The 114,317-nt window shown below is 56.8% G+C and carries 104 protein-coding genes, 2 tRNA genes, 5 pseudogenes and 1 riboswitch (2 of these 112 cut by a window edge); of the genes and pseudogenes, 66 read left to right on the top strand and 45 right to left on the bottom strand.

The genetic code is table 11. The annotated features are described in order from the left end of the window. On the top strand, window positions 1-538 hold part of the coding region annotated (locus tag KDX30_RS06735; protein WP_319946080.1) for a beta strand repeat-containing protein (this coding region is incomplete at its 5' end). 2,115 nt of the annotated region lie to the left of the window's left edge; 538 of 2,653 annotated nt are visible. 135 nt (window positions 539-673) lie between these two features. Here KDX30_RS06735 and KDX30_RS06730 read toward each other — a convergent pair. The 5 genes from KDX30_RS06730 to KDX30_RS06710 form a co-directional block, all read right to left on the bottom strand. Continuing rightward, window positions 674-3,415, bottom strand: coding sequence for a LuxR C-terminal-related transcriptional regulator (locus KDX30_RS06730; protein ID WP_231675323.1), 2,742 nt, complete (start codon window positions 3,413-3,415; stop codon window positions 674-676). A 259-nt stretch (window positions 3,416-3,674) separates the two neighbouring features. Next, window positions 3,675-5,039 (bottom strand): DUF1329 domain-containing protein, encoded by a 1,365-nt coding sequence (locus KDX30_RS06725; RefSeq protein ID WP_231675322.1) that lies wholly within the window; start codon window positions 5,037-5,039, stop codon window positions 3,675-3,677. A 30-nt stretch (window positions 5,040-5,069) separates the two neighbouring features. Beyond that, the gene (locus KDX30_RS06720; RefSeq protein ID WP_122705658.1) at window positions 5,070-6,995 is read right to left on the bottom strand and encodes a DUF1302 domain-containing protein; all 1,926 of its coding nucleotides are present in this window, start codon (window positions 6,993-6,995) and stop codon (window positions 5,070-5,072) included. A 381-nt stretch (window positions 6,996-7,376) separates the two neighbouring features. Beyond that, entirely contained in the window at window positions 7,377-9,053 is a 1,677-nt protein-coding gene (locus tag KDX30_RS06715; RefSeq protein ID WP_231675321.1) for a fatty acid--CoA ligase, read from the bottom strand. Window positions 9,054-9,324: 271 nt separating this feature from the next. After that, window positions 9,325-9,954 (bottom strand): LysE family transporter, encoded by a 630-nt coding sequence (locus KDX30_RS06710; RefSeq protein WP_122705654.1) that lies wholly within the window; start codon window positions 9,952-9,954, stop codon window positions 9,325-9,327. 120 nt (window positions 9,955-10,074) lie between these two features. Here KDX30_RS06710 and KDX30_RS06705 point away from each other — a divergent pair, with 120 nt between their 5' ends. The 3 genes from KDX30_RS06705 (at window position 10,075) to KDX30_RS06695 (ending at window position 13,092) form a co-directional block, all read left to right on the top strand. Continuing rightward, the gene (locus KDX30_RS06705; protein ID WP_122395481.1) at window positions 10,075-11,040 is read left to right on the top strand and encodes a 2-hydroxyacid dehydrogenase; all 966 of its coding nucleotides are present in this window, start codon (window positions 10,075-10,077) and stop codon (window positions 11,038-11,040) included. Window positions 11,041-11,260: 220 nt separating this feature from the next. Then, window positions 11,261-12,259 (top strand): class I SAM-dependent methyltransferase, encoded by a 999-nt coding sequence (locus KDX30_RS06700; protein WP_122808038.1) that lies wholly within the window; start codon window positions 11,261-11,263, stop codon window positions 12,257-12,259. Between the two features lie 39 nt (window positions 12,260-12,298). After that, window positions 12,299-12,419: riboswitch (yybP-ykoY riboswitch) on the top strand. A gap of 88 nt (window positions 12,420-12,507) precedes the next feature. Beyond that, complete coding sequence (locus KDX30_RS06695) at window positions 12,508-13,092, top strand: TMEM165/GDT1 family protein (protein ID WP_099270482.1); 585 nt, start codon at window positions 12,508-12,510, stop codon at window positions 13,090-13,092. Window positions 13,093-13,347: 255 nt separating this feature from the next. Here the strand turns inward: KDX30_RS06695 and KDX30_RS06690 are convergent, their stop codons facing one another. Beyond that, entirely contained in the window at window positions 13,348-14,166 is an 819-nt protein-coding gene (locus KDX30_RS06690) for a M48 family metallopeptidase (protein ID WP_027899536.1), read from the bottom strand. A gap of 213 nt (window positions 14,167-14,379) precedes the next feature. Between KDX30_RS06690 and KDX30_RS29660 the strand changes: the two are divergent. Further along, a pseudogene (locus tag KDX30_RS29660) lies at window positions 14,380-15,681 on the top strand (HAMP domain-containing protein); the annotation flags it as partial. A gap of 12 nt (window positions 15,682-15,693) precedes the next feature. Beyond that, a complete protein-coding gene (locus tag KDX30_RS29655; RefSeq protein ID WP_406643767.1) occupies window positions 15,694-16,536 on the top strand; it encodes a methyl-accepting chemotaxis protein in 843 nt (280 codons plus the stop codon). A gap of 98 nt (window positions 16,537-16,634) precedes the next feature. Here KDX30_RS29655 and KDX30_RS06680 read toward each other — a convergent pair whose 3' ends face one another. The 3 genes from KDX30_RS06680 to KDX30_RS06670 are packed head-to-tail and all read right to left on the bottom strand — an operon-like array spanning window position 16,635 to window position 17,776. Further along, window positions 16,635-17,264: an SOS response-associated peptidase gene (locus KDX30_RS06680; protein WP_122705650.1), complete on the bottom strand. Its 630-nt coding sequence runs from the start codon at window positions 17,262-17,264 to the stop codon at window positions 16,635-16,637. Between the two features lie 57 nt (window positions 17,265-17,321). Then, window positions 17,322-17,594, bottom strand: coding sequence for a putative signal transducing protein (locus KDX30_RS06675; protein WP_027899533.1), 273 nt, complete (start codon window positions 17,592-17,594; stop codon window positions 17,322-17,324). Further along, window positions 17,594-17,776 (bottom strand): CPXCG motif-containing cysteine-rich protein, encoded by a 183-nt coding sequence (locus KDX30_RS06670; protein WP_027899532.1) that lies wholly within the window; start codon window positions 17,774-17,776, stop codon window positions 17,594-17,596. The genes KDX30_RS06675 and KDX30_RS06670 overlap by 1 nt, the downstream gene beginning before the upstream one ends. 118 nt (window positions 17,777-17,894) lie before the next feature. On the opposite strand from KDX30_RS06670, the gene KDX30_RS06665 reads away from it, so the two are divergent. Together KDX30_RS06665 and KDX30_RS06660 are read left to right on the top strand one after the other, a co-directional pair. Continuing rightward, the gene (locus KDX30_RS06665) at window positions 17,895-19,058 is read left to right on the top strand and encodes a 1-acyl-sn-glycerol-3-phosphate acyltransferase (RefSeq protein WP_049826842.1); all 1,164 of its coding nucleotides are present in this window, start codon (window positions 17,895-17,897) and stop codon (window positions 19,056-19,058) included. Between the two features lie 149 nt (window positions 19,059-19,207). Then, window positions 19,208-19,414 carry a hypothetical protein gene (locus tag KDX30_RS06660; protein WP_027899530.1) on the top strand — a complete coding sequence of 69 codons (207 nt, stop codon included), beginning with the start codon at window positions 19,208-19,210 and terminating at the stop codon, window positions 19,412-19,414. 203 nt (window positions 19,415-19,617) lie between these two features. Here the strand turns inward: KDX30_RS06660 and KDX30_RS06655 are convergent, their stop codons facing one another. Beyond that, window positions 19,618-20,199 carry a YajG family lipoprotein gene (locus KDX30_RS06655; protein WP_027899529.1) on the bottom strand — a complete coding sequence of 194 codons (582 nt, stop codon included), beginning with the start codon at window positions 20,197-20,199 and terminating at the stop codon, window positions 19,618-19,620. 175 nt (window positions 20,200-20,374) lie between these two features. On the opposite strand from KDX30_RS06655, the gene KDX30_RS06650 reads away from it, so the two are divergent. After that, complete coding sequence (locus KDX30_RS06650) at window positions 20,375-20,608, top strand: hypothetical protein (RefSeq protein ID WP_231675319.1); 234 nt, start codon at window positions 20,375-20,377, stop codon at window positions 20,606-20,608. Between the two features lie 717 nt (window positions 20,609-21,325). Next, a complete protein-coding gene (mqo, locus tag KDX30_RS06645) occupies window positions 21,326-22,834 on the top strand; it encodes a malate dehydrogenase (quinone) (RefSeq protein ID WP_231675318.1) in 1,509 nt (502 codons plus the stop codon). 55 nt (window positions 22,835-22,889) lie between these two features. On the opposite strand, the gene KDX30_RS06640 is transcribed toward mqo, so the two are convergent. From KDX30_RS06640 to KDX30_RS06630, 3 genes are all read right to left on the bottom strand, one after another. Continuing rightward, window positions 22,890-23,177 carry a PA4642 family protein gene (locus tag KDX30_RS06640; RefSeq protein WP_027899526.1) on the bottom strand — a complete coding sequence of 96 codons (288 nt, stop codon included), beginning with the start codon at window positions 23,175-23,177 and terminating at the stop codon, window positions 22,890-22,892. Between the two features lie 67 nt (window positions 23,178-23,244). Further along, window positions 23,245-23,733, bottom strand: coding sequence for a hypothetical protein (locus tag KDX30_RS06635; RefSeq protein ID WP_027899525.1), 489 nt, complete (start codon window positions 23,731-23,733; stop codon window positions 23,245-23,247). Window positions 23,734-23,911: 178 nt separating this feature from the next. Next, a complete protein-coding gene (locus tag KDX30_RS06630; RefSeq protein WP_027902893.1) occupies window positions 23,912-24,469 on the bottom strand; it encodes a hypoxanthine-guanine phosphoribosyltransferase in 558 nt (185 codons plus the stop codon). A 181-nt stretch (window positions 24,470-24,650) separates the two neighbouring features. On the opposite strand from KDX30_RS06630, the gene upp reads away from it, so the two are divergent. Both upp and KDX30_RS06620 read left to right on the top strand, forming a co-directional pair. Beyond that, a complete protein-coding gene (gene upp, locus KDX30_RS06625; protein WP_027902892.1) occupies window positions 24,651-25,289 on the top strand; it encodes a uracil phosphoribosyltransferase in 639 nt (212 codons plus the stop codon). Then, window positions 25,289-26,566 (top strand): uracil-xanthine permease family protein, encoded by a 1,278-nt coding sequence (locus KDX30_RS06620; RefSeq protein WP_122395490.1) that lies wholly within the window; start codon window positions 25,289-25,291, stop codon window positions 26,564-26,566. Before upp ends, KDX30_RS06620 begins: the two co-directional genes overlap by 1 nt. A gap of 153 nt (window positions 26,567-26,719) precedes the next feature. Here the strand turns inward: KDX30_RS06620 and hemH are convergent, their stop codons facing one another. Beyond that, a complete protein-coding gene (gene hemH / locus KDX30_RS06615) occupies window positions 26,720-27,745 on the bottom strand; it encodes a ferrochelatase (protein WP_231675317.1) in 1,026 nt (341 codons plus the stop codon). Between the two features lie 13 nt (window positions 27,746-27,758). Further along, a complete protein-coding gene (locus tag KDX30_RS06610) occupies window positions 27,759-28,661 on the bottom strand; it encodes a TIGR01777 family oxidoreductase (RefSeq protein ID WP_027902889.1) in 903 nt (300 codons plus the stop codon). A gap of 280 nt (window positions 28,662-28,941) precedes the next feature. On the opposite strand from KDX30_RS06610, the gene KDX30_RS06605 reads away from it, so the two are divergent. The 12 genes from KDX30_RS06605 (at window position 28,942) to KDX30_RS06550 (ending at window position 39,055) form a co-directional block, all read left to right on the top strand. Beyond that, a complete protein-coding gene (locus KDX30_RS06605; protein ID WP_231675316.1) occupies window positions 28,942-29,928 on the top strand; it encodes an NAD(P)/FAD-dependent oxidoreductase in 987 nt (328 codons plus the stop codon). Continuing rightward, a complete protein-coding gene (locus tag KDX30_RS06600) occupies window positions 29,925-30,140 on the top strand; it encodes a TIGR02450 family Trp-rich protein (RefSeq protein ID WP_027902887.1) in 216 nt (71 codons plus the stop codon). Before KDX30_RS06605 ends, KDX30_RS06600 begins: the two co-directional genes overlap by 4 nt. Before the next feature lie 215 nt (window positions 30,141-30,355). Beyond that, a complete protein-coding gene (locus KDX30_RS06595; protein ID WP_027902886.1) occupies window positions 30,356-31,318 on the top strand; it encodes a YbgA family protein in 963 nt (320 codons plus the stop codon). 2 nt (window positions 31,319-31,320) lie between these two features. After that, window positions 31,321-32,259 carry a MerR family transcriptional regulator gene (locus tag KDX30_RS06590; protein ID WP_231675315.1) on the top strand — a complete coding sequence of 313 codons (939 nt, stop codon included), beginning with the start codon at window positions 31,321-31,323 and terminating at the stop codon, window positions 32,257-32,259. Window positions 32,260-32,268: 9 nt separating this feature from the next. Further along, on the top strand, window positions 32,269-33,717 hold the full coding sequence (phrB, locus tag KDX30_RS06585; RefSeq protein WP_231666516.1) for a deoxyribodipyrimidine photo-lyase: 1,449 nt from the start codon (window positions 32,269-32,271) through the stop codon (window positions 33,715-33,717). Further along, window positions 33,710-34,132, top strand: a complete 423-nt coding sequence (locus tag KDX30_RS06580; RefSeq protein ID WP_231666515.1) for a nuclear transport factor 2 family protein — start codon at window positions 33,710-33,712, stop codon at window positions 34,130-34,132. Before phrB ends, KDX30_RS06580 begins: the two co-directional genes overlap by 8 nt. After that, the gene (locus KDX30_RS06575) at window positions 34,129-34,917 is read left to right on the top strand and encodes an SDR family NAD(P)-dependent oxidoreductase (RefSeq protein WP_027902882.1); all 789 of its coding nucleotides are present in this window, start codon (window positions 34,129-34,131) and stop codon (window positions 34,915-34,917) included. Before KDX30_RS06580 ends, KDX30_RS06575 begins: the two co-directional genes overlap by 4 nt. Beyond that, window positions 34,914-36,161: an NAD(P)/FAD-dependent oxidoreductase gene (locus tag KDX30_RS06570; RefSeq protein WP_122705638.1), complete on the top strand. Its 1,248-nt coding sequence runs from the start codon at window positions 34,914-34,916 to the stop codon at window positions 36,159-36,161. The genes KDX30_RS06575 and KDX30_RS06570 overlap by 4 nt, the downstream gene beginning before the upstream one ends. Further along, window positions 36,158-36,958, top strand: coding sequence for a DUF1365 domain-containing protein (locus KDX30_RS06565; protein ID WP_027902880.1), 801 nt, complete (start codon window positions 36,158-36,160; stop codon window positions 36,956-36,958). The genes KDX30_RS06570 and KDX30_RS06565 overlap by 4 nt, the downstream gene beginning before the upstream one ends. Then, window positions 36,945-38,210 (top strand): SAM-dependent methyltransferase, encoded by a 1,266-nt coding sequence (locus tag KDX30_RS06560; RefSeq protein ID WP_231666514.1) that lies wholly within the window; start codon window positions 36,945-36,947, stop codon window positions 38,208-38,210. Before KDX30_RS06565 ends, KDX30_RS06560 begins: the two co-directional genes overlap by 14 nt. Next, window positions 38,203-38,724 (top strand): DUF2878 domain-containing protein, encoded by a 522-nt coding sequence (locus KDX30_RS06555; protein WP_231666513.1) that lies wholly within the window; start codon window positions 38,203-38,205, stop codon window positions 38,722-38,724. Before KDX30_RS06560 ends, KDX30_RS06555 begins: the two co-directional genes overlap by 8 nt. Window positions 38,725-38,740: 16 nt before the next feature. Further along, window positions 38,741-39,055 (top strand): YkgJ family cysteine cluster protein, encoded by a 315-nt coding sequence (locus tag KDX30_RS06550; protein ID WP_049827204.1) that lies wholly within the window; start codon window positions 38,741-38,743, stop codon window positions 39,053-39,055. A gap of 103 nt (window positions 39,056-39,158) precedes the next feature. Here the strand turns inward: KDX30_RS06550 and KDX30_RS06545 are convergent, their stop codons facing one another. From KDX30_RS06545 to hemA, 6 genes are all read right to left on the bottom strand, one after another. Continuing rightward, window positions 39,159-39,677, bottom strand: a complete 519-nt coding sequence (locus KDX30_RS06545) for an acyloxyacyl hydrolase (protein ID WP_027902876.1) — start codon at window positions 39,675-39,677, stop codon at window positions 39,159-39,161. A gap of 115 nt (window positions 39,678-39,792) precedes the next feature. Then, on the bottom strand, window positions 39,793-40,593 hold the full coding sequence (gene murI, locus KDX30_RS06540) for a glutamate racemase (RefSeq protein ID WP_099270504.1): 801 nt from the start codon (window positions 40,591-40,593) through the stop codon (window positions 39,793-39,795). Next, entirely contained in the window at window positions 40,586-41,344 is a 759-nt protein-coding gene (locus tag KDX30_RS06535) for a molybdopterin-synthase adenylyltransferase MoeB (protein WP_231675314.1), read from the bottom strand. The genes murI and KDX30_RS06535 overlap by 8 nt, the downstream gene beginning before the upstream one ends. Then, window positions 41,338-42,171 (bottom strand): peptide chain release factor N(5)-glutamine methyltransferase, encoded by an 834-nt coding sequence (prmC, locus tag KDX30_RS06530; RefSeq protein WP_027902873.1) that lies wholly within the window; start codon window positions 42,169-42,171, stop codon window positions 41,338-41,340. The genes KDX30_RS06535 and prmC overlap by 7 nt, the downstream gene beginning before the upstream one ends. Beyond that, window positions 42,172-43,254, bottom strand: a complete 1,083-nt coding sequence (prfA, locus tag KDX30_RS06525) for a peptide chain release factor 1 (protein WP_231675313.1) — start codon at window positions 43,252-43,254, stop codon at window positions 42,172-42,174. Then, complete coding sequence (gene hemA / locus KDX30_RS06520; protein ID WP_231675312.1) at window positions 43,251-44,528, bottom strand: glutamyl-tRNA reductase; 1,278 nt, start codon at window positions 44,526-44,528, stop codon at window positions 43,251-43,253. Before hemA ends, prfA begins: the two co-directional genes overlap by 4 nt. A gap of 226 nt (window positions 44,529-44,754) precedes the next feature. Here hemA and KDX30_RS06515 point away from each other — a divergent pair, with 226 nt between their 5' ends. The 8 genes from KDX30_RS06515 to ychF all read left to right on the top strand — a co-directional run bounded on the left by KDX30_RS06515 (window position 44,755) and on the right by ychF (window position 51,675). Next, window positions 44,755-46,482 carry a tetratricopeptide repeat protein gene (locus KDX30_RS06515; protein WP_099270507.1) on the top strand — a complete coding sequence of 576 codons (1,728 nt, stop codon included), beginning with the start codon at window positions 44,755-44,757 and terminating at the stop codon, window positions 46,480-46,482. Between the two features lie 4 nt (window positions 46,483-46,486). Next, window positions 46,487-47,104 carry a lipoprotein insertase outer membrane protein LolB gene (gene lolB / locus KDX30_RS06510; RefSeq protein ID WP_027902869.1) on the top strand — a complete coding sequence of 206 codons (618 nt, stop codon included), beginning with the start codon at window positions 46,487-46,489 and terminating at the stop codon, window positions 47,102-47,104. A 2-nt stretch (window positions 47,105-47,106) separates the two neighbouring features. Then, entirely contained in the window at window positions 47,107-47,958 is an 852-nt protein-coding gene (gene ispE / locus KDX30_RS06505) for a 4-(cytidine 5'-diphospho)-2-C-methyl-D-erythritol kinase (protein ID WP_231675311.1), read from the top strand. Window positions 47,959-47,996: 38 nt separating this feature from the next. Further along, window positions 47,997-48,071 (top strand) — tRNA-Gln (locus tag KDX30_RS06500). 46 nt (window positions 48,072-48,117) lie between these two features. Next, window positions 48,118-49,059 carry a ribose-phosphate pyrophosphokinase gene (locus tag KDX30_RS06495; protein WP_002552145.1) on the top strand — a complete coding sequence of 314 codons (942 nt, stop codon included), beginning with the start codon at window positions 48,118-48,120 and terminating at the stop codon, window positions 49,057-49,059. 138 nt (window positions 49,060-49,197) lie between these two features. Then, window positions 49,198-49,806 carry a 50S ribosomal protein L25/general stress protein Ctc gene (locus KDX30_RS06490; protein ID WP_027902867.1) on the top strand — a complete coding sequence of 203 codons (609 nt, stop codon included), beginning with the start codon at window positions 49,198-49,200 and terminating at the stop codon, window positions 49,804-49,806. A gap of 162 nt (window positions 49,807-49,968) precedes the next feature. Then, window positions 49,969-50,553, top strand: a complete 585-nt coding sequence (gene pth, locus KDX30_RS06485) for an aminoacyl-tRNA hydrolase (protein ID WP_027902866.1) — start codon at window positions 49,969-49,971, stop codon at window positions 50,551-50,553. 21 nt (window positions 50,554-50,574) lie between these two features. Then, window positions 50,575-51,675, top strand: a complete 1,101-nt coding sequence (gene ychF, locus KDX30_RS06480) for a redox-regulated ATPase YchF (RefSeq protein ID WP_099270509.1) — start codon at window positions 50,575-50,577, stop codon at window positions 51,673-51,675. Window positions 51,676-51,758: 83 nt separating this feature from the next. On the opposite strand, the gene KDX30_RS06475 is transcribed toward ychF, so the two are convergent. Then, window positions 51,759-52,334 carry a serine acetyltransferase gene (locus KDX30_RS06475; RefSeq protein ID WP_231675310.1) on the bottom strand — a complete coding sequence of 192 codons (576 nt, stop codon included), beginning with the start codon at window positions 52,332-52,334 and terminating at the stop codon, window positions 51,759-51,761. Next, the gene (locus KDX30_RS06470; RefSeq protein ID WP_231675309.1) at window positions 52,331-53,635 is read right to left on the bottom strand and encodes an O-antigen ligase family protein; all 1,305 of its coding nucleotides are present in this window, start codon (window positions 53,633-53,635) and stop codon (window positions 52,331-52,333) included. The genes KDX30_RS06475 and KDX30_RS06470 overlap by 4 nt, the downstream gene beginning before the upstream one ends. Before the next feature lie 433 nt (window positions 53,636-54,068). Between KDX30_RS06470 and KDX30_RS06465 the strand changes: the two genes are divergently transcribed. The 5 genes from KDX30_RS06465 to KDX30_RS06445 all read left to right on the top strand — a co-directional run bounded on the left by KDX30_RS06465 (window position 54,069) and on the right by KDX30_RS06445 (window position 63,287). Then, on the top strand, window positions 54,069-54,581 hold the full coding sequence (locus KDX30_RS06465; protein WP_122808014.1) for a sigma-70 family RNA polymerase sigma factor: 513 nt from the start codon (window positions 54,069-54,071) through the stop codon (window positions 54,579-54,581). Window positions 54,582-54,696: 115 nt separating this feature from the next. Beyond that, window positions 54,697-55,668 (top strand): FecR family protein, encoded by a 972-nt coding sequence (locus KDX30_RS06460; protein ID WP_231675308.1) that lies wholly within the window; start codon window positions 54,697-54,699, stop codon window positions 55,666-55,668. A 262-nt stretch (window positions 55,669-55,930) separates the two neighbouring features. Then, window positions 55,931-58,771 (top strand): TonB-dependent receptor plug domain-containing protein, encoded by a 2,841-nt coding sequence (locus KDX30_RS06455; protein ID WP_231675307.1) that lies wholly within the window; start codon window positions 55,931-55,933, stop codon window positions 58,769-58,771. Window positions 58,772-58,809: 38 nt separating this feature from the next. After that, the gene (locus KDX30_RS06450) at window positions 58,810-61,620 is read left to right on the top strand and encodes a M16 family metallopeptidase (protein ID WP_231675306.1); all 2,811 of its coding nucleotides are present in this window, start codon (window positions 58,810-58,812) and stop codon (window positions 61,618-61,620) included. Further along, window positions 61,617-63,287, top strand: a complete 1,671-nt coding sequence (locus KDX30_RS06445) for an ABC transporter ATP-binding protein/permease (protein ID WP_231675305.1) — start codon at window positions 61,617-61,619, stop codon at window positions 63,285-63,287. The genes KDX30_RS06450 and KDX30_RS06445 overlap by 4 nt, the downstream gene beginning before the upstream one ends. Before the next feature lie 295 nt (window positions 63,288-63,582). Here the strand turns inward: KDX30_RS06445 and KDX30_RS06440 are convergent, their stop codons facing one another. After that, a complete protein-coding gene (locus KDX30_RS06440; RefSeq protein ID WP_122705616.1) occupies window positions 63,583-64,491 on the bottom strand; it encodes a LysR family transcriptional regulator in 909 nt (302 codons plus the stop codon). Window positions 64,492-64,636: 145 nt separating this feature from the next. Here KDX30_RS06440 and KDX30_RS06435 point away from each other — a divergent pair, with 145 nt between their 5' ends. Genes KDX30_RS06435 through KDX30_RS06425 form a run of 3 tightly spaced genes read left to right on the top strand, consistent with a single transcriptional unit; the run spans window position 64,637 to window position 68,211 of the window. Continuing rightward, window positions 64,637-65,527, top strand: a complete 891-nt coding sequence (locus KDX30_RS06435) for an NAD(P)-dependent oxidoreductase (protein WP_231675304.1) — start codon at window positions 64,637-64,639, stop codon at window positions 65,525-65,527. A 3-nt stretch (window positions 65,528-65,530) separates the two neighbouring features. Next, window positions 65,531-67,048, top strand: coding sequence for an aldehyde dehydrogenase family protein (locus KDX30_RS06430; protein WP_099270512.1), 1,518 nt, complete (start codon window positions 65,531-65,533; stop codon window positions 67,046-67,048). Between the two features lie 5 nt (window positions 67,049-67,053). After that, the gene (locus KDX30_RS06425) at window positions 67,054-68,211 is read left to right on the top strand and encodes a M20 aminoacylase family protein (RefSeq protein WP_231675303.1); all 1,158 of its coding nucleotides are present in this window, start codon (window positions 67,054-67,056) and stop codon (window positions 68,209-68,211) included. Window positions 68,212-68,365: 154 nt separating this feature from the next. On the opposite strand, the gene KDX30_RS06420 is transcribed toward KDX30_RS06425, so the two are convergent. Then, the gene (locus KDX30_RS06420; protein WP_231675302.1) at window positions 68,366-69,742 is read right to left on the bottom strand and encodes an L-serine ammonia-lyase; all 1,377 of its coding nucleotides are present in this window, start codon (window positions 69,740-69,742) and stop codon (window positions 68,366-68,368) included. A gap of 127 nt (window positions 69,743-69,869) precedes the next feature. Between KDX30_RS06420 and KDX30_RS06415 the strand changes: the two genes are divergently transcribed. After that, window positions 69,870-70,784 carry a LysR substrate-binding domain-containing protein gene (locus KDX30_RS06415; RefSeq protein WP_122664687.1) on the top strand — a complete coding sequence of 305 codons (915 nt, stop codon included), beginning with the start codon at window positions 69,870-69,872 and terminating at the stop codon, window positions 70,782-70,784. 194 nt (window positions 70,785-70,978) lie between these two features. Here the strand turns inward: KDX30_RS06415 and KDX30_RS06410 are convergent, their stop codons facing one another. Next, a complete protein-coding gene (locus KDX30_RS06410; protein WP_231675301.1) occupies window positions 70,979-72,307 on the bottom strand; it encodes a DUF3100 domain-containing protein in 1,329 nt (442 codons plus the stop codon). A gap of 711 nt (window positions 72,308-73,018) precedes the next feature. Further along, window positions 73,019-75,076 (bottom strand): methyl-accepting chemotaxis protein, encoded by a 2,058-nt coding sequence (locus tag KDX30_RS06405; RefSeq protein WP_231675300.1) that lies wholly within the window; start codon window positions 75,074-75,076, stop codon window positions 73,019-73,021. 294 nt (window positions 75,077-75,370) lie between these two features. Here KDX30_RS06405 and KDX30_RS06400 point away from each other — a divergent pair, with 294 nt between their 5' ends. From KDX30_RS06400 to KDX30_RS06380, 5 genes and pseudogenes are all read left to right on the top strand, one after another. After that, window positions 75,371-76,492: a J domain-containing protein gene (locus KDX30_RS06400; RefSeq protein WP_231675299.1), complete on the top strand. Its 1,122-nt coding sequence runs from the start codon at window positions 75,371-75,373 to the stop codon at window positions 76,490-76,492. A gap of 121 nt (window positions 76,493-76,613) precedes the next feature. Continuing rightward, window positions 76,614-76,690 (top strand) — tRNA-Met (locus KDX30_RS06395). Between the two features lie 271 nt (window positions 76,691-76,961). After that, window positions 76,962-77,372, top strand: a pseudogene (locus KDX30_RS06390) (Fic family protein); the annotation flags it as partial. 254 nt (window positions 77,373-77,626) lie between these two features. Next, a complete protein-coding gene (locus KDX30_RS06385) occupies window positions 77,627-77,971 on the top strand; it encodes a hypothetical protein (protein WP_099270520.1) in 345 nt (114 codons plus the stop codon). Window positions 77,972-78,096: 125 nt separating this feature from the next. After that, window positions 78,097-78,297, top strand: a pseudogene (locus KDX30_RS06380) (IS5/IS1182 family transposase); the annotation flags it as partial. A gap of 45 nt (window positions 78,298-78,342) precedes the next feature. Here the strand turns inward: KDX30_RS06380 and KDX30_RS29650 are convergent. Next, window positions 78,343-78,788: pseudogene (locus tag KDX30_RS29650) on the bottom strand (hypothetical protein). Beyond that, window positions 78,785-79,183: pseudogene (locus KDX30_RS06370) on the bottom strand (hypothetical protein). The pseudogenes KDX30_RS29650 and KDX30_RS06370 overlap by 4 nt, the downstream one beginning before the upstream one ends. Window positions 79,184-79,658: 475 nt before the next feature. On the opposite strand from KDX30_RS06370, the gene KDX30_RS06365 reads away from it, so the two are divergent. Beyond that, on the top strand, window positions 79,659-80,393 hold the full coding sequence (locus tag KDX30_RS06365) for a PA3715 family protein (protein ID WP_231675298.1): 735 nt from the start codon (window positions 79,659-79,661) through the stop codon (window positions 80,391-80,393). A gap of 188 nt (window positions 80,394-80,581) precedes the next feature. Here KDX30_RS06365 and KDX30_RS06360 read toward each other — a convergent pair whose 3' ends face one another. The 3 genes from KDX30_RS06360 to KDX30_RS06350 all read right to left on the bottom strand — a co-directional run bounded on the left by KDX30_RS06360 (window position 80,582) and on the right by KDX30_RS06350 (window position 81,616). Next, window positions 80,582-80,872, bottom strand: coding sequence for a type II toxin-antitoxin system RelE/ParE family toxin (locus KDX30_RS06360; protein ID WP_027901252.1), 291 nt, complete (start codon window positions 80,870-80,872; stop codon window positions 80,582-80,584). Then, window positions 80,865-81,110 carry a type II toxin-antitoxin system ParD family antitoxin gene (locus KDX30_RS06355; protein WP_027901253.1) on the bottom strand — a complete coding sequence of 82 codons (246 nt, stop codon included), beginning with the start codon at window positions 81,108-81,110 and terminating at the stop codon, window positions 80,865-80,867. Before KDX30_RS06355 ends, KDX30_RS06360 begins: the two co-directional genes overlap by 8 nt. A gap of 242 nt (window positions 81,111-81,352) precedes the next feature. Beyond that, a complete protein-coding gene (locus tag KDX30_RS06350; protein WP_027901254.1) occupies window positions 81,353-81,616 on the bottom strand; it encodes a hypothetical protein in 264 nt (87 codons plus the stop codon). Window positions 81,617-82,004: 388 nt separating this feature from the next. Between KDX30_RS06350 and KDX30_RS06345 the strand changes: the two genes are divergently transcribed. The 8 genes from KDX30_RS06345 (at window position 82,005) to KDX30_RS06310 (ending at window position 88,938) form a co-directional block, all read left to right on the top strand. Continuing rightward, window positions 82,005-82,220 carry a type II toxin-antitoxin system prevent-host-death family antitoxin gene (locus KDX30_RS06345; protein WP_095100015.1) on the top strand — a complete coding sequence of 72 codons (216 nt, stop codon included), beginning with the start codon at window positions 82,005-82,007 and terminating at the stop codon, window positions 82,218-82,220. Window positions 82,221-82,505: 285 nt separating this feature from the next. Beyond that, on the top strand, window positions 82,506-82,967 hold the full coding sequence (locus KDX30_RS06340) for a hypothetical protein (protein ID WP_122705576.1): 462 nt from the start codon (window positions 82,506-82,508) through the stop codon (window positions 82,965-82,967). A gap of 94 nt (window positions 82,968-83,061) precedes the next feature. Further along, window positions 83,062-83,496: a RidA family protein gene (locus KDX30_RS06335; RefSeq protein WP_231675297.1), complete on the top strand. Its 435-nt coding sequence runs from the start codon at window positions 83,062-83,064 to the stop codon at window positions 83,494-83,496. Between the two features lie 704 nt (window positions 83,497-84,200). Beyond that, complete coding sequence (locus tag KDX30_RS06330; RefSeq protein WP_027901258.1) at window positions 84,201-84,920, top strand: gluconate 2-dehydrogenase subunit 3 family protein; 720 nt, start codon at window positions 84,201-84,203, stop codon at window positions 84,918-84,920. 36 nt (window positions 84,921-84,956) lie between these two features. Next, a complete protein-coding gene (locus KDX30_RS06325) occupies window positions 84,957-86,726 on the top strand; it encodes a GMC family oxidoreductase (RefSeq protein WP_122398488.1) in 1,770 nt (589 codons plus the stop codon). An 11-nt stretch (window positions 86,727-86,737) separates the two neighbouring features. Beyond that, entirely contained in the window at window positions 86,738-88,114 is a 1,377-nt protein-coding gene (locus KDX30_RS06320) for a c-type cytochrome (RefSeq protein WP_049827036.1), read from the top strand. 259 nt (window positions 88,115-88,373) lie between these two features. Next, entirely contained in the window at window positions 88,374-88,628 is a 255-nt protein-coding gene (locus tag KDX30_RS06315) for a type II toxin-antitoxin system RelE family toxin (RefSeq protein ID WP_027899648.1), read from the top strand. After that, window positions 88,567-88,938: a helix-turn-helix domain-containing protein gene (locus KDX30_RS06310; RefSeq protein ID WP_049826857.1), complete on the top strand. Its 372-nt coding sequence runs from the start codon at window positions 88,567-88,569 to the stop codon at window positions 88,936-88,938. The genes KDX30_RS06315 and KDX30_RS06310 overlap by 62 nt, the downstream gene beginning before the upstream one ends. Before the next feature lie 240 nt (window positions 88,939-89,178). On the opposite strand, the gene KDX30_RS06305 is transcribed toward KDX30_RS06310, so the two are convergent. Continuing rightward, window positions 89,179-89,742: a GNAT family N-acetyltransferase gene (locus KDX30_RS06305; protein WP_099270530.1), complete on the bottom strand. Its 564-nt coding sequence runs from the start codon at window positions 89,740-89,742 to the stop codon at window positions 89,179-89,181. 180 nt (window positions 89,743-89,922) lie between these two features. After that, window positions 89,923-90,294, bottom strand: coding sequence for a PH domain-containing protein (locus tag KDX30_RS06300; protein WP_027899651.1), 372 nt, complete (start codon window positions 90,292-90,294; stop codon window positions 89,923-89,925). A gap of 90 nt (window positions 90,295-90,384) precedes the next feature. Between KDX30_RS06300 and KDX30_RS06295 the strand changes: the two genes are divergently transcribed. Continuing rightward, a complete protein-coding gene (locus KDX30_RS06295; protein WP_231675296.1) occupies window positions 90,385-90,699 on the top strand; it encodes a DUF7693 family protein in 315 nt (104 codons plus the stop codon). On the opposite strand, the gene KDX30_RS06290 is transcribed toward KDX30_RS06295, so the two are convergent. Beyond that, window positions 90,690-92,021, bottom strand: a complete 1,332-nt coding sequence (locus tag KDX30_RS06290) for an aminotransferase-like domain-containing protein (protein ID WP_231675295.1) — start codon at window positions 92,019-92,021, stop codon at window positions 90,690-90,692. The two genes, KDX30_RS06295 and KDX30_RS06290, sit on opposite strands and share 10 nt — an antisense overlap. 87 nt (window positions 92,022-92,108) lie before the next feature. Between KDX30_RS06290 and KDX30_RS06285 the strand changes: the two genes are divergently transcribed. Next, a complete protein-coding gene (locus tag KDX30_RS06285; protein WP_231675294.1) occupies window positions 92,109-93,005 on the top strand; it encodes a DMT family transporter in 897 nt (298 codons plus the stop codon). Between the two features lie 458 nt (window positions 93,006-93,463). Here KDX30_RS06285 and KDX30_RS06280 read toward each other — a convergent pair whose 3' ends face one another. From KDX30_RS06280 to KDX30_RS06265, 4 genes are read right to left on the bottom strand one after another with little or no spacing between them, the layout of a single operon-like run. Beyond that, window positions 93,464-95,230: an ABC transporter ATP-binding protein gene (locus KDX30_RS06280; protein ID WP_231675293.1), complete on the bottom strand. Its 1,767-nt coding sequence runs from the start codon at window positions 95,228-95,230 to the stop codon at window positions 93,464-93,466. Further along, window positions 95,220-96,335, bottom strand: a complete 1,116-nt coding sequence (locus tag KDX30_RS06275) for a glycoside hydrolase family 1 protein (protein WP_231675292.1) — start codon at window positions 96,333-96,335, stop codon at window positions 95,220-95,222. The genes KDX30_RS06280 and KDX30_RS06275 overlap by 11 nt, the downstream gene beginning before the upstream one ends. Before the next feature lie 49 nt (window positions 96,336-96,384). Further along, window positions 96,385-97,575, bottom strand: coding sequence for a UDP-galactopyranose mutase (gene glf, locus KDX30_RS06270; RefSeq protein ID WP_231675291.1), 1,191 nt, complete (start codon window positions 97,573-97,575; stop codon window positions 96,385-96,387). Beyond that, the gene (locus tag KDX30_RS06265) at window positions 97,563-98,753 is read right to left on the bottom strand and encodes a glycosyltransferase family 1 protein (protein ID WP_231675290.1); all 1,191 of its coding nucleotides are present in this window, start codon (window positions 98,751-98,753) and stop codon (window positions 97,563-97,565) included. The genes glf and KDX30_RS06265 overlap by 13 nt, the downstream gene beginning before the upstream one ends. 333 nt (window positions 98,754-99,086) lie before the next feature. On the opposite strand from KDX30_RS06265, the gene galE reads away from it, so the two are divergent. Together galE and yghU are read left to right on the top strand one after the other, a co-directional pair. Continuing rightward, window positions 99,087-100,112, top strand: coding sequence for a UDP-glucose 4-epimerase GalE (gene galE, locus KDX30_RS06260; RefSeq protein WP_231675289.1), 1,026 nt, complete (start codon window positions 99,087-99,089; stop codon window positions 100,110-100,112). A gap of 150 nt (window positions 100,113-100,262) precedes the next feature. Then, window positions 100,263-101,099 (top strand): glutathione-dependent disulfide-bond oxidoreductase, encoded by an 837-nt coding sequence (yghU, locus tag KDX30_RS06255; RefSeq protein WP_231675288.1) that lies wholly within the window; start codon window positions 100,263-100,265, stop codon window positions 101,097-101,099. Window positions 101,100-101,683: 584 nt separating this feature from the next. On the opposite strand, the gene KDX30_RS06250 is transcribed toward yghU, so the two are convergent. Both KDX30_RS06250 and KDX30_RS06245 read right to left on the bottom strand, forming a co-directional pair. Beyond that, window positions 101,684-102,064 carry a RidA family protein gene (locus tag KDX30_RS06250; protein WP_087274197.1) on the bottom strand — a complete coding sequence of 127 codons (381 nt, stop codon included), beginning with the start codon at window positions 102,062-102,064 and terminating at the stop codon, window positions 101,684-101,686. Between the two features lie 315 nt (window positions 102,065-102,379). Beyond that, complete coding sequence (locus tag KDX30_RS06245) at window positions 102,380-103,306, bottom strand: LysR family transcriptional regulator (protein WP_231675287.1); 927 nt, start codon at window positions 103,304-103,306, stop codon at window positions 102,380-102,382. 430 nt (window positions 103,307-103,736) lie between these two features. Between KDX30_RS06245 and KDX30_RS06240 the strand changes: the two genes are divergently transcribed. Next, window positions 103,737-104,864, top strand: a complete 1,128-nt coding sequence (locus tag KDX30_RS06240; RefSeq protein ID WP_231675286.1) for an alkene reductase — start codon at window positions 103,737-103,739, stop codon at window positions 104,862-104,864. A 255-nt stretch (window positions 104,865-105,119) separates the two neighbouring features. On the opposite strand, the gene KDX30_RS06235 is transcribed toward KDX30_RS06240, so the two are convergent. Continuing rightward, window positions 105,120-105,533, bottom strand: a complete 414-nt coding sequence (locus KDX30_RS06235; RefSeq protein WP_122806334.1) for a winged helix-turn-helix transcriptional regulator — start codon at window positions 105,531-105,533, stop codon at window positions 105,120-105,122. Between the two features lie 98 nt (window positions 105,534-105,631). Here KDX30_RS06235 and KDX30_RS06230 point away from each other — a divergent pair, with 98 nt between their 5' ends. Further along, window positions 105,632-106,588 carry an aromatic alcohol reductase gene (locus tag KDX30_RS06230; RefSeq protein ID WP_231675285.1) on the top strand — a complete coding sequence of 319 codons (957 nt, stop codon included), beginning with the start codon at window positions 105,632-105,634 and terminating at the stop codon, window positions 106,586-106,588. Here the strand turns inward: KDX30_RS06230 and KDX30_RS06225 are convergent. Continuing rightward, entirely contained in the window at window positions 106,559-107,488 is a 930-nt protein-coding gene (locus KDX30_RS06225; protein ID WP_231675284.1) for a DMT family transporter, read from the bottom strand. The genes KDX30_RS06230 and KDX30_RS06225 overlap by 30 nt on opposite strands. Window positions 107,489-107,695: 207 nt before the next feature. Next, window positions 107,696-108,163, bottom strand: a complete 468-nt coding sequence (locus tag KDX30_RS06220; protein WP_027899666.1) for a DUF1203 domain-containing protein — start codon at window positions 108,161-108,163, stop codon at window positions 107,696-107,698. Between the two features lie 178 nt (window positions 108,164-108,341). Here KDX30_RS06220 and KDX30_RS06215 point away from each other — a divergent pair, with 178 nt between their 5' ends. The 5 genes from KDX30_RS06215 (at window position 108,342) to KDX30_RS06195 (ending at window position 113,917) form a co-directional block, all read left to right on the top strand. Next, window positions 108,342-110,063: a PAS domain-containing hybrid sensor histidine kinase/response regulator gene (locus KDX30_RS06215; protein WP_231675283.1), complete on the top strand. Its 1,722-nt coding sequence runs from the start codon at window positions 108,342-108,344 to the stop codon at window positions 110,061-110,063. Window positions 110,064-110,176: 113 nt separating this feature from the next. Then, window positions 110,177-110,527: a hypothetical protein gene (locus KDX30_RS06210; protein WP_231670424.1), complete on the top strand. Its 351-nt coding sequence runs from the start codon at window positions 110,177-110,179 to the stop codon at window positions 110,525-110,527. A gap of 239 nt (window positions 110,528-110,766) precedes the next feature. Then, entirely contained in the window at window positions 110,767-111,297 is a 531-nt protein-coding gene (locus tag KDX30_RS06205; protein WP_164706253.1) for a glyoxalase superfamily protein, read from the top strand. Window positions 111,298-111,572: 275 nt separating this feature from the next. Further along, window positions 111,573-112,931: an iron-containing redox enzyme family protein gene (locus tag KDX30_RS06200; protein ID WP_231675282.1), complete on the top strand. Its 1,359-nt coding sequence runs from the start codon at window positions 111,573-111,575 to the stop codon at window positions 112,929-112,931. Next, complete coding sequence (locus KDX30_RS06195) at window positions 112,931-113,917, top strand: methyltransferase (protein ID WP_231675281.1); 987 nt, start codon at window positions 112,931-112,933, stop codon at window positions 113,915-113,917. Before KDX30_RS06200 ends, KDX30_RS06195 begins: the two co-directional genes overlap by 1 nt. A gap of 178 nt (window positions 113,918-114,095) precedes the next feature. Here KDX30_RS06195 and KDX30_RS06190 read toward each other — a convergent pair whose 3' ends face one another. After that, on the bottom strand, window positions 114,096-114,317 hold the end of the coding sequence (locus KDX30_RS06190; protein WP_231675280.1) for an NmrA/HSCARG family protein. It continues 648 nt past the right edge of the window; 222 of the gene's 870 nt are visible here — the last part of the coding sequence; its start codon lies off the right edge, out of view — the gene reads right to left on this strand; its stop codon occupies window positions 114,096-114,098.

Here is a 114,317-nt window from a genome sequence, read left to right as displayed (position 1 = left end):
TGAAATCGACACCGTCGAATCCTCAGTCAACTGGACTCTGGGCGCCAATCTGGAAAACCTGACCCTCACCGGCAGCGATAACCTCAACGGCACCGGCAACGCCCTGATCAACACCATGACCGGCAACTCGGGGAATAACATCCTCAACGGTGCCGCGGGTAACGACATGCTGGATGGAGGCGATGGCAACGATCATCTGATCGGCGGCCTGGGCACTGATACGCTCACGGGCGGATCAGGTGCAGACACATTCGTCTTCAATCTGTTGAGTGAGCTTGGATTGGGTGACAAACGTGACGCCATCACCGACTTCAACAGTGCTCAGGGGGACAAGATCGATCTGAGCAAACTGGACGCCAATGTCCTCTTGGGAGGTATCAACCCGTTTACCTTTATTGGTGCGGCAGAATTCACCGGCGCCGGGCAACTGCGTTTTGTCGATGAAGTGCTGTCAGGCAACATCAACGGCAACCTGAACAATGATTTTGAGATCCATCTGGTGGGCGTCACTGCCCTCACGGCGAACGATTTCGTCTGATCCAGGCGCTCAGGAGCCCACACTGATCAATCCGGAGTAATCCTCAGGAACACGATACCCTCCTGAAAGTGAAAGCTCCGGATAGCACATTGATGAGTTGTGTATGAGTTACAGGATCGGAGCGTCGTCTAAACCTTAGCTCAACAGGCCAAGTTCCTGTGCCCGGGCTACGGCCTGGGTTCGGCGCTCGACCCTAAGTTTGCCATTGATGTGGCTGGCGTGGGTCTTGACGGTGTGCAGCGAAATAAAGAGCTGATCACTGATCTCCTGATTCGAGCAACCCTGGGCGATCAACTGCAGGACGCTTAACTCCCGTGCGCTCAGGGTGTCCCTGGCAGACAAGGTCTCAGTGCTTTCTTTGAGCTGGGTGCAGGCCAACATAGGCAGCCTTTCCAGGAGTGCATCGCGCACCGCACAAGGGGCGAACTGCAGCAGTTGCTCGCGTAACCAGCCAGGGTGATGCTCAATCAGCTCATGAAACGGCAACAACGCCCCGCCCGTTGCTGCGCGCAAACTCTGATCCAGTAAAGCGCGGGCCTTAGCCTCGTCGCCGGTGCCAATAAACAACAACATCTGCTGGATCAATGCCGTCAGGTTCAGAAGTTGACCATCGACGCTACGAGCATGAATCTCCAGTTGGTTAAGGCGTTGGGTGCAAGCGTCGACCTTCCCCTGAACTCGCTCAAGTGCAGCGCACTGCAACTCGACATAATGCGGAAGTTGCGGATGGCACTCAGGTGAGGACGCTGGCGTATCGCCGCTGTAGGTCTGGGTCAACCGCAGCAACCAGGCTTCTGCCAGATCGAATCGGCCTTGCGCCAACCACAACTCGCACTTGACCAGCGTGATCATCGCCAGATAGTAAATCGATGGCACATCCCAGATATGCATCAGCCGCTCAGCTTCGGAAAGCTCCGCAAATGCCTCGGCAAAACGCCCTTCTCGCCCCAACAACCCCGCAACCGCGCAATGGCCGATCAACACGCTGATGTCTCGACATGCCCGCGCTTCGGCAAGACCGGCCAGTAGCTGCACGCGTCCGGTCTCATCCTGCATGCGCAGGGTCAATAAATAGCCTTCATAAAGCGTGAGTCGCGCACGAACGGCGTACAAGCGTTGCGCAGACAATCCCCTCAGACGGTGTAGCCCGTGGCGAACCTCATCAAGCGCACGCAAAATTTCACCCCGAGCCTGCAACGCACGGGCGCGATCATAATGGGCGAGGGCTTCGAACAGCGGATTGGCGACCCGCTGCGCCAGCTCAAGCGCGTCACGATTTAAGGCTCGAGCACGCCACAAGTCACCTTCGGCAATTGCCAGATTGGCCAGGGTCGACAAGCACATCAAGCGTTGGCCATAACGTTTGCGCGGCAGGCTGAGCAATGCCTCGCTGCAATAACGCTGAGTCTTTTCAGTATCACCTCGCCCGCGAGCAATGATCCCGCTCAGGGCCAGCCACTGCGCGAGCATTGATTCTTGCGCCGTGGCAGAAGGTGCCGGCAGAAAACGACTGAGATGTTCGGCCAATTCTTCGGCGGCATCAAGTTGACACGCCAGCCCCAGCGCCCAGGCGTACAACACAATCAGTCTCGGCGTACTGATCAGCAGGCTGTCGGGCAAATCCATCTTCCAGCGTAACAACATGCCGACGTTCTGCTCAGCCAGCAGTTGCTCTTCGGAAAGGTTCTGGACCAGATTGGCGGCGACGTCCAGGTGCCCGGCCCGCAGCGCCTGCTCGACAGCTTCATCCAATAAGCCCTGTTCGCTGAACCAGCGGCAGGCATTAAGGTGCAGACGGTTTTGTTGGGGGCCGTCCTGAGCCTTGGCGCGCAGCAGATCGGAAAACAGGTGGTGATAACGGTACCAACGACCGTGCTCATCCAGCGGTACCAGAAATACCTGATGCGCCTGCAAATAACCCAGCAATTGAGCGCTGTCATGGCTGTCCCTGACGGCATCGCACAGCTCGACGCAAAAACGCTCCAGGCATGCAGTGTCATACAGAAAAGCCTGCACATCGTCGGGCAAGCTATCGATGACTTCTTCAAGCAAATAGTCGCGTATCAGCCCTTCACCGCCATGCAGCGCTTGTGACAACTCGTTATCAGTCCCCTCTCCAGATGCCGCCAGCAACCAGAAGCGCAGCCCGGCCACCCACCCCTCGCTGCGCTCGATGAGGCTCTGCAGCGCATCGGCTTCGAGCGAGTGGCTACGCGCACCCAACAGGGATAAAGATTCAGAATGCGTCAGACGCAAGTCGTGTTCGTTAAGCTCTACTAATTGCCGCGACAGCCGCAGACGCGCCAGATGCCACTCGGGGCGCTGGCGACTGGTGACCATGATGATCAATCCGGCAGGCAGGTGATTGAGGAAAAACTGCAGACAGCGATCCAGCACGGGCCCTTGGGCCAAATGGTAATCGTCCAGCACCAGCAATACTGGCTTGCCCAGCATCAGGTGCATCGACAGCTCATCAAGCAGACCATCGAGCCACTCTTCAAAAGCGAAGGGCTGATGACGCTGACGCATCTTCAATAAACCCAGGGCCTGAGCGCCCAGCTGTGGGAAGAACTGTTGCAGCGCTGCCAGCAAACGCTCCAGAAAACGCCCCGGATCGCTGTCACGCGGACTCAAACCCAACCATGCACTTTGCCAGTCCTCGGGTAGATTCTGGCAGAACTCGATAGCCACTGAGCTCTTGCCGAAACCGGCAGGCGCACTGATCAAGAGCAGCCGTCCGGATAAACCGGCAGCCAATCGTGTACAGAGACGGTTACGAGGTACGTAGCCGTCAGGCAAGGGTGGCCGGAAGAGTCGTCCTTCCAGCGCGGGGACCACGTTGCCTGCGAACGCTTGCAAACGGGACAAATCAGTCATGGCCGGCTCTTGATCGGCTAGGCGAATGCTCTGGAGACTAGCCGGTAAGTCAGCTGTTTTGAAGGTTGCGCGGGAAAAGACTGTAACAATTTCCCTACAATCATTGACTCGAATACACAGCCATAAAAAAGCCCCGCACAAGGGGCTTTAGAGGAATCGATCTGTAGGAGCCAACTTGTTGGCGAGACGTCGGACCTGCGCAACCAGACATTTCGTCTCGCCAACAAGTTGGCTCCTACAAAAATCTATTGCCGCGTTATCAGCGAACACCCTCCTGACGCAACGCATTCGGTGTGAACTCACTGGTAGTCGCAGTAAAGCCGAAGTCGTAGGCCCTCTTCTCTTCGTTCTTCATGCCCAGCGCCAGATAGCGGCCCGATTGCAGGTCGTATATGGCTTCCAGGGCATACCACGGCACTTGTTTGTCGTAGTAGTTCTCGGCATGAGCTTCAGCAACACGCCACAGTTGACCACGACCGTCGTAGTGGTCAATGACCGCGGCTTGCCAGGTATCTTCATCAACGAAGAAATCACGCTTGGCGTAGATGTGACGCTGCCCTTCCTTCAGGGTTGCGGTGATGTGCCAGACGCGGCGCAACTCGTAGCGTGTCAGGTCCTGATTGATATGCCCTGCCTTGATGATGTCAGCGTACTTGAGCTTCGGATCGTCCAGTTTGTAGCTGTTGGCAGCGATGTACATTTCCTGCTTGCCGACCAGCTTCCAGTCATAGCGATCCGGTGCGCCGTTGAACATGTCCAGATTGTCGGATGTGCGCAAGCCATCAGCGGCGGTGCCCGGTCCGTCATAAGAAACCTGCGGAGCGCGGCGGACCCGACGTTGCCCTGCGTTATAGAGCCAGGCAGAACGCGGTTCGGCTACCTGATTGAGGGTTTCGTGGACCAGCAGCACGCTACCGGCCAGACGCGCTGGCGCAGTGACTTCCTGCTTGAAATAGAACAATACGTTGCCGGGATTCTTCGGATCGTAGTCCTTCATTTTGTCGCGGAATACAAACTGATCACTGAAATATACCAGGCTGTATGAACCGTTCGGCTGCGGCGTTGCCTGTGTCACCAGACGCTTCACGCTACCGCCACGATAACGCCCAATGTGGTTCCAGATGACTTCGGTAGCACTCTGAGGAATCGGGAACGGTACCGCTGTATCGAAGTTTTCCACACCATTGCCACCCCCTACGAGCTTGGCATTGGTGGCATTTCTCTTGATGGCAGCCGACACGTCATCCGGAACCGCCGCGCCGCGATGGGACGGGTAGACCGGCATTTTGAAGGTTTCCGGGTAACGTTTGAACATCGCATACTGGCCCGGCGCAAGGTTGGCCTTGTACTGCTCAACGTTAGCGGCGGTGATGGTGAACAGAGGTTTCTCGCTGGCATAGGGGTTGGCCAGGAAGCCTTTGCTGTCCACCGCCCCGGCATTCTTCGGCATCGGGCTCCAGGCAGGAATAGTGTTGCTGGCATTTCCGGCCTTTTCCGCGCCCATTGGCGTCAGCGTAGTGCCCAGCTTTGCAGCTTCGGATTCAGATACAGCAGCCATCACACCAGTCGCCAACAGCGACAAACCCAGCACACCGACCTGCAACAGATTTTTTGTTATTTTCATATTCATCGTCGTCCTGAAAATACCGGGCTCTTAGAAGTTCATGCCAAAGCTGAGCGACACAAAATCGCGATCATCAACCGTGGTGTACTTGCCATCAAAGAAGTTGGTGTACGCGAGAGCCGCTGTGTAAGTGTTCTGATACTCGGCATCCAGTCCCAGACTCACAGCTTTGCGGCCTTCCTCGAAGTTGCCGCCAGGCCCTGGCGAATAGCCTTTGACGTCATGAGACCAGGCGACGTTTGGACGCAGGTTTACTCCGGCAAATACGCTGTTGTAGTCCCAGATGGCGCGAGCGCGATAGCCCCAGGAGTTGGAGGTGGTGAAGCCGTCATCCTCGCAATAGCGGGTAAGGTTGTTTTGTGCTGCGCCAGTGAGCGTACCGGCGTTAAGTGAGGCGCAACGACCATTCGCCAGCGGCCCTGGCCCGTAACTTGGATCACGGCCATAACGAATTTTTGATGTGCTTTCCAGCCCACCGACGTGCGTCCAGCCAACTTCACCCACCAAAGTCAGACGCTCGGCGCCCATGACTTGGTCGAAGAACTGAGTGAATGTGGTCTGCAACTGAGTAATTTCTTTCCGGCGATAACCTTTTTGATCGGTATCGGCACTGCCCTGCAGCGGCGATACGGTAGGGTCCAGAGGGGTGATGCCCGAATACAGGATGTCCGTGGTGTTGATTTGCACCGGAGCATTTGGCCGGTAGCTGAGTTCTCCGCTCCATGCGGTGCCGGTAGGCAGCGTGGTGGAGAAGCTCAAGCCATAGAGATGAATGTCTTCGGGGTATTCGACGTAGTAGCTGGAGTTGGCAGCAACCACGAGCGGCATCAGTTGCTGGACCAGGCCAGGAACCCCGGCCAAAGGCCCAAGTGCAGCGATGAGCCTCGAAGGATCATATGCACCAGCCGGGGCGCCCCTCCCACTGAAAATGGGCGCACGGCTGTGGTAATTCATGAAGTAGGCACCAAACTCAGTGTCCAGAGGCTCGAAGTTATAGTGCATTGCAACGCCGAACTGCCCGCTATCGCGGGCATCGCGATCAGGGCCCCGTCGTACGACTGCACCTTCATCGGGGTTACCCCAGTTCACACCCTGTGAGGCCAATGCATTAAAGACCCCGGCACGCGGACCGGCGGGTAGACCTGCGTTTGCAAGCGAACTGTTCAGCCCGGCCTGACTGCGTAATACCGCAAGATTTCCGGAACATCCATCCGAAATCACATCCGGCTGCGAGAAGAACGTGCCGCAGTTATCGGTAACGGTCTGGTCCCACTCAAGCTGGTAGAAACCTTCTGCCGAGAGGTTCTCAGTGATGCTCTGCGACAGGTAAAACATGTTGACCGGAATCAGGCCTTCCTTGATTTCGGCGCCTGGACGACGGAACGCGGACACGTCGACCGGGTTGATGCTGTTGATGCCGCCCTGGATGAAAGTACTTTCACCCCAACTGACCACTTGCTTACCGAAACGCACCGAACCTGGCTCATCGCCGATGCTGTAGTTGTGATAAACGAAAGCGTCGAGAATCTGCCCACCGGAAGACTTGGCGCCTTCCTTGCGGTTGGAATCGCTGATGTCCTTGAACTCCCGGTTCTCATCTTTGAGTTCAAAGTCATACCAGTATTTGCCGCGCACAAACACGCCGGTGTCGCCGTACTTCAACTCAAGATCGTGAATGCCCTTGAAGATTTTCGAGAACGTTTCACCGCGTTTGAAGTTCAAGTGGCCGTCATCGGATGTCTGCGACAGACCATGCCCGCCGTTGTTCGAACCGATGAGATTCTTGTTGGCATTTTCGGTAGACCAACTGGCGCCCACGGAGAGCGAAGAGTCGAACTTGCCTTCGATTTCGCCGATGTTGAAGCTGACGCCGAAAGCAGGACCGGCGAGCGTAGAAGCGAGACTGACGGCCAAAGGCAGTTTTGCCCGGCGCCAGAACTGGTTTGCTGATGTCATCAACGCTACTCCATGTGTTTTTTATTGTTTTGGCAGTGGTACTGCTAAAAACGGGCAGCCGATCTTTCGAAAGACAGCCCAGCGCTCATCGGGTAACCCGGAAGGTTACAACGATTCGCCTTGTTATTGGTTTTTACGCAGCCCCTGTATCGACTATAGCCAGCCCAACGCACTGCTTGATCCCTCTAAAGTGTGATTTGTACCTTCAAACGCTCTGGGAAGCACTTGTCGGAGGATTCTTTATTGGCCTGCAAGCACTTGCCGATTCCTTGCTCTTGCAGGACCGGCGTTAGCCGGGAGGGCGGCATTGCTGACGGAAGAAATGTAGCGCCCCCATGTCCTCCCGGCTAAAGCCGGTCCTGCAGGATTGCGTAGAAGTTGTCAGAGCGTCGACAAAAAGGCGCTATTGGTACTCTGCCATTCGGCGATGTCCAGGCGCATTCGCTTCTTGTCGAGCTTGCCGACGCTGGTCTTGGGAATTTCAGTAACAACCGCAATCTGATGCGGGATTGCCCACTTGTTGATGTGCCCCAGTTCAACGAAAGGCTTGAGATGCTCTTTCAAATCCCTGGCCTCAACGCTATGCCCTTCACGCAATACCAGCAATGCAAAGGGTCGCTCCCCCCACTGCGGATCCGCGATGCCCACTACCGCGACTTCGCGAACCCCCGGATGGCGACTGCACAAATCCTCCAGCGCCAAAGATGAAATCCATTCACCACCGGTCTTGATCACATCCTTGATTCGGTCGCGGATGTCGATGACACCCATGCTGTCGAGCGTCGCCACATCACCTGTGTGCAACCAGCCGCCGGCCCACATCTCGGCGCCTTTCTGCGGCTCCCGGCAATAACCCTCACTCAACCAGGGCGCACGCAGCACCAACTCACCCATGGTTTCACCGTCAGCCGGGAGGAAATTGCCGTCTTCGTCAACGATTGCTGCGTCTACCAATACGCCAGGCACGCCGGCCTTGATGCGGTAGGTGATGCGCTCGTCTTCGCTACCCGCACGCAATTCGTCATTCAAATGAGCAACCGAAATCAGCGGGCCTGTTTCCGACATGCCATAAGCAGCCGTCAATTGAATACCCCGCGCTTTGGCCGCCTCATAGAGTGTCCGGTTCAGTGAGCTGCCGCCGATGATGATTTTCCAGCCAGCAAAGTCGACGCCCTGCGCGCTTTTCGCGTTGAGTACCATCTGCATGATGGTCGGCACGCAGTGGGAAAAAGTCACCTTCTCCTTGCGCCACAACTCGACCAGAAACTCCGGGTCGTAACGGCCAGGATAAACCTGCTTGACCCCCAGCATGGTCGCCGCATAAGGCATGCCCCAGGCGTGAACGTGAAACATTGGCGTGATAGGCATGTAAACGTCACCGGTATTCAGCAATCCCTCGATGCTGCCTAAACCGGTGGCAAGTCCCAAGGTATGCAGCACCAACTGACGATGGCTGAAGTACACGCCTTTGGGGTTGCCCGTAGTGCCGGTGGTGTAAAAAGTGGTGGCGACAGAGTTTTCGTCAAAGTCTTCGAATTCATACTGGTCGCTCGCCTGGGCCAGCAGCGTCTCGTACTCGCCGATGAGGTTCGGCAACTCGGCGGTCTTCTCGGGCAAGTCCGTCAGCAGCAGGGTTTTCTCGACCGTGGTCAGATGCCCGGCCATTGCTTGATACAGGCCGACGAACTCACTGTTGACCAGCACAAACTTATCGTCGGCGTGGTTCATGGTGTAGGCGATTTGATCAGGCGAGAGCCGCACGTTGATGGTGTGAACCACCGCACCAATCATCGGAATGGCGAACATGCACTCAAGGTAACGGTGGCTGTCCCAGTCCATTACAGCAACTGTATCTCCGGCTTTCACCCCCGCCGCGCTGAGTACGTTTGCCAGCCGACAGACGCGCTCAATCAACACTGGATAGGTGTAGCGGACTGAGTCGCGGTAGACAATTTCCCGGGTTTTTTCGTATCGACTGCCTGACATCAATAGCCGCTTGATCAACAGAGGATATTGGTAGGCACCGTCGGCTGGCGGAATAACGCGGGTCTGTAGCATAAGAGTTCCTTTTCAAAGTACACAGGCGTGGCTTGAAATATGGACTCTAGAGCGGTACCTCGCCAGTCAAATCAGCCGAAGGGATGATTTGCGACCCGGATACTGCCTGCTCCGATCTGTAAGAGGGACGGTATTTCTGACACCACGCTGTCTGGCAGCAAACATTGGATCTGTAGGAGCTGCCGAAGGCTGCGATGGCGGTGTGTCAGCATAAATGCCTCGCAGCCTTAGGCAGCTCCTACCGTTGTATCGCATAGGGCAAGAATTTGTATCAATGACTTTCAGTCAGCGCCAGCTTCACCCCCAACGCGACCAGCACACCACCCATCGCCCGATCAAACCAGTGGCCCATGCGTGCAAAGCCTGCGCGTACGCGCTCCTGACTGAACAGCCGCGCGACCAGGCAGAACCAGAGGCCTGTCGCAACCGCCAGATAAACGCCATAACCGGCTTGTACCCACATCGGTGTATGCGGGTTGATCACCACGGTAAACAACGAAAGAAAAAACAGCGTTGCCTTGGGGTTCAAGCCATTGGTGATGAACCCACTGGTGAATGCACCACGGGCCGTGCGCTCGCCTGCAACAACATTGACCGGCGCATCACCGGCGCTGGCAGGTTTGGCCCGGAGCGCTTTGATGCCGATGTACAGCAAATAAGCCGCAGCTGCCCACTTGAGGGCGTTGAACAATACGATGGACTGCGACACGATCAAGCCAATCCCAAGCAATGAATAGCCGACGTGCAGAAAGATCGCCGTACCCACACCCATGGCGGTATAGGTGCCGGCCTTGCGTCCGTGGGCAACGCTTTCACGGACAACCACAGCAAAATCGGGGCCGGGGCTTGCGACAGCGAGCAAGTGAATCAAGGCAACGGTAAGAAACTCAGGCCAGTACATGGGGACACTCCGAAAAATAATCTGGCCAAAAGGCAAACTGGCCAGGAATGTAAGCAGACGTTTCGCTCTGGTAGGCTAGCCACATTAAGGCTTCGATATGTCCATTAACAGGTACAGCTGATGAGCAATCACGTTAAGGCAGTTTTTCTCGACTACACGTCACTGGATCTGGGCGATCTGGATTTCAGCGAGCTGCGTGAATGCTTCGGTGAACTGACGCTGCATGCCAGCACCAGCGCAGATGAGGTAATCGAGCGCCTGCAAGGCGCACAGGTGGCAATCAGTAACAAGATCGTGATCGATTCCAACACGTTCGCAGCATGCCCTGACCTGAAGCTGGTACTGGTGACGGCCACCGGGACCAATAACATTGATCTGGTCGCGGCTCGTCATCACGGGGTTACCGTATGCAATTGCCACGGTTACGGCACGCCGTCGGTGGCTCAGCACACTTTGATGCTGCTGTTGGCCCTGGCGACCAGCCTGCCCGAGTATCAGAAGGCGGTGCAGCAAGGCCTGTGGCAAAAGTCGAAACAGTTCTGCCTGCTGGACTTTCCCATCGTCGAACTGGAAGGCAAAACCCTGGGTTTGCTGGGTCATGGCGAACTGGGGAGCGCCGTCGCGAAACTGGCCGAAGCTTTTGGCATGCGCGTACTGCTGGGGCAAATCCCCGGTCGCCCTGCCCGCCCGGATCGTTTACCACTGGATGAGCTGTTGCCGCAGGTCGACGCGCTCACGCTGCACTGCCCGCTCAACGACGATACCCGCGACATGCTGGGGGCTCACGAGCTCAGCTTGCTCAAGCCTCACGCCTATGTGATCAATACCGCCCGCGGCGGACTGATCAACGAGCAGGCGCTGGCCGACGCCCTGCGTGAAGGTCATCTTGGCGGTGCCGCCACCGACGTACTCACGGTCGAACCGCCTACCGCAGATAATCCGCTGCTGTCAGGTGACATTCCCCGCCTGATCATCACGCCTCACAGTGCTTGGGGCGCTCACGAGGCACGGCAGCGGATCGTCAGTCAGGTGACTGAGAATGCGCTGGGGTTCTTCGCCGGCAAGCCGGTTCGGGTGGTGAGTTAGGTCGCACCACTGTGTCCTGACATCGCATTTTTGCGAGTCAAACACCGAACCTGTAGGAGCGCACGAGCACCGCGAGGCCGCGATAGCGGTATATCAGACAGACCGCCATCGCGGCCTCGCGGTGCTCGTGCGCTCCTACAGATGCATTTCAATTCAAGGGATCGCGCCGCCGTTGCAGGCTCCAAACTGTTAGACTCCGCGCTTTTTCGAGGAGCCCACCATGGACCCGCGCAGTGAAGTGTTACTCCGTCAGGCCGAATTGTTTCAGGGCTCCCTGTTGCTGGCGGGCCTGCCTGCAGACGATTTGCTGGGTCGCCTGCCGAACGCGCAGGGATGGTGCTGGCATGCGGGCGATCAAGCCGCGCTGGACGCTCGCTTCGAAGGTCGCAGCCATTTCGGAGTAACAGCCCCCGAGCAGCCATTCGAGGCCGCCGTAGTGTTTTTGCCCAAGGCGCGAGAACTGACCAACTACTTGCTCAATGCCCTCGCCTCGCGTCTGGCGGGACGTGAATTGTTTCTGGTCGGTGAAAAACGCAGCGGTATCGAAGCTGCGGCCAAACAGCTGAGTCCGTTTGGCCGAGCCCGCAAACTCGACAGCGCCCGCCATTGTCAGCTGTGGCAAGTCACCGTTGAAGATGCTCCGAAAGCGGCAACGCTGGAAAGCCTCGCCCAGCACTACGAAGTCGAAATGGAGGATGGCCCACTCAAGGTTGTCAGCCTGCCGGGCGTTTTCAGTCAGGGTCGACTGGATCGTGGCTCGGCATTGTTGCTGCAGAATATCGACAAGCTGCCCAGCGGCAATTTGCTCGACTTCGGCTGCGGCGCAGGCGTGCTGGGCGCTGCGGTAAAACGTCGCTACCCGCACAACAACGTGATCATGCTTGATGTGGACGCCTTCGCCACTGCCAGTACGCGTCTGACCCTTGCTGCAAACGGCCTTGAGGCCGAAGTCCTGACGGGCGATGGTATCGATGCAGCTCCCATGGGTTTGAGCACGATTCTGAGCAATCCGCCGTTCCACGTCGGGGTTCATACCGACTATAAAGCGACCGAGAATCTGCTGAGAAAAGCACGCCAACATCTGAAATCAGGCGGCGAACTGCGATTAGTTGCCAACAGCTTCCTGAAGTACCAACCGATCATTGAGGAGCATTTTGGCGTGTGTGCGATCAAGGCTGAGGGCAACGGCTTCCGGATCTATCGTGCCAAGCGGGCTTGAAAATAAGCACTTGCCGAAAGCGAAAGCTGAAGGCAGAATCCGCTCCGTCCTAGGGGAGTAGTCTCCCACGAGCGCCATGCTCGTCCGGTACGCATCAACATACTTGGTCCTCAGACCATGGTGCGTACGACCCCGAATCCGCTCAGACGGATCGGTGGTTTGACAAGACCTATGACACGAACACCTTACCCGGGGCGGGGAGGCTGTACGTGTCATAGCCGTGTCGACCCGCCCCTTAGGAAAACCTGATGCTGGAATCCCTGTTGGTCCCCACCGCTGTTGTCGCGCTTGCCGAAATAGGTGACAAGACCCAACTTCTTGCCCTTATTCTGGCAGCTCGCTTTCGCAAGCCATGGCCAATCATCGCTGGCATCGTTGCCGCAACCCTGGCTAACCACGCCGCCGCCGGTGCCGTTGGCGCCTGGTTTGGCAGCTTCTTCTCCGACGCCACCCTGCACTGGATTCTCGCCGCGAGCTTCACGGCGACGGCGCTATGGACGCTGGTTCCAGACAAAATGGATGACGACGAGGCCAATACCGCACGCAAGTTTGGCCCGTTCATGACCACGCTAATCGCGTTCTTCATCGCCGAGATCGGCGACAAGACGCAAATCGCCACGGTCATGCTCGCCGCGCAATATTCCTACCTGTGGCTGGTCATTCTGGGTACGACGCTGGGTATGTTGCTGGCCAACGTGCCAGTGGTACTGGCAGGTAATTTCGCGGCCGAAAAACTCCCGCTGACCTTGATCCGCCGTCTGGCGGCTGGCGCCTTCTTCGTGCTCGCGCTGGTTGCGGTTTACAAGGCGATGCAGGTGAGTGGCTGGGTATAACGACATTGACCTGTACAGACTGTGTGAAAACGTAGCGAGCGACGGCAAGACAAGGCAAAAACAGGGGAAAAAGCGGAGTCTAGGTGTTCTAAATGAGCATTTTTCGCCTGTTTTTAACGCAGTATTGCCGAGCGCAGTAGTTTTCACACAGTCTGTGTAGGAGCGCGCTTGCCCGCGATGCGTCAGACCAGACAAAAAATTTGTCTATCTGACAGGCACTATCGCGGGCAAGCGCGCTCCTGCCAATGGGCGTACTCAGGATTTTTTGGCAGCGTTATACAACGGCATCACCTTGGGAATTGCGGCTTGCAACGAAGCAATACGGCTTTCCGAAGCCGGGTGAGTGCTCATGAATTCAGGTTGTGAACCGCCTGAGTTCTGGGTCATTTTCTGCCAAAGGGTGATCGCGGCATTCGGGTTGTAACCCGCACGGGCTGCCAGCTCCAGGCCGAGCAGATCTGCTTCGTTTTCGTTACCGCGACTGTTAGGCAGCGTCAGACTGTAATTCACCACGGTATCGGCCAGCGCCATGCTGTCCTGCCCCAGGCCCAGAATGGCACCCGCCCCTTGCTTGGCCATCGCAACGCCGTAGGCCTTGGACATCGACTCGCGTCCATGCTCGCGCAAGGCGTGGGCGATTTCGTGGCCCATCACCGCTGCGATCTCATCGTCAGTCAGCTTCAACTTGTCGATCAGACCGGTGTAGAAAATGATCTTGCCGCCAGGGCCGCAGTTGGCATTCAACTCATCACTTTTGATCAGATTCACTTCCCACTGCCACTGCGCAGAATCCGGGCGCAACTTGGGTGCCTGACCGATCAGGCGGTCGGCAATGGCATGCACGCGCTTGGCATTGGCGCTGGTCGTGTCCAGCACGCCTTTGGTCGACGCCTCGCCGACGGTTTCTTTATAGGACTGGGCATACATCTGATTGACCTCATCGGTCGAGAGCATGCTGAACATGTATTGCTTGCGCTCTACACCGACCGAATCGCCACTGGTGGTATTCACGGCCTGACACCCGCCAAGCAGCAAGGCGGCACTCAACGCACATAGAGCAAATTTCTGACGCATGATGGATCTCCCTTTGAACATGGCGCTCATCCTAGGCGGTGAACGACGGATGCGCCAGATGCTGGCTGACAGCGGCTTTGTCCGCACGGACCCATTATGGTTCCCGCCTGCCTCATACCCGTAAACGACACATCGGCACGATCCACGCCATTTGTCGGACCGTTACTCATGAATCCAGAAATAAATGCCGATAGCGATAGATAGCGTTAAGCCATGCATGGAGCTCTCATGAAGTTCAAATCGATCCAGTCTTCCATCGCAGCGCTGGCGGGTGCGATTGTCCTTTCTGTCGTCGCCGCCCTGGTGCTCTACTCGGTTTTCGCCAACGAACGTACCCAGGAACTGATGGATGAGCGAACTCAGTCCCTCTTCGAACACGTCATGGAACAACGTCTCAGTGCACTGGTTCAAACCCAGGCCAGCGAGATAAAACGCGAGCTGGAAGCGCCGTTGCTGATCACCGCAGGCCTGGCCCAAGTCAACGCATTGCTGGGCGTTACCGACAAAGCAGGCGAACCACAGCTGAAAGCCAGCCGTGAGCAACTGCTCAACATGCTGCGCCACACCGTAGAACAGAATCCGAAAGTGCTGGGTGCCTACATAGGCTGGGAACCGAAGGCCCTGAATAATGATGACGCTGCCTACGTTGGCTCATCCAGCACCGGTGCCGACCCGGCAACCGGTCGCTTCATGCCATGGTGGTATCGTAATACCGATGGATCGCTGGCCCTGGAAAAACTGGCCAGCCTGGAAGACACCAAACTGCTCTCCACCGGTGTGCGCGCCAGCGAGTACTACATGTGCTCGCGCGATACCAAAAAGCCCTGCGTCATTGACCCTGCGCCCTACAAAGTCGGTGACAAGATGGTGATGCTGTCCTCTTTCATTGAACCCATCATGGTCAACGGAACATTTCAAGGCATCGTCGGCGCGGACCTGTCGGTCAACTTCATCCAGGACATGCTGACTACCGCTGACAAAAAACTGTACGACGGCGCAGGTGAGATGGCATTGATCTCCACTGGCGGCTCGCTGGTGGCCTACACCAAAGACGCCAGCAAGCTGGGAGAGAAAGCGACGACCATCCTTGATGCCAACGAAGTCGAGAACCTGAAGAAGATTGCTGCAGGCGAGGTGCTTTACGACATCGACCGGGACCACGGCCACATTGAGGTCTACATGCCCTTCAGTATCGGCACGACCGAGGCGCGCTGGACCTTGATGATTCAGGTGCCTCTTGAGGCCGTCATGACGGACGTGAAGAAGCTTCACGATGACCTGGAGGAACAACGCAAAGACGACGTGTTCGGCATGGCTCTGGTCGGTCTTCTTATTGCTGCACTGGGACTGGTGGTGATTTGGCTGGTGTCCCGCGGTATAGCGAAACCGCTCAAAAAAATGGTGCTGATGCTGGACGATATCGCCCAGGGCGAAGGCGATCTGACCCGCCGTCTTAAAAGTGACCGGGTGGATGAAGCCGGCCAGATCGCGATTCGCTTCAATACGTTCCTGAGCAAGCTGCAGGCCATGATCACCCAGGTGGTTGCCTCTGTGCAGAAGGTCAGTGACTCATCGGAACACACTGCCGATATCGCCATACGCACCAATCAGGGCGTGCATAAGCAAATGTCGGAAATCGAACTGGTTGCGACCGCCGTTCACCAGATGACAGCCACCGCGCAGGACGTCGCCCGTAACGCTACCCAGGCGGCGCAAGCGGCGAGCCATGCCGACGGCGCTGCCAGCCAGGGGATGAAAATCGTACAGAACACCTCGAACTCCATCAGCGCCCTTGCGTCGGAGATCGGCCGCGCTGTAGGGGTGGTTCAGACACTCGCTGCCGACAGTGAAAACATCAACGCGATCCTGACTACCATTCGCGGCATTGCCGAGCAAACCAATCTGCTGGCCCTCAATGCCGCCATCGAAGCCGCTCGCGCAGGTGAGCAGGGTCGCGGGTTTGCCGTGGTTGCCGATGAAGTGCGAAATCTGGCGCAGAAGACGCAGCAGGCGACTCAGGAAATCCAGTCCATGATCCAGCAACTGCAAAACGGCACTCGCCAGGTGGTGCAGGTGATGGAGCAAAGCCAGGGCAAGACAGAAGAAAGTGTCGGCCATGCGGCAGATGCTGCTCAGGCACTGGAAACCATCACCAAAGCGGTCTCGGTCATCAACGACATGAACACCCAGATCGCCAGCGCCGCCGAAGAGCAGAGCTCGGTCGCCGAGGACATCAACCGTAACGTGACAAACATTGGCGAGGTGGCCAACGAAGTTGCGAACGGCGCGGACGAATCCAGCCAGGCCAGTGCGGAACTGACCAAACTGGCCGAGCAACAGCGGCGGTTAATCAACCAGTTCAAGGTGTAAGGGCCCGCGCGGCAAATGGCTTTAATCTTCCGGATTGAACCCAATCCTGTAACCTCGGTGAGCGCCCGCAAGTCCTGTGTTTGTTCCTGCAGCAACCCTCACAACGGCGTCAAACACTCCGGCGCGTTTAACTTCGGGTCGTTGACAAGATTTGCCAACGGGCGCTCGCGCAGAGAGGTTTGCGGGGCGGCGAGCAAGGCTTGCAAGGTAGGCAGCGGCGTGTCGGCCGCCAGCCAATCCTTCTGCCCTTGCGCGTCCAGAATCAACGGACGCCGCTGACTCGCGGCCAGTTGCGTAACCACCGCGACACTGAGGTACGTATGGCCCTGCACCGGATAAGCTTCCCAGATCGCTGCAAAAAACAGCGCTGAGCCCTCCCCCGGTGTCAGCCAGAATGGGCGTTTGCGCGTCGTGCCGCGCCATTCATAAAAGCCATTGGCGGGCAGCAGGCAGCGGCGCAAGCGAAAGGCCTCGCGAAACATGGGTTGCTCGGCAATGGTTTCAGCACGGGCATGAGCCGGTGTTCGCGACAGATCAGTCAGCCAGGGTGGCGTCAGCCCCCAACGCGCCCGGGCCAGTTCAAGATCGCCGTCAGTTCCAGCGGTGGCGCGCAACATGAGCACCGAATCCGCTGGTGAGATATTCCATTGCGCCTGTTGGTCAGCCGGAAAACCGGGCAAGGCCGCGAAAGCGGGCGTCCAACGAAACAGCGCATAACGTCCACACATGGGGCAACAAAACTCGTTTGGACGTGCCGAGCGGTAAAGAAAAGGCGCTTACGCCACTCAACACACCAGCACGTCAGGGAAATTGTCCGGCTCATCACCGGGCTCGCCTCCAGAGAAGGGCAGCGCCGCATTGTACTCAGTGATCAACTGCCGCGCCCGCTCGACCTCATCGTTATCCACCAGCAGGCCCAATAGCCCGAGGGCCGGCAACTCGCCAAGGGCTCCCAGCAAGTGCCCACCGGTCAGGTGCGCTTCAATTCCCTCGCTGGCGAGCATGCCTTGCAACAGCTCGCCTTCCATCAGATTTTCAGGCTCGTAGACTTTCTGCATCACTCGTTCTCGCTGCGAACATCCAGATTCCAGTCTTCACCATCGGTTTGCAGGTCGAATACGATGGGCCGACAGCATACCGGGCAATCCTCAATGTACTGCTGATCACCGCCGGACAGATCCAGCACGGCCTCAACAGGCTCACCGCAGTAAGGGCAGTCGTAACTCTGAATTTCCTGCATCGCGGTCTCCGGGTTCAGTTGTGCGTATAATCGCGCTCTTTGAAGGCTCCGATAGAGTCTGGACGCAATTTTCAGACCCGGCCTCCCCTATTTTTGTCACCCTTAACAAGAGAGCATGATGGGCGAATTTGATGCCATCCGACCTTACAACGACGCTGAAGTCTCAGCGGTACTTGAGCGTTTGCTCAGCGACAAAGAATTTCTATCGATCCTGACCCGCTTCCGCTTCCCTAAACTGGCGGGCGCTTTAGGCTGGGCATTACAACCGATCATTGCCCGCAAACTGCGCCGTCAGTTTGTTGGTATCAATTCGGTCGCTACTTTGCAGGACAAGGTCGAGTACTACGTCGATCACACCATTGAGCGCGCCACCGACGGTGTGACCTACACCGGTGTCGAGCAGTTCAAATCCGGCAGCGCCTATCTGTTTCTGGCCAACCACCGCGACATCGTGATGGACCCGGCCTTCGTCAATTACGCCGTTTACCACGCTGGCCTGCCGACACCGCGCATCGCGATTGGCGACAACTTGCTGCAAAAACCGTTTGTCAGCGACCTGATGCGCCTGAACAAAAGCTTCATCGTGCATCGCTCTATCGCCGGGCGTCGGGAAAAGATGGCGGCTTATCAGTTGTTATCGGCTTACATCAACCACTCGATTCGCAATGACTGCCAGTCGATCTGGATTGCCCAGGCCGAAGGCCGTGCCAAGGACGGTGATGACCGTACCGAGTCGGCGATCCTCAAGATGTTCCATATGAGCCGCAAGGACGAGCCGTTCGCTGAAGTGATCCAGTCACTGAACCTGACGCCTGTGTCGATCAGCTATGAGTACGACCCCTGCGACCACGCCAAGGCCCGGGAGCTTTACATTCGCGCGACGACCGGCACTTATACCAAAGTGCCGGGCGAAGATGATGTCAGCATCGCCTTGGGTATTACCGGCTATAAAGGCCGTGTCCACGTGAACTTCGCGCCGCCCATTACCGAGCTGTTCGAAGACACCAAGGCGCTGGCCACGGAAATGGACCGGCAGATTCTCGGCGGATACCGCCTGTTCCCGGTGCATTACCTAGCGTATGCACAATGGGCCGATGCGGATTCGTCGCTCAACGTGCCATTGGCCAAGGATGTATTTGCCGCGCCGGAGCTGGCAAAGGCTCAGGAAGAATGGCAACGCCGTCTCGACGAGTGCCCGGCAGAGCATCGTCCTTACCTTATCCAGCAATACGCGACGCCGGTGCGCAATCAGTATCGCGTCAAGGCTGGTATCCCGCTCTGATCCTGCTGATGGTAAAAGGCGCTGATATTCAGCGCCTTTTTTATGCCCGAAACTTGTCAGACAATTTTCATTATCGTCATGTGAACGTAACCTGATCCGGGCACTGTATGGCTCCTTCGAGGAAGAACTTCGACCCAATGGAGCTTCACATGCTGCACGCCAAAAACCAGGACCGCCTTTATCTGATTGCCCCGAGCGATGAACAGGAAGCCTTGATCGACGCATGGTCCTTCAATGTTCAGGATCGTCACTGGCTCGTGTATTGCGCCCTTGGTGGTCACCAGCACCACGACCTGCCAGACATGGATCTGCAGACGGGATTCAGCTTTCTGGATTTTTATCAACAGGCGGCTTGAGCCTGAACGAAGATCATAGAAAGGAAAAACTCTAACTGTGGGAGCCGAGCTTGCTCGCGATAAAGCTGGACGCGGTTTACGTTAAATCGTGTACAGCTTTATCGCGAGCAAGCTCGGCTCCTACTGAAGACTGAGTTCAGACATGCAAAAAAAGCCCGGCATCTCGCGAGAGAGCCGGGCTTTTTTTTACAACAGCGCAGGTTTTACTGAGCCAGCGTGTTGCCGATGGTCTGATCCTGGAACAGACGCGTCAGGGCATCGCTCAACACGTCGCTGACCAGGCGGGTGTTGGTTTCCTGATTCGGCGCCATGCCGAAACGCTGATCCAGCGAAGCGGCATAACGACCGGCGTAAGCGCGGCCATTGTTCTTCACTTCGGCACGGAATGTAGTGCTGATAGTCGCTTCAGTCACATACAGGCCTTCTTTCGGCGATTGGTACTTAAGATCCGCCAGAGTAATAGTCAGCTGTGGACCGCCGCCGTTAGGCGACGGGGTGAAGCCCAGCAACCGCACGGCAGCTTCTGCCTGAGCCTGCAACTTGGGCAAGACGTCAGCACTGGATACGCTAACGGCGCTGGTTTCCGGATACATACCACCGCGAGTACCCAGGGTCGGGCTTGGACGACCATCGACCACACGCACCATCACAGGCTGACCACGACCTACCGGCGCTAGCTGGGCGTTCAGCTTGGGCTGCGGGCTAAGTTGTTGCGGGCTGTGGGCACAGCCAACCAGAGTCAGACTCGTTACAGCAAGCAAACCAAACAAAATGCGACGCAGCATGCTCATCTCTCCAATGGGCCAGGCACTAAATGTGCCGCAGTATAGCGGCCTCCCAGCACCGCCAACCAGTGAAAATCGGACCGCGCCAGACATGCAATGGTTCAGCAACACCTACGTCACGATGGTGTCATGTGCGGTGTGCAGAATTGCGCCTAAACCAATCGGGAGCCACCCCATGGACTTTATCTGGTCACTCTTTGCTGCTCGCCCCAAGTACCGCAACTACGCGCGCATCGATCAGCGCGGCATGTGCTGCGCTTTCAAACAGTGCACCCAGCCACCAGCCGGTCAGGACTGGGTCGAAGTCACCGAGCAGAATTTGTCCTGGCTGAACAAGCCACTGCCCCTCAATGCCCGCATCACCCGCCGCGCCGGACAACCTGCAGCCCGCCAGTTGCGCATGGCCTGACTGCAAACCGAATAAAAGTCACTTAATACGATCAATTCCTGTCGTTTCATCGCTATAATCTTCCCCCGATTATAAGGACGTCTCCTGATCGGGCCTCGCAGCATGGCTAATCTCCGGATTAGCGCCTTCGTAATGCCCACAGAGAGCCGCCCACACAGGTCACGATTACGCAGATGCGCGTGTTGATCGGTGCTGACGGGGTCGAATATTTTGAATCCGTATCGCTCGCCAACACGCCGGAACGTTCGTCTCTGACCTGCCGGTGCTGCCATCGCGCAGCCCTTTTGAGGTTGAGGTTCGCGTCTCCAAAAGAGCGCGGAAAAACGGGTTTCACTACTTCACAAGAGTGTGGCGAGCAAATGAACAGGTACGCGTTTGTAAATGCACCATTAGCATCTGACCCAGCCATTTTGAACAGGATCGATTGCTGCTGCGCAGCCTCCACGACTGGAGTCTGAAGCCTGTCCGCTACGGATTTGGTTGCATAACGGATGCCTTGACGATAGTCGAATGGCTGACCGGGCTGAAAAATGCGTTCATGCTGACTTGATGAATTCAAGCCCGTTTGGTGGCCTCCGTTGACGATGCGAAGAATCGGACATGCAGATCCTGGCCAGGATTATCGGGACACAACTTTGAACAAAGTCCCGCTACCAGGCATCTGACCTCAGGATCGTATGCCGTCAATTTGGTGCTGCAGATTTTGGAGACGCGTTAATGGCGCATAACGAAGCAGTCGATGTGGTATTGGTTGGGGCGGGCATCATGAGTGCCACCCTCGCCGTGCTGCTCAAGGAGCTCGACCCCGGCCTCAAGCTGGAAGTCGTTGAGCTGATGGACTCTGGCGCTGCGGAGAGTTCCAACCCGTGGAACAACGCCGGTACCGGCCATGCGGGCCTGTGCGAACTCAATTACACCCCGCCGGCAGCTGATGGCTCCATCGACATCAAGAAAGCCGTGCAAATCAACACCCAGTTCGAGGTTTCCAAACAGTTCTGGGCTTACCTGACGCAAAAAGGCACCTTCGGCTCCTCGAAGAGCTTCATCAGTGCAGTGCCGCACCTGAGCTTCGTGCAGGGCGAGAAAGGCATCGCTTTCCTCAAGACCCGTTTTGAAGCCATGCGCACGCACCATGCGTTCTCGTCCATGGAGTACACCGAAGACAAGGCGACCCTGGCCGAGTGGATGCCGCTGATGATGCCCGGCCGCCCGGCCGATGAGCAGATCGCCGCGACGCGAGTCATGAACGGCACTGACGTCAACTTCGGCAACCTGACCAATCAACTGCTCAAGCACCTGAGCAGCGGTCCGGATGCACAGGTCAAGTACAGCAAGCGGGTCACCGGCCTGAGCCGCAAAGGCGCGGGCTGGAGCGTCAGCATCAAAGACGTGAACAGCGGCACCACTCGTGAAATCGACGCGAAATTCGTATTCCTCGGCGCAGGTGGCGCGGCGCTGCCGTTGCTGCAGATGTCAGGCATCGAAGAAAGCAAAGGTTTCGGCGGCTTCCCGGTCAGCGGCCAGTGGCTGCGCTGCGACAATCCTGAAGTGGTCAAACACCATCAGGCCAAGGTCTACAGCCAGGCAGCGGTTGGCTCGCCGCCAATGTCTGTGCCGCACCTGGACACCCGCGTCGTCGACGGCAAGAAATCCCTGCTGTTCGGACCTTACGCCGGTTTCACCACCAAATTCCTCAAGCACGGCTCGTTCCTCGACCTGCCGCTGTCGGTACGTCTCGCCAACATCAAACCGATGCTGGCCGTGGCCCGCGACAACATGGACCTGACTAAATACCTGGTCAGCGAAGTCATGCAGTCCATGGAGCAGCGTCTTGAATCCCTGCGCCGCTTTTATCCCGAGGCGAAAGCCGAAGACTGGCGCCTGGAAATCGCAGGCCAGCGCGTGCAGATCATCAAGAAAGACCCCAAGAAAGGCGGCGTTCTGCAATTCGGTACCGAACTGGTCTCGGCCAAGGACGGTTCCCTTGCCGCACTGCTGGGTGCTTCGCCAGGAGCTTCGGTCACCGTTTCGATCATGCTGGACCTGATCGAGCGCTGTTTCCCTGAAAAAGCCCGCGGCGAGTGGGCAAGCAAGCTGAATGAGATCTTCCCGGCCCGGGAAAAAGCTCTGGAAACTGACGCGCAGCTTTATGAGCGGGTCAGCACCCAGAACAACGAGCGCCTGGAACTGGTCGAGAAACATAGCGAAGCACACAGCATCGCCTGATTCTGCCGATAAAAAAGAAACGCCCCTCGGGGCGTTTTTTTTGACCGAAAAAACCTCAACCGCGGGCTTTTTCGATCAGCTCAATGTATTCGTCGGCGTTACGTTGGTCCTTGATCGTCGCAATGAAATCATTGCCGTGCTCGTCCTTGCCATCCAGGTCGTAACCGGCTTCAAGGAAGAACACCAGAAAGCGCTCGAAATCATTGACCCGCAAACCGCGGTAAGCCTTGATCAGCTTGTGCAAGGATGGCGAAGTAGCGTCAACCGGTTCAAAGAGCAGGAACGCTTTAACCTGCTCGTCACCGATCTCATCACCAATCAACTGCTTTTTATCTTTACGCATTGCGTACTCCAACTGGATCGCTGACTTGTTAACCGGCGGGCAGTTTACCCCTCGCCCGGCAAAAGCCTCAACGAGTACGCACCGCACCGGTGTGCAGGTCGGCCCAGATGTGGCCGTTGGCATAGCTCAGGAACTGGCAGTAAAGCTTCTCGTTGCGCAGCAGATCCATCAGCGTTCGATATTGCGCGACCGGGTAATAGAGATTCAGCACCCGGCTCTTGTCATCAAAGACCGGTTTCTTCAGGCTTTTGCTCTCGCCATCGAAATGAATCAGCACCTCATTAATCGTAGCGCCCTTGTTCATTGGCTTGCCTTTGAGACGCAGCAGTACCGGGGCTGTTACGGGGATCGGTGTTTGATTGGACTGACGTTGATTACCCACCACGACCGAGTATTCGGTGATCTGCAGCAATTGCTGCTGCTCGGGCTCCCCTTCACGCAGATTCAGGTCGTCTGGCGGCAGGTATTGGGCGTGCATGGGTTCAGCTGAAACAGGCGCTGCAACTGGCAGGCAGCACAACAGCGCGAGTGTTGCGCTACGGATCAAAAGCTTCATTTCGACTTCCCGCAAGGACAGGGCTGGCACTTTAGCATGCGGAAAGTCTGATCTCCGCGGGCAGGAGATCCTGTGGGAGCGAATTCATTCGCGAATGCGTTATCAAAGCCGGCCACTGTGCGTTGAATGTACCGGCCTCTTCGCGAATGAATTCGCTCCCACAAAAACACGTCCGCTATTACATCCCTTTAACCGCATAAATCCCGGCAGCATTGCGCCAGTAACCCTTGTAATCCATGCCATAACCGAAGATGTAACGGTCAATGCATGGCAAGCCTACGAAATCGGCTTTCAGGTCAGGACGCGCTTTGCGGTCATGGTCTTTGTCGATCAAAACGGCGGTGTGCACCGCTCGGGCACCGGCATGTTTGCAGAAGTCGATGATCGCGCCCAAGGTGTGACCTTCGTCGAGGATGTCGTCGATGATCAGCACGTCGCGGTCGATGAACGAAACTTCGGGCTTGGCCTTCCAGAACAGATCGCCGCCGCTGGTTTCATTGCGGTAGCGGGTAGCGTGCAGGTAGGACGCTTCCAGCGGGAAGTTCAGGTGCGTCAGCAGCTTGCCGGAGAAAATCAGGCCGCCATTCATCACGCAGAATACGACCGGATTGCGGTCAGCCAGCTCGGCATTGATATGCGCACCGACGCGAGCAATGGCCGCCTCGACTTCAGCTTCTGTGTACAGGCAGTCGGCTTCGCGCATGATTTGACGGATATGCTCGAGATCAGCGGACATGGCGCTCTCCTGGGGGCAGTGTAAGAAAAGCGGGCAAAGGTACGCATCCGCTCCAGTCAGGGCAAGCAATTCTGGACTAACGTGTCAGGAATTGTCTGAAAACACCGCAAGGCACGTAGGACAGTAACAGCTGAATAGATTAACCTAGGCCGTTTTTTTGCCCACGCCGGAGCTTTTTCCTATGCCTATTCGTGAGATCCGCCATCCGCTGATCCGCCACAAGCTCGGCCTGATGCGCCGCGCCGATATCAGCACCAAGAACTTCCGTGAGCTGGCTCAGGAAGTCGGTGCCCTGCTCACCTATGAAGCCACCTCCGATCTGCCGCTGGAGACATACGATATCCAGGGTTGGGCCGGTACTGTCCCGGTCGAGAAGATCGCGGGCAAGAAGATCACCGTAGTGCCGATTCTGCGTGCTGGCATCGGTATGCTCGACGGCGTGCTCAGCCTGATTCCGGGCGCCAAAGTCAGCGCCGTGGGTGTCGCACGCAACGAGGAAACCCTCGAAGCCCATACTTATCTGGAGAAACTGGTTCCGGAAATCGACGAACGTCTGGCCATGATCATTGACCCGATGCTCGCTACCGGCGGATCGATGGTTGCCACGATCAACCTGTTGAAAAAAGCCGGCTGCAAGGAAATCCGTGCGATGGTGCTGGTTGCTGCGCCGGAAGGTATTGCAGTGGTTGAAGCCGCTCACCCGGACGTCATGATCTACACCGCCTCCATTGACGAACGACTCAATGAACACGGCTACATCATCCCGGGCCTTGGCGATGCCGGTGACAAGATTTTCGGCACCAAGCAAAAGGACGCGTGATGAGGCAGGACGAGTTCAACGATCCACTGTGGCGCACCGTGCTGTCCGGTGCGCAGATGCTCTTCGTGGCATTCGGCGCGCTGGTATTGATGCCGCTGATCACAGGGCTGGATCCTAACGTCGCGTTGTTCACCGCTGGACTGGGTACATTGCTGTTTCAAATCGTCACTGGCCGTCAGGTGCCAGTGTTCCTGGCGTCGAGCTTCGCGTTCATCACCCCTATTATTCTTGCCAAAGGCCAGTTCGGTCTTGCGGCAACCATGGGTGGGGTCATGGCGGCAGGTTTCGTTTATACCTTCCTCGGCCTGGCCGTGAAGATCAAAGGCACTGGCTTCATTGACCGACTGCTGCCGCCGGTGGTTATCGGTCCGGTGATCATCTCCATCGGCCTGGCGATGGCACCGATTGCCGCGAATATGGCCATGGGTAAAAGTGGCGACGGCGCCGAGTTGATCCCGTACAGCACGGCGATGCTGATCTCGATGCCTGCGCTGCTGACCACGTTGATCGTGGCCGTGTTCGGCAAGGGCATTTTCCGTCTGGTGCCGATTATCTCCGGCGTACTGGTGGGCTTTGCTCTGTCGTTCTACTTTGGCGTCGTCGACACAGCAAAGATCGCCGGCGCGCCATGGCTGGCGTTGCCTGCGTTCACCGCTCCGGAGTTCAACTGGCAGGCGATTCTGTTCATCGTCCCTGTGGCGCTGGCGCCCGCCATTGAGCACATCGGCGGTGTGATCGCAGTGGGCAGCGTGACGGGCCGTGATTACCTGAAGAAGCCTGGCCTGCATCGCACGCTGTTCGGGGACGGCATTGCTACCACCGCGGCGGGCCTGTTTGGCGGCCCACCCAACACCACCTACGCCGAAGTCACGGGCGCAGTGATGCTGACCAAGAACTACAACCCGAAGATCATGACCTGGGCGGCTGTGTTTGCGATCACTCTGGCATTCATCGGCAAGTTCGGTGCGCTGCTGCAAAGCATTCCGGTGCCGGTGATGGGCGGGATTCTCTGCCTGCTGTTCGGTTCGATTGCGGCGGTGGGCATGAACACCCTGATACGCCACAAGGTCGACCTGGCCGAAGCCCGCAACCTGGTGATCGTATCGGTGACGCTGGTGTTTGGTATCGGCGGCGTGTTGATCGGAACGGGCAACGGCCCGGACGATTTCGGCCTGAAGGGTATTGCCCTCTGTGCGGTAACAGCTATCGCGCTGAACCTGCTGTTGCCGGGCAATGACGGGTGGAAGAACAAGCATCTGGATGATCAGTTGCCATAACGATCCGGTTACCTGCGGGATGTGGTCAGGTGGGAGCGAATTCATTCGCGAGTGCGGCAGAACAGACGATAGAAATATGTCGAATGTACCGGCCTCTTCGCGAATGAATTCGCTCCCACAATTGGGCACCGCATTTCAGGTCCCGAAATCCTCTTACAACATCAATGGCGCCCGCTCGCACAGTTTGTTCAATGCCGCGGCCCAGTTCGGGTCATCGTTCAGGCACGGTATCAAGGTCAACTCCTCTCCCCCGGCAGCCTTGAACTGCTCCGCACCGCGATCACCGATTTCTTCCAGCGTTTCGATGCAGTCCGCAACAAATGCCGGGCACATCACCAGCAACTTCTTCACGCCCTGAGCAGCCAGTTCTTCCAGCCGCGCCTCGGTGTAAGGTTCGATCCACTTGGCCCGGCCCAGTCGCGACTGGAACGACACCGACCACTTGCCATCGGCAATGCCCATCTGCTTCGCAAACACGGCTGCCGAACGCAGACATTGTGCGCGATAGCAGGTAGCAAGTACTTCTGGTGAAGCGTTCTTGCAGCAGTCGGCATCCTTGAAGCAGTGATTGCCGGTTGGATCAAGTTTGGTCAGGTGTCGCTCGGGCAAACCGTGGAAGCTCAGCAGCAGGTGATCATGGGGCTGCTCAAGATGAGGTTTTACGCTTGCAACCAAAGCGTCGATATATTCCGGCTGATCATAAAACGCCTGCAGTACAGAGAACTTCACGTTCAGTGACTTGGCCTTCACAACCCGTTTGGCCTCCTCGATCACCGTAGTCACCGTACTGTCGGCAAACTGCGGGTAAAGCGGAGCCAGGGTGATTTTGCTGATGCCCTGAGCTGCCAATCGGGTCAGCACGGTTTCAATGGACGGCTCACCGTAACGCATGGCCAGCTCAACCGGGCCTTGTGTCCATTCTTTAGTCATGGTCTGGTGCAAACGCTTGCTCAGTACCACCAGCGGTGAGCCTTCGTCCCACCAGATAGAGGCATAGGCATGGGCGGACTGCTCAGGTCGCTTGATCAGAATCAGCGACACCAGCAGCCGACGAACCGGCCACGGCAAATCAATGACGTAGGGGTCCATCAGGAACTGGTTGAGATAACGGCGAACATCAGCCACAGACGTGGAGGCTGGTGAACCCAGATTGACCAGCAACAGCGCGTGATCGGTCATGCAACATCCTATTTCAGTGGCGGCCGAGGAAATCGTCCAGGGCGGCGTGCAGTTCGGTAAATTTGAATGTGAAACCGGCTTCTTCCAGTCGGGCAGGTCGAGCGCGTTGACCGCCCAATAGCAAAACAGACAATTCGCCTAACAGGATTTTCAAGGCCAGTGCAGGCAACGGCATGAAAGCAGGACGGTGCAGGACACCGGCAAGTGTTTTGGCAAACTCATGATTGCGGACCGGGTGGGGAGCGCAAAGATTATAGGGGCCCTGCGCGTCACTCTTGTGCAACAGAAAATCAATCGCGGCGATTTGGTCTTTGATGTGTATCCACGGCATCCACTGCCGACCGTTGCCGATGGGCCCGCCCATGCCGAATTTGAAGGGCGGCAGCAGCCGCTGCAACATACCGCCATCACTGGAGAGCACAAGGCCGGTCCGAATGATCACCACTCGCACGCCCAGGGCCTCGGCTCGCTGCGCGGTTTCCTCCCAGGCGTCGCACAGATGACTGGCGAAATCTTCTTTCACCGGCAGAGAAGTTTCGTCCAGCTCACGCTCGCCACCGTCGCCGTACCAACCCACTGCCGAGCCACTGATCAGCAGCTGTGGCTTCTGCGAACGTTGCTCCATCCAGCTCAGCAATTGCTCGGTCAAACCAATACGGCTGTCCCACAATTGGGTTCTGCGCTTGCGCGTCCAGGGCCGGTCAGCAATGGGCGCGCCTGCAAGATTGACCACCGCGTCCAGCGGTTGATCATTCAACTCACTGAGTTGGGCGATACCTCGCACTCCGCTGCCACACAATCGCGGTACTTCATCAGGCCTGCGGCTCCAGACCGTGATCTGATGACCCTGTTGAGTCCAGAACTGGCAGAGTTGTCGTCCTATCAGACCTGTACCGCCGGTCAGCAATATGTGCATGGCAGGTTTCCTTGCGTGGCGTTCACGAGCTTTCGGTAGTCTATTTTTTTATGCGTCAACAGATGGCTTATGAACCATAGGCCAAACATTGCCAAGAAGCGTCCGGACTGTCCGTATGGATAGTTGCCTGTCGCCTTCAAGTATCAGATTTTAGATCTCGAGCCGTACGAGACAGGCTATGCAGGCCCCAGGCTGTAATCGAAGCAAGTTATACCAAAAAACAATATTGTACAGGTTTTAACTACGGCGTAGTCTGTGCAGACAAGGTAACGAGGCCCCTATGACTGTACCTATCGCAATCATCGGTACCGGCATCGCCGGACTCTCCGCGGCCCAAGCGCTCCATGCTGCCGGGCACTCGGTTCATCTTTTCGACAAAAGCCGCGGCAGTGGCGGAAGGATGTCCAGCAAACGCAGTGATGCAGGCTCGCTCGATATGGGCGCGCAATACTTCACTGCTCGCGACCGGCGCTTTATGGCCGCGGTGCAGCAGTGGCAACTTCAGGGTTGCGCGGCTCAATGGACGCCATCACTTTATAACTCCCACGTCGGACAGCTCAGCCCGTCACCCGACGAACAGGTTCGCTGGGTCGGCCAACCCGGCATGAGCGCCATTACTCGCGCCATGCTGGGCGACTTGCCGGTGTCGTTCTCCTGCCGGATCACCGAAGTCTTTCGTGGCGAGCAGCACTGGAGTCTGCAAGACGCAGAGGGCCAGAGTCACGGCCCATTCAGTCATGTGATCATCGCCACGCCCGCTCCCCAGGCAACGGCATTACTGGCCAGCGCGCCAAAACTTGCGGGTGCTGCCGCCAGCGTGAAAATGGACCCTACCTGGGCCGTGGCGCTGGGGTTCAACAGCCCGTTGCAAACGCCTTTGGAAGGCTGCTTCGTACAGGACAGCCCCATTGACTGGCTTGCTCGAAATCGCAGCAAACCCGGGCGCGATACCACTCTGGACACTTGGGTGCTGCACGCTACCAGCGCCTGGAGCCGACAGCACATCGACATGCCCAAGGAAGAAGTCATCGAGCATTTACACGGCGCGTTTGCCGAACTGATTGGTTGCGCAGTGCCTGCACCGACATTCAGCCTGACGCACCGCTGGCTCTATGCCCGCCCTGCCACGGCTCACGAATGGGGTGCGCTTTCAGATCCTGATCAGGGCATTTATGTGTGCGGCGACTGGTGCTTGTCAGGCCGCGTCGAAGGCGCCTGGCTCAGCGGCCAGGAGGCAGCGCGTCGCTTGCTGGAACACCTCAATTGAACCGCCTCAATCCGCGCAAGCTGCTGCTGTCGAAATGGACAGCCGCTCAGCCGGTCAACCGCGAAAAGCATTTTCTGGTCACGGAGTTGTTTCGCGACGACGAAGGCACAGTGCTTGAGATCGAGCTGCAAGCGGTGCTGACACAACGCAGTGAACGCTTGCCCTGGCAGACGTTGCAAGACGCCGACACCTGGAAGATGGGTTGGAAGTAATGCAACTCGGGGAGCCGGTGCGGAGAAACAGGCACTGCGCGTTATCGTTCATCGCGAGCAAGCTCGGCTCCCACAGGTTCTGCGCCATTCAGTGAAACCGCATCGCCCCCCCGTACAAACCCTATACAAACCATTTGACTTGTACAGCATTGAACCTATGATGAACCGAAGTTGTACAGCGAATAACCTCTGTACAATTATGTTCCGAGGTTTGCATGCTTTCTCCAGCAGTCCATAAACCGAAACTCGGCATCAGTGCCTGCCTCATGGGCGACGAGGTACGGTTCAATGGTGGTCATAAAGAATCCCATTTATGCACCCGCGAGCTGAGTCGATATTTCGAGTTCGTCACCGCGTGCCCGGAAGTGGCCATCGGCATGGGCATCCCCCGCGAACCCATCCGTCTGGTAGGCGATGCGCAAAGCCCTCAGGCTGTCGGAACGGTAAACAAAGCGCTGAACGTTACCCAGCCTCTGGCCGACTACGGGGTAAAGATGGCCGAGGAGCTGGGGGATATCTGCGGCTATATCTTCATGCAGAAGTCGCCGTCCTGTGGGCTTGAGCGAGTCAAGGTCTACACGGAAAACGGCGCTCCCGTTGAGGGAGGTGGACGCGGGATTTATGCTCAGGCGTTTTGCGAACTGCACCCCAATCTCCCGGTAGAAGAAGACGGCCGCCTCAACGACGCGGTGTTGCGCGAAAACTTCATCACCCGCGTGTTTGCCTATGCCGCGTGGCAAGACTTGCTCAAGGCAGGTATCACGCGCCGCAGCCTGACCGAATTTCACTCGCGTTATAAATATCAGCTCATGGCCAACGACCCGGTGCAGTACAAAGTACTGGGCAATTTTCTGGGCAGCATGGGCCGCAGCGATCCCAACGAGATCGCACCGCGCTATTTCAGCGACTTGATGGCGGCCCTGAAAAAACCCGCTACCCGCCGCACCCATACCAATGTCCTGCAGCACATCAGCGGCTATCTGAAACAGACCCTGAGCGCGGCGGACAAGCAGGAAATGCAGCAAATCATCGCCCAATACCATCAAGGCATCGTGCCGTTGATCGTGCCCTTGACGCTGCTCAAACACCACTTCCGCCAACATCCTGATCCTTACGTGGCCTTGCAGGTTTACATGCAGCCGCACCCGGAAAACCTCAGCCTGCGGAATGCGATCTGAACATGAACAACACACTGCATGTGATCCCTGCGCCCGAGCCAACCGATGAAGACCCGGGGGTTGAGGGCGGCTGGTTGCCGATACGGGAAGTCGCCCGTCAGACCGGAGTCAACGCAGTCACGTTGCGTGCGTGGGAACGTCGCTATGGGCTGATCGTGCCGCACCGTACGCCGAAAGGGCATCGACTGTATTCCGGCGAGCATGTCCAACGGGTGATGAACATTCTCACCTGGCTCAATCGTGGCGTATCGGTCAGCCAGGTAAAAAACCTCATCGACAGCCGCCAACCGGACACCAGCGTCGCCGGTAACGATTGGGACGATTTGCGTCAGAACCTGATCAAGGCCATCAGCGAACTGGCAGAGCGCAGGGTTGACGACCTTTTCAACCAGGCCATGTCGCTTTACCCACCGCGAACTGTCTGCGAACAACTGTTGATGCCGTTGCTGACAGAGCTTGAATTTCGCTGGCAGGGACACTTCGGCGGGCAAATGGAGCAGGTGTTCTTCTACTCCTGGCTGCGCAGCAAATTCGGTGCCCGGATTTACCACAATAACCGTCAGCTCAGCGGTAAGCCGTTATTGCTGGTCAACCATTCTGATTCACCGCTGGAGCCGCACCTGTGGCTCAGCGCGTGGCTGATCAGCAGCGCCGATTGCCCGGTTGAGGTTTTCGATTGGCCGCTGCCCAACGGTGAACTTTCGCTGGCTGCCGAGTTGCTTAAACCGCGAGCGGTATTGCTGTATTCCAGCAAAGCATTGAATCCCGGCCAGCTCCCAAAATTGCTCAGTAACGTTCAGTGCCCGACCGTACTTGCCGGTGCCTGTGTCCGTATACATTGCGACGACCTCGCCATGACGATCAACAAGATAGAAGGCCTGCACCTGGCCGAAGACCCGCTGGGCGCCCTCGCCGCTTTGCAGCTACTGGATCTTATCTAAGGAATAAACATGCAACTGCTATGGCTGCGCAGCGATTTGCGCATTCACGACAATACCGCCCTGACCGCTGCCATAGAGCAGGGTCCGGTGGTGGCTGTTTACCTGATCAGCCCCACGCAATGGCGCAGCCACGACGACGCCCCCTGCAAAGTAGATTTCTGGCTGCGCAATCTGGTCGAGCTGCAAAAAGCCTTGGGCGAATTGAACGTGCCATTGCTGATCCGCGAGGCCGACAGCTGGGATGAAGCACCACGAGTGCTGCTGGAACTGTGTCGCGAGCACAATATCCAGTCCCTACATGCCAACGAAGAATACGGTATCAACGAAACCCGCCGGGACGCCGCCGTCGCCGATGCGCTTGAGGACGCCGACATTCAGTGGCGCAGCTATCTGGATCAGCTGTTTTTCAAACCTGGCACGGTGCTGACCAAGACCGGCACCTACTTCCAGGTGTTCAGCCAGTTCCGCAAAGTCTGCTACGCCCGCATGCACCAAGCCATGCCGCCGCTGATTCACTTGCCGAAACCTCAGGCAGCGCTGGATATAAAAAGTGATCGCGTCCCCGAACAGGTAGAGGGATTCGCCACGCCTCCTCAGGCACTGCAAGCCTTGTGGCCTGCTGGTGAGGACGAAGCGCGTCGGCGACTGGCCGCCTTCAGCGATGAGCAGATTGATTACTATCGCTCCGAGCGTGACTTTCCGGCCAAACCCGGCACCAGTCAGTTGTCGGCGTACCTGGCTGCTGGCGTGATATCGCCGCGCCAATGCCTGCATGCGGCCTTGAGCAGCAATCAGGGTGAATTCGAGACAGGCAGCGTCGGCGCAGTCACCTGGATCAACGAGTTGCTCTGGCGTGAATTCTATAAACACATTCTGGTGGGCTTCCCTCGAGTATCGCGGTATCGCGCTTTTCGCCCGGAAACCGAAGCCCTGAAATGGCGTGATGCCCCCGAGGAGCTGGCCGCCTGGAAAGAAGCGCGCACAGGCCTGCCGATCATTGACGCCGCCATGCGCCAGTTGCTGGAAACCGGCTGGATGCATAACCGCCTGCGCATGGTCGTGGCGATGTTCCTGACCAAGAATCTGCTGATTGACTGGCGCGAAGGCGAACGCTTTTTCATGCAGCACCTGATCGACGGCGATCTGGCCGCCAATAACGGTGGCTGGCAGTGGAGTTCGTCGACGGGTACCGATTCATCGCCGTATTTCCGGATATTCAATCCGTTGTCGCAATCCGAGAAGTTCGACCCCGAAGGTCTGTTCCTGAAGAAGTGGTTGCCCGAACTGGCCGACCTCAACAAAAAGGAAGTGCATAACCCGGCGGCGTCTGGCGGCCTGTTTGGTGTGGCTAGTTATCCCAAACCGATTGTCGACCTGAGTAGCAGCCGCGCCCGCGCGTTGGCTGCGTTCAAGGCTTTGCCTCATCGCCAGCCCGCGGCAGAGGTTACCGATGACTGATTTCCTGCGGCGCTTTGCTCATGAATTTGCAGCTCTGGACAAGAACAGTCTGGACCGCCTCGGCGACCTGTACAGCGACGATGTGCAGTTCACCGACCCGTTGCACCAGATTCATGGGCTGCCGCAGATGCGTCGTTATTTCGCCGAGTTGTACGCCAATGTCAGTGATCTGCGTTTCGACTTTCATGGGTTTGACCAAGTCAGCGAGGGCAACGGTTATCTGCGCTGGACAATGAGCTACTCCCATCCGCGCCTTGTCAGAGGAAAGACGATCCGGGTTGAGGGCTGCTCGCATCTGCTCTGGCGCGACAAGGTTTATCAACATCGTGACTATTTCGATGCAGGCGCTTTGCTGTACGAGCACTTGCCGATCATGGGCCAGCTGATTGCCTGGCTGAAAAGGAGATTGGGATGAGTGATTCGAACGTGCGACGTATCTGGTTGACCGGTGCCAGCAGCGGCATTGGTCTGGCGCTCGCCGAAGAGCTGCTCGTCGCCGGTCACAAGCTGGCGCTTACGGCTCGAACTCTGGGCCCGCTCGAAGAGCTGGATCGACGTTTTCCCGGGCAAGTCTTGCTCGTACCGGGGGATTTGACCGATGGCGAACAAATCACTGCCATCGGTGATCGCATTGGCCAGACGTGGGGAGCCCTGGACAGCGCGATCATCAACGCTGGCACGTGCGAATACATCGACACCAACCATTTCGATGCCGCGCTGCTTGAGCGAGTGGTTCGTACCAATCTGCTGGCCAGTTCCTACTGCGTGCAAGAAGCACTGTTGCTGCTGCGCAAAGGCAACAAGCCGCATCTGGTGGGCGTGTGCAGTTCGGTGACCTATCTGCCGCTCACCCGCAGTGAGGCTTACGGCGCATCCAAGGCCGGCATGCGTTATTTGTTCGAATCCCTGCGAATCGATCTGGCCCACGAAAATATCGACGTCACCGTCGTCAGCCCAGGCTTTGTCGATACCCCGCTGACCGCTAAAAACGACTTCGCCATGCCCATGCGCTGGCCGGTCAAAAAAGCCGCGAAATACATCTCCGAGCGCTTGCAGCGGACGCGTCGCCCGATGGAAATCGCATTCCCCGGGCTGTTCATCCTGACCCTGCGGTTATTGGCGCTGCTTCCTACCCGTGTGCAGCTTGCGTTAGGCAAACGCATGGCCCGCTCAGCGGCTCAACACAAGGACGCCCAATGAAGATCGCCATCATCGGCAGTGGTATCGCGGGCCTGACCAGCGCTTATCTGCTCAACCGTTCTCACGACATTACGGTGTTCGAGGCGGCAGACTGGATTGGCGGGCATACCCATACCGTTGATGTAAATGTGAATGGCCGCGATTACGCCATTGATACCGGCTTTATCGTGTTCAACGACTGGACCTATCCAAATTTCATCCGCTTGCTCGGCCAACTGGGCGTTACCTTCAAGCCCACCGAAATGAGCTTCTCCGTCACCGATCCTAAGACCCGGACCGAATACAACGGTAATAACCTAAACAGCCTGTTTGCCCAGCGCAGCAACCTGTTGTCCCTGAGTTTCTGGGGAATGCTGCGCGACATTCTGCGTTTTAACCGCGAAGCGCTGGCCGATCTGGAAAGCCAGCGGATCGCTCAAGACACCACCCTGGGTGAGTACCTGCGCAGCCGCGGTTACGGCGAGCGCTTTATTGATCACTACATCGTGCCCATGGGCGCGGCGATCTGGTCCATGTCCCTGGCAGACATGCTCGCCTTCCCGCTGCAATTCTTCGTGCGGTTCTTCAAGAATCATGGCTTGTTATCCGTCAGCAATCGGCCGCAATGGTGCGTCATCGAAGGCGGTTCCAGCCGTTACATCGAGCCGTTGACAGCGTCGTTTGCCGAGCGGATTCGTTTGTCGTGCCCGGTCAATCGCGTTGAGCGGGATGCAGAAGGCGTGACCGTTCACAGCGCCGCAGGCAGTGAGCGCTTTGACAAAGTCGTGTTTGCCTGCCACAGCGATCAGGCCCTGAAAATGCTTGCGCAGCCGAGCGCCGCCGAGCAGGAAATCCTGGGTGCCCTGCCCTACGCCGAAAATGACGTGGTGCTACACACAGACACCCGCCTGTTGCCCAAGCGACCGCTGGCCTGGGCCAGCTGGAACTATCGACTCGGCGGCGGCAAGCAACAATTGGCCGCTGTGACCTATGACATGAACATCCTGCAGGGCATCGACAGCGACACGACCTTTTGCGTCAGCCTCAATCAGACCGAAGCCATCGACCCGAACAAAATTCTTGCCCGCTATACCTACTCCCATCCGCAGTACAGCCTGGCAGGCGTAGACGCTCAGGCGCGCTGGCCTGAACTGGATGGCGTTAACCATACCTGGTTTTGCGGCGCTTACTGGGCCAATGGCTTTCATGAAGACGGCGTGGTCAGCGGCCTTCGGGTTGCCTCGGCGTTGGGCGAATCATTGTGAACAGCGCCCTGTACAGCGGCTGGATAGCCCACCGGCGCTTTGCGCCGCGGGCTCATGACTTTCGTTATCGGATCGGCCTGCTGTATCTGGATCTGGATGAGCAGCGCGAGGTATTGAAAGCCTCTCCCCTCGCAGGCAAAAGTCGCTGGTCGCCGTTTTCATTCCGGGAGACGGATTACCTGCGTGAATTTACGCGCAAAGGCATACCGCTGACAGACGCCGTCCGTGAACGCGTCGGCCAAGCCATAGGTCATGTTCCGCAGGGCAAAATCTGCCTGCTGACTCAAGCGCGCAGTTGGGGCCTGGCCTTTAATCCAGTGAGCTTTTTTTATTGCTTTGAAGAGGATGGCGCGCTGGCGGCTATTCTCTGTGAAGTCAGCAATACACCGTGGCGCGAGCGCTACCACTATGTATTGCCTGCCGACGGTGAAGGTCATCAGCACTTCGCCGTAGCCAAGGCCTTCCACGTTTCGCCGTTCCTGCCCCGCGATCTTGAATACCGGATGAGTTTCAGTCCGCCCGGCGAGCGTCTCGGCGTTCACATGGCAGACTGGCAAGGCGATCTGAAAATGTTCGACGCCACGCTTAACCTGCAACGCCGGGACCTGACAAGAAGCAATCTGCATCGTTATTTACTGGCTTTTCCATGGATGACCGCCAAGACCTGCCTGGCGATTTACTGGCAAGCATTACGTCTATTTTTGAAACGTGTTCCACTTTTTTCTCATCAGGCCGCTGACGGCGACTACCGCACTGCCGCCACGCAATTGAAGGGTAAACCCCATGAAAAGCAGTAGCAGTTTTTCGGCCAATCTGGGCACCAACAGCCTGACTGCCAACATCCTGCGGCGCGGCGTGCTACGCCAGCTTGCCCGGTTGCGCAGCGGCCAACTGGTCGTCAATGAAGGCGATGAGCGCCATGTATTCGGCGTGGCAGGGGCCGTTGTCCAGGGCGAGATCCAGATTCTCGACTCAGCCACCTGGGGCATGGTCGCCAGTAATGGCTCCATTGGCGCAGGCGAAGCCTACATCCATGGCTACTGGACCTCGCCGGACCTGACTGCCGTCATCAGGGTTTTCGTCAGCAACCTGGATGTGCTGGACGCGATGGAAGGCGGAATAGCACGGCTGGGCCGCCCCTTCATTCAGGCGTTGCACTGGCTGAATCGCAATACCCGTGAAGGCTCGCAGAAAAATATCGCCGCCCATTACGATCTGGGCAACGAGCTGTTCAAGCAGTTTCTTGACCCCACCATGATGTATTCGGCGGCGCAGTTCCTGACGCCTGAAGACACCCTGGAACAGGCGCAGTTGAACAAGCTGGAACGAATTTGTCAGAAGCTGGCGTTGAAACCCGAGGACCACCTGCTGGAAATCGGTACCGGCTGGGGCAGCATGGCGATTTACGCTGCGCAGCACTATGGCTGCAAAGTCACAACGACGACGCTGTCCCAAGAGCAGTTCGCCTACACCGAGGAGCGAATTGCGACGCTGGGCCTGAAAGATCAGATCACCCTGCTGCTCAAGGACTATCGGGACCTTACGGGACAGTTCGACAAGCTGGTCTCGATTGAAATGATTGAAGCGGTCGGCCACCGGTTTCTGCCGACTTACTTCAAGCAATGCGCCCACCTGCTCAAGGACGACGGCCTGATGTTGCTGCAAGCCATCACCATCCGCGAGCAGCGTTACGAGCAGGCCAAAGGCAGTGTCGACTTCATCCAGCGCTATATTTTTCCCGGTGGTGCGCTGCCGTCGGTGCACAAAATGCTGGAAATTGTCGGTCGCGACACTGACATGAACCTGCTGCACATGGAGGATTTTGGCCTGCATTACGCGCGCACCCTGCGCATCTGGCATGACAACTTTCGACACGCTCATGGTTACCTCGCAGAGCTGGGCTACGACGATTACTTCCTGCGGCTGTGGGAGTTTTACCTGTGCTACTGCGAGGGTGGTTTCCTGGAACGTACCATCGGCACCGCGCAGTTGCTGCTGGCCAAACCCTGCGCATCGCCACAGCCGCTGTTGGGCCGTTTCAATGCTTAAGCAGATCGCCAATGCTGTGCTATTCCAGCTCGGCTGGTTTGCCTGCGTGCTGGGCGGTAATAGTTATTGGCTGTTGATTCCGGTTGGCGTCCTGCTCATTCATCTGCTGTGGATAAGTTCGTGGACGGCCGAAGGTAAATTATTGCTGTGGATAACCGGTCTGGGCACCTTGCTGGACAGCGGACTGATGCTGCTCGGCGTCTTCGACTTTGGCAGCCAGGGCTTGCTGATCCCGCTGTGGCTGATTCTGCTGTGGGCAGTATTGGGCACTACGCTCAGGCATTGCCTGGCCTGGACCGCAAAACCTTGGTGGCGCGCCAGTATCCTTGGAGCGATTGGCGGGCCGATGTCGTATTACGCCGGTTCGCAGCTGGCTGGCGTGCAGCTGCCGCTGGGTTTATGGCCGAGCATGGCACTGCTGGCGGTGCTATGGGCCGTGGTATTTGCGCTGCTGCAATGGCTATCCGGTCGATTGCTCACCGGTCATTCAGTCAACATGCCCGCCTCGCGCTGACATACACTGCGCGCCTATGACTGCCACCCTGATCCCGACCCGCCCGATTCCCACCGAAACCGCCATCACCTGCTCAACCTGCGCAGCCTGTTGCTGCCAGCTTGAAGTCATGCTGATTACGGACACCGGCGTGCCTGAACGCTTTATCGATACCGACGACTGGGGCGGCGAAGTCATGCTGCGGCTGGACGACGGCTGGTGCGCCGCGCTGGATCGCAACACGATGATGTGCACCATCTATGAGAAACGTCCCCTGATCTGCCGGGAGTTTGAGACCGGTTCAGAGGAGTGCATGCATGAAAGGCTGGGGATTGAAGGGGCTTACTTGTAGCGGCATTGCCAAGGCCGTATTTGCGGCGCTCTTATCGCGAGCAAGCTCAGCTCCCACAGGGGAACACGGTTAGCTGTAGGAGCCGAGCTTGCTCGCGATGGCGTCAGAGCGGCATCGTGTAATGCAATGCGTAGCTCTCAATACCGTCGTTTGGCTCTTTGATACCAGCGTTCGAGTAGTGAGTCGCACGGATGCCAATTTCATGACCGCCGTTGAAGCGCACACCAAAGCCGATACGGTCTTCAAAGTTGAAAGCCGAACCCAGCTTGTTGTCTTCGATTTGCGTATTGGAGAATACAGCGACACCGATACCGGCTTCGATGTAAGGCTTCACGTTCTGGCCAGCGAATTCGTAAACGAATACCGGAGAAAACGAAAGGCTGTTGTTGCTGGAACGCTTGTCGCCATCCCAGTACGTGTAAGCGCCATCCCAATAACCGGTCAGGCGACCTACATCGCTCTGCAGCCAGCTTTTATCCCAATCAAACTTCATGCCCAGGCGGTAAGTCTGGGTCGTCTGGCCCGTCTGACCGACCGAAAACTCAACGCCAGCGGCTTGAGTAAGTGAAGTTTGCCCCATCAACGCAGCCGCAAGCGCAGCCAAGCACAACAGACGCTTCATCAGAAACTTCCTATTTCGAATGCATTATTAAGTGTATTTGCAGATAACCGACTTGCTATAGAAATCTGGCGTGGAACGTTAGTTCCAATGCCAAGCAAAGCTTTTCACGATTTTTTTACAAATCGAAGAATCGCACATTGTCAGATTTTTTCCATAGTGTAGGTAGGATGTTTCCGAAATTATACAAATCAGCGCTGGTCCAGAACTGCGTTTCCTGGGCGTTTCCATCGTGCAGGAGGCCGTGTTGAGCCAACAACCGCTGGAGCTGGCGAGCCACGGCGTGACCGGTGTCGATCAAGATGACCGATTCCGGAATCATTTCCCGCAGCAGAGGTTTGAGGAAGGGATAGTGGGTACAGCCGAGGATGATCGTGTCGCAGCCCTCGGCGAGAAGCGGTTCGACATAGCCCCGCAGCAGGGCACGAATGGTCGGGCTGAACAGATCGCCCGCTTCGATCAGTTCCACCAGGCCGGGGCACGGCTGCGTCACGACCCGTACATCACCCGCGAAACGGTCGAGCAAGGCGGCGAACTTCGCGCTTTGCAAAGTACCGGTGGTAGCGAGCACCCCAACCACACCACTGCGGGTCGCAGCCGCCGCCGGTTTGACCGCAGGCTCCATTCCGATAATCGGCCAGTCAGGATAATGTTCACGCAATTGAGCGGCGGCAGCGGCAGTCGCGGTGTTGCAGGCCAGCACCAGTGCCTTGGCCCCTTGCTCGCGAAAGAATTGCGCGATGATCATGCAGCGTTCGCGGATGAACTCCGGGGTTTTCTCTCCGTAAGGAATATGCCCGCAGTCCGCGACGTACAGCAGCGACTCGTTGGGTAACAGGTTGTGAATCTCGCCCAGCACCGACAAGCCACCTACGCCGGAATCAAATACGCCCACCGGCGCATCGCTGGCTTTACTCATGCTGCCCTGCACCGCAGACGCTACACCCCGGATCACGCTTGACCTTCAATTCACGAAAGCGGGTGCTCAGCGCGTCAATCAACAACAAACGCCCCACCAGCGGCTCACCGAAACCGACTAGTACTTTGAGTGCTTCAAGGGCCTGCAGGCTGCCGACCAATCCCACGAGAGGCCCGATCACACCGGCTTCGCTACAGGTCAGCTCGGCTTCGCTGCCGTGACCATATAAGCAGTGATAGCAAGGGCTTTCAGGTCGACGTGGATCGAACACCGACAACTGCCCTTCCAGGCGAATCGCCGCACCGCTGACCAAGGGTTTTCTGGCCGCCACACAGGCGGCATTGACCGCACCACGAGTCGCGAAATTGTCTGAGCAATCGAGTACCAGATCGACACCCTCGACGGCCGTCGCCAGGGAATCGACATCCAGCGCGGCGCGATGAGGGACAAGAGATATCTCAGGATTGATTGCAGTCAGACGAGCGATGGCCGAATCCACCTTGCTCTGCCCGACTGTCTGGCTGTCGTGAATAATCTGGCGTTGCAGGTTCGTCAGGTCAACGGTATCGAAGTCGGCCAGGTGCAATTCGCCAACACCTGCGGCCGCCAGATACAAGGCAACGGGAGAGCCCAGGCCACCGAGGCCCACGATCAGCACCCGGCTTTGCTTGAGTTTGAACTGACCTTCGATATCGACGTGCTGCAGCAGAATCTGTCGGCTATAGCGCAACAGTTCCTGATCACTCAGCACGGCAGACGCCCAAAGGTAATGCGCTCATGGTCGCCCAGGTCGCGGCGGGTCTGAATCTTCTCAAAACCATGGCGGCTCAACAGCTCGCGGACCGCTGCACCCTGGTCGTAGCCATGCTCCAGCAGCAACCACCCATCGTCGTTCAAGTAGTTCGGTGCTTGCTCGATGATCATGCGTAGATCATCCAGACCATCCGACCCGGCCACCAGCGCGCTGCTGGGCTCGAAACGCACATCGCCCGCCGCCAGATGCGGATCTTCGGCAGCGATGTACGGCGGGTTACTGATGATCAGATCAAAGCGCTGACCTTCAAGAGAGCTGAACCAGTGACTGCTCAGCACCCTGGCGTTGTCCAGATGCAGACGTTGACGATTGCGCTCGGCCAACGCGACGGCTTCTAGCACCCGATCCACCGCCGTCACTTGCCAGACCGGCCGCTCGCTGGCCAGAGCCAATGCAATCGCTCCAGTACCGGTGCCCAGGTCAAGCACACGAGTGGGCGCAAAGGCAGGCACCAGTTCCAATGCTGCTTCAACCAGCATTTCGGTTTCAGGACGCGGAATCAATGTATGAGGCGCGACGTCAAGATCCAGCTTCCAGAACCCCTGCTGCCCCAGAATGTAGGCCACGGGTTCACCGGTACGACGGCGCTGCAGATGGGAAGCAAAGGTCAGTGCAGCTTCGCTGCTGACAATTCGCTCCGGCCAGGTGTGCAGGAAACTGCGCGGTTTACCCAGCGCAGCCGCCAGAAGCAGTTCAGCATCAAGACGGGCAGTTGGTGAATCAGGAAGCTCGGCGCTTCTTAACAGGCTGGCGATGATGGTCATTTACTCACCCAGTGCCGCTAGTTGGTCTGCCTGATATTCGGCAAGTAGCGGCTCTATCACTGCATCGACACCACCGGCTAAAACTTCATCCAGCGAATACAAGGTCAAATTCACGCGGTGATCCGTTACTCGCCCCTGAGGGAAGTTATAAGTCCGGATACGCTCGGATCGATCACCCGAGCCCACCAGCAGTTTACGCTCACTGGCAATGGCATTGGCAGCGGCGCTGGTTTGCTGGTCGTTCAGTTTGGCAGATAGCCAGGACATCGCACGGGCACGGTTCTTGTGCTGCGAGCGCTCTTCCTGGCACTCGACGACAATACCCGACGGAAGGTGAGTAATGCGAATCGCCGAGTCAGTCTTGTTGACGTGCTGACCACCCGCGCCCGATGAACGATAGGTGTCAACACGCAGGTCCGCAGGATTGATTTCGATTGCCTGTTGCTCGTCCGGCTCAGGCAGAACGGCTACTGTGCAGGCGGAAGTATGGATACGACCCTGGGATTCTGTTTCCGGAACCCGCTGCACGCGATGCGCACCGGACTCGAATTTGAGCTTGCCGTAAACGTTCTCGCCTTCAACCCGGGCAATCACCTCTTTATAGCCGCCATGCTCGCCTTCGTTTTCGGACAGAATCTCTATCCGCCAACCACGGCGCTCGGCATAACGCGAATACATGCGGAACAGGTCGCCGGAGAAAATAGCCGCCTCGTCGCCACCGGTGCCGGCACGAATTTCGAGGAACACGTTACGCCCGTCATTCGGGTCCTTGGGCAGCAACATGCGTTGCAGCTGGCTTTCCAGATCGGCCAGCAATTGCTTGGTCTCGCGGACTTCCTCCACCGCCATTTCACGCATGTCCGGATCGCTGTCCTTGAGCAATGCCTGAGCACCGTCCAGATCAGCCAAGGCCTTGAGCAGCTGTTTATAAGCAGCGACGATTGGCTCTACTTCAGCGTATTCCCTGGAGTACGCGCGAAACCTGGTCTGATCCGAAATAATCTCGGCATCGCCAAGCAACGCGGTCAGTTCCTCGAAACGATCGCTGAGGATATCGAGTTTGTTGAGCAGTGAGGCTTTCATTGCGGGGGTTTATCCGTCGAGCCCTCACCGAGGGCAAAAAGTTCCTGGGCCATGGCCAGCGCGTCGAGGCGGCCTTCGGCAGAGAGTTTTTTCAACTGCACGCTCGGCGCGTGCAATAACTTGTTGGTCAACCCGCGCGCCAGCTGCACCAGCACGTCTTCGGCGTTGCCGCCGTTGGCCAGCATACGCTGAGCCTTGAGTAATTCTTCGTCGCGCAATCGCTCGCTTTGCTGGCGATAAGCCCTAAGCACGTCCACTGCGGCCAGTTCACGCAGGCGGAACATGAATTCATTGGCGCCCGTCGAGACCAGCTCTTCGGCTGCCATGGCAGCGCCCTGGCGACTCTTGAGGTTCTCGGCGACCACTTCATGCAAGTCGTCAACGGTATATAGATAGACGTCGTCCAGCTCGCCGACTTCGGGCTCGATGTCCCGTGGCACAGCAATATCGACCATGAAGATCGGCTTATGTTTGCGCAGCTTCAGGGCACTTTCAACTGCGCCCTTACCAAGAATCGGCAGCTGGCTGGCCGTCGAGCTGATCACAATGTCGCTATTGACCAGCTCTCCCGGGATGTCAGAGAGCAATACCGCGTGAGCGCCGAACTCGGCTGCCAGAATACTCGCCCGCTCAAGGGTCCGGTTGGCAACCACGATGCGCTTGACGCCAAGGTCATGCAAATGACGCGCAACCAACGTGATGGTTTCACCCGCGCCGATCAGCAAAGCCTGGCTGCGTTGCAAATCACTGAAAATCTGTTTTGCCAGACTGACAGCGGCAAAAGCCACGGAAACCGGGTTTTCACCAATAGCCGTATCGGTGCGTACCTGCTTGGCAGCGCTGAAAGTGGCCTGAAACAGTCGGCCCAGCAACGGACCGATGGTGCCGGCTTCCCGGGCCACGGCGTAGGCGGACTTCATCTGACCGAGAATCTGCGGCTCACCCAATACCAGCGAGTCGAGCCCGGAGGCGACTCGCATCATGTGACGAACAGCCGCATCGTCGGCGTGCACATAAGCACTCGCGCGCAGCTCATCCAGGCTTAAATGGTGATATTCGGCCAGCCAGGCGAGCACCGTCTCAGAACCGATCTGGTCCTGTTCGATGTACAACTCGCTACGATTACACGTAGAAAGGATCGCAGCTTCGCGGCTATTGGTAAGGCGGCAAAGCTGCTGCAAGGCCTCAACCAGCTGCTCTGGCGTAAATGCCACGCGCTCGCGGACGTCTACTGAGGCAGTCTTATGGTTGATACCAAGTGCAAGGAAGGCCATTCAAGGTCGCTGATGGTGACGTGAAGCCGACAATTGTCCTACTTCAATAGACTCAGAACAACCACCGTTGACTATTGTCCTAATAGACTCACGCTGCAAACGCCCCGAAATGGCGCTTACGGCATAAACAAATATGCGTTCCGGCAGTTTTCCAACCGGCTGTGGGTTTGCTCCCAGCCTTGTGTCATGATGCTCAAAACCGCAGGTAAGTCGTCCCTTCTTATATATGAATAGATCCTCCGCGCTGTTTCTCGCCCTCGTCTTTCTCAGCGGTTGCCAGTCCATGGCTCCGGTTCAGCCGCAGACTACTCCTGCGCCGAAAGACACCGCCCCCGCACCTGAAGCCAAGCCTCAGGTCTACGGCTCGTTCACTCAGGAAACCCTCGTCAGCCTGCTGAGCGCGGAACTGGCTGGCCAGCGCAATCGTTTCGACATTGCCCTGGACAACTACGTGACCCAGGCGATCAACACTCAGGATCCGGGTGTTTCCGAGCGCGCATTCCGCATTGCCGAGTATCTGGGTGCCGATCAGGCGGCGCTGGACACTTCGCTGATCTGGGCCAGAAACGACCGGGAAAACCTTGAAGCACAGCGCGCAGCAGCCATTCAACTGGCTCGGGCGGGACGCTATGACGACTCCATGGTGTACATGGAAAAAGTCCTGCAAGGTCAAGGCGACACGCATTTCGACTTCCTGGCACTGTCAGCGGCGGAAACCAATCCGGAAACCCGCAACGCGCTGCTTACCAGCTTTGACCGACTGCTGGTCAAATACCCAAACAACGGACAGCTGATTTTCGGCAAGGCATTGCTGCTTCAACAGAACGGTGACGCACAAGCCTCACTGAAGCTGCTGGAAGATAATCCGCCTAAAGAAGGTGAAATTGCTCCGATACTGCTACGCGCTCGCCTGCTGCAAGGCTTGAACCGTGGCAAGGAAGCATTGCCGATCCTCGAAAAAAGCATCAAGAAATACCCGGACGACAAGCGCCTGCGCCTGACTTACGCCCGCATGCTGGTTGAACAGAACCGCATGGAAGACGCCAAAGTGCAGTTCTCCAGCCTTGTGCAGCAGTATCCAGATGACGATGAACTGCGTTTCTCCCTGGCATTGGTCTGCCTTGAAGCCAAGGCATGGGATGAAGCAGCAGGTTATCTGGAAGAGCTGATAGCCCGCGGCGCTCATGAGGACTCCGCGCACCTGAATCTGGGTCGCATCCATGAAGAGCGTAACGATCAACAAAGCGCACTTGCCGAATATGCCCAGGTTGGCCCCGGCCCGGATTATCTGTCCGCACAGTTACGTCAGGCCGATATTCTGATGAGCAACGGCAGCGCGGCCGAAGCTTCCAAACGTTTGTCAGAGGCTCGCGATTCACAACCTGACTACGCGATCCAGTTGTACCTGATCGAAGCCGAAACCCTGTCCAGCAACAATCAGGTGGATCGCGCCTGGCAGTTGCTGAATCAAGCGCTCAAGCAGTATCCGGATGACCTGAATCTGCTGTACACCCGCTCGATGATGGCGGAAAAACGCGGTGATCTGGCCCAGATGGAAAAAGACCTGCGCTCGATTCTCAAGCGTGAGCCGGAAAACGCCATGGCGTTGAATGCGCTGGGCTACACCCTTTCCGACCGCACCACGCGCTATGCAGAAGCCAAGGAGCTGATCGAAAGAGCCCACAAACTCAATCCGGAAGATCCTGCAGTCCTCGATAGCCTTGGCTGGGTAAACTACCGCCTGGGTAATCTGGACGAAGCCGAGCGCCTGCTGCGCCTGGCACTTGAACGCTTCCCCGATCATGAAGTGGCCGCCCACCTGGGCGAAGTGCTGTGGGCCAAAGGCGAGCAGCGCGAAGCCCGCAAAGTCTGGGGCAAAGCCCTTGAAGAACAACCTGACAGCCCTATTCTGCGCAGCACTCTGTTGCGCCTGACCGGATCCGAGACTCTTTAATTTTATGTTTTTGCGCCATGTAGTCGTATTCAGCCTCATCGCCCTGCTCGCCGGTTGCGCAGGCCTAACTTCCCGGGAAGCCGTCGAAGGCAAGGGAGACCCGGCGCAGTGGCGTCAGCACAAAGAACAACTGACCGCCCTCGACGGCTGGCAGATCAACGGCAAGGTCGGCATTCGCGCGCCAAAGGATTCAGGAAGCGGCACGCTGTTCTGGCTGCAACGCCAGGACTACTACGACATTCGTTTGTCCGGTCCACTGGGACGCGGCGCCGCACGCTTGACCGGCCGTCCCGGCAGCGTTGCGCTGGAAGTTGCCAACCAGGGTCGCTACGAGGCCCCCACTCCAGAGACACTGCTTGAAGAACAGCTCGGCTGGAAGCTACCCGTTTCGCATCTGGTCTGGTGGGTGCGCGGCCTGCCAGCTCCGGACAGCAAGAGTCGCCTGACACTTGATGGTGACAGTCGTCTGGCAAACCTTGAACAGGATGGCTGGCAGGTTGAATACCTGAGTTATGTCGAACAGAACGGTTATTGGTTGCCCGAGCGCGTCAAGCTGCACGGCCAGGACCTTGATGTCACGCTGGTGATCAAGGACTGGCAGCCACGCAAACTGGGCCAATAAGCATGAGCGATGCACGCCTGACCCTGCCCGCCCCTGCCAAACTGAATCTGATGCTGCACATCCTCGGCCGTCGACCCGATGGCTATCACGAACTGCAAACCCTGTTTCAGTTCGTCGACTACGGTGATGACCTCAGCTTCGCCGTTCGCCAGGACGGTGAAATCCACCTGCAGACCGATGTTCCCGGTGTTCCCCATGACAGCAACCTGATCGTCAAAGCGGCCCGGGCACTGCAACAACAATCGGGTTGCACCCTCGGAATGGACATCTGGCTGGAAAAGCGCTTGCCCATGGGCGGCGGAATCGGCGGCGGCAGCTCCGATGCCGCTACGACATTGCTGGGGTTGAACCATCTGTGGAATCTTGGCTGGGACGAAAATCGTCTCGCCGCGCTGGGCCTGACTCTCGGGGCAGACGTTCCGGTTTTCGTACGCGGACATGCCGCATTTGCTGAGGGTGTAGGGGAAAAACTCACCCCTGTAGACCCGGAAGAACCGTGGTATCTGGTACTCGTGCCGCAAGTATCTGTAAGTACAGCAGAAATTTTTTCAGATCCACTGTTGACACGTAACACTCCTCCCATTAAAGTGCGCCCCGTTCCCAAGGGAAACAGTCGAAATGACTGCTTACCGGTTGTAGCAAGGCGTTATCCAGAGGTACGTAACGCTTTGAATTTGTTAGGTAAATTTACCGAAGCAAAATTAACCGGAACTGGAAGTTGTGTGTTTGGGGCCTTCCCAAACAAAGCTGAAGCTGATAAAGTCTCGGCCCTTCTTACAGAGACCTTTACGGGGTTTGTAGCAAAAGGAAGCAACGTTTCGATGTTGCATCGCAAGCTGCAAAGTCTGCTCTAAAAAGGAACCGGGTACTGGGTACTCGTTGCAACAAATACAGGGGCGTCGCCAAGCGGTAAGGCAGCAGGTTTTGATCCTGCCATGCGTTGGTTCGAATCCAGCCGCCCCTGCCATTTTCCTATACTCATCCAGGTTACCCTCAGCCTTCAGGTACTGCGCGTGTCCAAGATGATGGTCTTTACGGGGAACGCTAACCCCGATCTGGCTCGACGTGTCGTACGTCAGCTGCATATCCCACTAGGTGATGTTTCTGTCGGCAAGTTTTCCGACGGCGAAATTTCTACTGAGATTAATGAAAACGTCCGCGGTAAAGACGTATTTATCATTCAGCCGACTTGCGCTCCGACCAACGATAACCTGATGGAACTGGTTGTGATGGCTGATGCCTTCCGCCGCTCCTCAGCGTCCCGAATCACTGCTGTGATTCCTTACTTTGGTTATGCCCGTCAGGATCGCCGTCCGCGTTCCGCACGTGTGGCTATCAGCGCGAAAGTTGTTGCTGACATGCTTACCGTAGTCGGGATCGATCGTGTTCTCACGGTTGATCTGCATGCTGACCAAATCCAGGGTTTCTTCGATATTCCGGTAGATAACATCTACGGCTCCCCGGTTCTGGTGGATGACATTGAAGATCAACGCTTCGAAAACCTGATGATCGTTTCCCCGGATATCGGCGGCGTCGTGCGTGCACGTGCTGTTGCGAAGTCTCTGGGTGTTGATCTCGGGATCATCGACAAGCGCCGTGAGAAAGCCAATCACTCTGAAGTGATGCATATCATCGGTGATGTCGAAGGGCGTACCTGTATTCTGGTTGATGACATGGTCGATACCGCCGGCACACTGTGCCATGCGGCCAAGGCCCTGAAAGAGCATGGCGCTGCCAAGGTCTTTGCCTACTGCACACACCCTGTGCTGTCGGGTCGGGCGATCGAAAACATTGAAAATTCCGTGCTGGACGAACTGGTGGTGACTAACACCATCCCTTTGTCCGCTGCAGCACAAGCCTGTAGCCGTATCCGTCAACTGGATATCGCTCCGGTAGTCGCTGAGGCGGTCCGCCGCATCAGCAACGAAGAATCGATCAGCGCGATGTTCCGCTAAGGGGTTTCCCTGAGCTGACACCCTGTTGACGAAAAGCGCCCCGCCCTGACATTCGGTCAGGGCGGGGCTTTTTTGCCCATATCGTCCTGACGTCGGTCGCAAACGTCAGGTCGAATGTGGCTAATTTGGAGATACAAAATGAACGATTTTACTTTGAATGCTGAACTGCGTTCCGACCTGGGGAAAGGTGCGAGCCGCCGCCTGCGTCGTCTCGCAAGCCTGGTTCCAGCTGTAGTTTACGGTGGCGACAAAGCCCCTGAATCCATCAGCCTGCTGGCCAAAGAAGTTGCAAAACTGCTGGAAAACGAAGCTTCGTACAGCCACATCATCGCGCTGACCGTTGATGGCAAAAAGCAAAACGTGATCATCAAAGCTCTGCAACGTCACCCGGCCAAAGGCCACGTGATGCACGCTGACTTCGTACGCGTTGTAGCTGGCCAGAAACTGACCGCTATCGTGCCTGTGCACTTCATCGGTGAAGAAGTTCCAGTCAAGAAAGGCGGCGAAGTTTCGCACGTTACTTCCGAGCTGGAAGTAAGCTGCCTGCCGAAAGATCTGCCTGAGTTCATCGAAGTAGACGTGTCTGCTCTGGAAATCGGTTCGATCGTTCACTTGTCCGACGTTAAAGCACCTAAAGGTGTTGAGTTCGTTGCTCTGGCGCACGGTAACGACCTGGCTGTTGCCAACGTCCACGCCCCACGCATTGCACCGACCGAAGACGAAGCAGAAGAAGGTACTGCCGAGTAATTCATTACTTGGTCATACCGGAGTTGCTCGGGAAACCGCTGTAAAAGTAAGGCAAAACGGGCAGGATCGCGGAGTTTACATCATGGTAAATGAGCAGTTTTCTTCCAGTTTTGCCGCTGTCTGCAGCGGCTTCAACCACAACTCCATAAAAGGGCCCCTGTCGTGACTGCCATACAACTGATCGTTGGCCTGGGAAATCCAGGCGCTGAATACGAACAGACCCGGCACAACGCAGGGGCTCTTTTTGTTGAGCGTATCGCTGACGCGCAACGAGTCAATCTCGTCGCCGAGCGCAAATTTTTTGGCCTGACCGCACGCTTCACTCATCAGGGTCAGGATGTTCGTCTGCTGATTCCCACCACCTATATGAACCGCAGCGGTCAGTCCGTGGCGGCGCTCGCTGGTTTCTACCGGATTCCGGTTGATGCCATCCTGGTGGCGCATGACGAACTCGATCTACCACCGGGTGTTGCCAAGTTCAAACAGGGCGGCGGCCATGGCGGACATAACGGGTTGCGGGACATCATCGCGCAGCTCGGCAATCAGAATACATTTCACCGCTTGCGGCTTGGCATCGGCCACCCGGGCGACGCCAATAAGGTCTCCGGTTTTGTTCTGGGTCGAGCGCCACGCGCCGAACAGGAGAAACTGGACGCCAGCATCGACTTTGCCCTCGGCGTGCTGCCGGATATCTTCGCCGGTGAATGGAACCGGGCGATGAAAAACCTGCACAGCCAGAAGGCCTGACATCACTCGAGGGGAATCACCATGGGCTTCAATTGCGGCATCGTCGGCCTGCCCAACGTCGGCAAATCCACTCTGTTCAACGCCTTGACCAAGTCCGGTATTGCAGCGGAGAACTTCCCCTTCTGCACCATCGAACCGAACAGCGGCATCGTGGCCATGCCCGACCCACGCCTTGCGGCATTGGCGGCCATCGTCAACCCCAAGCGCATCCTGCCGACCACCATGGAATTCGTCGACATCGCGGGCCTGGTAGCCGGTGCGTCCAAAGGTGAAGGCCTGGGCAACAAGTTCCTCGCCAACATCCGCGAGACCGACGCCATCGCTCACGTGGTTCGCTGCTTCGAAGACGACAACGTGATTCACGTTTCCAACAGCGTCGACCCGAAGCGCGATATCGAAATCATCGACCTGGAACTGATCTTTGCCGACCTCGACAGCTGTGAAAAACAGCTGCAGAAAGTCACGCGCAACGCCAAGGGCGGCGACAAGGATGCAGTGGTTCAGAAAGGCCTGCTGGAGCAGTTGATCGCTCACTTCACCGAAGGCAAGCCAGCCCGCAGCCTGATGAAGAACATGAACGCTGACGAAAAAGCAGTGATTCGTGGCTTCCACCTGCTGACCACCAAGCCGGTCATGTACATCGCCAACGTTGCCGAAGACGGTTTCGAGAACAACCCGCTGCTGGACGTCGTTCGCGCCATCGCCGAAGAAGAAGGCGCAATGCTGGTGCCCGTCTGCAACAAGATCGAAGCGGAAATCGCCGAGCTTGATGATGGCGAAGAAAAGGATATGTTCCTCGAAGCCCTGGGCTTTGAAGAGCCAGGCCTGAACCGCGTGATCCGTGCAGGCTACGAAATGCTGCACCTGCAGACCTACTTCACAGCTGGCGTTGAAGAAGTCCGCGCCTGGACCGTACGCGTCGGTGCCACCGCACCACAAGCCGCTGGCGTGATTCACACAGACTTCGAAAAAGGCTTCATCCGCGCCGAGTGCATCGCCTACAACGACTTCATCCAGTACAAGGGTGAAGCCGGTGCCAAGGAAGCCGGCAAATGGCGTCTGGAAGGCAAGGACTACATTGTCAAAGACGGCGACGTGCTGCACTTCCGTTTCAACGTCTGATGGCTTGCGTGGCTCACCACGCGTTCAGCTAAAAAAAACGGGATGCTTTGCATCCCGTTTTTTTGCCTGTGAGTTTCCCGACCCTACTTTTGCAACCGCCCCAGAAGATCTCGATCATATGGAACGGATTCGCCAACCCGGCGATTGAAAAATACTGTATTGGACGGAATGCTTTTATTGACGAAAGAGCAGGCTCCCACAACCACGTTGTCACCCAGCTGGATGTCATCCGAAATAATGCAGGAATGCGCTTGAATCCTGACCCCGTCGCCAATAACCAAACGCACCTCTTCGGCGTTACCCTTGACACCAATGGTGCAGCCTTGCCAGATTCTGAAGTCTTTACCTATTACGGCATAGGAAGTGATCACAATGCCGCTGAGGTGGGCGATCCACAAACCCTCATCTATCTGAGCGCCAAGCATGATTTCCACGTTGTACTGACGGCTCAGCTTTTCATTCAGCAATTTTGCACGGCGTCGCCAGAACTTTGATCCCGAGGTATTGAAAACGTAAGCCAGGCGAAACCAGAACAGGTAACTCGACCTGTTACTCCGCCGACACTTCACATATAAACGCTTCCAGCTGAAGGGCTTATCGAGCCCGCCCAGTACCTCAATGTGCCAATAGCGCATCGCACTTTTAAGTAGCTCAATCATGCCGGGCGCGCCTCTGAACGCTTCCTTGTCAGCTGTGACCCCATGGAAAGCACCAACCCCACCGGCATCCAGAAAACCAGCCAGTAAACGCCTGGACGATTCATGACCGTGTGGTAGTTGAATAGAGCAGTCAGGACAGCAAACACAATAAGTGGGAATCCAACTGATCCGAGCGGGGAGCCCCAGCTATCTCTATTGAGAGACCGCGCGAGCACACAACCGATCATGATCAACAGCAGCAGTGCGCCGCCTACCCCGAACTCATAAAAGAACTGCAAATACAGATTGTGCGCCTGCGTCCAGCAATGCCCACTATCAACGCAGACATTAAATTTGTTGCCTGCACCTGCGCCCACCAACCAAAAATCGGGAAGCCGCTCTAGCCAGTCATGCCAAATCAAATCCCTGTAACTGAAACCGCGGTCGGTCTGCTCCAGCAACATCGGTGATAACCAGAGCAAAACAAGCACGCCAGCAACGGCTGCACCCGCCAACCATTTTCTCGAGCGCTCGTCATTGTGAAATGCAATCGATGCTCCAATGGCTGCCCCATACCCCAGCCATACACCCCGTGACAGGGTGCAGTACAGATAGAGCGATAACGCCAGCACACAAACGCCGTAGACAAGCGCCACAAAACGGCTATAGCGCTTGGTCAACAACTGGTGAACACCGTACACGCCGAAGAAACCATAATAAAGCGCAGCAATAATCGGGTTCTTGAAATCGGCGTAGTCTTTATAGCCTAATTTCTGAATGCGCTGACCATCGAGAAACATATTTGAATCTACGACAAAAAAAGTGTAGATCAAACTGACCAACGCAAAGATGCCCGCAATCAAAAACGCTGCATCCAGGCTTTTCTCCATCAAGTTCTTATCAACCAGAATCTTGATAGCGCAGACGTACAAAAGAATATAGAAACCTGTCTTGAGCTGATCCGAGGCCGATAAATCCGACGTCGGGTTAAGCAAAGCGACCAGCACGGTAAACCCCAATAAAACCAGGAGAGGTAAATAACGCTTACTGCACAAGGATTCACGCACTTCAGGGTCAAGAAAAAGCAGAATCAACGCCGGTAAAAACAGAGTCAGGTTTGAGATGGTCGTAAATCTACTGCCATCTGAGATATAAAGCATTCCACTGATGTGAACAGTAAATCCTGCCACCAAAAGATAAAGAAAAAATCTGGATACAGCCGCTACCATATAAACCTCTTCACACTGCTCATGCGCCTGCTCGCGCCCATCAGAGGGCGACCCATAATGGTGGTCTGGATAAAACCATTGGGTCTTTGGCATCTCAGTGCGCTAAAACCTGACGATGCCTGACTAATCAACCAAGGAGCTCGAATCAATAAGACGTCACTTGCCTCTACTTCTTTGGGCGCATAGGCGAATTTTTTTGCGAAGCCACCGCCCATTGTCGAGCACAGGTTGCGCGGGCTGGACGACAATCGCCGTTGATGCGTTGAAAGCTCGGGATCGATCATTGCCAGTGACAGTAGCCTTAAGCGATGAACGTCTCCGGTGAAATATTGAAATATGGACTTTGCAGGCATGCAGCAATACTCCATACGACGCTCAAGATTGGCTGCGCATTCTAGTCAGATGTGTCAACCCTGTGAAGGCGTGAATCTGATGGCCAGGCTTGAGAGCATCTTGATAATGATAATCTCTCTCATGTACAGTCACAGCCTTCCTTGTTACCTGCCTGTGCAAAGAGCGTCACGCTGTGGATGAGTCACCCCAAAAACTCGCTCTGTACCTGGCCCATCGTGCTGCGCTGGTAGATTACGCAGCCCCTATCGTCGGTTGTCGCTCCAGGGCTGAAGACGTCGTTCAGGAAGCCTGGCTGCGCTTTGACACTCGCAAGGGCGAATACCTCGACCTGAGCCATCCACTGGGTTACCTGTATCGCATCGTCCGCAACCTGGCCCTGGACCTGACCCGCAGCATGGCCACCGAAAAGCGCCAGCCGGACAGCCAGGCGATTCTCGATGAAATGCCCTCAAACACCGCTTCGCCTGAACGCGAAGCCGCCAGCCACGACGAATTACGGCTGATCAGCGACGCCCTTGGCGAGCTGCCGGAACGCACACGCACCGCGTTCGAAATGCACCGTCTGGGCGGCTATACCTTGCAGCAGGTCGCGAGCGCATTGGGTATCTCAATGGGGCTGGCCCATCAGTTGGTTCATGACGCCCTGAGCCACTGCGCCTACCGGCTGGAACAAGCCGATGCCTGAGCACGATAATCCAACGCCTTTTGCCCAAAGCAGCCCCTCTATGCGACCCTTGCATACTTTTGAAGCTGAGGGAGATCGGTCCGCGATGCCCGAAACAGGACCTCGACAGCCACATATGGACATAGCTCTGGACTGGCTGTTGCGCCTTCAGCAATCGCCCGAAAACGCCGCCCTGAAAGCTGAAGTCAGTGAATGGGAGCAGGCTGCCCCGGAAAACGCCCAAGCCATGCGCAAGGCCCAACGGCTATGGCGCCTGACAGGCCAACTGCCCGCGACCACCGACCAGAACTGGCCTCCAGTGGCACCACAAACATCGCCCGCCCCGTCACCTGTATCAGCGGCAGCGCCAGCGCGACCCTCCAGACGTAGACCCCGTCGCCACTATTTTGCCGTGGGCATTGCAGCCTGTTTGCTGGTAGCTGTAGCGCCACGGTTATGGCTGCAGATAGAAGCGGACTACCAAAGCCCGTCTGGAGCACGCAGCACCGTCAACCTGGCAGATGGCAGTCGAGTGATCCTCGACAGTAATAGCGCACTGGCCGTGGACTTCACAGGAGCCGAACGCCATGTACGGTTGCTGGCCGGGCAGGCTTATTTCGACGTTGCGCCTGACGCCAATAAACCCTTTCATGTGAAAGCCGGGGATGTAGACGTCAGAGTCACCGGCACTGCATTCAACGTCGATCTGGAAGACAAGCAGATCGACGTTGCGGTCAGCCATGGCTCGGTACGGGTCTCCGATAAAACCTCGGGCCAACCGCTTAGCCAGCCACTGACTGCAGGCCAGCGCCTGACCTATGACCGGGATCTGCATCAGGCAAACCTGCAATCCATGCCGGTCAACCAGATTTCGCCGTGGCGCAATGGACAATTGATTGCCAACAACGCCCGCCTGGGTGACGTCGTTGCACAGATGCGCCGCTATTTGCCGGGGCTGATCATGCTTGGCGATGACGATCTGGCAAACAAGCGCGTGACCGGTGTGTACGACATCGACCAGCCCGAAGCTGCACTCGCTGCCTTGGCAAAAGCCCATGGCGCAACCGTCAGCTACCGCACACCTTGGGTCAGAATCGTCTCCAGATAAAGACGTCCTTATTCCCCCGAAGCTAACACTGTATCTGTAGGAGCTGCCAAAGGCTGCGAAGCATTTATCCTGACACACCGCGATCGCAGCCTTCGCCAGCTTCTCTAGGTCTACCTTTCCCACCCCGCCCCCCTCCCCTTGAATTTATTTTTATTATTTTCTGAAAATTTCCAGAGCTGTCCCGTCCTTGGTCTCGAACGGTAACTGCAAGCAATTCGCATTCAAGTTTTTGAGCTTTTTTTGGCTCATCCGGGGACATGACATGGCTAAGGATTTTTCACACAACCCGCACCTGGGCGTTAACAGGCAGTGGGCTGGGTTGGCTGGGATTGGCGCGCTGACTTTATGCTGCGCCCTCACCACCCTGCCCGCTTTCGCCGTGTCACCCTCGGGGACCGAACAAGCCGCCATGCAGGCTCAGCACAACTTTGATATTCCGGCGCAGAGCCTGGCATCGGCCTTGATCAGTTTCGGTCAACAAAGCGGGCTGCAAGTGAGCGTTGATTCCGCCCTGCTGGAAAACCGCACGTCGCGCTCGGTCAGCGGTTCGCTGAGCAGCGCCAAGGCTCTGGACAATCTCCTGAAAGGCTCCGGCGTCGGCTGGACGTACAGCTACGGCAACCTGTTGCTGTACCGCGATGAGCCGCTTGCCGGAGAAGACACGGCGATGGAAATCGGCACCACCGTTGTACTCGGTAGCACCGAGGAAAAAAGTTACATGGGCGAAACCGTGATCGGCGAGAAGGCTATCAAGGCATTCCCCGGCGCCAATGGCGACATCACTACATTGCTGCGCATGCACCCGAGTGTGCAGTTCAGCAGCAATCAGCAGAGTTCAAATACTCCCGGAGAGCTTGAACCCGCTAATATCAGTATCAACGGGGCCAAGTACTACCAGAACAACTTCATGATCGATGGCATCTCGATCAATAACGATCTGGATCCTGGAGCTCAGAGCTATGGCCTCAATCGTCAGTTTGATGCCACGCCAAGCAACTCTCACGGGATAGCCCTGGATGCCGACCTGCTGCAGGAAGTAAAGGTCTACGACAGCAACGTGCCAGCTGAATATGGGGGATTCAATGGTGGTGTGATCGACGCAATCACACGTCGCCCCTCCCAGGAGCTACACGGGAAGATCTCAGCATCCATGACCCGTTCGGAGTGGACGAAGTACCACCTCAACGAGGGTGATGAAGTCGAGTTTGCCAACGCCTCCAACGAACAATATCAACCCGACTTTGAAAAACTGACAGTACGCGGCACCCTTGAAGGACATATCACGGATGACTTCGGAGCAATCGTCAACTTCTCGCAGAAACGCTCAACCATTAACCTCAATGCCTACGACAACGGGTACCAAAGTAAAACCAGTGAAAATAATCGCGATCAAACCCGGCGTATTGACAATTACCTGATCAAAACCTATTGGAACGTCAATGAGCGACTTACGCTAGATAGCTCATTTACCTATGCGCCCCAAGAAAACACTTTCTTCACCGCCAATCGCAAAAACTCTGAGTTCACCAACATAAACGGTGGTTACCAGACTTCATTCAAGGCGATCTGGTCAGGAGATAAAGCGACCTGGACTCATAAACTAGCCCTGACGGACCTGACATCTTCGCGCGATGCTGACACCAACAATATGGTTTGGTGGTACTACTCCGCAGACAAGAACTGGGGCAATCCCACCGGCAATACTGCTCGCAGCGTCGAAGGTAATGTCGGCTCACTGGAACAGCGCCAGCGTGGCATCACTTACACGTTGAAATCCGATTGGGTGCCTTTGCAGTTCGCTGGCCTGGAGCACAACCTGACCAGCGGCATAGAGCTGGCTCACACAGTCGCCGAATGGGAGCGTGATGATGAAGTGACTGCCGTCACCGGCTTCACTCGTGATAACGGCACCACCTGCGCTGCGGGCGATGATCTGTGCTCAGTGAGCCGATTGCTTAACAACAACACCCGTCAATTCGGCAGCTTAAAAACGGTGTATGGCGCCGGTAGCATCAGCATTACCGAAAACAAATATGCCTTCTATCTGCAAGACAACCTGCAACTGGGCAAGCTCGGCTTGCGTCCAGGCCTTCGCTTCGAAGGCGACGATTACATGGAAAAGAAAACCATCGCGCCGCGTTTTGCCGGCGACTATGACTTCTTTGGGGATCGCAGCACCGTCGCAGTGTTTGGTGCCAACCGTTACTACGGGCGTAATATCTACAAATACCGACTGGCAGATGGCCGACAGCAGCTCAATAAAACCTATCGACGGACGTCCTCTGGCGGCAACTGGACGGTGTCGTCCCAGCAACTCAACACCACGCGTTTCTCGGGCCTGGACATTCCGTACGATGACGAGTTGATGGCGGGTATCGAACAACGCTGGTTCGATACCGAGTTCAAACTCAAATACGTACACCGCGAGGGGCGTGACAAAATCATTCGCCCCTCAGCAAGAATTCAGGGCCTGCCAGCCGAAAGTGGCTATGCGACAACTTACTACAGCTATACCAACGACGGTCAAAGCGAAAGTGACAACGTCAGTCTGACCATTACGCCCCTAAAAGATCTGGAATGGCAGGGAACCAAAACCAGCCTGCAATGGGCACTCGACTGGTCAAAAATCAAGTCTGCCGACGCCAATTACGATGAAGGCCTCACTATCAATCAGTTCGAGAATCTGGACGTAATCTACGACGGCAAGATAATGAAATATGACGAACTACCCGCCAGTGACTACAACCGCCCATGGACGGCACGCATGACCGCCATCACCGAAATTCCACAATGGAACCTTACCATCAGCAATTTCATACGCTATCGAGGCCCCTACGATCAGATAGTTGAAACGAACGATGAGGTATTCGTGGGCGGGACCGCTTTACCTGTTTTCGAAGCCGTCCGTGTCAGCGCTGCACCTACTTGGGATATGCGTCTGGACTGGGAGATACCAACGGGCAAGGACGAGGCATTGTTTGTAGGAGTAGATGTGACCAACGTTACGGACAAGGTCAACAGCATCGCAGGAAGGACCAATACATCTGCAACAACCTACGAAACAGGCCGCCAGTATTGGCTCGAAGTCGGCTACCGCTTCTAACCCCTGATCGCCCCGTCTAACACTCGCTGAGAACGCTGATGAAATTATTCATTGTGGGCCTGTTCGCTCCACTATTCCTGTGCGCCTGCGCCTCGATTACCCCCGACCAACAGACCATGCCCTGGGACGCAGCCGTGGTGCGCGGCACGCTGGATAACGGCCTGGAATATCGACTGGTGCGTGACACCCGACAGAAGTCGCGACTCGATATTCGTCTGACGGTCAAAGCCGGTTCGGTGGATGAAGAAGAAGATCAGATCGGCGTCGCCCACATGCTTGAACACTTGGTGTTCTACAGCCACGGCGGCCAGCCGCTGGATGCCCGCAGCCGGATGATTGCCGAAGGCTGGGTTCAAGGCCGTAACTTCAACGCCATGACCGCCTATGACCGCACTCAATACCTGATGAGCCCGCCACGTGGCGCGGCTGAAGCCGATATTGCGCTGCAAAACCTGTCGACCATGCTCTTTGCCGGTGACTTCAGCGCGGATGATCTGGACCACGAACGAAACGTCGTCATCGAAGAGTGGCGCGGCGGCCTTGGCGTGGCGCAACGCATGAATCAGCAGCGTACGGCATCCCAGCGCGTTGGCTCCCGTTATCCGGAACACCGCACCATCGGCAACGAAGGCGCGATTCGCAGCGCCCGCCTTGAGGCATTGCGCGCCTATCAAGAGCGTTGGTATCAGCCAGACAATATGATCCTGTCGGTGGTCGGCGATATTGAGCCGGAACAGTTGATCAAGCACATCGAACGCTGGTTCGGACCACAGCCTGGCAAGCCTGTGCCAGAGCGCCACGCCCATGATCTGCCGCTGGACAACACACTGAAGATCTTTCAATTACAGGACAGCCAGAGTGGTACCAATCAGGTCGCGTTGTTGTTGCGCATGCACGAACCCCTCAGTCGTCCGGCAACCATGGCCGCGCTACGTGAGCGGATGATCGACCGCTTCACGCTTGATGCACTGTTCACCCAACTCAAGCGTCAACCACTGATGCCAGGTGTGCGCAGCCTCACCGCGCAAAAGACCCAGATCGGTGACTACTCCAGCGTGCTCGGGATTGCCGCCGCGGTGGATGGCAATGGACATCAAGCTGCCTTGCGTCAGTTGCTCGAAGAGCTGCAACGCCTGCAACAATACGGCGTGTACCAGGCCGATCTGGACGAGGAGAAAAGCCAGTTGCGCGGTCTGATCGAACGCACGCTGGCCAAGCCTGAATCGCGTACCTTCGAGCAATGGGTCAACGCCCTCAACGATGCCGCCGTGATCGGCAAAGTGCCGCAAAACGCCCATGCCGTCGCCAAGGCCAACCTGCACTGGATTGATGACATCACGCTTGAGGACATCAACCAGCGCCTGAACCGCTGGCTCTCAAGCCCCGATCAGGTTCTGCAACTCAGTGCTCCACGTCTCACGCCACTGACCTTGCCGAGCGTTGCCGAGGTTGAGCAACTGCGCGAAGGCATCCGTCATATGTCGCTGACGCCACCGCAGCCGCGCCCGCTTCCAAAGGCGAACAAAACGGCTGAGATACGAGAAGCGCCAGCAGCCGAGAGCAGCGGCGAGATACTCGCCCGCCGTGAGTTCGCCAAAGAAAAAGTCACGCACTGGCAGTTGAGCAACGGCGACCGGTTGGTCTGGCTGAGGCGTAACGGCGAGGCGGGTCGCTTTATACTGGAAACCGAATCCAGTGCAGGCTTCATGGCCAAAGGCATGCTGCCGTGGCGGGTGCAAATGGCCGCGCAACTGGCTGGCGAAGGTGGCCCAGAGGGCTGGTCGGCAGACGATACCAGCGCATGGCGCAAAGCACTCAAGGTTAATGTTTCGCTGGATCAGCAAGCCGAGCGGTTGCGCCTGAGCCTGTCGGCAATCGCGAAGCCAATCGAACAGACTTCGACACAGCGGCTGGAAAACCTGCTGCAAGCCTATAGGATGACTCAGGATTCGGTGCGCATTGATCGCGACGCATTGGATAAGGCGCGGGAAGACCTGCTCAGCCGTCTCGCTCGTCCCGGTGACGATATAAGTACGCGCAAAGAAGCCGCGTCACGGGCCTTGCTGTACGGCAAGGATAACTGGCAGCCTCCGGTCAGTGCCGATCTGGAGGCGCTGACCGCAGAGCAACTGGACGCTGACTGGCAGCAACTCGCACGCTCTCCCGTGACCTACTACCTGATGGCCGATGTGCCCGACGCCGAACTGGAACCCTTGGTACGCCGCGAACTGGCAGGCATCCCGCGAGGTACCGCGCTGGTGGCGCAATCTACCGGGCAAGCACCCGGTAAACGCCGAACCGATCTGGCAATCGCCATTGAGCCACGCGCTACGTTGCAGGCGCAAAGCTTCACCGAGCAACCCTGGACTCCCGCTCAGGCCGCACGCGTTGCGGCACTTCGGGAGATGGCGCGCAGCCATTTGAAGGACGCGCTACGCCGCGACGCAGCCGGGATCTATCAACTGACCTTCGACAGCCAGTTGAACCCGGCCAGCCAGCGTATCGAGAGCAAGCTGGTGTTCAGTACCGACCCGGCCCGGGTCGAAGAACTGTGGCAACTGGCACGCAAAACCCTCGCTGCCCTGCCCGCCAGCGTGACCGAAGCCAACATCGTCAGCCTGCGTGTCACGCTGCGTAAACAGGAGGCCGAGCGCCGCAAGGATCCAGCAACCCAGTTGCAACGCTTGATTCTGAGCGAGCGCCAGTGGGGTGATCCACGTTACCTGAGCGAGCAACACCAGCTAGTGGAAGCCATTCAGATTGCGCCGATGAAAACACTGGCCGGGCGATTGGTAAATTCTGAAAACCTGACCCAACTGCGCCTGCTACCCGCCGAGCCAGCACAATGAAGACCCTGCGGACCTTTCTGGCCCTGGCCAGCCCATACTGGCGTGATCGCAAGCAGTGGCTGGAGTGGGTAATGCTACTCAGCGTGATCGCCATGGGCCTGATGCTGGTGCAGATCAACGTGCTGATTAACACCTGGAGCAAGACCTTCTACGACACGCTCGCCGAGTTCGATACCCAGGGTGTCATCGCCCTGATGGGCGAATACGCGCTGTACATCGGCGCCTATGTTTTGGTGTACGTGTATCTGGACTGGCTGCGTAAAGCGCTGGAGCTGCGCTGGCGGCGGGCCCTTACCGCCAGCGTCATCGAACGCTGGTTCAGTGGTCAGGCGTTCTATCGCATGAGCCTCGGCAATGAGCCGGACAACCCTGACCAACGTATCGCTGAAGATGTGGATCTGATGGTCAAGCGCAGCATCGAGCTGCTGGTCTCGTTCATCGCCAACCTGGCTCAGGTTGGAGCATTTCTGACGATTCTGTGGAATCTGTCGGGCACGCAGACCTTCGACATTGCGGGCCATAGCTTCACGATCGAAGGCTATCTGGTGTGGATCGTGGTGGTCTACAGCGTTGCGGGCACCCTCATCACTCACCTGATTGGTCGTCCGCTGCAAAGCCTTAACTACGAGCGGCAACGACATGAAGCCAACTTTCGCGCCGACCTGCTGCGCAAGCGCGACAACGCCGAGCAAATAGCGCTGTATCGCGGCGAAGCAGTCGAATCCCGCAAACTCTCAGGCCTCTTCGAAGCCATTGGCGACAACTGGCATCAACTGATGGACAAGCAGCGTAACCTGTCGCTGTTTACCGTTAGCTACAACCGCGTCAGCCTGATTATCCCGGTGTTCGCTGCACTGCCTTTGTTCCTGGCAAAAACCATTACCCTTGGCGGGCTGATGCAGATCCGCAATGCGTTCAACTCGGTACATGGTTCATTAAGCTGGTTCATCAACGTGTACCAGCGACTGATTGAATGGAGCGCGACGGTTGAGCGGTTGGGGCAGTTTGTCGAGGCGATTGAAGCCAGTCGCACCTCGGAGCACGATGCACCTGTGGGTAAAACCCTGTCGCTACAAAACCTGCATGTACTGCTGCCCAATGGCGACGCACTGCTGGGGCCACTGGATACCCAAGTCAACAGCGGCGAATGGCTACGGATTGATGCCGCCAGCGGGCTGGGCAAATCTACTTTGCTGCGTACGTTGCATGGCCTGTGGCCGTTTTATACAGGCCGCTGGCAATTGCCTGACGGGAGCAGTTTGCTGTTGCCACAAAGGCCCTATCTGGCCAGCGTCACACTGCGCGAGCTGTTGGCGTACCCGGCACTGGAAATGCCCCACGATCATCGCCTGGACGGGGTGCTCAAGCAGGTCGGACTGGCTCGGCTTGGCCAGCAGCTCGATGAACAGCGGGAATGGAGCCGGGAGTTATCCGGCGGCGAACAACAACGCCTGGGCATCGCCCGCGCCCTGCTGTACCGCCCGCAAACCTTGTATCTGGATGAAGCCACCAGCCAGCTCGACAGCCAGAGCGCCGTTGCCCTGCTGACCCTGCTCAAGCGGGAGTTGCCTGAAAGCACCGTGATCGGAATCAGCCACCAGCAGGAAGTGGCCAAGCTGTTTGATCGCAAACTGGAGCTGAACAGAGTGGAAGCGGTTTTGGCGTGAGGTTAGGCTGATCGCCGGCCAACCATAGAATCCCCCAAGGCGACCGCGTTCCCCTGTTGGAGCGAGGCTTGCCCGCGAATCAGTCGATGAGGTGAGTCAGGTACGCCGCGTCGCCTTCTTCGCGGGCAAGCCTCGCTCCAACAGGATTTGTGCCATCCAGTGGGACAGGCCGAGCGGCACTACGTTTTAGCCAGGAGGACGTAGGGACATTCGCTAGATCTCCGTCTGCAAAAATACCACCCTCCCGGCTAATGCCATTCCCACGTCGCGCATCTACTTGTGGAAGCGACTTCAATCACTTCCCGTTAAACGCCGTCATGTCCTGCTGCAACAGTCCCAGCAATCGGCTCGAACCAACGCTCAACTGCCTGCCCAACCGGCTGATGATGTGCACCTGTGATTCGCTGAACACTTGGGATTCCAATGGCAATGCTATGAGCTTGCCGCTCGCCAGTTCGTCCACCACCACGAACGTCGGCAACAGGGTTACACCGCCGCTCATGGCAAAGCGTTTGAGCATGGCGAAGGTGTTGCAGGTCAGGGTTGGCATCAGGGAAACGCCGCACTGCTGTTCGGCCTGAGTCAGGATCTGACGGATGCCGTAGGAAACCCCGAGTAGACCCAATCGGTAGCTGTCCAGATCTTTCAAGGGGATCGGCCCGTCATACTGCGCCAAAGGATGGTCGGGGCTGACCATCACGCAGACCGGCTGTTTCTGGTGGGCGTGGGAGCGAATCTTCGGGTCTGCGGGTGGGTTGAACACCAGGCCGATGTGCGCCTCGTCTTCTACTACCTGACGGATTACTTCATTGGTGCCACACACGTTCACTTGCAGTTCGACCTTGGGGTACAGCGTCGAGAATTTTGTCAGCGGCTCGGTCAGGCCATCGATAAACCCTTCACCAATCGCCAACACCACCGAACCACTCTGCAAACCGCGTAACGCTTGCAGCGATTCCAGCAAAACCTCCTGCTGGGAAAGTCGCTGCCGGTAGTAAGCCAGCACTCGATCCCCCGCCTCGGTCGGCTTCACGCCACGGCGATGACGCTCCAGCAACGGTGCGCCCAGCTCATGCTCCAACTGGGCGATCTGCCGACTGACTGCAGACGGCGCAACGTCGAGAAAATCCGCCGCTGCACGAACACTGCCCAGTCGCACGGCCTCGAAGAAATAAAGAATGCGTCGATCCTGAACCAGACTCATGGGTCACCTGCGTTGCTTTCAACGCAACAAAAATGAATTTGGTGATTATTGCTGTGTGTGCAGAGCGGTGTCCATACTCGGTTCATCTGCCGATAACCATTGACGGTGCGACGTAGCCTGTCAAACAGCTGAGCGAGCATTCTGAATGACTTTAAAAGTAGGCGTGATTGGATTGGGCAACATGGGCGGCGGCATGGCTGCAACCCTGGCCAGCAAAGGCTTCGATGTAAGCGGCTTTGACCTGTCGCAGGCTGCACTGGAAATCGCCGAGAGCAAAGGCGTTAAACCGGTGACTGACCGCACCGCACTGATCAAACAGGTCGACGTGCTGATCCTGTCATTACCAAAAGCAGAACACGTGGAATCGGTTTGCCTTGGCGCTGAAGGCGTACTGCAGCACGGCAACGCTGGCCTGATCGTGGTCGACACCACCACTTCTACACCGGAAGCCAGCCGCAAGGTGTCTGCCGCCCTGCTGCAAAAGAGCATTGGCTTCATCGACGCACCGGTTTCTGGCGGCCCTAAAGGTGCAGCCACCGGCACTATGTCCATGGTCATCGGCGCAGAAGACGCAGACCTGGAAAAAGTATTGCCAGTACTTGAAGGCATGAGCGGCACACGGGTTCACGTCGGCAAATGCGGCGCGGGCAACGTTGCCAAGATCGCCAACAACATGCTCGCCGCCTGCCACCTGATCAGCACCGCAGAAGCCGTGAGCATGGCTGCCAAAGCGGGCGTCGATCCGGAAAAACTGATGCTCGGCCTTAATGCCGGTTCCGGCCGCAGTGGCGCCACCCAAGTGATGTTCCCGACCTGGGTACTGAACAAAACCTACAACTCCGGCTTCACCATGGGTTTGATGCGCAAGGACGTCGGCCTGGCCAGCGATCTGGCTGATAGCCTGGATATGGACCTGCCATTGGCGCGCATCGTCGCCCAACTGTGGGCCGCCAGCAGCGAAACGCTGCCGGACGGTGAAGACTTCAACTGCATCGTCCAGCGGACCGATGCCCAGCTGTTCGGCAAAGGGGAATAACCGATGAGCACGCAAAAACTGCTGGACTTGATGCGCCCGTACTGGGGCGACCGCAACACGGTAGCCAGCTACGTCGGCGGCGAATTCGTAGAAGGCCATGGCGAGCCGGTGGAAGTGCGCAACGCCCACGACGACAGCCTGATGTTGAGCTTTCCCGATGCCGACGCATCACTGGTCGCAACCATCGATGCCGCGGCGAAAACCGCCCAGTCCCAATGGGCAGCCCTGACTGCTCAGGCCCGTGGCCGCTTGATGTATCAGGTCGGCGCGCTGATTCGTGAGGAAGCCGCCAATCTGGCGCAGATCGAATCCATCACCGCCAACAAGCCAATCCGCGATGCCAACGTTGAAGTGGCGAAAGTCGCCGAAATGTTCGAGTACTACGCCGGTTGGGCCGACAAGCTGCATGGCGAAGTCATCCCGGTGCCGACCTCGCACCTCAACTACGTAACCTACGAGCCGCTGGGCACGGTGCTGCAAATCACCCCATGGAACGCGCCGATTTTCACCTGCGGCTGGCAGATCGCTCCGGCGATCACTGCTGGCAACGCCGTGATCCTCAAGCCGTCCGAGCTGACTGCTTTGTCTTCGCTGGTGGTCGCGGTGCTGATCGAGCGCGCCGGTGTGCCAAAAGGTCTGGTCAACGTCGTGGCCGGTTTCGGTCACACCATTGGCCAAGCGCTGATCGCCAAGGCTGATATCCGCAAAGTAGTCTTCGTAGGCTCCCCCGCCACCGGTCGTCACATCGCGACTGCCGCCGCGCAACGTTGCATTCCTTGCGTGCTGGAGCTGGGTGGCAAGTCAGCGAACATCGTCTTTGAAGACGCTGATCTGGAGGTTGCCCTGCGCGGCGCTCAGGCCGCGATCTTCTCCGGCGCGGGTCAAAGCTGCGTGTCTGGATCGCGTCTGCTGGTTCAGGAATCGATCTTCGAGCGTTTCACCACTGCCCTGGCCGCAGCCGGTAAACAATTCAAGGTAGGCGACCCAAGCGACCCTGAAACACAGATCGGCCCGATCAACAACGCCAAGCAATATGCACACGTAAAGAGCATGGTTGAAAACGCGCTTCAGGATGGTGCGAAGCTGGTGGGTGTCGATGCTGATCCGCTGCCGAACGTGCCGGGCTATTACGTCAACCCAACCGTGCTGGCGGGTGACAATGCACTGAACTGCGCGCAGGACGAAATTTTCGGTCCGGTGGTCGTAGCGATTCCGTTCAAAGATGAAGCAGAAGCGATCCGTATTGCCAACGACAGCCGCTTCGGTCTGGCAGGTGCTGTATGGACTCGCGATGTCGGCCGCGCCCACCGCGTCGCCAAACAAGTGCGCGCAGGGACCTTCTGGGTCAACGGTTACAAGACCATCCACGTCAGCTCGCCTTTCGGCGGCTACGGTGACAGCGGCTACGGTCGTTCGTCGGGCCTCGACGCACTGCGCGAATACAGCGAAGTCAAAAGCGTCTGGGTCGAAACGGCTGCCGTACCTGCGGTCAGCTTCGGTTACGGCGCAAGCCTGGAGTGAATCTGATGAAGCTATCCCAAACGTTGATCGAAGACGCCACGGTATGGCGTCGCGACTTCCACTCGGCCCCGGAACTGGGCTTTGAAGAACTGCGCACCTCCGAGCGGGTTGCGCAGTTGCTCGAAAGCTTTGGCATTGAAGTGCATCGCGGCCTGGGCGGCACGGGCGTCGTGGGTACCTTGCGCACCGGCGAAGGCCCAAGTATCGGCATTCGTGCCGACATGGATGCCTTGCCGATTCAGGAGCTGGGTACCCACTCCCACGCGTCGACGCACAAAGGCTGCATGCATGCCTGTGGTCACGACGGCCATACCGCGATTCTGCTGGCCACCGCTCGCCACCTGAGTGAGACCCGCAACTTCAAAGGCACCGTGTATTTCGTGTTCCAGCCTGCGGAGGAAAACCTCGGCGGCGCGGGCAAAATGATTGATGACGGCTTGTTCGAGCGCTTCCCGATGGAAGCTATTTACGGTCTACATAACTGGCCGGGCGCTCCTGCCGGGCAGGTGATCATCAATCCGGGGCCAATGATGGCTTCGCTGGACACCTTCGAAATCACCCTGACCGGCAAAGGCAGTCATGCTGCCATGCCGGATAAAGGCGCCGACCCGATTGTTGCCGCTGCGCAGTTGGTGCTGGGCCTGCAGACCATCGTATCCCGCCGCCTTTCGCCACTGGACTCAGCAGTGGTCAGCATCACTCAGTTCAACGCCGGTGAAGCGATCAACGTGATCCCGGAAACGGCGGTGCTGCGCGGTACGGTGCGCTGCCTGCAAACCCCGGTGCGTGACAAGGTCGAGAAGTTGATTGGCGAGTTCGTCGAGCAACTGCCAGTCGCCTTTGGCGTGACAGGCAAGCTGGCTTACAAAGTGGGCTATCCGGTCACCGAGAACAACGTCGATGCAGCGGCCACGATTCGTCGTGCAGCCATCACGGCGGTGGGTGAGGAAAACGTGCAGTGGGGTTGTAACCCGTCCATGGCGTCCGAAGATTTCGCCTACATGCTCCAGGCTCGCCCCGGCGCTTACATCTGGCTGGGCGTGGACGGTGAAAAACCATCAGCGGCGTTGCACAACCCGTACTACGACTTCAACGATCAAGTGATCGGCTCGGGCGTGGCGGTGTGGACGAAGCTGGTGGAGCAGGAATTGGCTGCGGGCTGATCAGGAACTGATTGTCAGAAACCCTGTGGGAGCGAATTCATTCGCGAAAGCGTAGGTACATCCGATAAACACTCATCGGATGTACCGGCCTCTTCGCGAATGAATTCGCTCCCACAGGAGATCGCATTTCAAAACAAGGTTTGGGCAAGCTGCTTTAGCACTCCACCCACTTCACCGCCAACCCACCCCGTGACGTTTCCTTGTATTTATCAAGCATGTCCGCGCCGGTGTCGCGCATGGTGCGGATGGCCTGGTCCAGGGAGATGAAATGCTCGCCGTCGCCACGCATGGCCATTTGTGCGGCGTTGATCGCTTTCACAGCAGCAATCGCGTTGCGCTCGATACACGGTACTTGTACCAGACCGCCAACCGGGTCGCAGGTCAGGCCCAGGTTATGTTCCAGCCCGATCTCCGCAGCGTTTTCCACCTGCTCAGGCGTCGCGCCAAGAATCTCTGCCAAGCCCGCAGCCGCCATGGCACAAGCAGAACCCACCTCGCCCTGACACCCCACTTCCGCACCGGAAATCGAAGCGTTCTTCTTGCACAGAATGCCCACCGACGCCGCGCTCAAAAAGAACCGGACGATGTCATCTTCATTGGCATCAGGATTGAATTTCATGAAGTAGTGCAGGACAGCCGGGATGATCCCCGCAGCGCCATTGGTAGGCGCCGTCACCATACGCCCGCCTGCCGCATTCTCTTCGTTGACCGCCAGGGCGAACAGGTTGACCCATTCCATCGCGCTGAGGGTCGAGCTGATCACGTTGGGCTTGCCCAGCTCCTGCAAACTGCGATGCAGCCGGAATGCACGACGCCGCACATTCAGGCCACCGGGCAGGATGCCCTCTTCTCTCAGGCCTTTGTTCACGCAGTCCTGCATGGCGGCCCAGATGTGCAGGATCCGCGAGCGGATTTCCGCTTCGGTGCGCCAGACTTTCTCGTTCTCCATCATCAGCGCAGAAATACTCAGGCCGTGCTTTTTGCACAGACGCAGCAACTGGGCACCGCTGGAGAAGTCGTATGGCAGCTCGGTGGTATCGCTGTCCAGAATGCCGCTGGCGGCTTGCTCGGCATCAACGACAAACCCACCGCCGACCGAATAATAAGTCTGCTCATACACTTCACCAGTGGCACCATAGGCGCAGAGCGTCATGCCGTTGGGGTGATAAGGCAGGCTCTCTTCCAGCAGACGCATGTCGCGCTGCCATTCGAAGGTAATGCGCTGTTCGCCGCCGAGCAGCAGAACCTGTTGCTCCAGCACAGCGTCTACACGAGGTGCGACCAGCGCCGGGTCCACCTGATCAGGCCACTCGCCCATCAGGCCGATAACCGTCGCACGGTCACTGCCGTGACCAATGCCGGTGGCCGACAACGAACCATACAAACGTACCTCGACGCGCTCGACCTTGTTCAGCAGATCCAGCTCGCGCAACTGCACGGTGAAGATCGCAGCAGCACGCATGGGTCCGACCGTATGCGAACTGGAGGGGCCGATGCCGATTTTGAACATGTCGAAGACGCTGATAGCCATACGGTTTGCTCGATTCGTGAGAGGCTGTCGCCTCGAAAGACACTTTGTTATGTGCTGGTATTTTTAGGCTCCAGCCAAGCGATCCACAAACGAAACTTCCTAAGCCATGGTTAAGCAGAACTGATAGATGAGCAAAATCCTCAACGCGCAAATGCACGCATGGCTTCAGGTCTTCGCCTGTGCTGCCCGGCACCTGTCGTTTACCCGCTGCGCGGACGAACTGCATGTAACGCCCGGTGCGATCAGCCAACAGATGCGTCAGCTCGAAGAGCGACTGGGGTTTGCGCTGTTCCATCGGGTCGGTCGTGGTCTTGAACTGACCGCCGAAGGGCAGCGGCTGGCCATCGTTGCCAACGAGGTTCACAGCCGTATTGATGATGAGTTGAGGCTGTTGCACTCGGGCCGCATCGGCGGCGTGTTCAAGCTGCGCTGCATCCCTTCCTTTCTGAGCAAATGGCTGATGCCGCGCCTGCCGCAACTGGAACAGGCGTTTCCGGACATTCAGCTACGAATCATTGCCGAGGACAGCAGCGGCTCCTTGCGCGATGACGATTTCGACCTGGCCATCGACCTCAACGACGGCAGTTACCCGGGGCTGATGACGACTTCTTTATTGGAGGAAGAGCTGTTCCCTGTCTGCTCGCCCGCGCTGCAAGCAGGCAAGCCACCGCTGGATACTCCCAGTCAACTGGTGCATTACCCGTTGCTGCACGACATCACTGCCTGGCGCGGCAGCTATGAATACGCCGAGTGGGAGTTTTACCTGAATGCTATCGGCGCTTCAGGCGTTGATGTGCGTCGAGGTCACACGTTCAATCGCAACCACCTGACCATTGAAGCGGCGATCATGGGCATGGGCGTGGCGATTGCGCGCAAGGCCCTGATCACCAACGAGCTGGAAGAAGGCTCGCTGATTATCCCGTTCGGCCACCCGATTGCGGCGCGCAAGAAGTATGTATTGGTCTACCGCGAAGGCGCCCTGCAAACCCCGGCACGCCGGGCGGTGCATGACTGGCTGGTGGAGCAGGCGTTGGGGATGTGATGGGGTAATGCTTTTTCTGCATTATTGACCTGTGGGAGCAGGGCTTGCCCGCGATAAACGATAACGCGGTATGCCTAATGGCTGCGTCTCATGCATCGCGGGCAAGCCCAGCTCCCACAGGATCTCGACCATGCAGTGGGAGCGGATTTTACCGCACAGTCCTGCTCCCACAGTGATCATTCACAACTCAAGAGTCAGTGAAAAAACTCTGCAATCAGCACAGCACCAATGAACGTACCGAAGTTGGCCAGGAACGACACCAGCACAATGCGCCAGCCCAACAGGCGGAACGCTGGCAGGTCTTTGGCCACCGACAAACCGGCGAACGCCAGCATCGGCGTGATGACCGCAAGCATGTTGATCGAGCCAACCATCTGCGCGATTTGCGGAGCCCAAGGGCACGCTGGCGATGTCATGAACATGGCAACCAGAGACACGGTGCACACCGCCGGGATCTTGCGGCGCAGGGCAACACAGATCATTTCGCCAATGAACACCGCCAGGATCATCACTGCGATACCACCGAAGGCCGCTGGCGACAGCGTCTTGTAGCCGACATAGTTGGCGATCAATGCCAGGGCACCGGCTGCCAGCCAAGCGCTGATCCGACCGCCCCAACCCAGTTCCTTGACCTCAAGGGACACCTGGTCATGCTTCAGACCCGTGCTCATCACCGAAGCCTTGGTCGTACGACCGATGATCGGCTCAAGCACACGGTAGCCCCAGACCGCCAGCGGCAAGGAGATAAACAGCGTGAAGTAAGTGCCAATGGTCGTGGTGATCAGGTTCGACGCGGCGGCAAGCGCCATGACTTCCTTGGCCACTTCCGGGGTCTGCTGCGCCGCAATCGCGCCCGCTGCCGCCGCCATCATGCTGCCGGAACCGATGCCTGAGCCCATCGCCAGCGAGTTGGGATGGAAGATCCCGAGGCTGGTAATGAAGCCTGCAACAACGGCAATGAACAACGCGCCGAACAATGTCCCGGTCAGATACTCGGCCAATACACCGCGACCTTCCGGGGAGTCCATGCCGTAGCGCTCGCCAATGATCGCCAGGCTTGGCTCACGACCGACAGAGAACGTCGCACCAATGGCTTCTCGCTTGATACCCAGCATCAGCGCCACTGGCAGACCGAGAATCACGGTGCCAACAAAGTGGCCAAACTCCTGGAACAACAGCGCCCAGCCCGAAGCAAACACCAGCGGCAAAGAACCGCCGACGACCATGCCCAGTTTGGCGATGAACACCAAAAGCGCCGGTTGCAGGATGGAAGCAGAACGCACCTGATCGCCGAGGCTCAGGCCGATCGGGCCCGGCATACGGCGGCTGAAAATGCCGATGCCCGCGCCGATCAACAGCGCCCAGACCATCGGCAGCAGAACGACTTTGCCAGGGCCGAGGGGAATACTGATCGCACCGATTGCCTCGGCCACCACGAGAATGACCGCTGCCCAGATATACAGTTTTACGGTCGATGAAACGGCACGATTTTCGCCCAGCGTCGCAGCGTGAGAATGTTGCATGGTTGTCCCCTCACCTGTTGACCAATCGTCATGCGACTGGCCAATAGTTGTTGTTTTTTCAGGAGGTGCCGACGGCACCCAGGGCAGATTCAAAAGTCCATGTCAGGCATGGAGACTCGCGTGCTGCGAGCGGAAAAACTTGATGCTCTAGCCTGCTTTATGACGCCCCTTGTGAGGGTTGCTCCGTCAGCAGATCCGGCCTTTCGCCCCCGGCTGGTGGCGTCGGGGTGCAGTTCGAGTATGGGTAGGGAGAGGACACGCACCAATATTACAGAATGACTTTATTGTTGCCTAAAAGAGAACACCAAATGAGGCGTGCGCTCTGTTGAAAACTAGATGCCCGCCCGCGAACTGATATGCGACGCAAACCCTGTGGGAGATTCTATGTTTGCTTGCAATCCCGTAGGACCGGCTTCAGCCGGGAGAGCGGTATTTCTGACGAGGAATATGTAGTGAATGTCCCGACGCCCTCCCGGCTAAAGCCGGTCCTACGGAAGAGCGCAATTTCATGTGGGAGCTGGGCTTGCCCGCGATGCATGAGACGCAGCTTTAAGACACACCGCATTATCGTTTATCGTCGGAATGCCGCCCAGACCAAGCCCTGCTCCCACAAGGGAAAGCATTCCAATGCAAGGAAGGATTAACTGAATTGAATGGGTAATTTTACAGGACAACCCCCGAATTGCTCGGGGGCCGGGTCTCACTCAACCCTCAATCCAGCTGAAAGCGCGACGTGTTATCGCTCAACGCGCGGCTGCCTTTGCTCAACGTATCGGCAGCCTGATTCACAGCCCGCGCACCTTCAAGCAAACGTCCGGCGGCCTGATCGACCTGCTGAATGTTGCCACTGACTTCATCAGCGGTACTGGCCTGCTCTTCGACCGCAGTGGAAATCTGCGCCAGGGTATCGGTCACGCCCTGCACCGCACTGGCGATTTCAACCAGACGCTGACCCAGATCAGTTACCGACTGCGCGTCGTTGACCGCCTGACCACATGCCGACTCCATCAAGCCCACCGCCTGGCTCACTGTGGAGCGCAGGCTATCGACAGTGCTGGCAATTTCCGCTGTAGACACCTGAGTCCGTTGTGACAGGCTGCGAACCTCATCGGCAACCACCGCAAAACCACGCCCCTGCTCACCCGCTCGCGCCGCTTCGATGGCTGCGTTAAGCGCCAACAGGTTGGTCTGCTCGGCGATACCACGAATCGCATCGACTACCGACTGAATCTGTTGCCCTTGCTCACTGACTCGGCCCAACGCCGCAGCGGTGTCCGTCAGGCGTTGATTAAGCTGCTGAATGCTAGTCGTCGTGCGCTGGCTGTCACGGCTGCTTTCCTCAGCGATCTTGCGGGTCTGCCGGGCGCTGTCGGAAGCCTGCTCACAACTTTTCGCCACGCCTTGTGAAGTTGCCGCCAGCTCAGTTGCCGCCGCTGCGATCTGGCTGATCTGGTATTGCTGCTCTTCAACTTCATTCAAGGTGCCGCTGGATTGGGTGTTGAGGGTCAACACCGCACTGCCCAGTTGCTTGGTCTCATGATTCACGCCCAGCAGACTGGTGCGCAACTGCACCACCGCCACGTTCAGTGCCGTGCTGATCGCCGCCAGTTCATCGCGACCTTGCACTTCAACCTGAACACAGAGATTACCGTCACGCAGCGACTCGGCAAGCGTGGTAATGCCGCGAGCACTGCGACGGATCGAGGCTTGCAGGCAGGCGAACAGATACATCGCGGCCAGCAACAAGACGCCAAAGCAGATGCCCATCGGAATGAACTGCATGTTGGATTTCTGGTGGTAATACGCGAGACGGGCGTCCAGCGACTGCAAAGACTGATTACGCAAGTTCGTCAGATCGTTGAGCAACGCATCGACGCTGCGCTCGTACGCAGGGGCATCAAGCTTGATCGTCGCGCCGAACACTCCGTCATCCAGTACCTTCAACTCGTCAGTGAGCCGCTGCATGGTGGCGTTGTAGTTTTCGGCCCACGGTTTCATTTCGGCAGGAAGCTTGGCCTGCAGGAAGTCGCCAGTCTTGATCAGTTGATCCCTGGCATCGCTAATCCGCCCGCGCAGCTCACGCATCTGCAAACGGCTTTGCAGGCTGAACTGCCCGGTGACCACTGACGTCTGGCCAATACTCGCCATACGACCGATGCGCTCGACCAGATCAGGGATTTGCTGGGTCGACATCTGCATCAACAGATACGTCTCCAGCCATGGGTCAAGGATCAGGCCGCTGTCCGTCGCAATTTGCTCGCGCAAGGCCTGCACGTTGCCCAAGGCATTGGTGAACCGGTCATAACCATCCGGCCACCAGCCGACGGTGCGCAGGGAGGCGATGTCCATGCCGGTCACCGAGCCCTTCAGCGTGTCGTAACGCCTGAATGCATCAGCGCTGGCTTCTTCTTTTCTGAGCGAGGCCCCGAGCGACTCAAGTGCCTGCGCGATACGCGGGCCTGCGGCGTCCATCGCCGTCATCGCGGCTTTGGCGGCGGGCGTCGGCTCCTTCAGAATGTCAGAGGCCTTCCAGCGCGCAGCATTGTCCCGCTGATGGGAAAGCTCGCTGTCGAGCTGATCCAGTGCCAGCAATTGAGTCACACCCGAGCGCTCGCCCACGATCGTCTCGAGTTTGCTGCGATAGTCCTGGCCGATCATCCAGAGGCTGCCCACCAGCGGCAGCATGAACAGAAGAAACAGCATCTGAAACTTACGCGCGAAGCCAAAACGGCTAAGCATGCGCATACCCGGCGACAAAATACTGTACATGACCGACCTACTCCCCCAGAACACCCGGCAGAAACGGCAGGAGCCATTGCAGATGTCTTCGAAAAACTACTACCGGCAAAATGCCATGTTATTGATTGGATTACGATAGCCGCCCAGCGCTTCTTGATTGGCGCCATTGCAGAAACCGTCAACTTTACGATCACCTAGCAATATTCAGACCGTGTAGGCGATTGCTGTTTTCACCAGTAGGAAGCTTCCCGCTTGGTGGACAGCCCCTACAAAAGTACGTCACCAATGGTTACGCTTTGTCATTTCCCGGAGGAGAGACCCCAAATGGTCGGCAAACACCCCCAGCTAAGCGTGGCGCCCCAACCCGCCGGAGCAAAACCCAATCCTCAGCAAAAACGCTTTAATAGCCTGCTGAAAAAGATCGAAACCCACCGAAGCACGCTGGAAGGCTGGAGCACCGCTGAACAGGCGTACACGCAACTCTGGGCTGAAGAGTTCACGCCGGCCGTTGAGCAGCTCAGTGCTGTGCAGCTGGAGTTGCTGCGCACGGTGGACGCCGCCAGCTCGCAGATAAAACTCAGCAAACAAGACCGGGCAACCTTGACTGACATCGTCTGTGGCCTGGTCGAAGACCTCATGGACGAATCGCATCCTGACAGCCAGGAACTCAAGGAGATTTTTGCCAGGCATTCCGGCGAAGACTTCGACGACGTTCAGCAAGAGGAACTGGCGCACTTCAAAGCGCATATGGAGCATAAGTTTGATCTCGACCTCTCGGACGGTGATCACATCACCTCTGAACATGAGTTTGTCGAATTCCTGCAAGAGAAGCTGTCGAGCCACGCCGATGCCGCCGACCGCGATGAGCAGTTCTCAGAACCGCCGAAAAAGTCAGCCCATGAACGGCGCAAAGAAGAGGACCAAGCCAAGAGTAGCCAGTCCGTACGTGAGGTCTATCGCAAACTCGCCAGCGCCCTCCACCCCGACCGGGAAACGGACGAACACGAGCGAGCACGCAAAACCGACCTCATGCAGCGAGTCAACAAGGCCTATGCCGAGAAAGACTTGCTGAGCCTGCTGCAACTGCAACTTGAGATCGAACAGATCGACACGGACCACATCAGCAACCTCCCGCTGGACCGCATCAAGCACTACAACCGGGTGCTGGCCGAGCAGGTCAAAGATCTCGAGGAAGAGATCCACGTGCAGAACATGATCTTCAACGGCCGATTCGCCCTCCCTCCGTATGAGACCACCAAGCCCGCGCAGGTCCCACGCAAGTGCAACAAAGTGCTGAACGAGCTGGATGCCGAGCTTTTCGATATGGAACAGGAGGTCGCCTTCCTGCAAGAGTCGCCGAAAAACATCAAAGTCTGGCTGCGCGCGCAACGAAATCAGCTTGACGATATGCTGGACTCAGGCCTGCTGGACGATCTTTTTCGCTAACGGCAACCGGGTTTCGTCCTTGAATAGCGGGGACGAAACCCTAACCGCTTGATCACACGCATAATTTTTTCAGAGCAAGGGTTGACACATATCCCTTATCCGCGAATAATGCGCGCCACTTGGCTACATAGCTCAGTTGGTTAGAGCATAGCATTCATAATGCTGGGGTCCGGGGTTCAAGTCCCTGTGTAGCCACCAAGTACCTGCTTCATGACATCAGCGATGCTCATGAAGCAACAAGAAGCCCGCCTAGTGCGGGCTTTCTTGTTTCTGGGATTGCTCCTTTTTATCACCCAGATACCTTCCCTCCGCCCTCCTTTCTGACACCTGAGCATTACTCACTTTTGAGTTAGCTCAAGACTGAATTCAAGATAATTTTTAGAGCATGCTGAGCGCATACCCTTTAAATACGCTGATCTCCGGTATTTTTTTCAAGATAACCTTTCTGCCGGTTCGAGATATTTTCTATATGCCCACGTTTACCCATCAAGACCTTGGTCTTCTCAATCCGTCCTTTGACTCGGACCTTGTCGATGTATTGAGCGATCTGGAACATCTGCGCCGCCTAAGGCTTGAAGGCGACACGCCGCCGCAGGTGTTCTATCAACTCAAATCGCTTTTCCATGCACTGGAAAGCCTGGGTTCTGCCCGCATAGAGGGCAATCACACTACTTTGGCGGGCTACATGGATAGCAAGGTAGAAGGCAAGGCTCAGGACACGGACCAACTGCGCGAGGTTGCCAATATTGAAAAGGCGATGGATTACATTGAGGAGATCATGGCTCCCGGCGCGGCGCTGACGAGCAGACGATTCGAGAGCTACACCCGATGACCGTAGACGATCTGGTACGTGAGGGCGACAACGCCCGGAGCCTATCGCATGAAGGTTCTGGTGCATGACGGCTTTGGAATATGACTGGCGGTACACCGGTTGAACCAAGGCAAATTCCACTGCCTTGGCATTCGCCATGGTTATGAACAACTGGGTATCACTACGAACAGACTGGCAGGCTATTACAACTCGTTGACGGACCAGACCATAACTCAAGACATTTGGATTATTATGCCAAAGGACACAGAGGAAGAAAAACCTGGGACGGCGGTTTTACTTGCAGATAAACCTTTGGAGATGTGATGAATAGCTACAGATCAATACACGAATTATTTAAGAATCTTTCCCTGTTAGATTCGGGGGAGTGGATTTATGCAAAGATAGCTACCTGGAAGAGCAATCCAGAAAATACAGACTTTTACTACATACCATGCGACTACATCCAAAACCTGGACGATGACGAAATATATCTGGATGAAGAAGACATGGAGATGCCTTTGGCAGTCAGAGGATTAGAGTTGAGAGGCTGGATGTTGGTGAGCTCGCTGAATTATATAGCCAGCAACAATCCACACAGTGGAAAAGACAGCAAATGGATTGTCGAAGAGATCAATTACTATAGGGACAATGATACATATAGAACCTAAAACTTACAGCGCGGAGCAACAAGAATCTTCCATACTCTCCAGACGAGTGTTCGAATCTGGATTCCGATGACACATTTCTTATTTTTGCAACGTTGGAAGAGGCATCAAGCTAGAAGCAGATATACCGCAAAATCGAGTTGCCGAATGCTCAACTGCGCACCAAGGTTGAGCATACGTTTCGAGTGATCAACCGCCAGCTTGGTGATACGAAAGTACGCTCCCGAGTGTAGCTGAAAAACGCTGCACAGCAGACCCCGCTGTTTGCTCCGTCCAATCTGTGGAGGGTGCGAAAGCGATTACTGAATGCAGGAGAGGTGCGCCCGTAATACGCACAATGAGCGCTGAAAAGCGCTTGTTCGCAGGGAGGGGGATCATTTTTTCGGTATCGATCTTTCAAGTTGATCACCGATGCAGTGGTCAAGGTTCGGGCCGATATAAATAAATCCGGCAATGACTTTCGGTATGGTTTATCTCCCCAGTATAGAGTCCCACTTGCGGATTCCAAGTCATAGATGTGACTTTCTCCGATTAACTCTCCACTGCGGTTGTCATACAAACGATAAAAACCTGGGTGGCTCCACGATGGCAACATTTTGGGTGGTATATCGTTATTTGGATCAGGTTTTCTATGAAGCATCATGGGTAGCACCCAGAATGGCGCAAAGGTTTCAACTCTATAGCACCCATTGGGGCTAATGTGAGCGTGGCCCAACTTTTTGGCTAACCCTTTTTCCCACCACTCCGATGCAGTCCAGAGACCGCCTGCAATGGACAGATAAGTGAGAAAAAGAGCCCAGCGACGTGACGTTGGTTTCATTTCGGTTTCTCATGGGTGGGTCGATCACGCATGCAATCAGGAACGTTCGGGCCTATAGGGATCAGCCCTGAATACACGAAACCCGAGCCTTCCCCCCAGTCCATTCCCCATGCCCCGGATTCACGATCATAAATCTCGGTCTCTGAAATCAATTGACCGTTTCGATGATCGTACAGTTTGTAAAAACCGGGGCTGCCCCACCAAGAAAACCATTTCTATGATCTAACTCCGTTAAGGTCCGGCTGTGGGTGGAGGATGTCAGGCAGCACCCAAAAGGGCTTGAAAACTTCCAGTCGATAGCACCCGCCGGGGCTGATTAGCGGGGTTCCTGATCTTTTGGCTAGCGCTCTTTCCCACCACTCGGAGGCGGCCCATAGACTGCCAGCTACAATGATAAATTATTCGTTTTTGTGATGTTTTCAAGGCCGCATACCTAGATCAATAGTGATCAAATTTCTTCCACACTGTGTCCGCCAGAAATTGGGCGAAGCAAAACCTGATTTTCGATTGAATCGACGCTTTTTGAAAGCCTGAAGCGTAGCAGCCAGATCAAGCCGCATCAGATATAACACCTGTACTTTGAGAAAATTATGAAACTTAAATACTTCAAGCACACCACACCACCGTGAGTGACCTTGCTTTAAAAGATAATAAAAAACGTGAACACCCAGCTACCAGACAACCGCTGGGCAGATAACTTTTTCAAACCAATTTTGCGGAGTGGCACGCCTCACCCAATAGTCCGCCTGACAACACATTCAAAAAGCTCGAGACATTTGATTTCTTCAAGCGAAATTACTATTGTACTGCTGCCGAAAATGCAATTTCACGATTGCACACCCATTCGTTTTTCACTGGTAGGGATACCCGATGCGCTGCCTTTTAGCACTGAGCTTGTTGTTTTTCCCATTCCTGGCCTCTGCCGCCTCTCCGAACTGCGAAACATACCTGTCGGGCTGGGCTAAAAAATTGCATCCGACGCTAGCCTTTGACAAGCAGCGTTCCGCGTGTAAAACGGCCAATGATGATCCCGACCAGACACTGGCAGTTCTGGTTGTTGAAGAAGAAAGAGTTAAGGTAGAAGACGAGCCTGAAGATTGGGTCACCTATGGCCTTGAGATCATTAGCGCTAAAAAAGGGGTGATAGAGAGCCATGTTTACGAGAGCAATGCTATCGATATTTCTCTGTTCAAGTTTTCCGGACTTAGTCTTGATACGGCCAGCTATCAGCTCACCCCGGGCGCTCATACTTTTGGAGTCATTTTAAAACATGATATGGCGATTGAGCCTCTCACCCGCTCCATAACACTACTTTATCTGTATACCGATGAAGGAAAAAGGATGCGAAAAATTCTTGAATTGGAAAAAGACATAGCGTCCGCCGAACAAAATCCAGATAGCTGCGCGGGCAGTTTTTCAAAGGCGCACCTTACTCTAAGTATTGGCAACAACAGCAATCACGGGTATGCCGATCTGGAGGTGGCGGAAAAAGTAATCGCTACCGAAAAAACGGATACGGGTAATGGCTGCACTAAAGAAGAAAAGCCTACCTCGAACGAATACGTACTGATCTATAACGGCGAACGCTACAACCCAAAGTATTGATAGATAACTCTCAGCACCGCGGCGGGTTGCGGGCTTTCTTGTTTTTGGCGTTCGCCAATCTCAACACTGCCTCATCCTGCGTGCTGATACATACCGTATCCATGCAGGTCCAGCCGGGCAGCAGTACGTCTTAGGCGGAAGTGCTTTTTCAGTGAAGCAAGTTGCCCAAGACGTTTGACGCAAACTGATCACACATAACGCGGTGCATCCATTCGGTCATGCAAAATACGAATGATCGCAATCCCGTACGCCGAGATTCGGAAGTAGATTACGTGTCGCTCTACCGTGCGGCGGCGATAGCCCGGCCGAATAAAATCGCAAGCCGGTGCGATTTTAGGTGACTGCGCCAGCTCCGCGAGAGCTGTCGTGATGATGTCGATGTAACGATTAGCCTGCGCCACGTCCCATTCTTGAAACGTGTGGGTCCAGATCCCTTCCAGGTCACGCTCAGCAGCAGGCGTAAGACGATATTCAGTCATGCGCTCTCAACATTCTCTGCTTGAATTCATCAGCACTGAATGGACGAGCTTCGCCGCTCGATTCGCCTTCAATAAGTGCAAGGCGGATTCCCTCGATCTGAGCACTGCGCTCCTGCTCGCGCCGAATCAAATCGCGGATATATTCGCTGTCATTCGTGTAGCGGCCTGCCTCAATCTGCGATTTGATCCAGGTATCTTGCTGGTCAGTGACAGTGATGGTTTTGCGTACGGTTCCCATGACGAGCCCCCTGATTCGATTATAGATGGTGGTTAGTTTGTCATACTATTGATGCAAAAATGCGCACCGCTGGGCGGTAAGGCGTAGATCAAAATCAACGGCGACGAGGGCGTCCGAGCTCAACACGATCTAACTATCTGAAAGATATACCTTTATGAGAGCTGTGCTTGCCCGCGATCAATGATTACCCGCTATACCTGATGCCCGGGGAACCTGAATCGCAGACAAGCATGCGCGCTCTATCAGGCGCTCAGTTTATCCAGCCGGACTTCCATCAACTCCAGCACATCACAGCTGTCTTGCAGCAACAGAAAAGCGGCCTCAGCGACGTGAGCCAACTGGTTCTCATCGGAGTCTTTGGTCGTGGTGCTAGCCAAGCAGCTCATCAGATTTTTGACTGCGCGCAAGCGTTGTGTGGCGCAGAGGTGCAGGTCGGCCATTGGGGCTTCGGGATTTATGAAGAGGACGGTATTGGGAAATTGATTCAGCGGAGTATGTTGGGTCATTAAGGAATCCAGAGGGTAATGGCTAAACGCGCCACCTGTCTCGTCGCCAAACGAAATCAGGTGGCAACTGTGCGCAGGTTGGCGAACCGGTCATACCCACCCGGCAGACCCGAAGGTCTCCCGCGCACAGCCGCCATAAATGTCGCCCGCACGAAGTGAAGACAACCAGCAACTGAAGCTGTTGAAAAGGTATGAGCCGGATCGCCAAATCCGGTCGCTGATGTGCAGCGACGGGGCGAATGATAGGTGCGGGGTTTGCCTGGTGCAACCGCTGTTAAATCGATGTTCAGACTGAGTGAAATCGCTTCATTGATAAGCCTGGATCTGAACCCACATGATGCTGGTCTAGAATCAGCACTGACGCTTGATGGCTTACAGGAGCACCACCGTGAAAACTCACAACGTCCATGGAGACAAGAAACACCTGACCCAGCCTGTCGTTGCGGCTGCGGATGGTGAAACAATCATCATTGCCAAGACTGAATCTCCAGTCACTAAACTGATGCCTACAACCTCTAAGCGACGCGGAATGCTGCCCGATATGAGGTTTAATGCTGAGGCTTTCGAAGCCATGGATTCAGAAATTGCTGATTTGTTTAAGTAAAAAATGAAGCTGCTGCTCAACACTTACGGGACGATCACACAGACCAGCCTCATCTTTCCGTGCAAGAGGGGCCGTCCCGTCTTCGACGCGGCGTTGTCGCGTGGCAACAGGCTCCTACAGTCGAAAAGTATTTCATCAGATGGTTAAATTTTGTTTGATGAGGCCCCGGCAACGCGGGCTTGATCCCACCCGCTCAATAACCGCAAATTACTCAAGTAAATGCCCGACCTGCGGACATTCTGTGAACGCAAGCTTTCGTTCAATTAGCTGAGGCAGCAAACCCCGATGGCCTTTGTATTAGTTTTCATTGGTTTTCTGGCCTTTGTGTCGGGCTACATTGTGTCGCTTGAAGACCGGCTTCAGCGCGACGGAAAATTTTGCCCGTTCAGTGTGCGCACGAACCTCAAGGCATCTGTGCGAGCACGCAAAACCCTGACCTGGCTGGGAATGCTGATCTGGGTGATAGCGGGTGCATGCTACCTCTGGGGACCGCCAATTGAGGTCGCGCCTGATGAGCAACTCGGTGGGCTGGGCGTTATCGGGCTTATCTTCGCGTTCATGTATTGGGGCCGTGCAAGAGAACATGAATTCCAGAAAACCGGAGCCTCGACCGACTCATATGCTTATCAGGATGCAATCGAGCCTCATGAATGGTGGCCGATTACGTTCCGGGCTTTGATTGATGTCGCGAAAATCCTGCTTTTTCTGATCTTGATGTACGGGATTAAGCGGCTGATCAATCTCTAGTTCAGAGCGGTAAGAAAGGGCGACTCTCACACCCGCTTGACCTCAACCTAACTAGAGGTCTGAAACTGCCGACTCTTTCATCAGGAGTCAGCCTATGTCCAAGCTCGATATCGCCCCTGCTTTTCAGTTATCCAATCCACGAGGCCTGTACGATCCGAGTCCGAATGGTTATTCCCACGTGGCCCAATTGCAGCCGCAGGCGAAGCTTCTGTACATCGCCGGGCAAGGTGGTGAAGACCAACAGGGTCAACTGTCTTCAGTGTTTGCCGAGCAGGCCAGACAGGCGCTCGCCAACCTAGCCATTGCGTTGCAATCCAAAGGCGTCGGCCTGAATGAAGTATTCAAACTGACGCTGCTGATTGTCGATCACGACCAGGAAAAGCTGCGCATTTGGGTTGAAGAAGCTGATCGAGCGTGGGGAACATCGATGAAGCCCGTGTGCACATTGATTCCGGTGCCGCGTCTGGCGCTGGACGGGATGCAGATTGAAATTGATGCTATTGCGGCGTTACTGCCAATGCAGCAGTAAGAACTGACCAGGGTCTCGCAGCAAACGCAAGATGCTGTGGGAGCAGAGCTTGCTCGCGATGCAGGTGACTCGGTGTGCAGCCTTGGACCGAGCCATCGTTCATCGTGAGCAAGCTCTGCTCCCACAGAAAATAACGCGACGCGGCCTGAAAATCATCAGGATGATCCCCATCGTCGCCAATCTGGCCGATATGCGGCATGGAAATACCGAAAGCGTCCCGGATGCGACACCGCAACACCTTGACAAAAATCGGAAATAATTTGTCGCATCTTTTTCAAACCTGATAGCATCCTGCTACCCGTGATGAGCAGACGATACTTGAGTATCGCGCCTCAATGCTGTGCTGGATGAATGTTGTTCATGCAGTCGCACCTACGCAAACGATCACAATTAGAGCAACCCTTGAGGTCTGCCAGCCCTGTTTCAGATTGCGCGCTAGCGCTTGAGATGATCGCGAGTTGTACGTTGACTGGTAACGTATGCCTTTTACGTTAACCATCGCAGGTTGGAAAGAACCACCAACCATCGCGTTTCGTTGAAACGATCCGGAACCTGAAAACGTCGCTGTCAATGTCCTTCAATCGAAGGCGCATCCGGCTGCGCGCTATTTACGTTGGCTAAAGGGGTTGCGCAGCAGGTCGAGGCTTTCGATTTCCGATAGCACCGTCCGGGGTTTTCTTGTGAGCATTCATAGGGGCCTCACCATGTTGTTGAATAAACCAACGTCACGAAGGAAGTTTCTGCTTTCTTCCTTGATTGCACTACCTGCGATAGGCGTCGCCATTAAAGGCCTGAGCGCTGCGGAAGCAGCGGAGATGGTTGCGCCAAAACTTGAAGAATATCGCCCGACTTTTTTCAGCGCATCTGAATGGGCTTTCATCATGGCGGCCTGTGACCGCCTGATCCCGGCCGGTGGCCGTGGGCCTGGCGCGCTGGAAACCAACGTCCCGGTGTTTATCGATCAGCAACTGGCCAGCGATCTGGGCAGCGAGATCTATCTGGAAGGTCCTTTCAAACTCGATGCGCCGGCGGAAATGGGTTATCAGATTCCTTATCGTCCGCAAGAGATCTATCAAAAAGGCATCAAGAGCGTTGACGCCTTTTGTCAGGAGAAGCACCAGAAGAACTTCGCGTCTCTGGATGCAGCCAAGCAAGAAGACGTCTTGAAGCAGCTGCAGAAAGGCGAAGTGAGCTTCAAAGCGTTTGGCGAGGACGTGCTCAAGTCCAAGCAGTTCTTTGGCGAACTGTTGAACCACACCAAGCAGGGTTACCTCTCGGACCCGATCTATGGCGGCAACAAGGGCATGAAAGCCTGGATCGCCATCGGTTTCCCCGGAGCCCGCGCCAGTTACGTGGAGTGGGTGACACAGCACAACGTCAAGTACCCCCTCGGCCCGGTCAGCATCAGCGGCCAGCGCGGTTGATCTCCCTTCGCCAAGCATTTCCAGGATAGTTTTCTCATGGCAAATATTACTAATGACGAAGTCGACGTAGTCGTCGTCGGCCTCGGCTGGGCTGGCTCGTTGATGAGCATTGAACTGGCTCAGGCAGGTTTGAAAGTACGCGCTCTGGAGCGCGGTGAAGATCGCAACAACACCGACTTCGCCTATCCAAAACCAGCGGATCAATACGCCTACGGCATCCGCAACAAGATCATGGCCACGCCAAAAGCGGCGGCCATGACTGTTCGCCACACCGCCAACGACGTTGCTCTGCCTACCCGTAAATGGGGCGCTTTCGAGCCAGGTACTGGCGTGGGGGGCTCGGGCCTGCACTGGACCGGCGTATTGATTCGTCCGACCCCGACCGACATCAAGCTCAAGACCTATGCAGACCAGGCTTACAAGCCGGGCATCCTGCAAGAAGACATGCGCATCGGCGATTACCCGTTCACATGGGATGAAATCGAACCGTTCCTGGACAAGTTCGACAAGATCTGTGGCCTGTCGGGCAATACCGGCAACCTGCAAGGTCGCATCATCGAAGGCGGTGACCCGTTCGAAGGGCCGCGCTCCAGTGCCTTCCCGCTGCCGCCCCTTGAAGACACCCTGAACTGCAAGATGTTTGCAGACGTGGCGCGCAAGATGGGCTATCACCCGTTTCCGAACCCGTCGGCAAACGTCTCTCAGGCGTGGACCAACCCGTACGGCAATCAGATCGCGCCGTGTAACTACTGCGGTTATTGCAGTAAGTACCCGTGCCTGAACTACTCGAAAGCCTCGCCACAAACCGCGGTGCTGGATTCGCTCAAGCGCATGGAAAACTTCTCGTACCGGGTTAACGCCAACGTACTGAAAGTTGAACTGCACCCGGACGGCAAGACCGCCAAAGGCGTGACCTACGCCGACGCCGACGGCAACCTGGTATTCCAGCCTGCTGGCATCGTTGTGTTGGCGGGCTTCCAGTTCGTAAATGTGCGCCTGATGCTGTTGTCCGGTATCGGCAAGCCTTACGATCCGATCACCGAAACCGGTACTGTTGGCCGTAACTACGCGTTCCTGAGCAACGGCGGTTCCACGCTGTTCTTCAAAGACAAGGAGTTCAACCCGTTCGCCACCGCTGGTGCTACTGGCCAGATGTTCAACGACGTTTCGCCGGGCAACTACGACGGCGCAGCACTGGGCTTCATTGGCGGCGCGAAGATTCACAGTTCTCAAGCCACCGGTGCACCTATCGGTACAGCGCTGCCAAGCGGCACGCCGGATTGGGGCCAGGGCTGGAAAGATGGCATGCAGGACTGGTACGGCCACTCGATGAAAGTGAGCATCACCACCAGTTGCCAGTCTTATCGTGGTCACTACGTGGACCTGGACCCGACGTACAAGGATCCATGGGGCTTGCCACTGCTGCGTATCACCTTCGACTGGAAACAGAACGAGCTGAAACTGCAGCAGCACTTGCGCAAAATCGTGCTGGATATCACCAAGGAACTGGGTCCGGACAGCTACAGCGAAAGCTTCCTGGCGATGGACTCTCATTGGGATATCACCAAGTACGTATCCACCCACAACGTGGGCGGCGCGGTCATGGGCGACGATCCGAAAACCACGGCACTCAATCGCTATCTGCAGAGCTGGGACGTGCATAACGTCTTCGTACCGGGCGGCAACGCCTTCCCGCAGAACTTCCAGGCCAACCCGACTGCATTGATCGGCGCATTGACCCTGTTCTCGGCTCAGGCCATCAAAGACCACTACATCAAAAACCCTGGCCCACTGGTTCAGGTGTGAGGAGCGAGAACATGAAATCCAGATCCCGCTCTCCGCTGCTTGTACTTCTGGCAGTTTGTGTAGTGCTTGCCCTGCTGGCCTGGCTGGTCAGTGTGTTCCTCAACAAATCGGGTGACGCATCTGCGCAGATGACTCAGGAAGTGACGCCTGAACTCATCAGCAAAGGCGCTTACCTGGCACGCGCTGGCGATTGCGTGGCGTGCCACACCGCTCACGATGGCAAAACCTTCGCGGGCGGTCGTGGTATCGAGTCGCCAATCGGTACGATCTACGCCACCAACATCACGCCGGATAAAGACACCGGTATCGGTGGCTGGACCTATGGCGACTTCGAGCGCGCGGTACGTCGCGGTGTGGGTCACGATGGCAGCGCGCTGTACCCGGCGATGCCTTTCCCGTCGTATGCCAAGGTCTCGGATGAAGACACGCAAGCGTTGTATGCGTACTTCATGAAAGGCGTTGAGCCAGTCAAGCAAGCCAATCAGGCCAACGATATTCCGTGGCCACTGTCGATTCGCTGGCCGCTGGCTTACTGGCGCACGTTCTTCTCGCCGACACCTGAGTCCACTGTTACACCTGTTGCGGGCACCGATCCGCAACTGGTTCGCGGCGCGTATCTGGTACAGGGCCTGGGCCACTGCGGTTCTTGCCACACACCACGTGCGCTGACCATGCAGGAAAAAGGCCTCGACGAGAAAAGCAGCGACTATCTGACGGGCGCTCTGCTTAACGACTGGGCGGTGCCTTCGATCCGTGGCGTTGCTCACTGGTCGCAGGACGAAATCGTCGACTACCTCGGTTCTGGCCGTAATGCCAAAGCGTCGGTTGCCGGTGAAATGACTGACGTTGTCGCCAACAGCACGTCGCACATGACCGATGAAGACCTGCATGCGATGGCGGCTTATCTGAAGTCGTTGTCTGGCCCCGCTGACAAGAATGGCGAAACTGTTTATCAGCACAATGCTGAGCGCAGCGCCGCCACGGCCAGCAAGCTGACCGCAGCCAAAGACCTGACACTGGGCGAACGTCTGTACCTGGATAACTGTGGCGCGTGCCACTTTGTCAAAGGTGAAGGCGCTTCACGGATCTTCCCGCGTCTGGACGGTGCTTCGATCATCAACGCCGAAAACCCGACCGCGCTGGTTCACGTGATTCTCGCTGGCGCAAAAACGCCATCCACCGCGCGAGGCCCGTCGATCCTGCCGATGCCAGGTTTTGCAGAGCGCATGAACGACGCAGAAGTAGCCGAGTTGGCGACCTTCCTGCGTCAGGGCTGGTCCAACCAGGCGCCTGCGGTGTCTGCGAAACTGGTTCAGGAAGTCCGCACGGCCTTGGCCGAAGGGCATCCGAAGCAACAGAAAAAGCTTGAGGCCAGTAACGAGAAGTAAGTTTTACTCGTTGTAGTCAGAGCTGTTCAGAGAGCCCGCCTTGTGCGGGCTTTTTGTTGGTGGGCAAACCAACCGTAAACACCCGTAGGAGCGGCTTTAGCCGCGAGGCTCTCCCGCCTGAAACCGGTCCTGCGAGCTCAATTGGGCGTATGAGGTAATTGGTCTGGGCGGCAACATTATGCAAGGGTGTGATCATTGGCAAATCCAGAATTATAAGTAAATATGCGAGAATTACTTATAAAAGACCTATATATTGCCTGTGAATACCATTAACTGGACCCGTAAGGCCGTTAAGCAACTCCTGAAATTGCACACGCCACATCAGGTTCAGATTCGCGATGCGGTGACCATGCTCACGGTTATGCCGGACGTAGCCAACGTCAAGATGCTGGTCCGACATGAACACGGATACCGGTTGAGAGTTGGTAACTACCGAGTCCTGTTCGATTGGGATGGCACAGTCAAAATCGTCAGCATACAAGAGGTCAAGAAACGTGACGGACGCACCTACTGACGTTCAAATCATCAACGGTCCGGATGGAAAACCGGCATTCGTGGTGATCCCGTACGCGCAATACGTGGCTCAACACAAAAATCAAAGCGACTTGATCCCCCATGAGGTGGTCAGTCGCATCGTCGATGGAGCCTCCCCTATTCGCGCTTGGCGTGAGCACTTGGGACTGACTCAAGAAGATGTCGCCCAGCGACTGGCCATCACCCAACCGGCTTACGCGCAACAGGAAACTGTCGCCAGGCCGCGCAAAGTTACCCGAGAAAAAATTGCGCTGGCATTTGGTATCAGTGCAGATCAACTGGAGCTTTGAGAGTGTGATCCAAATAAAGCAGTGAAATACTGTTTTGTTGAAATCGCGCCCGGTGCGACAACAGGATGCAAGTCCAGGCAAAGCTCACAAATATTGGTACTCACCTGTAGGAGTGAGCTTGCTCGCGATGAACGGTGACGAGGTGCAGTTGACAAACCGAGTCGCCTGCATCGCGGGCAAGCCTCGCTCCCACAGATTGCAGGCCAACATAGAATCTCCCACAGGGCCGCAATATCAGGCCTACTTGCGCCGCGGCCGCGACACCACCGACTCGATATTCTTGCGCCCGATCAGCATCGGCTTTTGCGGCGCGTCTTCGGTCAGCCACTTGAACATCACCAGACAATCCACCAACCCCAACCGCGCATGCTGGTAAGCACGTGGCAGTCGGCCGACGACGTCGAAACCGAGCTTCTGCCACAACGCCACCGCCACTTCATTACTCGCAACCACTGAGTTGAATTGCATGGCGAGGAAACCGCTTTCAATGGCTACCTTCTGTGAGTGCTCGCACATCAACCGCGCAACCCCACGCCCGCGCGCCGCTTCGGTGACCATGTAGCCGCAATTGCACACGTGGCTGCCGGGACCTGCGGCGTTGGCTTTGAGGTAGTAGCTGCCGAGCAGTACGCCCTCCTCTTCGGCGATGAAGGTGTGCAGCGGCATTTCCAGCCATAGGTGCAGGGCCTGCTCACGGGTCAGTTGCGGATCGTAGGCGTAGGTTTCCCGGGCAGCGATCACGCTCTGAAAAGTGGGCCAGAAAAGCTCGAAGTCTTCGGCGGTCATGGGCCGGATGTTGATCATGGGACAACCTTGAAGATGTGGGTCAAAGGGGAAGTTTCAGGCCTGGCGCGCAATGTGCCAAGAGGCGAACTCGCTGGACACACCACTGTAGGAGCTGCCGCAGGCTGCGAATAGCGGTGTGTCAGGTATAACTGATCGCATCCTTCGGCAGCTCCTACAAGGGCCGCCTATCAGTTGAAACTACCCCAACAGATGCCTGGATATCAGCCTGGAAATCTCAACCATGGAAGTCTTCCCGGTGAACTCGAACTTCACTTTGCCCAGTGCGGAAAAATAGATTTCAAGCTCCGAGTCCAGGTCGAAGGTGCCGGAGGTTTCGATGGAATACGCGACGATATTTTTATACGGCAATGAGGTGAAGTCTTTCTTGCTGCCGGTCAGACCTTGCACGTTGACGGCGATGATGCGCTTGTTGGTAAACACCACGCCGTCGCGCATGGACTTGTATGAATCAATGACCTGCTCACCTTCCAGCAAAAGCGCCGTCACACGCTCGGCGTATTCATCGTTCTGCTTGAGTTTGAAGAAGCCTTTGTTATTGAAATCGATCATCCACCGCGCCTCGCCTGTAAAGTAATCTTCCCGGATTGCTGCGGGCATGTTCAGGCAGTGCCGCATCGGTTTCAACAAGAGAATATCTGTATGGTAAAAAGCACTACCGATCTGACGGCCCGCGACATCTATCAACTCCTGAAAGACATCGCCCTCGAAACGCGAACGTTGCACGCGGTGAAAAGCCGAAAAGGGCAAATCGAAATCGAGGTGGATGGCTGGCAGCTCACACTGGTCAGTGAGGAGAACAAGCTGAGCCATTGCCAGGCCTGCCGGTCACCCGAAGGCAGTCACGGGACCGCAGACAGTTGGCAGCGCTACGGCACCGACCCGGTCAAGCTGCTGAGTATCTGGGAACATGAACAACTGCAGCGCCTGCTGAAGTTGTCCACAACTCAGGAATAAGCCCCAACGACACGGTTCACCGTTTTCAGTGCAGTACGTAGCGTGGGCATGTCTACAGAGCCGAGTGCCAGGCGGATCGCATGCGGCACGTGTACGGACACCGCGAAAGGCTCGGCAGTGGACACCGAAATGTTCTCGCGCATCAGCGCCGCCGCAACCTGATCCGCTCGTGCATCTTCGGCCAATGGCAGCCAGGTGAAATACGAACAGGGATGACGAACGCAATTCACTTCCCCCAACAGCTCATCCGCCAGCAATTGTCTGGCTTTGGCATCCGCACGCTTTTGCGCCTCCAGCCTGCTGACAGTGCCGTCATCCAGCCAGCCGGTAGCAATCGCCGTCATCACCCCGGCAGTGTTCCAGCTTGTGGCTCTGATCGCGCGTTCGAGCGCACTGACGCGGGAGGCCGGGGCAGCAATGAATCCAAACCGCAGCCCGGTGGCGACGCTCTTCGACAGGCCGGAAACATACACTGTGCGCTCCGGAGCCAGGTGCGCCAAAGGCGGTGGCGGATTGGGCGCAAGAAAAGCGTAAGCCGCGTCTTCGATGATAGACAGCGCATGTTGTCGCGCAATCTGCACCAGCCGCTCGCGCTGCTCGATACCCATCACCCAGCCCATGGGGTTATGCAAGGTCGGCATGCTGTAGACCCCCCGCACTGTTCTGCGTCGGCAGAGTTCCTCCAGTGCATCCAGATCAGGCCCTGAATCCGTCACAGGAACAGGCAAAACTTCCAGGCTCAGGGACTCAGCCAACACCTTGAAACCAGGATAGGTCAACGCATCAGCCGCCACCACATCACCGGGTTTGAACAGCGCCATCATCGCCACCGTCAAACCATGCTGAGCGCCATTGACCAACAACACCTGACCGGCCTCGACGGTCAGCCCACGACTGCGTAGATGACGCGCCACGGACGCCCGCTCATGGCTTCGCCCGGCATGAGGCTGGTAGCGCAACAGCGATTCCAGATCACCGGACAATGCCAACTGGCGCAGCGCAGTGCGCAACAGCTCGGCCTGCCCCGGCAATGACGGATAGTTGAAATTGAGGTCGATAACGCCGGTTGCGACGTCAGGCTGATCAATGCCATGCCCCGCCGGCAATGAGGTCTCCCGAACGAACGTGCCCCGCCCTGCTTCCCCACTCACCAGTCCCATGGCCTCCAGCTCGGCATAGACCCTGGACGCCGTAGCCAGCGCCAACCCCTCAGCCGTGGCCAGGGTTCGGTGTGTGGGTAAGCGCGTTCCCGGCGGCAAGCGCCCCGAACGAATATCCGCGGCGAACGCATCCACCAGTGATTTGTAGCGGGCGTGTGGCATGTCGAACTGTATCCATGACAATTTTTTGATTGTACTGATACTCGGTCCTAGGATGCCTTTACGCAACCCGACTTGAGAGTGGCCCGCATGGAACAAGCATCTGCCCCAAAAATCGTTCCAATGGAAAATGCCACCCGAGGCTGGATCAACGGCTTTATCGGCGTCGTGATTTTCAGTGGCTCGCTGCCTGCTACTCGGGTTGCAGTCCTGGAATTCGACCCGGTGTTTTTGACCGTCGCCCGGGCAACCCTGGCAGGCGTGCTTGCGCTGTGCGTGTTGTTGCTGTTCAAAGAGCAGCGTCCGGCACGCCACCAATTACTGTCTTTATTGATCGTCGCCATTGGCGTCGTCGTCGGCTTTCCACTATTGACCGCGCTGGCGTTGCAGCACGTGACGTCAGCGCACTCCATCGTCTTCCTCGGCTTATTACCACTGGCCACGGCAATATTCGGCGTGCTGCGCGGAGGCGAACGGCCCCGTGCAGCCTTCTGGTTATTCTCGGTGCTGGGCAGCCTGACGGTGGTCGGCTTCGCCCTCTCTCAGGGCCTGAAGGCCTCGGCCACCGGCGATGTCCTGATGCTATTGGCGATTCTGGTCTGCGGCTTGGGTTATGCCGAAGGGGCCAGACTCTCCAGAACACTGGGTGGCTGGCAGGTGATCAGTTGGGCGTTGGTGCTGTCGCTGCCGTTCATGGCGGTGCTCAGCGTTTTGCTGAGTCCACCGTCGTTTTCGAGTATCAGCCCGCCCGCCTGGCTGAGTCTGGGCTACGTATCGCTGTTCAGCATGCTGATCGGTTTCGTGTTCTGGTACCGCGGCCTCGCACAAGGCGGGATCGCTGCAGTTGGGCAACTGCAATTGCTACAACCGTTTTTCGGGCTGGCGCTGGCGGCGACGTTGCTGCATGAACAGGTCAGCGCGGGGATGCTCGGGGTAACGGTTGCGGTGATTATTTGTGTGGTGGGTGCGAGGAGGTTTGCCCGGTAGCGGGTAGAAATTGCCCTGCACCCTGGCACGGCGCCAAACCGGTAGGAGCGAACTTGTTCGCGAGGCGTCAGGCCTGAACCAACGCGTAAAGCCTCTCGCCAACAAGTTGCCTCCTACCTGGAGCGGCGCTATCTGATCGCCCTGCACCCTTGCGCGGCGCCAAACGGTAGGAGCGAACTTGTTCGCGAGGCGTCAGGCCTGAACCAACGCGTAAAGCCTCTCGCCAACAAGTTGCCTCCTACCTGGAGCGGCGCTATCTGATTACCCTGATCGCCCGCTGCTTGATAACAGAAAGCTGACCGAATCAATCCAGCACGATAATCCTGCCTTCGAGCGTGAGGCTGTCAGCACGCATTTCATCGGGTTCTAGTTTGCTTTGGTACTCAGTCACCTCAACTTTTTAACCCACCGCAAGTTTGGCTGCGGAACACGGTGAAAACGTTGAGCATCGAACGCATTCACTCCTCCGGGGCATTCATGCTTTGCGTCAGCCAAAGCGTTCGAAATACCCCGTCCTGACTGCGCAATTCAGTTGGCGAACCGTCCTGCACCACGCGACCACTCTGCAGCACCAGAACCCGGTCAAAGCTGGCAATGGTCGATAATCGGTGGGCGATGGCCAGCACCGTGCGCCCGCGCATCAGATTAGCCAGCGCCATCTGGATGACCTTCTCGGATTCCGAGTCCAGCGCGGAAGTGGCCTCGTCCAGAATCAGGATCGGAGAGTTGCGCAGAAACGCCCGCGCCAGGCCAAGCCGTTGCCGCTGGCCGCCCGATAACATCACGCCGCGCTCGCCCACTTGCGTACCGTAGCCACTGGGCAGCGAGTTGATGAAGTCTTCGCAATAGGCTTGCCGCGCCGCATCGATCACCTGTTGCTCAGTAGCCTTGGGTTGGCTGTAAGCAATGTTCTCATAGATGCTGCGATTGAACAGGGCGGTCTCCTGGGGGACCACTGATATCTGTCGACGCAGGCTGTCCTGACTGACGGAGCGGATGTCGCGGTCGTCGATCAGGATGATGCCGCTGCGCACATCGTCCAGGCGTTGCAACAGACTGATCAGGGTCGATTTACCTGCACCCGACACGCCAACAATGCCGACGCTTTGCCCCGCCGGTATCTCCAGAAAGAAATGCTTGAACACCGAACGTCCGTCCGGGTAGCTGTAGCTCACGTCGATGAAGCGAATATTGCCCCGCGTCGGAGCCAGTTCTTCGTGGGTATCGCTCAAGCCATGGGGCTGGGCAATAATGCTGAGCGTCTCAGCGATCACGCCCATTTGTTGGGAGGTATCCACTAGAGCCAGGGCCAGATCCCGCGAGCCGTGAAGGATGCGAAAGGTCAATGCGCTGACCATCACCACATCACCCGCTGTTACCGAACCGTCGACCCATAAGTCTATGGCCCAACCGAGCATGCCCCCGGCCATCACCGACAGGCAGACGTCATGCAACACGCGGGCTTTTTCCAGATAAATCCAGCTGCGGCTTTGGGCCTTCGCTTCGACACCTATGGCTTTTTCCAGCCTTAAACGCTCCCGCTCACGGGCAGAAAAAGCTTTGATGCTCCACACGTTGGACACGAGGTCGACGATCTCGCCACCCACCCGCGCTGACTGCGAAGCAAAGGCAATGTGCTTGGCCCGGCCGTTTATACCAATCAACGTGATCAAGGCGGCGACCGCGATTACGCAAGCGATCAAAACCAGCGCCATGGACAATCGCACCGTACACAGCACGATGACCGCGCCGAGAAAATCGACACACGGAGGGATGATTTTCCACGCAAGCCCGCCGTAGATGGACCCGGCTGCCGCGCCCGCCGATGAAATCCGGTTAGCCAGCGCCCCCGCAAAGTGCTGGGAAAAGTAGCGCATCGGATGCCCCGTCAAATGGCTGAACAAGTCGATGCGCAAATCCGCGCAACTGCCAACCACGGTTCGACATCCGAGCCAGCCACCTGCCCGCCAGAACAGGTTCTCCAGCACTATGAGCGCAATAAACAACACAAACGGGAACCACACATGACCTGCCGCGCGATCCTCAATGGCCATGGCGTCCACCAGCAGCTTCATGCCGTATTGCACGGCAACCGCACAACTCGCTGCCCCCACAACCAGAACCAGCATGGTGCCGAAGTGCCAGGGCCGTACCCGGACGTAACGCCATAGAAAAGGCACTGGAGTATCAGGCAGCGGGCGTTCCCGTATTCGGCTATTGATCATGGCGAGTCGAAAGCGCCTGGATCTGCACACACAAAGGATGATGCGGTGCCCGATTGCCCTCGCCGTCCGCATAACCAAACAGGCCTGCCGGGCAGTATCGACCGTCGTCCCAGCCGGGATAGTCCAGAAACGGATACCAGCACAGCGCCTCCACTTCCACGCCTCGCTGCCGGGCCAAAGCGATCTGTGTGCTGACGTAGTCGAGCCAAGGCACACGTTCTTCGTCTTCGGCACCGGTCTCCGAGATTAACAAGGGCCGCTCATAACGCTGCTGCACCTCCTTGAGCATACCCGCGAATGGACGATAGGCAGGCTCGCCGCGCAGGATTTTCCCGCCGTTGAGTACCCACTGGTTTTGCGGGTAGAAATTGACCCCGACGATGTCCAGGTATTCTTCTCGCCCACCTAGGCCTGGCCACTGACGACCCGTCAACAAATCCCAGCCTTCAAACTGCGCCAATCGATACTGTTCGGCCTGATTGATCTCGTCGCTTCGACTTGACCCCGCCACCACATTGATCAATGGATCACACTGCACAAAACGCGCGTCCGGCGTGCGCTGACGAATCGACTCAATCGCCGCGATACTGGCGCGTACCAATTGATGTTTGAGCTCCTGCCCTCGCCCGTGGGTGCCAGGGTTGAAATACCCCACGTCACCGCCCGCCCAGCTCCAGAAAGAGAGTTCGTTGATGGGCGAGAAAAACGGTACGTCCATGCCTTCGTCTTTCATCAGTTGGGCAACCGCTCCTGAAAACCGGGCGAAGCGCTCCACGAATTCAGGCCTCCAGATATCAAGCCCGTCGGGATAGCCGTAATGACACAGATCCCACACCACCTGCACGTTGTAATTGCGCGCAGCGCGCAGCATCGGCAGAAAACTGCTCCAGTCGTAGTAGCCCGGTCGGGGCTCGATCAGATGCCAGCGCAGTCCGTCGCGGGCGCAGGCAATTCCCAGTGACGCCAGTTGCGCGTAATCCTTTTCAACACTTCGGGCGTGGCCGGTTTCGGCGAGCATGTCCAGCCGCCGCCCATCCCGGCGACGGTGTGAGGAACACTCATAACCGGCCATGACAAACGAGTTGAACAGCCGGGGGGAGGTCATCACAGCCACCCGCGAAAACAACTCAATGGCAGCGCTTGCCGGCCGCACATCAGAGTGACCCGACTGCGTGGCTTAGCGCCGCGTTAGACTCCTTTTCGATACGTTGATAGAGCGCCAGCGCCTGCCCCACCACCTGATCCATGTTGTAGTACTTGTAAGTACCCAGCCGCCCCAGAAAAGTGACGCCCTCGGTTTCATCCGCCAGCGCGCTGTAGCGCTTGTACAGCTCTGCGTTTTCCGGGCGCGGAATCGGGTAGTACGGGTCGCCTTCAGCACACGGAAACTCATAGCTGATGCTGGTCAACGGATGCGTCTGGCCGGTCAACTGCTTGTACTCGGTAATCCGTGTGTAAGGCACGCTCTGATCGGGATAGTTGACGACGGCCACCGGCTGGAACTGTTCGACAGGCAGCGTCTCGTGTTTGAACTCAAGGCAGCGATACGGCAACCGGCCAAAGCAGAAGTCGAAATACTCATCGACCGGCCCGCAGTAAATGATCTCCCGATAGCTGACCTGATCCCGGGCTGCGGTGAAGTCAGTATTGAGCAACACGTCGATGCGTGGATCATCGAGCATGTTTTCGAACATGCGGGTATAGCCATGCAGCGGCATCATCTGGAAAGCGTCAGTGAAATACCGATCATCATTATTGGTACGCGTGGGCACGCGGGAGGTGACTGACTTGTCCAGTTCCGACGGGTCCAGGCCCCACTGCTTGCGGGTGTAGCCCTGAAAAAACTTCTCGTATAACTCACGCCCGATCTGGTTGATCACGACGTCTTCAGAGGTGCGAATATCCGCCACAGGCTCTGCGCGCTCCGCCAGAAAAACCTCGGCTTCGTGCTCGTCCATAGCGCGACCATACAGCGTATTCAACGTGGTCAGATTGATTGGTATCGGCAACAGATGCTCGTCCACCTGTGCCAGCACCCGATGCTCATAAGGACGCCATTCGGTAAACAGCGACAGGTAGTCGACGATGCGCTGCGCATTGGTGTGGAAGATATGCGGCCCATAGCGGTGGACCATGATTCCGGCTTCATCCAGGTGGTCATAGGCGTTACCGGCGATGTGCGAGCGCCGGTCGACTACCAGCACATTCTTGTCGAGGCCCTGCGCCAGACGCTCGGCGATCACCGATCCGGCAAAGCCTGCGCCGACGATCAGATAATCGTAAATGCGCTTCTCACCTGCCTGCGACGGGCCTTTTTTTGCGTTCTCCATCGTTACCGTAGGCATTCGATCTGCTCCTTCATGAGGGCGCAGGTTTTATCCCACGACATGCCATCCAGCACTGCGTCAGCGCGTTGGTTGAATGAGACGTCAGCCCTGGATTTCAGCGCAGCCTCAATTCCCGCAATGAATGCGTGCGGCGAATCGGCGATGGTGACTACACCTGAATTGCCATAGCCGCTGATCACGTCGCGAATGGGCGTGGACACTACCGGGCAGCCGCCCGCCAGGTATTCCGGCGTTTTGGTCGGGCTGATAAATCGCGTCGATTCGTTGATCGCGAATGGCATCAGCGCCACGTCCCATCCCGACAGATACAGCGGTAGCTCGGCATAACTCTTGGGCCCCAAATAGTGAATATTGGGCTGGCGCGGCAGTGAGTCAGGGTCGATTTTTACCACCGGACCAATCAGCACGACCTGCCAGTCAGGTCGTTGGCTAGCCAGTTCGCTGACCAGTTCGATGTCGAATCGCTCATCGATGACGCCGAAGAACCCCAGTCGGGGATAACCAATGCCAGCCTGGTCCGCGGGTTCTGGAAGCCTGTCACGGGCCGCTGCGAAGTGTGCAATATCGACGCTGCTGGGCACGGGATGGGCGTTGCCATGCTGAAGTTTCTTCGCCTCCCACAAGCTGTAGCCGCCGGTGAACACCACGTCGGCCCTAGCCATCAACTGACGTTCTTTTTCCAGCAAATCAGACGGTGCGCCCTTGAAGGCCGACAGCTCGTCCATGCAGTCAAAAATCGTCACGCGAGCTTTCAGGTGCTCGGTGAATGACAGGCTCATGGGTGTGAGATACCACAGCAGTAGCTCTTTGGCCGAGAGTAGGTCTTTGCCCGAATGTTCGGCCAGATACCCGTCAAGCAATTCGCGTTGCCATTCCACTGCTTGCGCAGCGCTGGTGCCATGGGCAAAAAGGGGCACGATGACGGTAATGCCCGTTGCAGGTTGCGAGATATCGAGTGCCGGCTGAGGTGTGTCCGTGAAGATTGGCTCTTCAAAGAACAACACATCGTAATCCTTGGCCAAACGCGACATGACGTGTTGCGGTCGCTGATAAACGAACCCCCAGCGCAAATGAGACAGACACAGCAAAGTAGGTCTGGCCAGACTGATTGCACGTGATGGGGTGTCGATTTTCACCAGCGAAAGGGCGTCGTCAGGCTGCTCTGGAAAATTCATGTCGGATTCCTTTTGAAATATGGATCCGAGACTGAAGCCAGCTTGATCGCGGCCTCGAAGACACTCGTCTGTTGAATAAAACGCTACTCGGTGATTGAGGATCACGTTCTGCGCGCTTCATAACTTGGAGGCCTGCCGTTCCCGCAGCGTTCAACACGCCCCCACGTAAAGCCGATGAACAGCAGGTACCGGTGAGTAAACGCCTTTGAACTCCCGCGGCACCTGGAGCCCATAACTTCATACACCTCATCGTCACGCCTGTGACAGTGAGCCGAAATACAGGCTCGGCAGGTAAGTAGTCGCCGTTCACACAGTGAATAAATGAGGCGAACTATGATCCTGGTGACTGGCGGTGCGGGCTATATCGGTGCTCACGTAGTGCTGGAACTGATGGAGCACGGCGAAGACGTCGTGATTCTCGATAACCTCTGCAATAGCTCACGCTCGGTCGTGGAGCGGATTGCCAAAGTATCGGGACGAAGACCTGTCTTCATCTTTGGAGACGTTCGAAATAAAGGCCAGCTAGATCTGCTGTTCAACGAATACGCCATCGATGCCGTGATCCATTGCGCCGGTTTGAAAGCGGTCGCTGAAAGCGTGCGAGAACCACTCCGGTATTACGACAATAACGTGGGCGGCAGCGTGACGCTGTGTCAGGCCATGGCAGACGCCGAAGTGTTTACGCTGGTATTCAGCTCATCCGCAACGGTCTATGGCGACTGTGCAATGATGCCTATTGATGAAAGCTGCGCCACAGGTCAGCCCTCGAACCCATACGGCCAATCGAAACTGATGGCGGAAAACGTCATGAACAGCATGGCCGCATCCGATCCTCGCTGGTCGGTTGGGCTGCTGCGTTATTTCAATCCGATCGGTGCCCATGGTTCGGGGGAACTTGGGGAAGCACCGACCAACACACCGAATAATCTGTTGCCTTATCTTCTTCAAGTCGCCAGCGGTGAACGCGCAGCACTGGGCGTCTATGGCAATGATTACGCAACGCCGGATGGCACCGGCGTCCGCGATTATGTGCATGTGATGGACCTTGCCGAGGGGCATCTGAAGGCATTGCAGGCGTTACGACAGCTGCATGGCGTGCGGATCTGGAATTTCGGCACGGGTCAGGGTTATTCCGTGCTGGAAGTCGTCAAGGCGTTCGAACGTGTCAGCGGTGTCGCCGTGCCGCTGACTTACGAACCTCGCCGTGCTGGTGATATCGCGCGTTGCTGGGCGGATCCGGGCAAAGCCGCTGATGAGCTGGACTGGCGAGCCGGTCGCTCACTGGACTGCATGCTGGCCGATGCCTGGCGCTGGCAGTGCAGCATTCAGCCGGAGCGAATTGACACGCTGGTGGGCTAGGCTTTCGTCGTGAGTCATGGGGTTTGTTCGAATTCAAATGTGCAGGCAGCATTGATTCCGCGTCACGGCGCTGGCAGGGTAGTCCACCTGAACTGACGTGGCGGCTGCCTGCGCCTCGTTTTCGAATCGAATAGATCGGGAGATTCGCACATGAGCAACGCACCTTACGTTCCGCCCAAGGTATGGAAAAACGAAGCAGTGGGTGGCCAGTTCGCAAGCATCAACCGGCCCGTCGCCGGGCCGACCCACGACAAGACACTGCCCAAGGGCAAGCACCCTTTGCAGCTCTATTCACTGGCGACGCCCAATGGCATCAAAGTGACTATCTTGCTCGAAGAGCTGCTCGCGCTGGGGCATACCGAAGCGGAATACGATGCCTGGCTGATCCGCATCAATGAAGGTGATCAGTTCTCCAGCGGCTTCGTCGATATCAACCCCAATTCGAAGATTCCAGCATTGGTGGACTACAGCGCCGAGCCGCCCATTCGCGTGTTCGAGTCGGGTTCGATCCTGCTGTATCTCGCCGAAAAGTTCGGGCGCTTTCTGCCGAACGATCCAGCAGGCCGCACTGAAACCCTGAACTGGCTGTTCTGGCAAATGGGTGCAGCGCCGTACCTTGGCGGTGGTTTCGGACATTTTTACGTCTACGCGCCGGAGAAAATGGAATACCCGATCAACCGCTTCACCATGGAGGCCAAGCGCCAACTGGATGTGCTGGATCGCCGCCTGAGTGAAAGTACGTATCTGGCGGGCGATGAGTACACCATTGCCGATATCGCAGTCTGGTCGTGGTACGGCCAGGTGATCCTGGGCGGTCTGTACTCGGCGGCTGAATTTCTGGCAGTGCACGAATACACCCACGTGCAGCGCTGGGCGCATGAAATCGCCAAACGTCCTGCGGTTGTTCGGGGCACCCGAGTCAACCGCACCTGGGGCGATGAAGCGACCCAAGTACCGGAGCGGCATGACGCTGCGGATCTGGATTGAGGGAGAGGTAACAATTAAATCCTGTGGGACCGAATTCATTCGGGAAGGCGGCATTCCTGATGACACAGATACATCGAATGTACCGGCCTCTTCGCGAATGAATTCGCTCCCACGGGTTTGCGCACGGTCTCGGGGTCACGATGAGCCTGCGGGACCGAATTCATTCGGGAAGGCGGCATTCCTGATGACACAGATACATCGAATGTACCGGCCTCTTCGCGAATGAATTCGCTCCCACGGGTTTGCGCACGGTCTCGGGGTCACGATGAGCCTGCGGGACCGAATTCATTCGGGAAGGCGGCATTCCTGATGACACAGATACATCGAATGTACCGGCCTCTTCGCGAATGAATTCGCTCCCACGGGTTTTCGCGCGGTCTCGGGTTCACGACGAGCCTGTGGGACCGAATTCATTCGGGAAGGCGGCATTCCTGATGACACAGATACATCGAATGTACCGGCCTCTTCGCGAATGAATTCGCTACCACGGGTTTGCGCACGGTCTCGGGTTCACGATGAGCCTGCAGGGCCGAATTCATTCAGGACGGAGGTAGTTCAGGCGACTCGAATCGCTGCGCCTTACTTCACCCCTTCGCCGCCATTGCCGTCACTTCCACACGCATGCCTTCAACTGCCAACGCAGCCACGCCAACGGCGGCGCGCACGGGCCAGGGCTTGGCAAAAAAGCGTTTGTACACTTCGTTGAATGCGGCGCGGTCGGCCATGTCGGTGAGGTAAATGGTCAGGTGCAATACCCGATCCATGGAGCTGCCAGCCTTTTCCAGCGCTACTTTCAGCGCTTGCAACGTACATTCGCTTTGCAGCGTGATATCGCCCAGCTCCAGGCTGCCGTCGGCATGGGTCGGAATCTGCGTGGATACCAGCAAGCCGCCAAAACCGGCGACGTCGGAAGAAATGGAGTCCGAATCAGGGTCCGGGACGAAAGTGATGTCTTGGTTTGCCATGAAGGTCTCGTGTCTGGAAAGTAAAAAGGTCACTTACTCAATTGCGTGAACAGTTTACAGCCCGACAGGCATAAAACGCAGGCATGAAAAAACCCGCCGAAGCGGGTTACTTTTCATCAATACCATTCCAACATCCTGTCAGTAGCCATCCGGGCCATGGTGGTCATCCTTTACCTCCGAAGCGCTTCCTGCGTTTCGGTTGATGGGTTTAGATTGCGCTTATAAGACACAGGGGTAAATGGACGATCAGCAGCACGCGATGTAAGCCTTTCGCCATTAGTGGCGCTGTTTTCTCCTACATGATGGCACCACCGGTTACTCCACTCTGTCCCAATAAGGTGGTGTACCGATCGCATTCAAAAAATAATCCCATACAACCCGCACTTTCTGCGAGCGAAGGCGATTCTCAGGCGACAGCAGATGGATCTGGCTCGACGAAGGCTCGACAGCCCCCTCCCACTCGGGCAATAGCTGGATCAGCTCCTTGCTTCGCAAGTGCGCCTGATTGAACAGCCATGAAGGAAACAACACGATCCCCCTGCCCGCCAGCGCAGCCTCCATCAACACTTGGCCGTTATTGCTTCGTAACGGCCCGTCGACGTCAATGACCTCTTCGGCATCATGCCCGGGATGGCGAAAATGCCAGCGCTGTATGCCGCTCACGCCTTTGTAAACGAGGCAGGCATGGTTGCGAAGATCCTGCGGCGAGGTCGGTTGCCCGTGCTTTTCCAGGTATTCGCTGCTCGCACACAACAAATAGCGCTGATCGCAGATTTTACGGCCTATCAAGCCCGAGTCAGGCAGTTGCCCGACCCGGAAGATGATGTCGGTGCCCTCCAGAACGGGATCGATGAACGCATCAGTGACGTTCAACTCGACAGTCAGCTCGGGGTACTTTTCATAAAGGCCATTCAGTAGTTTTACGATGTGCAAATGACCAAAGGCGACCGGCGCATTGATCCGCACCAGGCCGCGAATGTCACCGACCTTGCCGTTGACCTCCTCGTCAGCCGCGTCCAGCAACTCCAGAACTTCACGGATCTGCACGTAGTAACGCTCACCTGCGTCGGTGAGTTTCACTGCGCGGGTATTGCGATAGAGCAGTTGCTGCCCCACGTCCCGCTCCAATGCCGCAATGAAGCGGGATACCGAAGAAGCAGGCACCTGAAAGTGCCGCGCCGTCGCGGAAAAACTACCGGTGACGGCGACCATGGCGAAGAATCTGTGGGCTTTTAGGTGCATGGGGAAAACTCAGGTGGTGCCTATAAAAAAACTACAACTATCTGATTTTGAATACTTTTCTTCGGGAATGACTGGGGTAGCGATCCATATTGCCCGCGATTCGGTTTCTCAGCCGATAAATATATCGACTGCGCTGATGCTATCGCGGGCAAGCGCGCTCCTATAGGTCCCGTGTTTGCCTCGCGACAGAATGGTTTAAGGGACACCGAGGCAGCTCCTACAGACCAATGCGAGTCCAGCAAATCGTTTCGCGGCACATCCATCCAGTAAAACCACCAATTGCTAATACAGCAATAGTCTTTTGCTTTTAAGCTCAATTGTGGCTGCTTTAGCAACAACCTACCATGGGGGTCACTTTCATCTGCCGAGAACGCCCTGTAGCTCCGGGCCTCTCGCTGGCACCAGATTCTGTCCATGGAGACTTCGATTCATGACTGACCTTTTTGCCTCCTATGACCTCAGCGGCCTGACGCTGAATAACCGCATCGTCATGGCACCGATGACTCGCTCCCGCGCCCCTGAAGACATCGCTACCGAACAGATTGCGCTGCATTACACCCAACGCGGCACTGCGGGCCTTATTGTTTCAGAAGGCACGCCGATTTCTCGTGAGGGCCAGGGTTATCTGTTCAACCCCGGCATCTTCAGCGATGAGCAAATAAAGGGCTGGAAACTGGTAACGGACTCCGTCCACAGCGTAGGCGGCAAGATGTTCGCCCAGCTCTGGCATGTCGGCCGGGTTTCTCACACCTCTATTCAGGTCGATAGCAAAGCCCCGGTCAGTTCCACGACCAAGCCAGCCCAAGGTGGCAAGGCATTCGGTTATACCGAGGACGGCGAGCCGGGCTTCGTTGACACGTCCATCCCGCGAGCGCTGACCACTGAAGAAGTTGGCCGAGTCGTTGGAGACTTCGCTCAAGCGGCTGCAAACGCTATCGATGCAGGTTTTGACGGCGTGGAAATTCACGGTGCGAATGGCTATCTGCTTGAGCAGTTCCTGAACCCGCTGGTCAACGATCGCACTGATCGCTATGGCGCGAAAAATCTCGAAGACCGTTTGCGTTTCGTGTTCGAAGTGGTTGATGCCGTCAGCGCCAGAATCGGTAAAGGCAAGGTCGGCATTCGTATCTCGCCGTACGGCCAGTTGTTCGATATGCCGATCTATCCTGAAATCGATGAAACCTACGCGGCGCTCTGCGCTGGCATGAATGAGCGCGGCATTGCCTACGTCCACGTCATGGACCAGACCCACTTCTTCATGGCCGGTGAAAGCTCCGCTGCACAGGAAGAAGCGCTGCGCGAATTGCTCAAGGAATGCAAAGCCAAACTGGGCAACACCGCACTGATTCTCGCGGGAGACATGACGCTGGAGCGCGCTCAGGATCTGGTGGATGCCGGCTTAATTGACCTTGCCGCCTTCGGCCAACCCTTCATCGCCAACCCGGACCTCGTCGCCCGCCTGAAAAACGGCTGGCCGCTGACCACTCCGGATCGCGACACCTACTACGGTGGCGATGCCAAAGGCTATGTGGATTACTCACCGTACGAACCGGCCTGACGTAGCAAACGAAGGACCTCTGGGGAGCCAACTTGTTGGCTCCTGTCAAAGAGTGCAGTCCTGTAAATTGGAATTCATTTCCTGTAGGAGTGAACTTGTTCACGAAGCGGTCTTCCTGTTTTGGCAAGCCTACCGCTTCGCTCTTAGGACCGGCTTTAGCCGGGAGCACGTCAGGATATTCGCTGAATTTTCATCGGCAGAAATACCGCCCTCCCGGCTGAAGCCGGTCCTACGGGGTCATCGCGTAGCAAAAGCTCACTCCACCTTCGCCAGCCCCGCCGCATCGTACCGCTCACGAGCCTCGCGAAAACCCTCTGCATTGCCCGCCACCCACATCCAGAGCGGAATCATCTGCACCAGCAGTCCGCGACCAAGCTCCGACAGTTCGTAGTCGACGCGTGGCGGAACTTCGTTGTAATCCCGACGCAAAACCAGACCATCTCTTTCAAGCTGACGCAGGCTGCGGGTCAACATCCGCTGCGTCACGCCGCTCATGCGCCTGGCGATTTCCGCATGCCTCAGCCGCCCTTCCACACCCAGCGTGTGAACGATGCCCAGTGACCAGCGATTACCCGCATGGGTCAGCACTTCTCGCTTCAAACCATCGTCTTGCGCACTCAGCGCTTCGCAGGCCGCTTGCGATTGCCTGATGATTTCTTCGTTGTCCATTTGCCCCCCAGGATCACTCGTGTGCCTACTTATGGCCGCGTCTCAATGGTGACAGGATAACAACCGCTCGCCATTGAGCGGCTATCCGGAGGACATTCATGCAACCGACCACACCTGTGAAAACCGACAATATTCTCGTATTGGGAGCCGGAGAGCTGGGCACTCAAGTCCTGCGCGAGCTGGCTGCAATGACTGCTGACAGCGCAAAAGCGCGCGTCACCGTGCTGCTGCGCCCATCCGCTGTCGCCACTCAAAACAGTTCGAAAAAACGTGCCCTTGAAGAACTCCTTACGCTGGGCATCCATATCTTGCAGGCCGATGTGATCAACGATTCCATCGAGGCACTCGCCGAACATTTTCGGCAATTCGGTACAGTTATCAGCTGCGTTGGCTTCGTTGCTGGCGCGGGCACCCAACTCAAGCTCACTCAGGCGGCACTCAAGGCAGGCGTGAAGCGCTATGTGCCGTGGCAGTTCGGCGTGGACTATGACGTAATCGGTAAAGGCAGCCCGCAGGACCTGTTTGATGAGCAGCTCGAAGTCCGCGAGCTTTTACGGGCCCAGCGCACAACCGAATGGTTGATCATTTCCACCGGCATGTTTACCAGCTTCCTTTTCGAGCCCGCGTTTGGGGTGGTCGAGCTGGCTAAAAATACGGTTCACGCCTTGGGCACCTGGGACACGCAGGTCACCGTCACCACGCCAGAGGACATCGGCAAGCTGACGGCGCAGATAATCTTTGCCGAACCCCGCCTGATCAACCAGGTGGTGTTCGTCGCGGGGGACACGCTGAGCTATAGACAACTGGCGGACATCCTCGACGAAAAGCTTGGTCGCACGCTGTCTCGCGTGGAATGGACAGTCACGCAGTTGAACGCCGCTCTTGCCGCAGCGCCGGAGGATTCACTGTGCAAATACCGGGCGGTGTTTGCCCAAGGTAAAGGCGTCGCCTGGGATAAAAACCGCACATTCAACGCCACCCACGGTATTGAAATGACCACAGCCGCTGACTGGATCGAGCAGAACCTACTGCCTGCCAAGGGCGCGCTTGTGTAACACCTGCCTTAACAGATCGTGCCCGCTCACCAGCAGAATGCCGGCGAGCACCAGTGCCGAGCCGATCACAAAGGAGGATTCCAGCGTTTCATCCAGCAGCCACACACCAAACACCACGCCGAACAAGGGCGTCATGAATGACAGCACGCCCAGGCGCGAACCGAGATAGCGGCCCAGCAGCCAGAACCAGACGAGGAAACTCAGGAACGAGACGCCGATGGTCTGGTAAGCCAAGCTGCTGACCGCAACGGTGGTCAGGTTGATGCCCGTTTGACCGGTGGCCAGAGCCATCAACGCAAGGATCACAAAGGCCCCGGCCAACTGATAGAACAGTGTCAGCGGTGCGGGCGCGTCGGACAGTCTGGAGCCGCGAATGGTGAGGGTCGTACCGGCCCACAGAATAGCCGCCAGCAAACCCAACCCGTCACCAATCCGCTGATGCAGCACTGATACGCCGGGGGCTGCGGGGGCATAGAACGCCAGCACGACACCTGAGAAAGCGATGAGGATCCCGATCCATTGGAGCAACGTCAGCCGTTCACTGCGGAACCGAAAATGCAGACCGATGGCGACAAATATCGGTGCAGTGTAAAGGAAGATCACCATGTGCGCGGCCGAGGTATAGCGCAGCCCTTCGCCCACCGCGAGGTACTCCAGCGCAAACAGCACACCGACCATGATCCCGGCTTGCCAGGTGCCGCTGCGTTTCATCTGGTGCCAGCGCAGCATCAGCAACACGCCGACCATCAATGCCGCAAAGCCTGAGCGCAGGGCGATCTGGAAAATCGGCGCAATGTCCGGTGCAGCGGCCTTGATCGCGACTTGCTGCAGACCCCATACGGTACACAGCACGGTCATCATGACCGCAGCCTGACCGTCGATGGGTTTACGAATATTCACAGAGCTCGATCTCAGACGTTATCAACCGCGGCATTATGGCGTTTGGCCGAAACAAAATGTTGAACATCTGAGACTGTGTGCCGGGATGTTGTTGGAGCGAGGCTTGCCCGCGAAGCAGTTATTAAGGTGGATCAGATACACCGAGCCATCCTTGTTCGCGGGCAAGCCTCGCTCCAACAGATATTGCGTAACCCGTCGTAGCCGCACCTACCCCCGATCAACCCGCCCCGCATAACACCCTCTGCGCGCGTTATGAACATGGATGTAACTGACCTCTGGATTGGCAAATATCTGCTCGATCACCGGCTCTATCGCCACGCCCTCCACGACGTCAGCTTCGATCATCATCCCTTCCGCGTCATAGCCCCTCAGCGACAGCAGGCGGATGCGCATTGACTCAGGAACCTGATCGATCGCGTCGTAAGTCTGGCTAGCCCCTTCGCGGATGAAAATCGCATGAGTCGCACGATAAGGGGTCATGGCCGGCTGGCAGACGTGATTCAGTAAAAGCACCGTCTCGCCAATTTCCGCGTCCAGCAATTCGATGCGGTCAGGGAAGCCTGGTTTTTTATCGACGTGGTAACGCTTTACGCCGAGCGCTTTCAAGGCGTCGTCGGATAAACCAAAAAGTGTCTGGAAAGGCTCAGGGGAGAGGCCTGTGATCCGAAAAGTCATGCTGAGCTCCTGCTGGATTGGAGCGTGTAGCAAACCCGCTATCCAACCTGATCACACCCTGCTTCTTGCTGTCCAACCCGAACTGCAATCAAAGTGACATCTCACCATTCACGGCTTTTTGCCTCGCTTGTGTGATAATCGCCGATTCGCTCACTTTCCTCCGTACAGAGAACTGCGCATGTCCTACCGGGCACCTCAGGACTTGGCCCTCGACCTAGCACTCTCCGCACTGCTTGAAGCCCAGGTGCGCGACGGGCATTACGCAAGTGTTGAAGACGCGCGCCAGGCGACTCTGCGGCTCATGCAAGTTCCCGAGGCCGGAGCGCGAGATGTGACGGCCGAGGAGACCGGTGAGACGGCGCTGTATGACTCCATGGATTTCGCCCGCCTTGCCCTTTCGGCGGTCAGCGGGGTTGGAGTCTGGACCTATGAAGTGTCCAGCGACTGTTTCTACTGCGACGCTGGCATCAGCGAGTTGTATGGCATTGACCCGGTGCAGGCCGCCAGTGGCATCAAGCGCAAGGATTTTCTCGCCAACGTTCACCCCGATGACCTGGCCGCGCTGCGCAAGACCATGGCAGGCGGGTTGGTCAACAGCGGCGACCTCGAACTCGAATACCGCATCGTTCATCCCGACGGGTCAGTCCGCTGGGTGCTTTCTCGCGGCCACACGTATTTCAGTAATACCGGCGAGCCGGTTCGGCGTACAGGCGTCGGCATCGAGATGACGGCTCAGCGTCTGCTCGAACAGCAACTGCGGCAGAGCCAGAAAATGGAAGCCGTCGGCCAACTGACGGGCGGTCTGGCTCATGATTTCAACAACCTGCTGACCGGAATCACCGGCAGCCTGGAGATGATCAAGCGGCGGATCGCACAGAATCGCGTCGGTGAAATAGACCGCTACCTCGACGCGGCACAAGGCGCCTCGCGTCGGGCAGCGGCACTGACCCATCGATTACTCGCCTTCTCGCGCCGCCAAACCCTGGAACCTATCGCAACCGACGTCAATCGCTTGGTCGCGAGCATGCTTGAGCTGATTCGCAGCACGATCGGCCCCGCCGTGAATGTGCAAGTCAAGAACGACGCTAATCTGTGGCTGACGCAGGTCGATCCAAATCAACTGGAAAACGCCCTGCTCAACCTGTGCATCAATGCCCGCGACGCCATGCCCGAGGGCGGCACCCTGACCATCCGTACCGGCAATTGCACTCTGCAGGCCAGGGCCGCCGCCGAACGGGATTTGCCTGTAGGCGAGTATCTGACCCTGAGTGTCTGCGACACCGGCAGTGGCATGAGCAGCGACGTTATTGCCCATGCATTTGACCCGTTCTTCACCACCAAACCCATGGGCGAAGGCACCGGTCTGGGGCTGTCGATGATCTACGGTTTCGTCCGGCAGTCGGGCGGTAGCGTGCACATCCATTCGATCATGAATGTGGGCACCAACATGACCTTGTACTTGCCACGGTCACGGAGCGAGATTGCGCCATCTGACACGCCATTGGCCCTGACGCCACCGCCGCTGGCCGAACGTGGCGAAACGGTACTGGTGATTGATGACGAACACACCGTGCGCATGCTGATCCGCGAGGTGCTGGAAGATCTGGGCTATACCGCCATCGAAGCGGAAGACGGCGCCAGCGGGCTGCGAGTACTCCAATCCAGCCGGCACATTGACCTTCTGGTCACTGACGTCGGTCTGCCCGGTGGTATCAATGGCCGCCAGGTAGCAGACGCGGGACGCAGCCTGCGCCCTGACCTGAAAATACTGTTCATCACCGGCTATGCCCATAACGCACTGGGCTGGGAAGAACAGATGGAACCCGGCATGCATTTGCTGACCAAGCCGTTCTCCATGGATGAGCTGACCAGTCGCATCAAAAGCGTCATTACCGACTGACGTTCTTTGCAGGCGATTTACCAAACCTTTACCGAATCCAGACCTCCGCTTACATGAAACGGGTGTTTCATACGTCCATGGCGAACCCACTTATTTTCGCCAAAGGAGACACCATGTTTTCGAAGATGACCCAAGTCCTGATTCTGTCCGGTAGCCTGCTCGTCGCCGGGGCCGCTACCGCCAATGAACGCGACGTGATCGTCCCCGTTATCGCCGGTGCAGCCGTGGGTGCGGTATTGGCTACTGTGATCAGCCACTCGAGCAGGGACAATGACCGCCCGCGCTATCAGGAATACCGGCCACAACCGCGTTATCAGCCGCGTTATCAACCCCAGTATCAAGCGGTGCGTTACGTCCCGGTGCGTGCGGTCGAATACCGCCGCTACGACCCGCCCCGTGGCGGCTATTACGACCACAGGCCCCGCCGGGATTACGATCATGGCCGAGGCCGTGATCGCTGGTAATAGATCTTCTAGACCAAGGCTTGATCTGCAAGCGCCGCTGTCATCTGGCAGCGGCTTTTTTCATTCCCTGCATTCCGTCCCCGGTGTCGCCTGTGTATGATCGCAGCGGGCCAATGCTGCCTGCCGCTCGCTCCCGATGGGAAAGGTGAAAGCATGTTTTCTTCCGAATCCTGTCGCATCTCTTGATAGTCCAGGTTTGGCAATGCGAGCACCACAAAGCCTCGACTCCAGGAGCTCTCATGCTATCCATCGAACACGCCAAGCAAATGGCCAAGCGGCTGCGCGCCGACCTCGCAAAGTCTAATCAGGACATTTCCCACTCCGCCGCCCTTGAACTGGTCGCCCATCAACTGGGCCATAAAGACTGGAACACTGCGTCAGCGCTGCTCACCCACGAAGTTGCCCCGGCGGGCATCACCTTCGATAAATCGATTCCTATTCTGCGATCGTTCGACGAAACCAAGGCACGCGAGTTTTACCTCGATTTCCTCGGCTTCAGCGTTGAATTCGAGCACCGGTTCGAAGCGGATCTGCCGCTGTATCTGGGGATAACCCGCAACGGCCTGCAACTGCACCTCTCCGAACACCACGGCGATGCCAGCCCCGGCTCGACGGTATTCATCCCGATGCAAAATATCGAACTGCTTCGCGATGAACTACAGGCCAAGCGCTACGGCTACGGCCGACCGGACATCGTCGAGCAAGGCTGGGGCAAAGTGCTGGAGGTTTACGACCCGTTTGGCAATCGGTTGAGGTTTTGTGAGGGGTGAAACAGGCAGCGCCCTAAAACAGACATATAAACCCTCTTACTGAAATATCCTTCTGTAGGAGCCAACTTGTTGGCGAGGCGTCGTGTCAGTCATTACGTCTCGCGAACAAGTTCGCTCCTACCAAGGACGGGGTATGACAGATTTATAGCTGATCAACAGTCCTCCCCCTCACCCCAAAAAAACGCACCACCCGTCCAGCCCTTTACACATTCTTGGAATTTATCCGGAAGCCCCCGCCTCAGACCTACATACCAAGAACATTTGTAGGCTGCCTTATGAACTCTCTGCGCAATTTTGATGATCGCCTGAACCCGGCAATGCATTCAGATGCAGATGCCAGAACCCTCTACCACCAGCTGTTGAGCGATCCCCGACAGGTGGATGTCCGTACGCTTCGCCACTTTCTCGAAGTCCATCTTCACGAAGCGCGGCAATGTCCCGTGGATCTTCCTGAAGACCTCAGCGAGATGCCCGCGTGGATGGAGGGAAAGGCAAGTGTTGTCGCCAGTGCGTACAGAGAGTATCTCGACGTACGGCATGCAGGCGCAGGTAGGCAATTCTTCGGAAGCAAGGCTCATGCCCTTTATTTTCTAAGACAGGTAGCACCGACCAAACTGGTGGATGGGGCCTGGCTGTACGCTGCAGTAAAACACACCGACGACTGGCGCTATCACGGTCTGATCCGTACCTACCTAGAAGAGCTGGGAGACGGCGATCCCGCTCTGAATCATGTGGTGCTGTACCGCAAGCTTCTGGCTGATCACGACTGCGCGCCCACCGAACAACTGGAAGACGTGTTGTACGTCCAGGGCGCCATTCAGCTCGCACTCGCGCAACTGGGTGACGAGTACCTGCCAGAGCTGCTCGGGTATAACCTGGGCTATGAGCAGCTTCCGTTGCACTTGTTGATTACTTCGTTCGAGCTCAACGAGCTGAACATTGATCCGTACTATTTCACGCTGCACGTCACCATCGACAATGCCAGCAACGGCCACGCCCACAAAGCCGTGCAAACCGTTCTCGACCTGTTGCCGACAGATGACACCCGGGATGAATTCATTGAACGGCTGCGCGCTGGCTATGCCCTGAACGAGCTGGGCACCGGAACTAAAGAGGTCATTGCCAGCTTTGATCTGGAGAACGAAGTCGTGGCCATGCTGGAGCGCAAGCGTTCCTTTGGTCAGTACATGCATTCGGACTATTGCCGTCTGGACGGGTTGACCATCAACCAATGGCTGGGCGAGCCCGGACGCAGCCGCGCGTTCCTGACCGCTCTTGAAAACAAAGGCTGGATCAAACGCAATCAGGACCCGACCCAAAGTCGTTTCTGGCAACTGATAGACGGCCCGGGAGCGGTGATGTTTGGCGTGTTCAGCGGTTATGAAATGCAGCTGTTGAGGGACTGGATTGCAGGGGATTGGGTTGACGAAAGTGCTTCGTCCAACAGCAACCCGTTTCGTGCCCGGTTCCGGCGTCGGGCGACACCCGCCTCTGTATCGCCAAAGCAACCTAAAGCTAACGGCTCGACTGAGCGATTGATCAGTCTGCTGTCCCCTTCCCAACACTCGACGCCTGAGGGCCTGATCGCCACTCGGACCTATTCCAGCCAACTTGCTCAAGGATCGTTAGCGTGATGGACCACACCACTGCATCGTCATCGTTTACTAATGCACCCAACACTGAAGAACAGACCCATGACCTGGCACTCGTTCAGTTGGGTCGTCGACTACAGGCCGATGAGTACAAGTTCGTCACGGTGACGCCCCTGACCCATCAGCGCAATAACGAGCGCGAGCAAAACTGCAAGGCTCGTAACCTGCGCGATATCTTTGGCTGGAACCGGCCGTTTGATACAAACCTGCTGCCAGAGGCGGAAATAAACGCCCTGCTGGCCAGCGGAATCATCCGCGCCCATGCCGGGTTGTTACTCAGTGAAGTACGCTGGTCGAGCCTGCAGGACCTGCTTTTCGTGCATTCCGGCTTCCCGACCATTTCAAACGATGCAGTCTTTTTCGGCCCCGACACCTACCGATTCGCCCAGGCCATTGAAGAGCATCTGAGAACCTCAATGCATCCGGTGCGCACTGCGGCGGATATTGGTTGTGGCAGCGGCATGGGAGCCATCCTCATCGCAAAATCCAGACCCAACGCCCAAGTGTTGGCACTGGATATCAATCCGACAGCCTTGAGGTTTACAGCGGTCAACGCTGCACTGGCGGAGATTGAAAACGTGCACGCCTGGCACAGCGATCTGCTGGAAAGTACTTCCGGCGAATTCGACCTCATCGTCGCCAACCCGCCTTATATGCAGGACAGCCAGAAACGCGCCTATCGTCATGGCGGCGGACGCCTGGGTTCAGAGCTTTCCGTACGCATCGTCGAGCAAGCGATGGGCCGCCTGGCACTGGGCGGTAGCCTGTTGCTGTACACCGGCACGCCATGGGTCGACGGAGTGGATCTGTTCCTTGAACACGCCCTGCTGTTGATTGATCGCCCAGGTTTCGCGTGGTCCTATCGCGAGATGGACCCGGATGTATTCGGCGAGGAACTGGAAACCGAAAACTACGCTCAGGCAGAAAGAATCGCCGCAGTGGTGTTAACGGTTACCCGGACGGCGTGAGCGGTTGTCGGCGTTCTTGACGACACAGATGCTGTGGCTGTACCGAACCCTTCGCGAATGAATTCGCTCCTACCGGATCTGCGCTAGCCTGAAGCTCAACGCAACCTGGTAGGACCGAATTTATTCGGGAAAACGGTATCCCTGACGACACAGAGGCTGTGGCTGTATCGCGGGTTGCTTAAGCCTCAGCAAGAGCCTCGCGCACGAAGTCTTCATAAGTGCGTAATGGGTGCCCAATGATGGTCTGAAGCTGCTCAATGGTTCCTTCTTTTGCCTGCATGCCAAACTTCTGAATCCCCGCCATCATCAGGCGCATGTCATACGCCAGCCAATTGGGACCGTATGAAGCGAGCTGCCCTTCGAAAGCCACAACGTCATCACCACCGTAGGCGATCTCGCG

Source organism: Pseudomonas quasicaspiana, from assembly GCF_021147825.1.
GTDB classification, from domain to species: domain Bacteria; phylum Pseudomonadota; class Gammaproteobacteria; order Pseudomonadales; family Pseudomonadaceae; genus Aquipseudomonas; species Aquipseudomonas quasicaspiana.
The sequence above is the reverse complement of the archived record's forward strand: the minus strand, read 5'-3'. Positions and strand labels throughout refer to the sequence as shown.

What these genes read in the sequence shown, in the direction of transcription:
- KDX30_RS06730 (WP_231675323.1), bottom strand. Translation starts at nt 3,415, where the DNA reads ATGACTGATTTGTCCCGTTTGCAAGCGTTCGCAGGCAACGTGGTCCCC.
- KDX30_RS06725 (WP_231675322.1), bottom strand. Translation starts at nt 5,039, where the DNA reads ATGAAAATAACAAAAAATCTGTTGCAGGTCGGTGTGCTGGGTTTGTCG.
- KDX30_RS06720 (WP_122705658.1), bottom strand. Translation starts at nt 6,995, where the DNA reads ATGACATCAGCAAACCAGTTCTGGCGCCGGGCAAAACTGCCTTTGGCC.
- KDX30_RS06715 (WP_231675321.1), bottom strand. Translation starts at nt 9,053, where the DNA reads ATGCTACAGACCCGCGTTATTCCGCCAGCCGACGGTGCCTACCAATAT.
- KDX30_RS06710 (WP_122705654.1), bottom strand. Translation starts at nt 9,954, where the DNA reads ATGTACTGGCCTGAGTTTCTTACCGTTGCCTTGATTCACTTGCTCGCT.
- KDX30_RS06705 (WP_122395481.1), top strand. Translation starts at nt 10,075, where the DNA reads ATGAGCAATCACGTTAAGGCAGTTTTTCTCGACTACACGTCACTGGAT.
- KDX30_RS06700 (WP_122808038.1), top strand. Translation starts at nt 11,261, where the DNA reads ATGGACCCGCGCAGTGAAGTGTTACTCCGTCAGGCCGAATTGTTTCAG.
- KDX30_RS06695 (WP_099270482.1), top strand. Translation starts at nt 12,508, where the DNA reads ATGCTGGAATCCCTGTTGGTCCCCACCGCTGTTGTCGCGCTTGCCGAA.
- KDX30_RS06690 (WP_027899536.1), bottom strand. Translation starts at nt 14,166, where the DNA reads ATGCGTCAGAAATTTGCTCTATGTGCGTTGAGTGCCGCCTTGCTGCTT.
- KDX30_RS29655 (WP_406643767.1), top strand. Translation starts at nt 15,694, where the DNA reads ATGATCACCCAGGTGGTTGCCTCTGTGCAGAAGGTCAGTGACTCATCG.
- KDX30_RS06680 (WP_122705650.1), bottom strand. Translation starts at nt 17,264, where the DNA reads ATGTGTGGACGTTATGCGCTGTTTCGTTGGACGCCCGCTTTCGCGGCC.
- KDX30_RS06675 (WP_027899533.1), bottom strand. Translation starts at nt 17,594, where the DNA reads ATGCAGAAAGTCTACGAGCCTGAAAATCTGATGGAAGGCGAGCTGTTG.
- KDX30_RS06670 (WP_027899532.1), bottom strand. Translation starts at nt 17,776, where the DNA reads ATGCAGGAAATTCAGAGTTACGACTGCCCTTACTGCGGTGAGCCTGTT.
- KDX30_RS06665 (WP_049826842.1), top strand. Translation starts at nt 17,895, where the DNA reads ATGGGCGAATTTGATGCCATCCGACCTTACAACGACGCTGAAGTCTCA.
- KDX30_RS06660 (WP_027899530.1), top strand. Translation starts at nt 19,208, where the DNA reads ATGCTGCACGCCAAAAACCAGGACCGCCTTTATCTGATTGCCCCGAGC.
- KDX30_RS06655 (WP_027899529.1), bottom strand. Translation starts at nt 20,199, where the DNA reads ATGCTGCGTCGCATTTTGTTTGGTTTGCTTGCTGTAACGAGTCTGACT.
- KDX30_RS06650 (WP_231675319.1), top strand. Translation starts at nt 20,375, where the DNA reads ATGGACTTTATCTGGTCACTCTTTGCTGCTCGCCCCAAGTACCGCAAC.
- mqo (WP_231675318.1), top strand. Translation starts at nt 21,326, where the DNA reads ATGGCGCATAACGAAGCAGTCGATGTGGTATTGGTTGGGGCGGGCATC.
- KDX30_RS06640 (WP_027899526.1), bottom strand. Translation starts at nt 23,177, where the DNA reads ATGCGTAAAGATAAAAAGCAGTTGATTGGTGATGAGATCGGTGACGAG.
- KDX30_RS06635 (WP_027899525.1), bottom strand. Translation starts at nt 23,733, where the DNA reads ATGAAGCTTTTGATCCGTAGCGCAACACTCGCGCTGTTGTGCTGCCTG.
- KDX30_RS06630 (WP_027902893.1), bottom strand. Translation starts at nt 24,469, where the DNA reads ATGTCCGCTGATCTCGAGCATATCCGTCAAATCATGCGCGAAGCCGAC.
- upp (WP_027902892.1), top strand. Translation starts at nt 24,651, where the DNA reads ATGCCTATTCGTGAGATCCGCCATCCGCTGATCCGCCACAAGCTCGGC.
- KDX30_RS06620 (WP_122395490.1), top strand. Translation starts at nt 25,289, where the DNA reads ATGAGGCAGGACGAGTTCAACGATCCACTGTGGCGCACCGTGCTGTCC.
- hemH (WP_231675317.1), bottom strand. Translation starts at nt 27,745, where the DNA reads ATGACCGATCACGCGCTGTTGCTGGTCAATCTGGGTTCACCAGCCTCC.
- KDX30_RS06610 (WP_027902889.1), bottom strand. Translation starts at nt 28,661, where the DNA reads ATGCACATATTGCTGACCGGCGGTACAGGTCTGATAGGACGACAACTC.
- KDX30_RS06605 (WP_231675316.1), top strand. Translation starts at nt 28,942, where the DNA reads ATGACTGTACCTATCGCAATCATCGGTACCGGCATCGCCGGACTCTCC.
- KDX30_RS06595 (WP_027902886.1), top strand. Translation starts at nt 30,356, where the DNA reads ATGCTTTCTCCAGCAGTCCATAAACCGAAACTCGGCATCAGTGCCTGC.
- KDX30_RS06590 (WP_231675315.1), top strand. Translation starts at nt 31,321, where the DNA reads ATGAACAACACACTGCATGTGATCCCTGCGCCCGAGCCAACCGATGAA.
- phrB (WP_231666516.1), top strand. Translation starts at nt 32,269, where the DNA reads ATGCAACTGCTATGGCTGCGCAGCGATTTGCGCATTCACGACAATACC.
- KDX30_RS06580 (WP_231666515.1), top strand. Translation starts at nt 33,710, where the DNA reads ATGACTGATTTCCTGCGGCGCTTTGCTCATGAATTTGCAGCTCTGGAC.
- KDX30_RS06575 (WP_027902882.1), top strand. Translation starts at nt 34,129, where the DNA reads ATGAGTGATTCGAACGTGCGACGTATCTGGTTGACCGGTGCCAGCAGC.
- KDX30_RS06570 (WP_122705638.1), top strand. Translation starts at nt 34,914, where the DNA reads ATGAAGATCGCCATCATCGGCAGTGGTATCGCGGGCCTGACCAGCGCT.
- KDX30_RS06560 (WP_231666514.1), top strand. Translation starts at nt 36,945, where the DNA reads ATGAAAAGCAGTAGCAGTTTTTCGGCCAATCTGGGCACCAACAGCCTG.
- KDX30_RS06555 (WP_231666513.1), top strand. Translation starts at nt 38,203, where the DNA reads ATGCTTAAGCAGATCGCCAATGCTGTGCTATTCCAGCTCGGCTGGTTT.
- KDX30_RS06550 (WP_049827204.1), top strand. Translation starts at nt 38,741, where the DNA reads ATGACTGCCACCCTGATCCCGACCCGCCCGATTCCCACCGAAACCGCC.
- KDX30_RS06545 (WP_027902876.1), bottom strand. Translation starts at nt 39,677, where the DNA reads ATGAAGCGTCTGTTGTGCTTGGCTGCGCTTGCGGCTGCGTTGATGGGG.
- murI (WP_099270504.1), bottom strand. Translation starts at nt 40,593, where the DNA reads ATGAGTAAAGCCAGCGATGCGCCGGTGGGCGTATTTGATTCCGGCGTA.
- prmC (WP_027902873.1), bottom strand. Translation starts at nt 42,171, where the DNA reads ATGACCATCATCGCCAGCCTGTTAAGAAGCGCCGAGCTTCCTGATTCA.
- prfA (WP_231675313.1), bottom strand. Translation starts at nt 43,254, where the DNA reads ATGAAAGCCTCACTGCTCAACAAACTCGATATCCTCAGCGATCGTTTC.
- hemA (WP_231675312.1), bottom strand. Translation starts at nt 44,528, where the DNA reads ATGGCCTTCCTTGCACTTGGTATCAACCATAAGACTGCCTCAGTAGAC.
- KDX30_RS06515 (WP_099270507.1), top strand. Translation starts at nt 44,755, where the DNA reads ATGAATAGATCCTCCGCGCTGTTTCTCGCCCTCGTCTTTCTCAGCGGT.
- lolB (WP_027902869.1), top strand. Translation starts at nt 46,487, where the DNA reads ATGTTTTTGCGCCATGTAGTCGTATTCAGCCTCATCGCCCTGCTCGCC.
- ispE (WP_231675311.1), top strand. Translation starts at nt 47,107, where the DNA reads ATGAGCGATGCACGCCTGACCCTGCCCGCCCCTGCCAAACTGAATCTG.
- KDX30_RS06490 (WP_027902867.1), top strand. Translation starts at nt 49,198, where the DNA reads ATGAACGATTTTACTTTGAATGCTGAACTGCGTTCCGACCTGGGGAAA.
- ychF (WP_099270509.1), top strand. Translation starts at nt 50,575, where the DNA reads ATGGGCTTCAATTGCGGCATCGTCGGCCTGCCCAACGTCGGCAAATCC.
- KDX30_RS06475 (WP_231675310.1), bottom strand. Translation starts at nt 52,334, where the DNA reads ATGATTGAGCTACTTAAAAGTGCGATGCGCTATTGGCACATTGAGGTA.
- KDX30_RS06470 (WP_231675309.1), bottom strand. Translation starts at nt 53,635, where the DNA reads ATGCCAAAGACCCAATGGTTTTATCCAGACCACCATTATGGGTCGCCC.
- KDX30_RS06460 (WP_231675308.1), top strand. Translation starts at nt 54,697, where the DNA reads ATGGACATAGCTCTGGACTGGCTGTTGCGCCTTCAGCAATCGCCCGAA.
- KDX30_RS06455 (WP_231675307.1), top strand. Translation starts at nt 55,931, where the DNA reads ATGGCTAAGGATTTTTCACACAACCCGCACCTGGGCGTTAACAGGCAG.
- KDX30_RS06450 (WP_231675306.1), top strand. Translation starts at nt 58,810, where the DNA reads ATGAAATTATTCATTGTGGGCCTGTTCGCTCCACTATTCCTGTGCGCC.
- KDX30_RS06445 (WP_231675305.1), top strand. Translation starts at nt 61,617, where the DNA reads ATGAAGACCCTGCGGACCTTTCTGGCCCTGGCCAGCCCATACTGGCGT.
- KDX30_RS06440 (WP_122705616.1), bottom strand. Translation starts at nt 64,491, where the DNA reads ATGAGTCTGGTTCAGGATCGACGCATTCTTTATTTCTTCGAGGCCGTG.
- KDX30_RS06435 (WP_231675304.1), top strand. Translation starts at nt 64,637, where the DNA reads ATGACTTTAAAAGTAGGCGTGATTGGATTGGGCAACATGGGCGGCGGC.
- KDX30_RS06430 (WP_099270512.1), top strand. Translation starts at nt 65,531, where the DNA reads ATGAGCACGCAAAAACTGCTGGACTTGATGCGCCCGTACTGGGGCGAC.
- KDX30_RS06425 (WP_231675303.1), top strand. Translation starts at nt 67,054, where the DNA reads ATGAAGCTATCCCAAACGTTGATCGAAGACGCCACGGTATGGCGTCGC.
- KDX30_RS06420 (WP_231675302.1), bottom strand. Translation starts at nt 69,742, where the DNA reads ATGGCTATCAGCGTCTTCGACATGTTCAAAATCGGCATCGGCCCCTCC.
- KDX30_RS06415 (WP_122664687.1), top strand. Translation starts at nt 69,870, where the DNA reads ATGAGCAAAATCCTCAACGCGCAAATGCACGCATGGCTTCAGGTCTTC.
- KDX30_RS06410 (WP_231675301.1), bottom strand. Translation starts at nt 72,307, where the DNA reads ATGCAACATTCTCACGCTGCGACGCTGGGCGAAAATCGTGCCGTTTCA.
- KDX30_RS06405 (WP_231675300.1), bottom strand. Translation starts at nt 75,076, where the DNA reads ATGTACAGTATTTTGTCGCCGGGTATGCGCATGCTTAGCCGTTTTGGC.
- KDX30_RS06400 (WP_231675299.1), top strand. Translation starts at nt 75,371, where the DNA reads ATGGTCGGCAAACACCCCCAGCTAAGCGTGGCGCCCCAACCCGCCGGA.
- KDX30_RS06385 (WP_099270520.1), top strand. Translation starts at nt 77,627, where the DNA reads ATGAATAGCTACAGATCAATACACGAATTATTTAAGAATCTTTCCCTG.
- KDX30_RS06365 (WP_231675298.1), top strand. Translation starts at nt 79,659, where the DNA reads ATGCGCTGCCTTTTAGCACTGAGCTTGTTGTTTTTCCCATTCCTGGCC.
- KDX30_RS06360 (WP_027901252.1), bottom strand. Translation starts at nt 80,872, where the DNA reads ATGACTGAATATCGTCTTACGCCTGCTGCTGAGCGTGACCTGGAAGGG.
- KDX30_RS06355 (WP_027901253.1), bottom strand. Translation starts at nt 81,110, where the DNA reads ATGGGAACCGTACGCAAAACCATCACTGTCACTGACCAGCAAGATACC.
- KDX30_RS06350 (WP_027901254.1), bottom strand. Translation starts at nt 81,616, where the DNA reads ATGACCCAACATACTCCGCTGAATCAATTTCCCAATACCGTCCTCTTC.
- KDX30_RS06340 (WP_122705576.1), top strand. Translation starts at nt 82,506, where the DNA reads ATGGCCTTTGTATTAGTTTTCATTGGTTTTCTGGCCTTTGTGTCGGGC.
- KDX30_RS06335 (WP_231675297.1), top strand. Translation starts at nt 83,062, where the DNA reads ATGTCCAAGCTCGATATCGCCCCTGCTTTTCAGTTATCCAATCCACGA.
- KDX30_RS06330 (WP_027901258.1), top strand. Translation starts at nt 84,201, where the DNA reads ATGTTGTTGAATAAACCAACGTCACGAAGGAAGTTTCTGCTTTCTTCC.
- KDX30_RS06325 (WP_122398488.1), top strand. Translation starts at nt 84,957, where the DNA reads ATGGCAAATATTACTAATGACGAAGTCGACGTAGTCGTCGTCGGCCTC.
- KDX30_RS06320 (WP_049827036.1), top strand. Translation starts at nt 86,738, where the DNA reads ATGAAATCCAGATCCCGCTCTCCGCTGCTTGTACTTCTGGCAGTTTGT.
- KDX30_RS06310 (WP_049826857.1), top strand. Translation starts at nt 88,567, where the DNA reads ATGGCACAGTCAAAATCGTCAGCATACAAGAGGTCAAGAAACGTGACG.
- KDX30_RS06305 (WP_099270530.1), bottom strand. Translation starts at nt 89,742, where the DNA reads ATGATCAACATCCGGCCCATGACCGCCGAAGACTTCGAGCTTTTCTGG.
- KDX30_RS06300 (WP_027899651.1), bottom strand. Translation starts at nt 90,294, where the DNA reads ATGATCGATTTCAATAACAAAGGCTTCTTCAAACTCAAGCAGAACGAT.
- KDX30_RS06295 (WP_231675296.1), top strand. Translation starts at nt 90,385, where the DNA reads ATGGTAAAAAGCACTACCGATCTGACGGCCCGCGACATCTATCAACTC.
- KDX30_RS06290 (WP_231675295.1), bottom strand. Translation starts at nt 92,021, where the DNA reads ATGCCACACGCCCGCTACAAATCACTGGTGGATGCGTTCGCCGCGGAT.
- KDX30_RS06285 (WP_231675294.1), top strand. Translation starts at nt 92,109, where the DNA reads ATGGAACAAGCATCTGCCCCAAAAATCGTTCCAATGGAAAATGCCACC.
- KDX30_RS06280 (WP_231675293.1), bottom strand. Translation starts at nt 95,230, where the DNA reads ATGATCAATAGCCGAATACGGGAACGCCCGCTGCCTGATACTCCAGTG.
- KDX30_RS06275 (WP_231675292.1), bottom strand. Translation starts at nt 96,335, where the DNA reads ATGACCTCCCCCCGGCTGTTCAACTCGTTTGTCATGGCCGGTTATGAG.
- glf (WP_231675291.1), bottom strand. Translation starts at nt 97,575, where the DNA reads ATGCCTACGGTAACGATGGAGAACGCAAAAAAAGGCCCGTCGCAGGCA.
- KDX30_RS06265 (WP_231675290.1), bottom strand. Translation starts at nt 98,753, where the DNA reads ATGAATTTTCCAGAGCAGCCTGACGACGCCCTTTCGCTGGTGAAAATC.
- galE (WP_231675289.1), top strand. Translation starts at nt 99,087, where the DNA reads ATGATCCTGGTGACTGGCGGTGCGGGCTATATCGGTGCTCACGTAGTG.
- yghU (WP_231675288.1), top strand. Translation starts at nt 100,263, where the DNA reads ATGAGCAACGCACCTTACGTTCCGCCCAAGGTATGGAAAAACGAAGCA.
- KDX30_RS06250 (WP_087274197.1), bottom strand. Translation starts at nt 102,064, where the DNA reads ATGGCAAACCAAGACATCACTTTCGTCCCGGACCCTGATTCGGACTCC.
- KDX30_RS06245 (WP_231675287.1), bottom strand. Translation starts at nt 103,306, where the DNA reads ATGCACCTAAAAGCCCACAGATTCTTCGCCATGGTCGCCGTCACCGGT.
- KDX30_RS06240 (WP_231675286.1), top strand. Translation starts at nt 103,737, where the DNA reads ATGACTGACCTTTTTGCCTCCTATGACCTCAGCGGCCTGACGCTGAAT.
- KDX30_RS06235 (WP_122806334.1), bottom strand. Translation starts at nt 105,533, where the DNA reads ATGGACAACGAAGAAATCATCAGGCAATCGCAAGCGGCCTGCGAAGCG.
- KDX30_RS06230 (WP_231675285.1), top strand. Translation starts at nt 105,632, where the DNA reads ATGCAACCGACCACACCTGTGAAAACCGACAATATTCTCGTATTGGGA.
- KDX30_RS06220 (WP_027899666.1), bottom strand. Translation starts at nt 108,163, where the DNA reads ATGACTTTTCGGATCACAGGCCTCTCCCCTGAGCCTTTCCAGACACTT.
- KDX30_RS06215 (WP_231675283.1), top strand. Translation starts at nt 108,342, where the DNA reads ATGTCCTACCGGGCACCTCAGGACTTGGCCCTCGACCTAGCACTCTCC.
- KDX30_RS06210 (WP_231670424.1), top strand. Translation starts at nt 110,177, where the DNA reads ATGTTTTCGAAGATGACCCAAGTCCTGATTCTGTCCGGTAGCCTGCTC.
- KDX30_RS06205 (WP_164706253.1), top strand. Translation starts at nt 110,767, where the DNA reads ATGCTATCCATCGAACACGCCAAGCAAATGGCCAAGCGGCTGCGCGCC.
- KDX30_RS06200 (WP_231675282.1), top strand. Translation starts at nt 111,573, where the DNA reads ATGAACTCTCTGCGCAATTTTGATGATCGCCTGAACCCGGCAATGCAT.
- KDX30_RS06195 (WP_231675281.1), top strand. Translation starts at nt 112,931, where the DNA reads ATGGACCACACCACTGCATCGTCATCGTTTACTAATGCACCCAACACT.